This window comes from Pantoea allii (assembly GCF_046529425.1).
In the GTDB taxonomy this organism is placed as follows: Bacteria; Pseudomonadota; Gammaproteobacteria; order Enterobacterales; family Enterobacteriaceae; genus Pantoea; species Pantoea allii.
This window is the reverse complement of the sequence record NZ_CP125958.1, coordinates 2643048-2758390: the sequence shown is the minus strand read 5'-3', so window position 1 is coordinate 2758390 and position 115343 is coordinate 2643048. Positions and strand designations below refer to the sequence as shown.

109 protein-coding genes, 3 tRNA genes, 1 other RNA gene and 1 other annotated feature (1 of these 114 only partly in view) are annotated in these 115343 nt (G+C 54.6%); of the genes, 65 read left to right on the top strand and 48 right to left on the bottom strand.

Going from position 1 to position 115343, the window contains the following annotated elements:
- Positions 1-3: 3 nt before the first annotated feature.
- Positions 4-861, bottom strand: a complete 858-nt coding sequence (gene ispE, locus QNH99_RS13005) for a 4-(cytidine 5'-diphospho)-2-C-methyl-D-erythritol kinase (protein ID WP_063879319.1) — start codon at positions 859-861, stop codon at positions 4-6.
- Positions 858-1481, bottom strand: coding sequence for a lipoprotein insertase outer membrane protein LolB (lolB, locus tag QNH99_RS13000; RefSeq protein ID WP_063879320.1), 624 nt, complete (start codon positions 1479-1481; stop codon positions 858-860). Before lolB ends, ispE begins: the two co-directional genes overlap by 4 nt.
- 216 nt (positions 1482-1697) lie before the next feature.
- Here lolB and hemA point away from each other — a divergent pair, with 216 nt between their 5' ends.
- Genes hemA through kdsA form a run of 6 tightly spaced genes read left to right on the top strand, consistent with a single transcriptional unit; the run spans position 1698 to position 7044 of the window.
- Positions 1698-2954: a glutamyl-tRNA reductase gene (gene hemA / locus QNH99_RS12995; RefSeq protein ID WP_410516775.1), complete on the top strand. Its 1257-nt coding sequence runs from the start codon at positions 1698-1700 to the stop codon at positions 2952-2954.
- Between the two features lie 42 nt (positions 2955-2996).
- Positions 2997-4079: a peptide chain release factor 1 gene (gene prfA / locus QNH99_RS12990; RefSeq protein ID WP_109716206.1), complete on the top strand. Its 1083-nt coding sequence runs from the start codon at positions 2997-2999 to the stop codon at positions 4077-4079.
- Entirely contained in the window at positions 4079-4921 is an 843-nt protein-coding gene (prmC, locus tag QNH99_RS12985; RefSeq protein ID WP_096012477.1) for a peptide chain release factor N(5)-glutamine methyltransferase, read from the top strand. The genes prfA and prmC overlap by 1 nt, the downstream gene beginning before the upstream one ends.
- Before the next feature lie 38 nt (positions 4922-4959).
- The gene (locus QNH99_RS12980; protein ID WP_410516774.1) at positions 4960-5358 is read left to right on the top strand and encodes a SirB2 family protein; all 399 of its coding nucleotides are present in this window, start codon (positions 4960-4962) and stop codon (positions 5356-5358) included.
- Positions 5355-6164, top strand: a complete 810-nt coding sequence (gene sirB1, locus QNH99_RS12975; protein ID WP_063879325.1) for an invasion regulator SirB1 — start codon at positions 5355-5357, stop codon at positions 6162-6164. The genes QNH99_RS12980 and sirB1 overlap by 4 nt, the downstream gene beginning before the upstream one ends.
- Before the next feature lie 25 nt (positions 6165-6189).
- Positions 6190-7044 (top strand): 3-deoxy-8-phosphooctulonate synthase, encoded by an 855-nt coding sequence (kdsA, locus tag QNH99_RS12970; RefSeq protein ID WP_410516773.1) that lies wholly within the window; start codon positions 6190-6192, stop codon positions 7042-7044.
- Positions 7045-7107: 63 nt separating this feature from the next.
- On the opposite strand, the gene chaA is transcribed toward kdsA, so the two are convergent.
- Positions 7108-8199 carry a sodium-potassium/proton antiporter ChaA gene (gene chaA, locus QNH99_RS12965; RefSeq protein WP_063879327.1) on the bottom strand — a complete coding sequence of 364 codons (1092 nt, stop codon included), beginning with the start codon at positions 8197-8199 and terminating at the stop codon, positions 7108-7110.
- A 365-nt stretch (positions 8200-8564) separates the two neighbouring features.
- Between chaA and chaB the strand changes: the two genes are divergently transcribed.
- Together chaB and QNH99_RS12955 are read left to right on the top strand one after the other, a co-directional pair.
- Entirely contained in the window at positions 8565-8795 is a 231-nt protein-coding gene (gene chaB / locus QNH99_RS12960; protein ID WP_063879328.1) for a putative cation transport regulator ChaB, read from the top strand.
- Between the two features lie 482 nt (positions 8796-9277).
- Positions 9278-9952, top strand: coding sequence for a gamma-glutamylcyclotransferase (locus QNH99_RS12955; protein ID WP_164484284.1), 675 nt, complete (start codon positions 9278-9280; stop codon positions 9950-9952).
- 29 nt (positions 9953-9981) lie between these two features.
- Here QNH99_RS12955 and QNH99_RS12950 read toward each other — a convergent pair whose 3' ends face one another.
- The 8 genes from QNH99_RS12950 to QNH99_RS12915 all read right to left on the bottom strand — a co-directional run bounded on the left by QNH99_RS12950 (position 9982) and on the right by QNH99_RS12915 (position 18934).
- Positions 9982-11388: a serine/threonine protein kinase gene (locus QNH99_RS12950; RefSeq protein ID WP_109716210.1), complete on the bottom strand. Its 1407-nt coding sequence runs from the start codon at positions 11386-11388 to the stop codon at positions 9982-9984.
- Between the two features lie 44 nt (positions 11389-11432).
- The gene (locus tag QNH99_RS12945; protein WP_109716211.1) at positions 11433-12386 is read right to left on the bottom strand and encodes a hypothetical protein; all 954 of its coding nucleotides are present in this window, start codon (positions 12384-12386) and stop codon (positions 11433-11435) included.
- Between the two features lie 13 nt (positions 12387-12399).
- Positions 12400-13176, bottom strand: a complete 777-nt coding sequence (locus tag QNH99_RS12940; RefSeq protein ID WP_410516772.1) for a PP2C family protein-serine/threonine phosphatase — start codon at positions 13174-13176, stop codon at positions 12400-12402.
- Positions 13173-14300, bottom strand: coding sequence for a type VI secretion system-associated FHA domain protein TagH (tagH, locus tag QNH99_RS12935; protein WP_218994638.1), 1128 nt, complete (start codon positions 14298-14300; stop codon positions 13173-13175). Before tagH ends, QNH99_RS12940 begins: the two co-directional genes overlap by 4 nt.
- A 34-nt stretch (positions 14301-14334) precedes the next feature.
- Positions 14335-15033 carry a type VI secretion system-associated protein TagF gene (gene tagF, locus QNH99_RS12930; RefSeq protein WP_109716214.1) on the bottom strand — a complete coding sequence of 233 codons (699 nt, stop codon included), beginning with the start codon at positions 15031-15033 and terminating at the stop codon, positions 14335-14337.
- A gap of 13 nt (positions 15034-15046) precedes the next feature.
- Positions 15047-17155, bottom strand: coding sequence for a type VI secretion system membrane subunit TssM (gene tssM / locus QNH99_RS12925; protein ID WP_283355585.1), 2109 nt, complete (start codon positions 17153-17155; stop codon positions 15047-15049).
- Entirely contained in the window at positions 17155-18372 is a 1218-nt protein-coding gene (gene icmH, locus QNH99_RS12920) for a type IVB secretion system protein IcmH/DotU (protein ID WP_063879336.1), read from the bottom strand. Before icmH ends, tssM begins: the two co-directional genes overlap by 1 nt.
- A 70-nt stretch (positions 18373-18442) precedes the next feature.
- On the bottom strand, positions 18443-18934 hold the full coding sequence (locus QNH99_RS12915) for an SH3 domain-containing protein (protein ID WP_410516771.1): 492 nt from the start codon (positions 18932-18934) through the stop codon (positions 18443-18445).
- Positions 18935-19414: 480 nt separating this feature from the next.
- Here QNH99_RS12915 and QNH99_RS12910 point away from each other — a divergent pair, with 480 nt between their 5' ends.
- From QNH99_RS12910 to cobA, 7 genes are all read left to right on the top strand, one after another.
- The gene (locus tag QNH99_RS12910; protein ID WP_096012485.1) at positions 19415-20638 is read left to right on the top strand and encodes a nitrate regulatory protein; all 1224 of its coding nucleotides are present in this window, start codon (positions 19415-19417) and stop codon (positions 20636-20638) included.
- Positions 20639-20898: 260 nt separating this feature from the next.
- Positions 20899-22149, top strand: a complete 1251-nt coding sequence (locus QNH99_RS12905) for a CmpA/NrtA family ABC transporter substrate-binding protein (protein ID WP_410516770.1) — start codon at positions 20899-20901, stop codon at positions 22147-22149.
- Between the two features lie 11 nt (positions 22150-22160).
- Positions 22161-23033, top strand: coding sequence for a nitrate ABC transporter permease (gene ntrB, locus QNH99_RS12900; RefSeq protein ID WP_063879340.1), 873 nt, complete (start codon positions 22161-22163; stop codon positions 23031-23033).
- Between the two features lie 10 nt (positions 23034-23043).
- Entirely contained in the window at positions 23044-23832 is a 789-nt protein-coding gene (locus QNH99_RS12895; RefSeq protein ID WP_063879341.1) for an ABC transporter ATP-binding protein, read from the top strand.
- A gap of 10 nt (positions 23833-23842) precedes the next feature.
- Positions 23843-27916 carry a nitrite reductase large subunit NirB gene (gene nirB / locus QNH99_RS12890; protein WP_410516769.1) on the top strand — a complete coding sequence of 1358 codons (4074 nt, stop codon included), beginning with the start codon at positions 23843-23845 and terminating at the stop codon, positions 27914-27916.
- Entirely contained in the window at positions 27913-30534 is a 2622-nt protein-coding gene (locus QNH99_RS12885) for a molybdopterin-dependent oxidoreductase (RefSeq protein WP_410516768.1), read from the top strand. The genes nirB and QNH99_RS12885 overlap by 4 nt, the downstream gene beginning before the upstream one ends.
- A complete protein-coding gene (gene cobA, locus QNH99_RS12880; RefSeq protein WP_410516767.1) occupies positions 30531-31352 on the top strand; it encodes a uroporphyrinogen-III C-methyltransferase in 822 nt (273 codons plus the stop codon). Before QNH99_RS12885 ends, cobA begins: the two co-directional genes overlap by 4 nt.
- Before the next feature lie 31 nt (positions 31353-31383).
- Here the strand turns inward: cobA and QNH99_RS12875 are convergent, their stop codons facing one another.
- Positions 31384-32196, bottom strand: a complete 813-nt coding sequence (locus QNH99_RS12875) for a DeoR/GlpR family DNA-binding transcription regulator (protein ID WP_063879344.1) — start codon at positions 32194-32196, stop codon at positions 31384-31386.
- Positions 32197-32538: 342 nt separating this feature from the next.
- On the opposite strand from QNH99_RS12875, the gene QNH99_RS12870 reads away from it, so the two are divergent.
- The 8 genes from QNH99_RS12870 to QNH99_RS12835 all read left to right on the top strand — a co-directional run bounded on the left by QNH99_RS12870 (position 32539) and on the right by QNH99_RS12835 (position 40440).
- Positions 32539-33333: a GolD/DthD family dehydrogenase gene (locus tag QNH99_RS12870; protein WP_063879345.1), complete on the top strand. Its 795-nt coding sequence runs from the start codon at positions 32539-32541 to the stop codon at positions 33331-33333.
- A gap of 55 nt (positions 33334-33388) precedes the next feature.
- Positions 33389-34324: a D-ribose ABC transporter substrate-binding protein gene (locus QNH99_RS12865; protein WP_063879346.1), complete on the top strand. Its 936-nt coding sequence runs from the start codon at positions 33389-33391 to the stop codon at positions 34322-34324.
- Between the two features lie 45 nt (positions 34325-34369).
- The gene (locus QNH99_RS12860; protein ID WP_283350604.1) at positions 34370-34981 is read left to right on the top strand and encodes a DUF2291 family protein; all 612 of its coding nucleotides are present in this window, start codon (positions 34370-34372) and stop codon (positions 34979-34981) included.
- 10 nt (positions 34982-34991) lie between these two features.
- Positions 34992-36518 (top strand): sugar ABC transporter ATP-binding protein, encoded by a 1527-nt coding sequence (locus QNH99_RS12855; RefSeq protein WP_410516766.1) that lies wholly within the window; start codon positions 34992-34994, stop codon positions 36516-36518.
- Between the two features lie 17 nt (positions 36519-36535).
- Positions 36536-37603, top strand: coding sequence for an ABC transporter permease (locus QNH99_RS12850; protein WP_410515415.1), 1068 nt, complete (start codon positions 36536-36538; stop codon positions 37601-37603).
- Positions 37604-37615: 12 nt separating this feature from the next.
- Positions 37616-38410, top strand: a complete 795-nt coding sequence (locus QNH99_RS12845) for a glucose 1-dehydrogenase (protein WP_109716224.1) — start codon at positions 37616-37618, stop codon at positions 38408-38410.
- A 138-nt stretch (positions 38411-38548) separates the two neighbouring features.
- Positions 38549-40012: a YchO/YchP family invasin gene (locus QNH99_RS12840; protein ID WP_109716225.1), complete on the top strand. Its 1464-nt coding sequence runs from the start codon at positions 38549-38551 to the stop codon at positions 40010-40012.
- A 284-nt stretch (positions 40013-40296) separates the two neighbouring features.
- Positions 40297-40440, top strand: a complete 144-nt coding sequence (locus QNH99_RS12835; protein WP_410516765.1) for a hypothetical protein — start codon at positions 40297-40299, stop codon at positions 40438-40440.
- Positions 40441-40564: 124 nt separating this feature from the next.
- Here the strand turns inward: QNH99_RS12835 and QNH99_RS12830 are convergent, their stop codons facing one another.
- A complete protein-coding gene (locus QNH99_RS12830) occupies positions 40565-41650 on the bottom strand; it encodes a porin (RefSeq protein WP_283356074.1) in 1086 nt (361 codons plus the stop codon).
- An 887-nt stretch (positions 41651-42537) separates the two neighbouring features.
- On the opposite strand from QNH99_RS12830, the gene QNH99_RS12825 reads away from it, so the two are divergent.
- From QNH99_RS12825 to spy, 6 genes are all read left to right on the top strand, one after another.
- Positions 42538-43758 (top strand): aspartate aminotransferase family protein, encoded by a 1221-nt coding sequence (locus QNH99_RS12825; protein WP_410516764.1) that lies wholly within the window; start codon positions 42538-42540, stop codon positions 43756-43758.
- Positions 43755-44786: an arginine N-succinyltransferase gene (astA, locus tag QNH99_RS12820; protein ID WP_283356075.1), complete on the top strand. Its 1032-nt coding sequence runs from the start codon at positions 43755-43757 to the stop codon at positions 44784-44786. Before QNH99_RS12825 ends, astA begins: the two co-directional genes overlap by 4 nt.
- Positions 44783-46252, top strand: coding sequence for a succinylglutamate-semialdehyde dehydrogenase (gene astD / locus QNH99_RS12815; RefSeq protein ID WP_410516763.1), 1470 nt, complete (start codon positions 44783-44785; stop codon positions 46250-46252). The genes astA and astD overlap by 4 nt, the downstream gene beginning before the upstream one ends.
- Positions 46249-47574 (top strand): N-succinylarginine dihydrolase, encoded by a 1326-nt coding sequence (gene astB / locus QNH99_RS12810; protein WP_410516762.1) that lies wholly within the window; start codon positions 46249-46251, stop codon positions 47572-47574. Before astD ends, astB begins: the two co-directional genes overlap by 4 nt.
- 48 nt (positions 47575-47622) lie before the next feature.
- Complete coding sequence (astE, locus tag QNH99_RS12805) at positions 47623-48618, top strand: succinylglutamate desuccinylase (RefSeq protein WP_410516761.1); 996 nt, start codon at positions 47623-47625, stop codon at positions 48616-48618.
- Positions 48619-48900: 282 nt separating this feature from the next.
- A complete protein-coding gene (spy, locus tag QNH99_RS12800; protein ID WP_256853441.1) occupies positions 48901-49386 on the top strand; it encodes an ATP-independent periplasmic protein-refolding chaperone Spy in 486 nt (161 codons plus the stop codon).
- A gap of 82 nt (positions 49387-49468) precedes the next feature.
- On the opposite strand, the gene cho is transcribed toward spy, so the two are convergent.
- The 4 genes from cho to QNH99_RS12780 form a co-directional block, all read right to left on the bottom strand.
- Positions 49469-50332, bottom strand: a complete 864-nt coding sequence (gene cho, locus QNH99_RS12795) for an excinuclease Cho (protein ID WP_063879359.1) — start codon at positions 50330-50332, stop codon at positions 49469-49471.
- A 69-nt stretch (positions 50333-50401) separates the two neighbouring features.
- Positions 50402-51289, bottom strand: coding sequence for an aromatic amino acid DMT transporter YddG (gene yddG / locus QNH99_RS12790; protein ID WP_256853442.1), 888 nt, complete (start codon positions 51287-51289; stop codon positions 50402-50404).
- A gap of 51 nt (positions 51290-51340) precedes the next feature.
- Complete coding sequence (nadE, locus tag QNH99_RS12785; RefSeq protein WP_109716234.1) at positions 51341-52165, bottom strand: ammonia-dependent NAD(+) synthetase; 825 nt, start codon at positions 52163-52165, stop codon at positions 51341-51343.
- 117 nt (positions 52166-52282) lie between these two features.
- The gene (locus QNH99_RS12780) at positions 52283-53485 is read right to left on the bottom strand and encodes a multidrug effflux MFS transporter (RefSeq protein WP_096012503.1); all 1203 of its coding nucleotides are present in this window, start codon (positions 53483-53485) and stop codon (positions 52283-52285) included.
- A gap of 259 nt (positions 53486-53744) precedes the next feature.
- On the opposite strand from QNH99_RS12780, the gene osmE reads away from it, so the two are divergent.
- Positions 53745-54080: an osmotically-inducible lipoprotein OsmE gene (gene osmE / locus QNH99_RS12775; protein WP_096012504.1), complete on the top strand. Its 336-nt coding sequence runs from the start codon at positions 53745-53747 to the stop codon at positions 54078-54080.
- A gap of 53 nt (positions 54081-54133) precedes the next feature.
- Here the strand turns inward: osmE and QNH99_RS12770 are convergent, their stop codons facing one another.
- The 4 genes from QNH99_RS12770 to hxpB form a co-directional block, all read right to left on the bottom strand.
- Entirely contained in the window at positions 54134-54532 is a 399-nt protein-coding gene (locus tag QNH99_RS12770; protein ID WP_283356078.1) for a DUF6515 family protein, read from the bottom strand.
- 195 nt (positions 54533-54727) lie between these two features.
- A complete protein-coding gene (locus tag QNH99_RS12765; RefSeq protein ID WP_096012506.1) occupies positions 54728-56119 on the bottom strand; it encodes an L-cystine transporter in 1392 nt (463 codons plus the stop codon).
- A gap of 151 nt (positions 56120-56270) precedes the next feature.
- Positions 56271-56861 carry a metal-dependent hydrolase gene (locus QNH99_RS12760; protein WP_063881164.1) on the bottom strand — a complete coding sequence of 197 codons (591 nt, stop codon included), beginning with the start codon at positions 56859-56861 and terminating at the stop codon, positions 56271-56273.
- A 132-nt stretch (positions 56862-56993) separates the two neighbouring features.
- Positions 56994-57662: a hexitol phosphatase HxpB gene (gene hxpB, locus QNH99_RS12755; RefSeq protein ID WP_410516760.1), complete on the bottom strand. Its 669-nt coding sequence runs from the start codon at positions 57660-57662 to the stop codon at positions 56994-56996.
- Between the two features lie 155 nt (positions 57663-57817).
- Between hxpB and QNH99_RS12750 the strand changes: the two genes are divergently transcribed.
- Positions 57818-58354, top strand: coding sequence for a YniB family protein (locus tag QNH99_RS12750; protein WP_096012507.1), 537 nt, complete (start codon positions 57818-57820; stop codon positions 58352-58354).
- Between the two features lie 4 nt (positions 58355-58358).
- Here QNH99_RS12750 and QNH99_RS12745 read toward each other — a convergent pair whose 3' ends face one another.
- The gene (locus QNH99_RS12745) at positions 58359-59252 is read right to left on the bottom strand and encodes a fructosamine kinase family protein (RefSeq protein WP_063879369.1); all 894 of its coding nucleotides are present in this window, start codon (positions 59250-59252) and stop codon (positions 58359-58361) included.
- Between the two features lie 78 nt (positions 59253-59330).
- Positions 59331-59633: a type V toxin-antitoxin system endoribonuclease antitoxin GhoS gene (ghoS, locus tag QNH99_RS12740; protein WP_063879370.1), complete on the bottom strand. Its 303-nt coding sequence runs from the start codon at positions 59631-59633 to the stop codon at positions 59331-59333.
- 351 nt (positions 59634-59984) lie between these two features.
- Between ghoS and QNH99_RS12735 the strand changes: the two genes are divergently transcribed.
- The 15 genes from QNH99_RS12735 (at position 59985) to QNH99_RS12665 (ending at position 73680) form a co-directional block, all read left to right on the top strand.
- Complete coding sequence (locus QNH99_RS12735) at positions 59985-60746, top strand: DUF481 domain-containing protein (protein WP_063879371.1); 762 nt, start codon at positions 59985-59987, stop codon at positions 60744-60746.
- A 247-nt stretch (positions 60747-60993) separates the two neighbouring features.
- Positions 60994-62922: a threonine--tRNA ligase gene (gene thrS, locus QNH99_RS12730; protein WP_063879372.1), complete on the top strand. Its 1929-nt coding sequence runs from the start codon at positions 60994-60996 to the stop codon at positions 62920-62922.
- 3 nt (positions 62923-62925) lie between these two features.
- Positions 62926-63477, top strand: a complete 552-nt coding sequence (gene infC, locus QNH99_RS12725; protein WP_029519030.1) for a translation initiation factor IF-3 — start codon at positions 62926-62928, stop codon at positions 63475-63477.
- Positions 63478-63577: 100 nt separating this feature from the next.
- Positions 63578-63775: a 50S ribosomal protein L35 gene (gene rpmI / locus QNH99_RS12720; RefSeq protein ID WP_004157374.1), complete on the top strand. Its 198-nt coding sequence runs from the start codon at positions 63578-63580 to the stop codon at positions 63773-63775.
- Between the two features lie 43 nt (positions 63776-63818).
- A complete protein-coding gene (gene rplT / locus QNH99_RS12715; RefSeq protein ID WP_006118956.1) occupies positions 63819-64175 on the top strand; it encodes a 50S ribosomal protein L20 in 357 nt (118 codons plus the stop codon).
- Positions 64176-64291: 116 nt separating this feature from the next.
- Positions 64292-64417: a sequence feature (Phe leader region), on the top strand.
- A complete protein-coding gene (gene pheM, locus QNH99_RS12710; protein WP_106120997.1) occupies positions 64297-64341 on the top strand; it encodes a pheST operon leader peptide PheM in 45 nt (14 codons plus the stop codon). It overlaps the preceding feature by 45 nt.
- 72 nt (positions 64418-64489) lie before the next feature.
- The gene (pheS, locus tag QNH99_RS12705; protein ID WP_063879373.1) at positions 64490-65473 is read left to right on the top strand and encodes a phenylalanine--tRNA ligase subunit alpha; all 984 of its coding nucleotides are present in this window, start codon (positions 64490-64492) and stop codon (positions 65471-65473) included.
- A gap of 14 nt (positions 65474-65487) precedes the next feature.
- Positions 65488-67875 carry a phenylalanine--tRNA ligase subunit beta gene (gene pheT / locus QNH99_RS12700; protein ID WP_410516759.1) on the top strand — a complete coding sequence of 796 codons (2388 nt, stop codon included), beginning with the start codon at positions 65488-65490 and terminating at the stop codon, positions 67873-67875.
- A gap of 4 nt (positions 67876-67879) precedes the next feature.
- Complete coding sequence (ihfA, locus tag QNH99_RS12695; RefSeq protein WP_006118960.1) at positions 67880-68182, top strand: integration host factor subunit alpha; 303 nt, start codon at positions 67880-67882, stop codon at positions 68180-68182.
- A gap of 99 nt (positions 68183-68281) precedes the next feature.
- Complete coding sequence (btuC, locus tag QNH99_RS12690) at positions 68282-69271, top strand: vitamin B12 ABC transporter permease BtuC (protein ID WP_063879375.1); 990 nt, start codon at positions 68282-68284, stop codon at positions 69269-69271.
- A gap of 33 nt (positions 69272-69304) precedes the next feature.
- Positions 69305-69850: a glutathione peroxidase gene (locus tag QNH99_RS12685; RefSeq protein WP_109716238.1), complete on the top strand. Its 546-nt coding sequence runs from the start codon at positions 69305-69307 to the stop codon at positions 69848-69850.
- Positions 69851-70600 (top strand): vitamin B12 ABC transporter ATP-binding protein BtuD, encoded by a 750-nt coding sequence (gene btuD, locus QNH99_RS12680; RefSeq protein WP_109716239.1) that lies wholly within the window; start codon positions 69851-69853, stop codon positions 70598-70600.
- A 66-nt stretch (positions 70601-70666) separates the two neighbouring features.
- Positions 70667-71125, top strand: a complete 459-nt coding sequence (locus QNH99_RS12675; protein ID WP_410516758.1) for an NlpC/P60 family protein — start codon at positions 70667-70669, stop codon at positions 71123-71125.
- 292 nt (positions 71126-71417) lie between these two features.
- Positions 71418-72152 carry an EAL domain-containing protein gene (locus tag QNH99_RS12670; protein WP_145393329.1) on the top strand — a complete coding sequence of 245 codons (735 nt, stop codon included), beginning with the start codon at positions 71418-71420 and terminating at the stop codon, positions 72150-72152.
- Positions 72153-72243: 91 nt separating this feature from the next.
- On the top strand, positions 72244-73680 hold the full coding sequence (locus tag QNH99_RS12665; RefSeq protein WP_410516757.1) for a protein adenylyltransferase SelO: 1437 nt from the start codon (positions 72244-72246) through the stop codon (positions 73678-73680).
- A 1-nt stretch (position 73681) separates the two neighbouring features.
- Here the strand turns inward: QNH99_RS12665 and QNH99_RS12660 are convergent, their stop codons facing one another.
- Together QNH99_RS12660 and QNH99_RS12655 are read right to left on the bottom strand one after the other, a co-directional pair.
- A complete protein-coding gene (locus QNH99_RS12660; protein WP_410516756.1) occupies positions 73682-74728 on the bottom strand; it encodes a 3-deoxy-7-phosphoheptulonate synthase in 1047 nt (348 codons plus the stop codon).
- Between the two features lie 152 nt (positions 74729-74880).
- Positions 74881-75708 (bottom strand): posphoenolpyruvate synthetase regulatory kinase/phosphorylase PpsR, encoded by an 828-nt coding sequence (locus QNH99_RS12655; protein WP_063879382.1) that lies wholly within the window; start codon positions 75706-75708, stop codon positions 74881-74883.
- Between the two features lie 434 nt (positions 75709-76142).
- Between QNH99_RS12655 and ppsA the strand changes: the two genes are divergently transcribed.
- Complete coding sequence (gene ppsA / locus QNH99_RS12650) at positions 76143-78527, top strand: phosphoenolpyruvate synthase (RefSeq protein WP_063879383.1); 2385 nt, start codon at positions 76143-76145, stop codon at positions 78525-78527.
- A gap of 67 nt (positions 78528-78594) precedes the next feature.
- Here the strand turns inward: ppsA and rprA are convergent.
- Positions 78595-78703, bottom strand: an RNA gene (gene rprA, locus QNH99_RS12645) — antisense sRNA RprA.
- 254 nt (positions 78704-78957) lie between these two features.
- On the bottom strand, positions 78958-80058 hold the full coding sequence (ydiK, locus tag QNH99_RS12640) for an AI-2E family transporter YdiK (RefSeq protein WP_063879384.1): 1101 nt from the start codon (positions 80056-80058) through the stop codon (positions 78958-78960).
- A 207-nt stretch (positions 80059-80265) separates the two neighbouring features.
- On the opposite strand from ydiK, the gene QNH99_RS12635 reads away from it, so the two are divergent.
- Positions 80266-83319, top strand: coding sequence for an FAD-binding and (Fe-S)-binding domain-containing protein (locus QNH99_RS12635; RefSeq protein ID WP_410516755.1), 3054 nt, complete (start codon positions 80266-80268; stop codon positions 83317-83319).
- A gap of 31 nt (positions 83320-83350) precedes the next feature.
- On the opposite strand, the gene QNH99_RS12630 is transcribed toward QNH99_RS12635, so the two are convergent.
- Entirely contained in the window at positions 83351-83755 is a 405-nt protein-coding gene (locus QNH99_RS12630; RefSeq protein ID WP_063879385.1) for a hypothetical protein, read from the bottom strand.
- A 389-nt stretch (positions 83756-84144) separates the two neighbouring features.
- On the opposite strand from QNH99_RS12630, the gene sufA reads away from it, so the two are divergent.
- The 7 genes from sufA to QNH99_RS12595 are packed head-to-tail and all read left to right on the top strand — an operon-like array spanning position 84145 to position 90744.
- Complete coding sequence (gene sufA / locus QNH99_RS12625) at positions 84145-84519, top strand: Fe-S cluster assembly scaffold SufA (RefSeq protein WP_063879386.1); 375 nt, start codon at positions 84145-84147, stop codon at positions 84517-84519.
- A 7-nt stretch (positions 84520-84526) separates the two neighbouring features.
- Positions 84527-86020, top strand: coding sequence for a Fe-S cluster assembly protein SufB (gene sufB / locus QNH99_RS12620; RefSeq protein WP_096012517.1), 1494 nt, complete (start codon positions 84527-84529; stop codon positions 86018-86020).
- Between the two features lie 46 nt (positions 86021-86066).
- Complete coding sequence (gene sufC, locus QNH99_RS12615; RefSeq protein WP_063879388.1) at positions 86067-86813, top strand: Fe-S cluster assembly ATPase SufC; 747 nt, start codon at positions 86067-86069, stop codon at positions 86811-86813.
- Entirely contained in the window at positions 86788-88065 is a 1278-nt protein-coding gene (gene sufD / locus QNH99_RS12610) for a Fe-S cluster assembly protein SufD (RefSeq protein ID WP_410516754.1), read from the top strand. Before sufC ends, sufD begins: the two co-directional genes overlap by 26 nt.
- The gene (gene sufS, locus QNH99_RS12605) at positions 88065-89288 is read left to right on the top strand and encodes a cysteine desulfurase SufS (protein WP_063881165.1); all 1224 of its coding nucleotides are present in this window, start codon (positions 88065-88067) and stop codon (positions 89286-89288) included. Before sufD ends, sufS begins: the two co-directional genes overlap by 1 nt.
- A 21-nt stretch (positions 89289-89309) precedes the next feature.
- On the top strand, positions 89310-89726 hold the full coding sequence (gene sufE, locus QNH99_RS12600) for a cysteine desulfuration protein SufE (protein ID WP_063879390.1): 417 nt from the start codon (positions 89310-89312) through the stop codon (positions 89724-89726).
- A 55-nt stretch (positions 89727-89781) separates the two neighbouring features.
- Positions 89782-90744: a L,D-transpeptidase family protein gene (locus QNH99_RS12595; RefSeq protein WP_283356085.1), complete on the top strand. Its 963-nt coding sequence runs from the start codon at positions 89782-89784 to the stop codon at positions 90742-90744.
- Positions 90745-90837: 93 nt separating this feature from the next.
- Here QNH99_RS12595 and QNH99_RS12590 read toward each other — a convergent pair whose 3' ends face one another.
- From QNH99_RS12590 to QNH99_RS12565, 6 genes are all read right to left on the bottom strand, one after another.
- Positions 90838-91074, bottom strand: a complete 237-nt coding sequence (locus tag QNH99_RS12590; protein ID WP_006118977.1) for a major outer membrane lipoprotein — start codon at positions 91072-91074, stop codon at positions 90838-90840.
- A 306-nt stretch (positions 91075-91380) separates the two neighbouring features.
- Positions 91381-92793, bottom strand: a complete 1413-nt coding sequence (gene pykF / locus QNH99_RS12585) for a pyruvate kinase PykF (RefSeq protein ID WP_063879392.1) — start codon at positions 92791-92793, stop codon at positions 91381-91383.
- A 344-nt stretch (positions 92794-93137) separates the two neighbouring features.
- A tRNA-Val gene (locus QNH99_RS12580) sits at positions 93138-93214 on the bottom strand.
- Positions 93215-93224: 10 nt separating this feature from the next.
- Positions 93225-93301, bottom strand: a tRNA-Val gene (locus QNH99_RS12575).
- A 3-nt stretch (positions 93302-93304) separates the two neighbouring features.
- Positions 93305-93381: transfer RNA gene (locus QNH99_RS12570), tRNA-Val, on the bottom strand.
- 153 nt (positions 93382-93534) lie between these two features.
- Entirely contained in the window at positions 93535-94908 is a 1374-nt protein-coding gene (locus QNH99_RS12565; RefSeq protein ID WP_063879393.1) for an MATE family efflux transporter, read from the bottom strand.
- Between the two features lie 204 nt (positions 94909-95112).
- On the opposite strand from QNH99_RS12565, the gene QNH99_RS12560 reads away from it, so the two are divergent.
- Entirely contained in the window at positions 95113-95784 is a 672-nt protein-coding gene (locus tag QNH99_RS12560; protein ID WP_145393322.1) for a riboflavin synthase subunit alpha, read from the top strand.
- 271 nt (positions 95785-96055) lie between these two features.
- On the opposite strand, the gene cfa is transcribed toward QNH99_RS12560, so the two are convergent.
- Together cfa and punC are read right to left on the bottom strand one after the other, a co-directional pair.
- Entirely contained in the window at positions 96056-97204 is a 1149-nt protein-coding gene (gene cfa / locus QNH99_RS12555) for a cyclopropane fatty acyl phospholipid synthase (protein ID WP_063879395.1), read from the bottom strand.
- Positions 97205-97488: 284 nt separating this feature from the next.
- Complete coding sequence (punC, locus tag QNH99_RS12550) at positions 97489-98691, bottom strand: purine nucleoside transporter PunC (RefSeq protein WP_410515407.1); 1203 nt, start codon at positions 98689-98691, stop codon at positions 97489-97491.
- A gap of 106 nt (positions 98692-98797) precedes the next feature.
- Here punC and punR point away from each other — a divergent pair, with 106 nt between their 5' ends.
- Positions 98798-99703 (top strand): DNA-binding transcriptional activator PunR, encoded by a 906-nt coding sequence (gene punR / locus QNH99_RS12545; protein ID WP_063879396.1) that lies wholly within the window; start codon positions 98798-98800, stop codon positions 99701-99703.
- Here punR and purR read toward each other — a convergent pair.
- Entirely contained in the window at positions 99700-100725 is a 1026-nt protein-coding gene (gene purR / locus QNH99_RS12540) for an HTH-type transcriptional repressor PurR (protein WP_063881167.1), read from the bottom strand. The genes punR and purR overlap by 4 nt on opposite strands.
- Positions 100726-101005: 280 nt before the next feature.
- On the opposite strand from purR, the gene QNH99_RS12535 reads away from it, so the two are divergent.
- Positions 101006-101095 (top strand): YnhF family membrane protein, encoded by a 90-nt coding sequence (locus QNH99_RS12535; RefSeq protein WP_019105306.1) that lies wholly within the window; start codon positions 101006-101008, stop codon positions 101093-101095.
- A gap of 49 nt (positions 101096-101144) precedes the next feature.
- Here QNH99_RS12535 and QNH99_RS12530 read toward each other — a convergent pair whose 3' ends face one another.
- On the bottom strand, positions 101145-101966 hold the full coding sequence (locus QNH99_RS12530; RefSeq protein WP_410515406.1) for a C40 family peptidase: 822 nt from the start codon (positions 101964-101966) through the stop codon (positions 101145-101147).
- Positions 101967-102331: 365 nt separating this feature from the next.
- On the opposite strand from QNH99_RS12530, the gene QNH99_RS12525 reads away from it, so the two are divergent.
- Positions 102332-102667: a Grx4 family monothiol glutaredoxin gene (locus tag QNH99_RS12525; protein ID WP_172823923.1), complete on the top strand. Its 336-nt coding sequence runs from the start codon at positions 102332-102334 to the stop codon at positions 102665-102667.
- A 42-nt stretch (positions 102668-102709) separates the two neighbouring features.
- Here the strand turns inward: QNH99_RS12525 and rnt are convergent, their stop codons facing one another.
- The 4 genes from rnt to QNH99_RS12505 form a co-directional block, all read right to left on the bottom strand.
- A complete protein-coding gene (rnt, locus tag QNH99_RS12520; protein ID WP_096012656.1) occupies positions 102710-103381 on the bottom strand; it encodes a ribonuclease T in 672 nt (223 codons plus the stop codon).
- 120 nt (positions 103382-103501) lie between these two features.
- Entirely contained in the window at positions 103502-103909 is a 408-nt protein-coding gene (gene gloA, locus QNH99_RS12515) for a lactoylglutathione lyase (RefSeq protein WP_063879400.1), read from the bottom strand.
- Positions 103910-104020: 111 nt separating this feature from the next.
- Positions 104021-105118 carry an alkene reductase gene (locus QNH99_RS12510; RefSeq protein WP_096012655.1) on the bottom strand — a complete coding sequence of 366 codons (1098 nt, stop codon included), beginning with the start codon at positions 105116-105118 and terminating at the stop codon, positions 104021-104023.
- Between the two features lie 45 nt (positions 105119-105163).
- Positions 105164-105766, bottom strand: coding sequence for a TetR/AcrR family transcriptional regulator (locus tag QNH99_RS12505; RefSeq protein ID WP_109716249.1), 603 nt, complete (start codon positions 105764-105766; stop codon positions 105164-105166).
- 175 nt (positions 105767-105941) lie between these two features.
- Between QNH99_RS12505 and QNH99_RS12500 the strand changes: the two genes are divergently transcribed.
- The 4 genes from QNH99_RS12500 (at position 105942) to QNH99_RS12485 (ending at position 108345) form a co-directional block, all read left to right on the top strand.
- Complete coding sequence (locus tag QNH99_RS12500) at positions 105942-106181, top strand: DUF1289 domain-containing protein (RefSeq protein ID WP_096012659.1); 240 nt, start codon at positions 105942-105944, stop codon at positions 106179-106181.
- Between the two features lie 62 nt (positions 106182-106243).
- On the top strand, positions 106244-107140 hold the full coding sequence (locus QNH99_RS12495; protein WP_145393317.1) for an aldo/keto reductase: 897 nt from the start codon (positions 106244-106246) through the stop codon (positions 107138-107140).
- 82 nt (positions 107141-107222) lie between these two features.
- Entirely contained in the window at positions 107223-107741 is a 519-nt protein-coding gene (sodC, locus tag QNH99_RS12490; protein WP_063879404.1) for a superoxide dismutase family protein, read from the top strand.
- Between the two features lie 136 nt (positions 107742-107877).
- Complete coding sequence (locus QNH99_RS12485; protein WP_063879405.1) at positions 107878-108345, top strand: hypothetical protein; 468 nt, start codon at positions 107878-107880, stop codon at positions 108343-108345.
- Here QNH99_RS12485 and QNH99_RS12480 read toward each other — a convergent pair whose 3' ends face one another.
- Genes QNH99_RS12480 through QNH99_RS12470 form a run of 3 tightly spaced genes read right to left on the bottom strand, consistent with a single transcriptional unit; the run spans position 108346 to position 111448 of the window.
- Positions 108346-110346 (bottom strand): FUSC family protein, encoded by a 2001-nt coding sequence (locus QNH99_RS12480; RefSeq protein ID WP_410516753.1) that lies wholly within the window; start codon positions 110344-110346, stop codon positions 108346-108348.
- Positions 110343-111200 carry an efflux RND transporter periplasmic adaptor subunit gene (locus tag QNH99_RS12475; protein ID WP_410517674.1) on the bottom strand — a complete coding sequence of 286 codons (858 nt, stop codon included), beginning with the start codon at positions 111198-111200 and terminating at the stop codon, positions 110343-110345. Before QNH99_RS12475 ends, QNH99_RS12480 begins: the two co-directional genes overlap by 4 nt.
- Positions 111201-111205: 5 nt before the next feature.
- Positions 111206-111448: a DUF1656 domain-containing protein gene (locus QNH99_RS12470; RefSeq protein WP_096012650.1), complete on the bottom strand. Its 243-nt coding sequence runs from the start codon at positions 111446-111448 to the stop codon at positions 111206-111208.
- 142 nt (positions 111449-111590) lie between these two features.
- Here QNH99_RS12470 and slyA point away from each other — a divergent pair, with 142 nt between their 5' ends.
- The gene (slyA, locus tag QNH99_RS12465; protein WP_063879409.1) at positions 111591-112028 is read left to right on the top strand and encodes a transcriptional regulator SlyA; all 438 of its coding nucleotides are present in this window, start codon (positions 111591-111593) and stop codon (positions 112026-112028) included.
- Positions 112029-112073: 45 nt separating this feature from the next.
- Here slyA and QNH99_RS12460 read toward each other — a convergent pair whose 3' ends face one another.
- Positions 112074-112541, bottom strand: a complete 468-nt coding sequence (locus QNH99_RS12460) for a glycine zipper 2TM domain-containing protein (RefSeq protein ID WP_063879410.1) — start codon at positions 112539-112541, stop codon at positions 112074-112076.
- Positions 112542-112826: 285 nt separating this feature from the next.
- On the opposite strand from QNH99_RS12460, the gene anmK reads away from it, so the two are divergent.
- The gene (anmK, locus tag QNH99_RS12455; RefSeq protein WP_063879411.1) at positions 112827-113948 is read left to right on the top strand and encodes an anhydro-N-acetylmuramic acid kinase; all 1122 of its coding nucleotides are present in this window, start codon (positions 112827-112829) and stop codon (positions 113946-113948) included.
- 48 nt (positions 113949-113996) lie between these two features.
- Here the strand turns inward: anmK and QNH99_RS12450 are convergent, their stop codons facing one another.
- Positions 113997-114230, bottom strand: coding sequence for a DUF4060 family protein (locus QNH99_RS12450; RefSeq protein ID WP_063879412.1), 234 nt, complete (start codon positions 114228-114230; stop codon positions 113997-113999).
- Positions 114231-114458: 228 nt separating this feature from the next.
- Positions 114459-115343, bottom strand: partial view of a diguanylate phosphodiesterase gene (locus QNH99_RS12445; RefSeq protein ID WP_145393311.1) — the 3' portion only. The gene runs 327 nt beyond the window's last position; 885 of the gene's 1212 nt are visible here — the last part of the coding sequence; its start codon lies beyond the right edge, outside the window; its stop codon occupies positions 114459-114461.

Below are 115343 nucleotides of genomic sequence, written 5' to 3'. Positions count from 1 at the left end.
TCGCTAATCGCCTTGCAGAGTGCGCTGTAACGGCGAGACGTTAAGGCCTCGGGCTACAAAACCGCGCACCCATGGTGGGGCAAGCTCCAGCACCTGGCGAGCAGCATGCTCTGTGTCGAATTCAGCAAACACACAAGCACCTGTACCCGTCAGGCGCGACGGCGCGTATTCTAGCAGCCATGAAACAAGCTCATCAACCTCACGAAAACGTTTTCTTACTACTGATTCGCAATCATTGATGAACGGAGCCTGTAAAAGTGCCGATAAAGTGCGCACGGGCGTGTCACGGGTGAGCGCCGGGTCATTAAAGACCAGCGGTGTTGCCACGCTAACGCCTGGATGTGCAACAAGATACCATTTTTCCGCAGGCAATGCTGGAGAAAGCACCTCACCGACGCCTTCGGCAAAGGCGGCATAGCCTTTCACAAAAACCGGCACGTCGGCACCCAGTTTCACGCCCATTTGCGCCAGCGCCTCGGGTGAAAAACCCGTTTGCCACAGGTGGTTCAGCGCCACCAGTACGGTAGCGGCGTTGGATGAGCCGCCGCCGAGCCCGCCGCCCATAGGGAGACGCTTTTCAATGGCAATACGCGCACCGGCCCGGGCAGGCAGGCTGCCGTTTTCGCGCGCCGCCGCCTTGAGCATTTCGGCCGCACGCACAATCAAATTCTGTGCATCCGGCACGCCCGGCACCGGCGTCAGCAGCCTGATGTCGTCGCTCTGGTCGGGCGTGATGTCCAGGCTGTCGCCATAATCCAGAAACTGAAACAGGGTTTGCAGATTATGGTAACCATCTGGCCGACGCCCGGTGATGTACAAAAAAAGATTCAGTTTTGCCGGAGCAGGCCAGGTGGTGATCATTTCAGCGTCCAGTTATCCATGCGTAATTTAATACGTTGATCGCCTTCTTTTAATTCCAGGCTGGCGGGCAGCGGTGGGTTGACCTTGTTGTCATAGTCAGCAATGGTCACCTGCCAGTTCTGGCCGTCATGCTTATAGTTCAGACTGCGCAGCTGATACTGCTCGTTGAGCTGGTAATCGGTCGCATCGCCCGGCAGGCCCATCATCCACTGGCGCAGGTTGGTCAGCGGGATATCCATACCGGTCAGCTGCGAGATCATCTTCTGCGCATCGTTGCTGACATAACGTTTGCCTTTGTTGTCCACAATCTGCACCACCGAACCCTGAGCATCCAGCTGAAGCTCGGTGCTGCCTAATGGGTTCGTTAACAGCAGGCGATAGCGATCGGCAGCGGTCTGCTGCCAGTTAAAGCGGGCATAAACTTTCTGTTTATCCGACAGATAGGCGAACGCGCCGCGCGTCTGATACTGCGTGACGTGGCTGACGGCTTGCTGATGCTGTTGCCACTGCGGCGCGGTGACGCTTGGGCCAGGGCCTTGTGGTTTATTGATGCTACAGGCAGCCAGCAGAACGCTGGCAAGGGGTAAAAGGCGCAACAGGTTGCGTGTAGAAGTCAGCATCAAGTGGTCATCTCCTCGGACACATTTTTAATTGATAACAGGTAACGCTAACCATCCGCGTTTTAACCGTCAATGCTGTTATACGGCAAAAACGCTATGATCGGCTTAATCTTATTACAGTCATAGCCTTTGTATGGCTTTTCTTGATCTGCTGCATCTTGTAGAATGCGCTTCACAAAAACCTGACATTTATTGGGACAACCCAACTAAAACGCTATGACGCTGCTCGCACTCGGAATCAATCACAAAACTGCACCCATTGCTCTGCGCGAACGCGTTGCGTTCGGGCCGGAGTCGCTGGAGCAGGCCTTAAACAGCCTGTTATCTCAGCCTATGGTGCAGAGTGGCGTCGTGCTCTCCACCTGTAACCGAACCGAGCTGTACCTGAGTGTAGAGCAACAGGTCGATCTCCAGGAGCGTCTGGTGCGCTGGCTGTGCGAATATCATCAGCTTGATGAAGCGGATGTGCGTAACAGCCTTTACTGGCATCAGGATAATGAGGCGGTGAGCCACCTGATGCGCGTTGCCAGCGGGCTGGACTCCCTGGTGTTAGGTGAACCTCAGATTCTGGGGCAGGTGAAAAAAGCCTTTGCCGACTCTCAGCGCGGCCATGCGCTTAGCAGCGAGCTGGAACGCATGTTCCAGAAAACGTTCTCCGTTGCCAAACGCGTCCGTACCGAAACCGATATTGGCGCGAACGCCGTGTCCGTTGCCTTTGCCGCTTGTACGCTGGCGCGTCAAATCTTTGAATCGCTGTCCACGGTAAACGTATTGCTGGTTGGCGCGGGAGAAACCATTGAGCTGGTGGCCCGTCATCTGAGCCAGCATCAGGTGAAAAAGCTGATCATCGCGAACCGTACCCGTGAACGGGCGGAAGTGCTGGCAAATGAAGTGGGCGCCGAAGTGATCAGTCTGGCCGATATCGATTCCCGTCTGGCCGACGCCGATATTGTGATTACCTCTACCTCCAGCCCGTTACCCATTATTGGTAAAGGGATGATGGAACGTGCGCTGAAAGCGCGCCGTAATCAGCCGATGCTGCTGGTCGATATTGCGGTTCCACGCGATGTGGAGCCGGAAGTGGGCAAGTTAGCCAACGCCTATCTCTACAGCGTCGATGACCTGCAGGCCATCATTGAGCAAAACCTCGCCCAGCGTAAAGCCGCTGCGGTGCAGGCAGAAAGCATTGTCGTGCAGGAATGCAGTGATTTTATGGCATGGCTGCGTTCGCAAGGCGCGGTCAACACCATTCGCGAGTATCGCTCTCAGGCAGAGGATATTCGCGCAGAGCTGGAAGGCCGTGCGTTACAGGCGCTACAGCAGGGTGCCGACCCGCAAAAAGTGATGCAGGAACTGGCCCATAAGCTGACCAATCGTTTAATTCATGCACCAACCAAATCTCTTCAGCAGGCCGCACGCGACGGCGATAGCGAACGCCTGCAGATTTTACGCGACAGCCTGGGTCTCGAATAGGCACACTGCTGTCGTCATCTGTTACGGGAATCCCACAGTTAAATGAAAACCTCTATTGTTGCTAAACTGGAAGCGCTGCAGGAGCGCCACGAAGAAGTGGAAGCGATGCTGGGCGATGCCGGCGTGATTGCCGATCAGGACCGCTTTCGTGCTTTGTCGCGTGAATATGCTCAGTTGACCGATGTCACGCGCTGTTTCCGCGACTGGCAGCAGAACCAGCAAGATATCGAAACCGCTAAAATGTTGCTCGACGATCCAGAGATGCGCGATATGGCGCAGGAAGAGCTGCTGGAAGCGCGCGAAAAAAGCGAATTGCTGGAGCAACAACTGCAGCTGTTACTGCTGCCGAAAGATCCCGACGATGAGCGCGACTGCTTTGTGGAAGTGCGCGCCGGTACCGGCGGCGATGAAGCAGCCATCTTTGCCGGTGATTTATTCCGCATGTACAGCCGTTACGCCGAAGCACGTCGCTGGCGGGTAGAAATCGTCAGTGCCAATGAGGGCGAACACGGCGGCTACAAAGAAGTGATCGCCCGCGTGATGGGCGACGGTGCCTATGGTCGGCTGAAGTTTGAGTCAGGCGGACACCGTGTTCAGCGTGTACCGGAAACCGAATCCCAGGGCCGTATCCACACCTCCGCCTGTACGGTGGCGGTGATGCCAGAACTGCCGGAAGCCGAGCTGCCGGAAATCAATCCGTCGGATTTAAAAATCGACACCTTCCGCTCCTCAGGTGCCGGTGGTCAGCACGTTAACACCACCGACTCCGCGATCCGTATTACCCACCTGCCAACCGGTATCGTGGTGGAGTGCCAGGACGAACGTTCTCAGCATAAAAACAAAGCCAAAGCCTTGTCCGTACTGGGCGCACGTATTCATGCGGCTGAAATGGCAAAACGTCACGAAGTCGAAGCCAGCACGCGCCGTAATCTGCTCGGCAGCGGCGATCGTTCCGACCGTATTCGCACCTACAACTTCCCCCAGGGCCGCGTAACCGACCATCGTATCAACCTGACGATCTACCGTCTGGACGAAATCATGGAAGGCAAGCTGGACAGTCTGATTGAGCCTATCGTGCAGGAATATCAGGCTGACCAACTGGCAGCGTTGGCCGGTCAGGATTAATGGATATCCGTCACTGGCTCAAGCAGGCGGTCGCCACCTTATGCGGGGGCGACAGTCCGAAACGAGACGCCGAGATCCTGCTGGGGTTTGTCACCGGCAAATCCCGCAGCTGGCTGGTGGCCTTTGATGAAACCCTGCTCACGGATGCCCAGTTGCAACAGCTAGAGGTTCTGCTGGCGCGTCGCGCCCGGGGCGAACCCATTGCCCATCTGGTGGGCGAACGGGAGTTCTGGTCGCTGCCGCTAAAGGTGAACGACGCCACGCTGATCCCACGGCCCGACACGGAAATACTGGTGGAACAGGCGCTGGCGCATCTGCCCGCGTCACCTTCGCGGGTGCTGGATCTTGGCACCGGAAGCGGGGCGATTGCACTGGCGATCGCCAGTGAACGTCCGGATTGTGACATTATTGGCATCGATCGCATTCCTGCGGCGGTAGAACTGGCAAAACGCAATGCCGATTATCTGGCCATCCCTAACGCCACTTTTTTACACAGCCACTGGTTTGCGCAGCTCACGCCTGCCCGCTTCGACCTGATCGTCAGTAATCCTCCCTATATCGACGCCAACGATCGTCATCTTAACGAGGGCGATGTGCGCTTCGAACCGCGCAGCGCTTTGGTGGCGGACGAGGCGGGCATGGCGGATTTACGGCTGCTAATTGAACAAGCGGTCAACTGGCTGCAGCCTGGCGGTTGGCTGCTGCTTGAGCACGGCTGGCAACAGGATGAAGCCGTGCGTCAGCTGATGCAACAGCACCATTATCTGTCCGTGGCGACGGCGAAGGATTATGGCGGTCATCCCCGGGTCACGTTTGGGCAGGCAGCCTCCGGTCCGGCTTAAGCGCGCGACTGAATACTGAAGAACAACATGGATGAACGATGTTTGCTTACTATCCGCTAATTAAGAATCTGCACCTGCTGACCGTGGCAGTCACCATTTCACTGTTTTTGCTGCGTTTTTACTGGCAACGCGTGGGCTCTGCCATACTGCAACAGCGCTGGGTGCGCATTCTTCCCCATATTAATGACACGCTGTTGCTCCTGAGCGGCGCATCGCTGGTGATGATCACCCATTTCTATCCGTTTTCGCCTCAGGGAAGCTGGCTGACTGAGAAGCTGTTAGGCGTTATTATCTATATTGCCCTTGGGTCGGTGGCATTAAGTCGCCGCCCTCGTTCTGACCGCACCCGCTGGATCGCCTTTATCGTGGCATTGATTGCGCTGGTGACGATCATTAAGCTGGCACTGAGTAAAATGCCGTTACTGGGGATAGTATGAGCTCCACCGAACAACTTGATTACAGTGAGACGCCGCTGTGTGAGGCAGTGATTGGTGCCACGATGGCCATCCGCACTGACTTTCCGGCGCTGTCGGTTGAAGCACAGTTAGCTGCGTTAGTGGCGGAAGCCCGTGACTACGTCAGTCAGGAACAGGATGCCGATTTAAAGCTCGAAAAGCTGCTGGAGCTGTTTTACAAACAGTGGAAATTTGGCGGTGCCAGCGGGGTTTATAACCTGTCAGATGCACTCTGGCTGGATAAGGTCCTGAAAACCCGTCAGGGCACGGCTGTGTCGCTGGGCGTGATTTTGCTGCATATCGCGGCTGAACTCGAATTGCCCCTGATGCCGGTTATTTTCCCGACCCAGTTGATTCTGCGTGCCGACTGGCTCGACGGGGATAAATGGCTGATTAATCCCTTTAACGGGGACACGCTGGACACGCACACGCTGGAAGTGTGGCTAAAAGGCAATATCAGTCCGCTGGCGCGTCTGTATGATGACGATCTGGACGAAGCCAAAACCGAGAGCGTCATGCGCAAGATGCTGGATACGCTGAAAGCGGCGCTGATGGAAGAGAAGCAGATGGAACTGGCGCTGAACGTCAGCCAGGTGTTACTGCGGATTGATCCAGATGATCCCTATGAGATTCGCGACCGTGGTTTAATTTACGCTCAGCTTGAGTGCGAGCATATCGCGTTAAATGACTTAACCTACTTCGTTGAACAGTGTCCTGAAGACCCGGTCAGCGAGATGATCAAAGTTCAGATTCACGCAATCGAACAAAAACGCGTGACGCTGCATTAAGCGTCACCCCAGATAAGGAAAGGGCATGACACAGAAAGTCGTCAGTATCGGTGATATCAAGGTCGCAAACGATCTGCCATTTGTTCTCTTCGGCGGCATGAACGTGCTGGAATCCTACGATCTCGCCATGCGCATCTGCGAGCACTATGTAAAAGTGACCGACAAACTCGGCATTCCTTACGTGTTCAAAGCGTCTTTTGACAAAGCTAACCGTTCCTCTATTCACTCTTACCGTGGTCCTGGCCTGGAAGAGGGCATGAAGATTTTCCAGGCGCTGAAGCAGGCGTTTGGCGTGAAAATCATCACGGACGTTCATGAAGCAGCGCAGGCGCAGCCCGTTGCTGATGTGGTTGATGTGATTCAGCTGCCAGCCTTCCTCGCGCGTCAGACCGATTTGGTTGAGGCGATGGCGAAAACCGGTGCGGTCATTAACGTGAAGAAGCCACAGTTTGTCAGTCCGAGCCAGATGGGCAACATCGTCGATAAGTTTACCGAAGGCGGAAATGACAAAGTGATTCTGTGCGATCGTGGCAGTAACTTTGGCTATGACAACCTGGTTGTGGATATGCTGGGCTTTAACGTAATGAAGAACGTGACCCACAACTCGCCGGTCATTTTCGACGTAACGCACGCGCTGCAAACCCGCGATCCCTTCGGTGCTGCCTCCGGTGGTCGCCGTGCTCAGGTGGCCGAACTGGCCCGTGCCGGTATGGCGGTGGGGATTGCAGGCTTGTTTATCGAAGCCCACCCGGAACCGAACAGTGCGAAGTGTGATGGCCCGTCGGCGCTGCCACTGGATAAGCTGGAGCCTTTCCTGGTGCAGATGAAAGCCATTGATGATCTGGTCAAGAGCTTCCCGGCGCTGGACACCAGTAACTAAGCTGCCTGCACAAAATAAAAAAGAGCGACAATTCGCTCTTTTTTTTCGTCTCAGGTCAGCAGGTTACAGCATGATTGTCATCAGGTAACCGATAAACAAGGCCAGATGGGCCGCGCCGTTCAGGACATTGGTTCGGCCAGTCGAGAAGCTGAGCTGACACAGAATCAGTGACGCAATCATAATCACCATCTGCGGTGGCTCCAGGCCAAACACCAACTCTTGTCCGGTCAGGGTTGCGATGATCGAGACGGCAGGTACGGTGAGTGAAATGGTCGCCAGCACCGAGCCAAAGAACAGGTTCATGGCGCGCTGGACCTGGTTCATCAACACCGCTCTGATCGCCCCCAGTCCTTCTGGCGACAGAATCAATAACGCCACCAGAAAGCCGGTAAACTGCTTAGGCGCGTTCATCTCACTCAGTAAATGCTCCAGCGGGTTGGCATTCATCTTGGTCACGGCAATGACCGCAATCAGATGGATAATCAACCAGATAGCGTGCCAGACGCTGCTGTGGGCAGAGGGTTTACCGTGATGGGGATCGCCATCATCGCTTTCATCTTCATGCTCATACACAAACAGGCTCTGATGGGTTTTAGTCTGGATTAACAAGAAAACGCCATACATCGCAGCGGAGATCGCGGCAATCAGCAGTGCCTGGGCCGTCGTGAAGTTCCCTCCGGGTAACGCATTCGGGAACACCAGCACCAGGATGGCCAGCGGAAAAATGGCAATCAGGTACTGTTTTACCCCGGCCAGATTCACGTACTGCGTAGCAAACTTATTCCCGCCCAGCAGTAGCGCAAAGCCGACCAGACCACCGGTCACGATCATGATGATGGAATAAAGTGTATCGCGCATCAGGGCGGGCGCGGCATCACCGGTTGCCATCAGCGCCGAGATTAAGCTGACTTCAAGAATGACCACCGACAGGCTGAGAATCAGCGAGCCATAGGGTTCACCGAGACGATGCGCCAGAACATCCGCATGGCGCACCACGCTGAAGGCGCTGCTAAGAATCGCCACCAGCGCGAGTAAGTTAATACCAACCACGATGGGCAGTGAGGTTTGTGCATTAAAAAAATAGAGTATGCCAAGGGCAATAAGGGGAAGTATCAGTGAAAACTCTTTGTGACGTGTTTTTTCATGTGAAGGCATTCACCATCCTCTCTGCTGAATAAAAGGGGTAATTCATTTACCCACCATTACATTGAAACTTATAGGTTACGCAGTTTAACTTTTCAATCGCACCTAATGTAAAAATTTACCGCTTTTTACTTTTAAAGGGATTTTGCCTGAAAGGCGGATAACTTTATCTTATTGGGGATTTTATTTACTAAATCAGTAACAAACATCAAGCGGCTGCGGCATTATCCTGGATTTTATCAAGATAAAAGTTCAGGGAAGGTTGTCGTTAAGCTGCCATTGAAGGCGAAACCCGTAAAGGCGGTAATAAGTGCGGGTTTGCATTTTCACTCATCTACGCCAGGCTTATAAATTCGCTTGTTAACTGAGGAGACATGATGCCTTACGCTAACCGAAACGACCTTCCCGAGAGTGTGAAAAACGTTTTGCCTGCACATGCTCAGGACATCTATCAGCAGGCTTTTAACCACGCCTGGACAGAGTACAAGCATCCCGATGACCGTCGCGGTGATGAATCCCGTGAAGAGGTGGCGCACAAGGTGGCCTGGTCGGCGGTAAAACATCAATACCAGAAAGGCGATGATGATAAATGGCATCCTAAAAAGTAGTGCCCAGCGCCATTATCACGCGAACGTCAGGTCACTCCGCGTCGTCCTGTAGTCTTTCCCATGGACGGGAAGGCATTTTTCTGTCTCGGTGCGTGCAGGTATTTACGGCTTTATTTCACGCCGAAACGGTCATTTAACGCAACAACCTTGCTCGTTAATCTGGCTATATACGGTCATTAGCGGGTAACCCTTTTTACGTTATTTTTCATCCGCTAAGCCATTCAGACGGCGCGCAAGCAACCTGTAATAACGGGCTGTTACATCTCCTGTTTTTTTAAAATATCCTTTTGGTGTGCAATTAACCTTTCTGTTAATACCGCAATATAGGCAAATTTTTACTTTCTACTCCGACTCTTGCTTGCAACTGATTGTGTTAATAATTAATGTCAGTTTAATGAACAGAGCGTAAATTAGTGAATGTTGAACATAACAGAGCAGAGGAGCCACTTACACAGGACGTGGTGAAAGTCGAGGAGGTCGCATTGCTAACCCGGGAATTCTTATTAAAAGCGGATTGTAAAACATCATTTGGTGATATTGAGGAGACACTCCTGTGGAGTTGTGAACAGCGCGCGGCATCGCTGGCGGCAACCCTGGCCTGTCGGCCCGATCACAGCCCGGTATGGATCTTCGGCTACGGTTCTCTGATGTGGAACCCGGTTTTTGAAGCTGATGAAGTTGCGTCGGCGTCGCTGGACGGCTGGCATCGCGCCTTTTGCTTACGCCTGACTGCCGGGCGCGGCACGGCTTCGCATCCGGGACGTATGCTGGCGTTGAAAGAGGGCGGTATTACCCGTGGGCTGGCGTTTCGCCTGCCGGAAGAACGTCTGCACGACGAACTGGAACTGCTGTGGAAACGTGAAATGATCACCGGGTGCTATTTGCCGACCTGGTGTGAGCTGACGCTGGAAGACGGACGTCGCGTTTCTGCCCTGGTGTTTATTATGGACCCCCGCCATCCGCTGTATGAGGATGATACCTGTCCGCAGGCGGTTGCGCCGTTAATTGCTGCGGCGACCGGGCCGCTGGGTTCAAATGCCCAGTATCTCTTCTCGCTGGAAGAAGAGCTGACCAAACGCGGAATGGAAGAGGACGATCTGATCCGCCTGGCGCATCAGGTACGTGCGCTGCAACAAGACTGGCTGAAGCAGGCCTGAACCATGCACCGATCCAGGCTGGCACCGAATTAATTGGTGGGATTAATCAGCCAGGTGCCGGGTTTATCAATCAGAAGTGACTGACTGCGAAGCCGGTTCCCGGCCCGCACGTCAATACGGTACTGACCGGCGGCCAGATTCAACACCGCAAAACCGTTGCTGCTGGCATGTACCGCAACGGGCTGACCGTTCAGCACCACCTGTTCGTCGCTGGTGAGCTTAAGATAGACCATCGCCAGACCGGCGGGTACCGTGCCGGTAGCCGGTAACGCATGGCTCTTATCAACGAGCGAAGCAGCAGGCGTACGCGTATTCTCAATCCAGACTACTACCGCCACCGCAATCATCGCGACGCCAGCCAGCGCGAGTAATCCCGGCGACAGGCGACGTACGTTGCGTCCGGTTAACGGCTCGGCCATCGTCGCACCGTGATTCATCGCTAACACGACCGGTGGCACGGTCTCGGCTGACGCGGCGTCGCTGATAGACTGCTCATCATTACGCTGTTGCAGGCTGTTCACCACCGCCTCAACGTCGCTGACGGGCAAATCAATCAGCGCGGCAAACTCATCAATGTTCTGCGGGCGATCGTGGGGCTTCATCGTCAGCGCGCAGTCAATCGCGTGCAGCAGCGGCAGCGAGTAGCCCTGCGGTTTACGTGCCACCAGCGGTTGGTAATTATCTTCAATGCAGCGCACCACGCTGACCGGCGGCGGAGAGCCTGTAATCAACGTATGCAACACGGCGCCCAGCGCATAAATGTCCGTCCACGGACCCTGTTCACTTTCGCCTTCTTCACTGTACTGCTCAATGGGCGCAAAACCCGGTTTGAGCATGATTTCAGTTTCGTCGGAAAGGTTGCCAATCTCTTTACGGGCGGAGCCAAAGTCGAGCAGCACCGGCAGCTGATTTTCCTGAATCTGGATGTTATCCAGCGAGATATCCCGATGCAGGTAGCCCGCCTGATGAATGGTGTTGATAGCGCCTAACAGCGGCGGCAGCAGACGACGTATCCAGGCTTCTGAAATCGCCTCATGGCTGGTGACCTGCCACTCTTTTAACGTCATGCCGTTGTAGTAGAGCGTGCCCATGTAGGCAGTGCCGTTCTGTTCCCAGAAGCGCAGGACGTGAAGTAAACCAGGATGGTTAAAACGCGCCAACAGTCGGGCTTCCTGAATAAAGCTGTTCAGGCCCGCGTTAAACAGCTTTTGAAACCGTTCACCGCGCAGCGCCAGTGATAAGTCTTCGGTTCTTACCGCCAGCGACACCGGCATGTACTCTTTAATCGCAATCGTGCGTTCGAGTTGGTGATCCCATGCACGGTAGACAATGCCGAAACCGCCGCCGCCAATCACCTCTTTAATTTCGAACTCGTTAAAACGATATCCGTCAGGCAAGGCATTCGGTATTGTTTTCTGACTGTCATTTGCCGACATAATAGACTCTCTGAACGGGGCCTGCTTGTCAGGCTACGCGGTAATTAATGGATGTTACGCCATGCACCTTCAGCAGGATCGACCCGATCCGCGCGTAAGGCGTCAACAAGTAACACATTCACTTTTTGCGACGATGTCATACCGGTCGCCCAGCGGCTGCGCAGAGCAGTAATGCGCGAGGTCAGCGCGCTGGCATTCTGCTGTGCCGCCGTTTTATCGGCTTTGATCAATAAGGTTCCGTCAAAACGCCACAGATGCTGCTGTACATCAAAGGGCAAGACCATCCAGCTGTCTGGCGCATCGGAACGGGCCAGAATCATGCGCTGGTTATTGACGTCCACAATTTGCAGATGCTGGTCGGATAGCGTCAGGTTGGCAATGGGATAGCCCTGATAAAAGCTGATCGCAAGCGTCTGCGGTTGCGCGCCACCGCTCAGGGTTATGTCACTTTTACCTTCCAGCCAGCCCTCGGCGGAGCACTGCTGTTTACCGATGTCAGGCACAAACATAGCCAGTCCACGCGCGTCCCAGGCCGTGCGAAAACGACAGCCGTTTGGTAAGGCGAAATGCTGCAGCGGCGTGCCATCTGCCGGACGCGACAGGCTGGGCGAGACCGCACTCTGTGCCGGGGCAGTGGCTTTGGCATCGGTATTCACAATCAGTCGCCAGTTCTGCAATTTGCTGGCGCTGCCGCTGGCCAGCACGTTGCCCTCGCTATTGGTCATTTGCCAGGGTAGCACGTCCAGATCGTTACACTGATTGGCTAACAGCGTGCCCACGCGCGGCAAAAACGTTTTTAAAACCTCAGCATCCTGACCTTTACCCGACACAATACGCAGCGGCAGCGTTTCCTGGCACCACTCATCCGGCGTTTTGCCCGCAACGTTGTCGATATACACTTCCAGTTCAAGACTGGGTGAATACACCACGCGATAATTTTCCGCCTGCGCAGTAAAGGCCATAAACAACGTGGCTATAGCGGGCAACCACAATTTCATAGAATTCCTTTAATCAATAACCTGATGGCAGAAAACGCGCGGAATCGGCCAGCGTATAAAGCAGGGTGGCATCTTGCGGCTCACCAATCCATACGGCCAGTGCGCTAAGGTTGTCTTTCTTTACGTCGCGGCTCACCGCCTGTTCCATTAACATCAGCCACTCGTCACAGGCATTTACCATGCGCAGCGCCTGCTCCATTTCTTTGGTGGTCAGGTTGAGCCAGAAACCGTCGCTGCAGACTAAAAACGCATCGCCATCTTCCAGCATGATTTCGTCAGAGAAGCTCACCGGATGGGCAGGTTCTATGCCGAGCGCATTATAGAGTAAATTACTGTTAATTCCGGTATTTTCATAGCCCGCATCGCTTAACTTTTGCGCCAGACTGTGGTCACGCGTGACCTCATTCAGCACCCCGTGACGGAAGTGATAAACCCTGCTGTCACCCGCGTGCGCCCACCATGCGCGCTGTCGCGTACGGTCGATAAACAGGCCGGCAAGCGTGGTGCACATGGTGGAAAAATTCGGATTATTACCCTGGGCTATTTCAAGTAATGATCGGCACTTTTCAACCGCCTGACGGGTAAGGGCTGGCGTCACCTGGTCGCAGGTGAGTAATTGTTCAATCAGGACATCGCACACCAGCTGCGCCGCCTGGTCGCCGCCGGGCAAGCCAGCCACGCCGTCGCACACCACAAAGCAGGCTTTGCGTTCATCCACTATGACGCCGGTTCGATCCTGATTATCGGCGCGCAGCCCCTGCTGATACTGACTGGCAAAGGCGATATTCATGCGTCATCCGTGCGCGTCTGTGAGTCTTTGTACTGATTCACTTCCATGTCATAGGCATGAAGAAAGGCTTCCCCAAACAGCGTGTGAAAATCGTCTTCGATTTCCCCGGCGGTACGCTGGTAGCGGCGGGTAAAATAGTCCCACAGGGCAGCTTTTTTAAAGGGGGAAAAGGGGGTTTTCGACACCGCGCCGTCCGCGCGCGCCTGTTCTTCCAGCCCCTGAGGATTAAACGACTGCAGCATCGCGGCGATAATCGCGCGTATCCCGGCAATCATGCCCAACTGATGCGCCTGCAGATCGACCAACGCATCGCGCACGGCCTGTTCGGGCTGCATAAAGCCCGGCATCTGGCTTTGATACATCTGCATCAAGACGGTTTTGCCTGAGGGGAGAATTTTGAAGGGATTGTTGGCCTCGTTCAGGATCATCGTCATTTCGGCTTTGACGCCACGTTTCAGAATGGAACGCGACGACAGCAGGGCAACCGTACCTTGAGAGAACAGGCTTAGCATCCGGCCTGTAGTGCGCATTTGCTCTTCGCTGATCACCGTATTGTGGCCGTTTTTCAGCCCCATTCCGTCCAGCAGCGCCGCCACCAGCTTGTCCTGATCCAGCCCGGCGGCAAAGGGCGCATGAAAAGTTTCGCTAATCTGGGGATCGATCGCCAGCCTGGCGTCGCCGCGACGTTCAGGACGCTTCGGTACAGGCTCTTCTGTGACTTCCTCCACCTCCGCATGTTCGGGAATATCCAGCGGATTGCTACGCGTGGCGGCATGGGAAAAAAACGCCAGAGGATCGCTGTTCACGCCGTGATACGCCGGATCGCGCACGTCAATGGCGTAGTCACCAATGCGCAGTGCGTCACCGTGCTTGAGGTGCACCTGCATGCCGCGCTTAAGTGGCACACCGTTGTGTTCGACAGGCGTAACGCTGCCCTGATTGGTCAAACGGCATTCGCCTTCGCCTGACAGGTGCACCAGCGCCTGCAGACGCGAAATAGAACGGGCTTCATCCGGTAACACCAGGTCGTTATCCTGGCTGCGGCCAATGGTGCCGCCCGGCGGATGAAAGGTGACGGTTTTCACCGGAATATCAGACGTGCATTGTACGATGGTAAATTGCATGAGTTATCCCGTCATGGAGGACAGTAGCAACGCCTCACTCAAACATCGGTGGATAGAGGCCATTGCGTCCCGGCTGTGCACCTGCCGCCGGATTAAACAGTAATGAGAACAGTTCTGCTGTGAGGTTGCCGCTATGCTTGTGTGTGGCATGAACGAAACCGTCACTGCGATTGCTCCACCAGTAACTAATGTGTTGCTGAGGGTCGAAACGTTCGGCGACTTCCTGCCAGCTCAGGGTGCAAGGCAAATCGTGGAAACCGATTACATCCATAATATCGGAGTGCTGCTGTACCGGGATCATCAGCGGCGTCAGCGCCTGAATCTGCTGCTCCAGCTGGGCCGGTGTGAGGCGCTGCGCCACGGCGCTCAGCAGCGTGGCACCCAGTTCCTGAAACCAGTCGCCAGAGATGGTCAGCTGCGCCGGATGCCACTGGGCCAGGGGAAAGCTCAGCAGCGCCAGCAGCGGCCAGGCGCGTCCGACCCGATCGCAGGAGGGCAGCAGACAACCCATCTGCACCTGATTGCGGGTTGGGGTGATCGGTAATACGAAATTCCATACCGGGGCGCGTAAAAAGTCGGCATTGACCGCACCGTCCTGGTGATGCCAGTGCACCAGGCCTTGCTGAAACCAGTGGTTCCAGGGGGCAATAAGCTGCTCGGTTAACCGATGATGCAAAAAGTCCCCCGTCGAGGGCAATTTGCCGTACCAGCCAGGGGCCAGAGATGCAGGCATGTTCACCTCGCCATTATGGGTTATGCGTCGTCAGGCGCTGTGCTTTACGGGGCGCGACGGCCAGCAGGGTATTGCTGTCACCTGCATGGTTTAAATTATCAGCCAGCTTGCCCAACATCAGCGCGTTATCGCGCGCATACGGCGAAGACTGAATTTGCTGATCCAGCAACTGACTCAAATGCCAGTCCAACTGCTGCAAATCACGGGCGCTGACCTTATCCGGTAACGAACGCTGCAGATTCTGCAGCAGCCAGGCGCGGAGAAATTCCCCATCATAATTTCGTGGCTGGTACAGCATCTGATAGGCCCGCAGCGCGTTACGGCTGTATTCGTTATCATCACCTGGGTCGTTACGCAGCAGGTTGGTGATCTGCTGAGCAACGCGCGGCAGTAATAAAGACTTAAGCGCATTTTGATAAAGCGCCCAGGCGGCATCGCTGACCTGATTTCCCCGGTATAACCCCGCTCGCATAGTAAGCGGCGGATTATCGAGAGAAAACTGGTCGGACACAGGCAACTTCACCAGGTTATTCAGAAAGGGTAGCAGATCAAAAATATTATCAGCAGGCTGATGTATCACCTGCTGACTTTGTTGTGAGATAACCGGCATTCGCGCCGAAACCTGCTGCAGATAATGTTGGTTTTGATAGTAGCTCACCAACCATAACCCACTCATGATCACCAGCGCACCGGCCAGCATGCCGTAGCCAATCCAGTGTAAAAGCTGATTACGGTATTCCCAGCGGCGGTTGCTGCCCGCCAGGCCGCTCTCTTTAAACACCAGATTACTCAGCAGATCGCGAATGAAAAAGCTCTGGCCTTTATTACCGGGAATGGGGCTGTTGCGGTTAACGCGATCCCAGGCGGCAATAGAATGGGAACCGGCCTGGCGCAGCTGCAGTTTGCGGCTCAACTCGCCCATGACACGGTCAAAAGGTAATCCTTCCTGAGTGCCGCTGGTAAAAAACAGGCCGCGCGGATTCCAGGCAACGGTGTCAGCACGCTGAGAAAACACGATATCCAGATATTCGCTGAGCAGCGGGCGCAGAGACGAGAACTCCTGCGGAAACAGGAAACACTCTGCCCGCTCATTCAGATCGCGCTCGTGGGTCATCTGATCGGCCAGCTGCAACTGCAGCTTCTGGGCTAACTGCGTAAACTGCAGGTCAAAATGCGGGTGCCAGTCCTGCTTATTCGGCTTGCCGGCGTCCCAGGGGAAGGTGAATCCCCAGATAGCATCGCGTCGGGCTTTATCCAGTGTGCCGTAGTAGCTCATGAAGCCTTTCAGCAGGTCGGTTTTGGTCAGCATGATATACACGGGGAAGTGAATGCCGGTGTGCTGATGCAGTTCGGTCAGGCGTTCGCGCAGGGCGTTGGCCTGCTCAAAACGCGCCTCGGCGGAATCGCTCAGCAAATCTGCCACGCTGATGGTCATGATGACGCCATTAATCGGCTGCCGGGCACGATAGCGCTTCAGCAAATTAATAAAGCTCTGCCACTCGCTGGCGTCGCGGGCGCGCTGGCTTTCCTGAAGCGCATAGCGCCCGGCGGTATCGATCAGTACAGCACTGTCGGTAAACCACCAGTCGCAATGACGTGTGCCGCCGACGCCGCGCACCGCCTCGTGACCAAAGGTATCGGTAAGAGGGAACTTCAGTCCGGCATTCAGCAGCGCGGTGGTTTTACCGGCACCGGGCGCGCCAATCATCAGATACCAAGGCAACTGGTAGAGATAGTTGGCGTTGATGCGTGCCCACAGGCTGCCCTGACGGCGACCAAAATGGGTGCGTTTCAGGCGCATGGCCGCGTCGCTGAAACGCTGGCTCAGCAGCGCTTCAGTCGCCTGACGCTCGGCGGGATCGTCGCTTTCTACGACCTGCAGCCGATCCAGAAGACGGCTGTTATACCAGGCACGGTAAACCGCAGGGATCAGCTGAAGCACGATCCAAAGCAGATAAAGGATGCTCACCGCGATCTCGCGGTGCAGGGCAGGCTCAAGCGGGCGGGTTTCATCCCACGCAATAAGCGGCCCCAGCATCCACAACAGGCAACTCAGTGCCGTGACGCCGATAAAGCTCCACAGCAGCCGATGCGTTAAAAATAAACGAAATGAAGCGCGCATCAGTGTGTTCCTTGGTGAGTGCTCAGTGTTTCAGGTGCGGCAAACAGCGTGATTTCAACCCGTCGGTTACGGGTCCGGTTTTCGCTGCTGTCGTTGGGCAGCAGGGGATCACTGTCACCGCGTCCTTCCGAGCGGATCACATGCGCATCGGCAAGCTGAACCTGAAGCAGCTGGCTGACGGCACGTGCCCGGGCAAAAGAAAATTCATAGCTGGAGGCAAAACGGCTGCCGTCCACGGGTTTATCATCGGTAAACACCGACACCAGAATCGTGCCCTTAACATCTTTCATCGCGCTGGAGACCCGCGCCAGAATGGCCCGGCCCACCGGGTTGATCACCGTGCCTTGCTCGGCAAACAGCTTGTCCGCAGGAATAATGACCTTGCTGCCAAAGGCACCGTCACTGACTTCCAGTTGACCGGCGGCGATCACATCATTGAGCCGCTGGCGCAAATCGAGCAGGGCCTGAGGCGAAGAAGGGCGGCGATTTACCGTGATTTGCGGCAACGGCATGTTATACAGGCTTCGCAGCAGCGGCTCGGCCGCATTGCCCAGCCGCCAGTTTAGCCCGCTGTAAATCAGGCAGCCAATCAGGGCGACGAGCATTGCACAGGCCCAGAGCGGCACCATCGGACGTGCAAGCGTGCTGACCAGCGGATGCACCTGCACCAGCGGAGGGGAATCGGTGCTCTGCTGGGCGCGGGTTTCATCGATCAGGACTTTTAACCGTGCCCGCAGGCTGTCGCACTGTGCCCGGCCTTTTTCACTGCCCCGGTAGCGACCTTCGTAACCTAATAACAGGCAGTAATGAATGATTTCCAGCAGCCAGAGATGCTGCTGCGGGCTTTGCGAGATACGGGACAGCAGCTGAAAGAATTTTTCACCGCCCCAGCTTTCATTGTGAAACGTAACCAGCATGCCGTTTCCGGACCAGACGCCGCGCGTGCCCCAGGGCGTTTGCGCGGCGGCCTCATCCAGAGCGCTGCAGATGCAGTAACGCGCACCAATGATCATTTCAAACGGCAGGCCCGCCTGCTTACAGCGTTGCTCAAATACGCGCACCTCATCCATCAGCGACTGACGTAAACCCGCCGGGTCATCATGAGTCGCGGCCTGACGAATTTGCACCACCGCATTCAGCAGTGGCGCGGCAGCGTTAAGTAAAAGATTTTCGGTACCCGAGGTCGTAACCTCTCGCGGTGATGATTCCACGCTCATTACTGTGTGTTTTTCCCGCGACAGGTAGCGTTTCTGGCAGAGTGCCCAGCACGGCAGGTGTTAAATTTCATTAGTTCAGAATCCAGGTCGCCGTCGCGGTAGTACGGCAGGCTTTGCTGTCGCCCCCGACGTCAACGCACACTTGTTTCGTTTTCCGCGGACGCGGACGGTCATTGCGTAAGGTGTCATCGTAACGATGCGTTTCCACGCCCGCCTTTAACGGCACGTAACCGGTTAACATCCCGTCCGGTTTATCGGCAATGGCCAGCCAGTGGTTCTCGACGCTGCCGAGGACCTCAAAAGGTTTTCCAGCTTCAAGATAACGGACGACCTTGCCGCCGTAGTCAGGTTGGGTCATCACCGACGCGTTATACAGGGCGCGCCAGGTTTGATTAACGGGCGTAAAGGTTGTCGGGGCAGCTACCGCATGGCGGTGTACCAGCTTCACGCCTTGAATATCACTGGTGACCAGCGTGTCATCATTCACCGAGGGCGGTGGCGTTTTGCAGCCGGACAATAACAGTCCAACTGACAGGATAAACGCTAAATTATTTTTCACCATTTTCCTCACGATATTATCAATATACCTGCATGTTGTTCATCAGAACACGACCGTTCACCTTCACGGGGGAAGCGCAGACGGGTAGGCAAGCCGGTAAGATAAACGGGCAAATGACATTCATCCTGTACCGCGCTCAGTCTACCTAAGACTTTTGAGAATTCAAACCATTGCACCCAATGATATAGCATGGTAATACGCGTTCATCATCTTCTTATCCCACCGCTCTGATGCGCCGGTTCCGCCGCCCCTGAATCGCAGAGAAAGCGGACGTTGTCAGGGCCGCCTGACAAGCCGGTTGCATAATGTCACATTCAGATGACAGGCAAAAAAAGAGTAAGCGTTCTTAACGACTTAATGGCACGCAATGCCTGGCCGGTAATGAAAACGGTCATTGTTTACGCGTCACAATCTTTAGGGACGGTGAACCGGAAGCGGCATGGCTTTTGCTTTATTCTTTTTTTGCATTGAGAGAGATGAGCAATGGATGACGCACTGAGCTGGTTGCAGGCCTCACGGCAAAGCGATATCGCCAGTCTGGAGCGACTTCGCCAGACCGGTAAATTAATTACCACGGTGAGTGAATTAGTCCATCAGCTACAGCGCGAACGCGGTGCCAGCAACCTGTGGATTTGCTCACAGGGTCGGCTGTATGGCGAGGAGCGTGAGGCGAGTGAACAGGATGTCAGCCGCAGTCAGCTTGCCTTTTGTCAGGCATTACCCAGGGCGGAGGCACAGCCGGGATACAGCCGGTTCTGCAACCTGATAGCCGCCGCCTTGCAGGCACTGGCAGAATTGCCCGCGCTGCGCCAGCAGATCGCTGGCCTGAAGATTACCCACGCGCAGGCCATGATGGCGTTTAGCCCTGTTATCCGAAGTTTGCTCAATCTGGTCTTTGAAGCCGCCGACACATCCAGCCATCCGGAAATTACCCGGGCACTCATTGCCCTGTTTAGCTTTATGCAGGGCAAGGAGTTGACCGGACAGGAGCGGGCACAGGGTGCCGCCGGATTTGCGGCCGGACAGTTTAGTGCCGAACAGCGCAGTACGATGGTGGCGTTAATCGAAGCGCAGGAACAAAACTTCAAAACCTTTCAGCAGTTTGCGGATGAGGCGGTGCTTCTCAGCTGGCAGCCTCTGGCCCAACCAGGTCGGGAAATCGAACGGCTACGGCGCATCGCCTGCACCGATGGCAGACGCGACGACAGCGGTGCACTGCACTGGTTCTCACTGCTTTCGGAGCGCCTCGATCAGATGAAGTCGCTGGAGGATCAACTCTCTGCCGTGCTGATGTCGCGCTGCCGTGACGCTATCGCCCTGGCACAGCATCAGGCCGGTGAGCCCTTAAGTGTGGCGCAGTCAGGCTGCAATTTTACCCTCTATGTCTCAGGCGCAGACTGGCTGGAGAATCAGCCTGCTGCCCTCAACAGCGAGGGGCTCGCTCCCCAGCTCGGGCGATCGTTACTGTCGTTGATTGGTGAACAGTCCCAACGCCTGCAGCGCCAGGCTAACGAGCTGGCCGCGATGCGCGCCACGCTGGAAGAGCGCAAGTTACTCGACCAGGCAAAAAACTGGTTAATGCAGCAGCATGGCCTGAGCGAAGAAAACGCGTGGCAAATGCTGCGCAAAAGCGCGATGGACCAGAACAAACGCTTACCGGAAATCGCCCAGGCGATCGTAACGGTTGCCGCCACGGTGAAGCGCTAACCCGAAAGTGTTAGCTGCACAACGCTTGTGCGTGATCTGCGTCACTACCGTGCAAAAACGGTTAAAAAACCATCGCGCAGGCCCGCACAAGGCTGTTTTGACCGCACTCATCACTCTGGCACGCGGTTTGCTTTACCTTAATGAGTATGTGTATTTGCTTTGCCAACGGCGGTAGAGCGAGTGCTTTGGATAAAGGCGTCCATCCCCCTGTGAGAGCAGTGGGGAGGACGCCTTTTTTTTATCTCTTCAGGGTGGCAAAGATGAGCAAATCGCCAGTTTCACTTTCTCGTCGTCAACTGCTGTTATCCGGCGCAGCCGTCGGTGGACTCTGGCTATTGCCGGGATTGCGCAACGCAGTGTGGGCGGCGGGTTCCGATGCCCCAGAAAAACCGACCGTGCGCGTCGGCTTTATTCCCCTCACCGACTGTGCGCCGGTGGTGATGGCCTCGGTTAAAGGGTTTGACAAGAAATATGGTCTGACGCTGCAGGCCAGCAAAGAAGCCAGTTGGGCGGCAGTGCGCGACAAACTCACCTCGGGTGAGCTGGATGCCGCACATGTGCTCTACAGTCTGATCTATGGCCTGCAACTGGGCGTCGCCGGTCCCCAGCATGATATGGCGAACCTGATGACGTTGAACAACAACGGTCAGGCCATCTCTCTGTCGAACCAGCTTAAAGCCCAGCAGGTAACCGACGGTGCAAGCCTGAAAAAGGCCATCGACGGCCAGGCGAAAGGCAGCTTCACCTTCGCCCATACCTTTCCCACCAGCACTCACGCCATGTGGCTCTATTACTGGCTGGCCAATGCCGGAATCAACCCCTTTGACGATGTGCGCACCGTCGTGGTGCCGCCGCCGCAAATGGTGATGAATATGAAGATTGGCAACATGAGCGGCTTCTGCGTCGGCGAGCCGTGGAACCAACGCGCCATCAGCGACAATATCGGCTTTACCGCCGCTACCAGCCAGCAGATTTGGCCGGATCACCCTGAAAAAATCCTCGGCACCCGCGCTGAGTGGGTCAACGCCAACCCGAATACGGCCCGTGCACTCACTGCCGCGGTGCTGGAGGCCGCCCGCTGGATCGATGCGTCGGACGATAACCGCCGTGAAACGGCCCAGGTGCTGGCCGGGCGGGCCTGGATCAACACCAAACCCGAAATCCTGGAAGGACGCATGTTGGGTCAGTACGAAAACGGGCTGGGTCAAAAATGGCAGGACCCCCACGCCATGCGCTTTTTCCACGACGGTAGCGTCAGCTTTCCTTATCTCTCTGATGGCATGTGGTTCCTGACTCAGCTGAAGCGCTGGGGGATGGTGAACAGCGATCCGGATTACCTGGCGGTCGCGAAGCAGATCAACCGTATTGATATCTACAAACAGGCTGCCAGCGCGGTCGGCAACGTCACGCTGCCCGGCAGCGACATGCGCAGCAGCACCTTAATCGACGGCAAAGTATGGGATGGCAGCGATCCAGCCGCCTACGCTGCCAGCTTCGCTATTAAACGTTAAGAGAGGCCGTGATGAAAACCCAGACTCGTCCACTGGCGCAGCCGGTAACCGCGCCCAGCCAGGCAACGGTAGTTCCCCTTCAGGTTACGCCTAAAAAAGTACGACCGCCTGCGCGCTTACGTCCGTTGTTACAGCGCGCAATTCCGGTGCTGTGCGGCGTTCTGCTCCTGCTTCTGGTGTGGCAGATCGCCGCGCTGTACAGCCAGGGCTTTCCCGGGCCTTACGCCACCTGGGAGGCGGCTAAAATTCTGTTCGCCGATCCCTTTTATAACAACGGCCCCAACGATCAGGGCATCGGCTGGAACGTCCTGGCCTCGCTGCAACGTGTGGCTGTTGGATTTGGTCTGGCGGCGCTGGTGGGCATTCCCGCTGGCTTTCTGCTGGGTCGCTTCACCTTTGTCGCAAGGATGTTCAATCCCATCATCGCCTTGCTGCGCCCGGTCAGCCCGCTGGCCTGGTTGCCTATCGGCCTGCTGCTGTTCCAGCGCGCGGAACCGGCCTCAAGCTGGACCATTTTTATCTGTTCGATCTGGCCGATGATCATCAACACCGCTGAAGGCGTGCAGCGCATCCCGCAGGATTACCTCAACGTGGCGCGCGTGCTGCAGCTCTCCGAATGGACCGTTATGCGCCGCATCCTGTTTCCTGCCGTGTTGCCTGCCGTGCTTACCGGCGTACGCCTCTCCATTGGCATTGCCTGGCTGGTGATTGTTGCGGCCGAGATGCTGACCGGCGGTCTGGGGATTGGCTTCTGGATCTGGAACGAATGGAACAATCTGAACGTGGAAAACATCCTGATTGCCATTCTGCTGATTGGCGTGGTTGGCCTGCTGCTTGAGCAGGGACTGATGCTGCTGGCGCGTCGTTTTAGCTGGGATAAATAAGGAGAACATCATGCAACCTATCATTCGTGTACAGCAGGTCAGCCAGCGCTTTACCACCTCCGGCGGGGATTTCCTGGCGCTCGATAACGTCAGTTTCGATATCCATCAGGGGGAAACCCTGAGCCTGATCGGTCATTCCGGCTGCGGTAAATCAACCCTGCTGAACCTGATTGCGGGCTTAACCCGACCCACCAGCGGCGTGCTGCTGTGTGATAACCGAGAAGTGACCGGCCCTGGCCCTGAGCGGGCGGTGGTATTTCAGAACCACTCTCTGCTGCCGTGGCTGACGGCGTTTCAGAACGTGGAGCTGGCGGTGCAGCAGGTCTTCAAAGGCAAGATGCATAAGGCGGAGATGCACGACTGGATCGAGCATAACCTGAACCGGGTGCAAATGAGCCATGCCATGCACAAGCGCCCCGGTGAGATCTCCGGCGGGATGAAGCAGCGCGTCGGCATCGCCCGCGCCCTGGCCATGAAGCCGCGTGTTTTATTACTCGACGAGCCTTTCGGTGCACTGGATGCCTTAACGCGCGCGCACCTGCAGGACAGCGTGATGCGTATTCAGCAGGAGTTGAATACCACCATCGTACTGATTACCCACGACGTGGATGAAGCGGTGCTGCTCTCTGATCGGGTCCTGATGATGACCAATGGCCCGGCCGCCCAGGTTGGCGACATCCTTAAGGTCGATCTGGCGCGACCGCGTTCACGGGTGGCGCTGGCAGAGGATGCGCGTTATCACCAGCTACGCCAGAAAGTGCTGCATTTTCTCTACGAAAAACAGACGTCGGCGGCGTAAGGATTACACCATGAGACAACGGCTGCTGGTGGTCGGTAATGGGATGGCGGGCATGCACACGGTGGAAACGCTGTTGCAGCTGGCACCGACGCGTTATGACATTACGGTCATTGGCCGTGAACCGCACGGTAACTATAACCGGGTGCTGTTGTCGCCGCTGCTGGCCGGCGAAAAAACCGTTGAGCAAATCCTGATTCACGGCCCTGACTGGTACGCACGCCATGGCATTCGCTTACTGACCGGAGAAACGGCGGAGCAGGTCGATGTGGCTGGGCGCACCTTGCGGACCCGGCAGCGCCTGCTGCACTGGGATCGTTTGATTCTGGCGACCGGATCGCAGCCGCGCATGCCGCAGGTGGCAGGTATCGATCTGCCTCACGTCACGGCTTTCCGCACGCTGGAGGATGTGGATGCACTGCTGGCCGGCAGCGGTCCGGTCGTGGTAGCCGGTGGCGGATTTCTGGGCATTGAGGCCGCGGCAGCGCTTCGGGCGCAGGGACGCCAGGTGACGCTGGTGCATCGTCAGTCGCGTTTACTGGACAGGCAACTGGACGCCAGGGCGGGAGAATTACTGCTGGCTCAGCTCAGCGCGCGCGGTATCCGCTGTGAGCTGAATAGCAGTATCGCCGCAATTGGCCCGCAGTCCGTGCTGCTTAACGATGGGCGTCAACTGGCAGCGCAACAGGTCGTTATCGCGATTGGCGTGCAGCCAGAAACCGCGTTGGCGCAGGCATCGGGCATTCCCTGCCAGCACGGCATCCTGGTGGACCGGCAGTTACGCAGCGCGCACGCCGGTATTTATGCGGTAGGCGAATGCTGTGAAATCAGCGGAGAAACCTTTGGTCTGGTTGCGCCTTGTCTGGCGCAGGCAGAGGTACTGGCAGCGCAGCTGGCCGGTTGTCCGCAGGCCGATTTCTACAGCGAAGCCACCGGCACGCGTCTCAAGGTCAGCGGCATTTCGCTGTTCAGCGCGGGCGATATTCGTGAAGCCCCGTCAATCACCAGTTTCGATCCGCTTTCCGGACACTATCGACGTCTTTTTCTGCAGCACGGACGGCTGAATGGGGTGCTGTTGTATGGCGACAGCCAGCAGGGTGCCGCGTTGCTTAACACACTGCATAACGCCAGGCAGGTCTCAATGAATACCCTGTTTGGCCTTGATGAACCTGAAACGCAGCCGCAGGCTGCAGGAAACTCCGCGATGAATCACTCTAAACCTGTATTAGCCGTCGTGGGCCACGGCATGGTCAGTCACCATTTTCTGGAACAGCTGGTGGCGCGTGGCCTGCATCAGCATTATCACATCGTGGTGTACGGTGAAGAGCGCCATTCGGCCTACGATCGGGTGCACCTTTCTGAATACTTCACCGGCAAAAATGCCGCGCAGCTCTCGCTGGTCGCTGAGGACTTTTTTGCCCAACACGACATTGAACTGCGCAGCGGTTGCCGGGTCGAGGCGATCGATCGGCAACAGCGCAGCCTGCGCGACAGCGACGGCAAAGCACTGTGCTGGGACAAACTGGTGCTGGCGACCGGTTCACGGGCGTTTGTGCCACCGGTGCCGGGGCATGAGGGCGAGCGCTGCTTTGTTTACCGCACGCTGGACGATCTGGATGCGATCGCGGCCTGTGCCGACAAAAGTCAGCGCGGTGTGGTCATCGGCGGCGGCCTGCTGGGGCTGGAAGCGGCCAACGCGCTGAAACAGCTGGGGCTGGAAACCCATGTGGTTGAGTTTGCGCCACGCCTGATGGCGGTGCAGCTGGACGAGGGCGGCGCGCTGATGCTGCGGCAGAAAATTGATGCGCTGGGCGTGACGGTTCACACCTCGAAGCAGACCGAACAGATTGAGACCCAGCCAGACGGGAGCCTGGTGCTACGCTTTGCCGATGGCGGCGAACTGGCGACCGATCTGGTGCTGTTCTCGGCGGGCATCCGGCCGCGTGACGAGCTGGCCCGTAGTGCCGGGATTGGTGTTGGCCCGCGCGGCGGCATTGAGATCAATGACGTCTGCCAGACCAACGACGATGACATTTATGCCATCGGCGAATGTGCCCTGTGGAACGGACAGATTTTTGGTCTGGTGGCGCCGGGCTATCAGATGGCGCGCGTGCTGGCCGGGCATCTGGCGGACGAGCCGGCCCGGTTCAGCGGTGCCGATATGAGCACCAAACTGAAGCTGCTGGGCGTGGATGTCGCCTCCTTTGGTGATGCGCACGGCAAAACGGCAGGCAGCCTGAGCTACCACTGGGCCGATGGTCCGAAGGGCATTTACAAGAAAATCGTGGTCAGCGCCGACAGCAAACTGCTGCTGGGCGGGGTACTGGTCGGCGACAGCAGCGACTATGCCACACTGCTGCAAATGATGTTAAACGCCATGCCGCTGCCGGATTCCCCGGAAGGGTTGATTCTGCCTGCGCTGAACGGCGCTCCGGTCAAAGGGCTGGGCGTGGCCACGCTGCCCGACAGCGCCCAGGTCTGCTCCTGCCACAATGTAAGCAAAGGCGATATCTGTAGCGCGGTGCAGAGCGGCTGTGGCGATATGGCCAGCATTAAAAGCTGCACGAAAGCCGCAACGGGCTGTGGGGGCTGTTCGGCATTAGTGAAGCAGGTGATGGAGTTCCAGTTGGAAAACCTGGGCGTTGAGGTGAAAAAAGATATCTGCGAACACTTCGCCTATTCACGTCAGGCGCTTTACCACCTGATCCGCATCAATGAAATCAAAACCTTTGATGATCTGCTGGCGAGCCACGGACGTGGCTGTGGTTGCGAGATCTGTAAACCGCTGGTTGGGTCGCTGCTGGCCTCGTGCTGGAATGATTATTTACTGAAACCGGCCCATCTGCCGCTTCAGGATACCAACGATCGTTACTTCGCCAATATCCAGAAAGATGGCACCTATTCGGTCGTGCCGCGCGTACCGGGTGGTGAGATCACCCCACAGGGGCTGATCGCCATTGGCGAAGTAGCGGCGCGTTACGACCTCTACACCAAAATCACCGGCGGTCAGCGTATCGACCTGTTTGGCGCGCGACTGGATCAACTGCCCGACATCTGGGAAACCCTGCTGGCGGCAGGCTTTGAAACCGGCCATGCCTACGGTAAATCGCTGCGTACGGTAAAATCCTGCGTGGGCTCCACCTGGTGTCGCTATGGCGTACAGGATTCGACGGCCTTCGCCATCGCGCTGGAGAACCGTTATAAGGGCCTGCGCGCACCGCATAAAATCAAGATGGCCGTCTCGGGTTGTACCCGCGAATGTGCCGAAGCGCAGAGCAAAGACATTGGGGTGATCGCCACGGAAAAGGGCTGGAATCTGTATGTTTGCGGCAATGGCGGCATGAAGCCGCGCCATGCGGAGCTGTTTGCCAGCGATCTGGATGATGAAACCCTGATCCGGTATGTCGATCGCATTCTGATGTTCTACGTGCGGACGGCAGATCGCTTGCAGCGCACCAGCGTCTGGATGGATAACATGGAAGGCGGACTGGATTACCTGCGCGACGTGGTGATCAACGACAGCCTCGGTATCGCGGCGCAGCTGGAGCAGGAGATGCAGCAGGTCGTGGACACCTACCAGTGTGAATGGCAGACCACGCTGGCTGAACCCTCGCGGCGGGCGCTGTTTACCGCGACGGTGAACAGCGATCACCCGGATGAAACGCTGCACTATGCCCGCGTACGCGGCCAGCGTCAGCCGCACACGGCGACCGGCATTCCGCTGATGCATCTGCCCGCTGACCCCTGGAGCGCGGTGTGTTCCCTGGAGGCGATCCCCGCCGGTGCGGGAATCGGTGCACGGCATGGCAGCGTCCGTATTGCGCTGTTCCGCTTTGGCAACGACTGTTACGCACTGGAAGATCGCGAGCCAGGCAGCGATGCCAGCGTCCTGTCCCGTGGCATCCTTGGCGATGTGGCGGGTGAACCTGTGGTCATTTCACCGATCTACAAACAGCGCGTGCGCCTGCGTGACGGGCAAAGTCTGGATAACCCGCAGCACCAGCTGCGTTGCTGGCCGGTGAAACTGGAAGCCGGTCAGGTCTGGGTCGCCAACCGTCCACTGAACCTCATGGCGCAGGCATCATGAAAACCACCTGTGCCTATTGCGGCGTGGGCTGTGGCGTCGAGGTGACACTGAATCACAGCGAATCTGCACAGGTGAGTGGCGATCTGCTGCATCCGGCCAATCTCGGTCGGCTGTGCGTTAAAGGGGCGGCGCTGGGGGAAACCCTGACCCGGACAGGACGCTTACTGCATCCCCAAATTAACCAACAGACGGTCAGCATGGCGGCAGCGCTGGATGCCGCCGCCGATGGACTCCGGCAGATTATCGCGGAGCATGGCCCAGAGGCGGTGGCTTTTTACGGCTCAGGCCAGCTGCTCACGGAAGATTACTACGTGGCGAACAAGCTGATGAAAGGCTTTCTTGGCGTCGCAAATATCGATACCAACTCGCGCCTGTGTATGGCTTCTGCGGTGGTGGGCTACAAGCGCGCGTTCGGGGCGGATGCGGTGCCGTGCTGTTATGAGGATCTGGATCAGGCCGATGCGATCGTCATGGTCGGCTCTAACGCAGCCTGGGCACATCCGGTGATTTTTCAGCGCCTGAAACAGGCAAAACAGCAACGGCCTGAGATGCAGGTGGTGGTGATCGATCCCCGTCGCACCGCCAGCTGTGACATCGCGGATGTCCACCTGCCGCTGCGCCCGGGCAGCGATCCGGCGCTGTTTTCGGGCTTACTGCACTGGCTGGCGCAGCATCAGGGAATAGATGCGACGATGTTGCCACATCTGGACGGCGTTGAAACTACCCTGCAGGCCGCCAGCCAGTGGGGCATTGCCGAGGTCGCTGAACACTGTGATCTGACCGAGGAGCAGGTGGTGGCCTTTTATCAGCTGTTTGCCCGGCGTGACCGTGTCCTGACGTTGTGGTGCATGGGCATCAACCAGTCACAGAGCGGCAGTGACAATAACAATGCGATAATTAATGCGCATCTTCTCAGCGGAAAAATAGGCCGTCCCGGCTGTGGGCCATTTTCACTCACCGGCCAGCCCAATGCGATGGGCGGACGTGAAGTGGGCGGCTTAGCCAACCAGCTGGCGGCGCACATGAGCTTTAACGAAGCGGACTGCGATCGTTTACAGCGTTTCTGGCACAGCCCGACCATGGCGCGCCAGCCCGGACTGACCGCGGTGGCGCTGTTTGACGCGATTGAGCGAGGTGAGGTGAAAGCCGTCTGGATCATGGGAACCAATCCGGCGGTGTCAATGCCGGAAGGCAACCGCGTGGCGCGGGCGCTGGCCAACTGTCCGCTGGTGATCGTCTCCGACGTGCTGGCGCAAACGGATACCACAGTCTTTGCCCATATTCTGTTACCCGCCCAGGGCTGGGGCGAAAAAAACGGCACCGTGACCAATTCTGAACGACGTATTTCCCGCCAGCGCGCATTTGTTGCACCCGCCGGGGAGGCCAAACCCGACTGGTGGTTGCTGGCGCAGGTGGCGCAGCGGCTCGGCTTCGCCCAGGCATTTAACTGGACCCATCCGGCGGCGATCTTCCGCGAGCACGCGGCGCTGTCCGGCTTTGAGAACCACGGCGAACGCGCCTTCGATATCAGCGGCCTGGCGCAGCTCAGCGATGCCGAGTGGGATGCGCTGACGCCAATACAGTGGCCGATCAATGCTCAACATCCGCAAGGCTGTGCCCGGCTGTTTAGCGACCGGCGTTTTTATCATGCCGATGGCAAGGCACGGCTGCTGCCACCGGCCACGCCGTCGCCGTTGGTGCGCAATGCCCGTTATCCCTTACTGATGAACACGGGGCGCATACGCGATCAGTGGCACACCATGACGCGCACCGGGCTGGTGCCTCGCCTGATGCAGCACTGTGACGAGCCTTTTGCCGCCTTGCATCCCGAAGAGGCGCGCCGTTATGGCTTGTCTGCCGGGGCGCTGGCGCGCGTGCAGTCAGAATGGGGATGGATGGTGGTGCGCGTGACGCTGGACAGCGGCCTACGGCGCGGTGAACTCTTTGTGCCGATGCACTGGAACCGCCAGTTCAGCCTGCAAGGCAATGTCGGTGGCGTCGTCGCATCGACCCGCTGTCCGGTTTCGGCCCAGCCTGCCTTTAAACAAACGGCAGTGCGCATCCAGCCGTTAGTAACCTGCTGGCAGGGCTGGCTCTGGCAGCGCGACAGTACCGCGCCCGCCGCACTGCGCTACTGGGCGCGCACGCCGTACGCCGGTTCGCAACGTTTTGTGGTGGCCGGAGAGGCCACGCCGCAGCGTTGGCTGGCGTCTCAGTTCAACCTCGAAGGCTATCAGCTGCAAACTGCCAGCGGGGGCGATCACAGCTACCGGCTGCTGGCATGGCGCGAGGGCGAGCTGCAACTGGCATTTTATGCCGATCGGCGTTTACCCGAGGTAGATCACGATCTGGTTGCCCTGGCCTTTCGTCAGGCCCCCGCGGACGCGGCTGAACGTCATGCCTTGCTGGCGGGGCAGGCGGCGCAGAGCCCTGCGACTGGCCGCCTTATCTGTAGCTGTTTTGGCGTAGGCGAACAAACGATATTGCATGCCATTAGCCAGGGTTGCCACAGCACCCAGGCACTGGGCAAAACGCTCCAGTGCGGCACCAACTGCGGCTCCTGCTTACCGGAGCTAAAACACCTTCTGCTTTCCGTCTCTGTCCCGGAGGAATTATGACGCTGGCAATACACGCTTTAGATAAACTGCTGGCGCCTGAGAAGTCGTCCAGCGCAGGACGCGTCTGGTTAGTGGGTGCCGGACCGGGGGATGTCGAACTGCTCACGGTGAAGGCGCTACGTTTGCTGCACCGTGCTGAAGTGGTGGTCTATGATCGCCTGGTCAGTGAGGCGGTCATGGCAGAAGTGCCAGACAGCGCGCTTTGCATTGACGTCGGCAAACGGCCCGGTCATCACGGACTGAAACAGGCACAGATCAATCAACTGCTGGTCGATCTGGCCACCAGCGGGCGCAACATCGTTCGACTGAAGGGCGGCGATCCCTTTATTTTTGGTCGCGGTGGTGAAGAGATGGTGAGCCTGCAGCAGGCCAACATTGTCTGCGAAGTGGTGCCTGGTATCACCGCCGCCGTGGGGTGCGCCGCCGCAAGCGGGATTCCGCTTACGCATCGGGATTGTGCCCAGTCACTGCGCTTTATCACCGGACACGGACGCAGCGGAGAGCCTCAACTGGATGCCGCCGCACTCTCAGCCACTAACCAGACGCTGGTGTTTTACATGGGGCTGAGCTGGAGCAGCGTGATTAGCGCCCGGTTGTGTGAGTACGGTCGCAGGGAGGATACGCCGGTAGCGATTATTGAAAACGGCACGCGCCAGGATCAGCGGGTGCTGATCACCACGCTGGCAGGGCTGCCGGAGACCATTGCGCAGCAACAACCGGTTTCCCCTTCATTGCTGATCGTTGGCGATGTCGTCCGCTATTACCGTGCCGATCTGCTTGCCCAACACTGTACAGAGGTGGCTATCCGCCAGGCGTAATAGCCAGGTTGTGACCGGATGCGCGGTGACATCAGGGGGCGCGGCGAGCGGGGAGCGGTGCGACCAGAACCTTCACGCCCAGTGCTTCAAACGCGCTGATGTGGGCCTGACTGATCCCGCTGTCGGTAATCAGGTAGTGAATATGGCTCCAGTCGCAGGGCAGCGCAAACATCGACACTTTATCAATCTTACTGGAGTCGGCCACCACGTAGACGGTGCTGGCGGATTTGATCATCGCCATTTTCACTTTGATATCGGTTTCGCTGGGAAAGCTCAGGCCGAGACGTGGCGAGATACAGGCGGTGGCGAGAAACAGCTTCTCCGACAGCACATTCTCAAAGAAGCTGGCGGCCTTGTCACCGGAGGTCGAAAGCGTCGGAAATTTAAACGTACCGCCCGTCAGCAGCACATTGATCCCTGGCTCGCCGCCCAGCTTCAGGGCGATATTCACGGCGGTCGTCACCACCGATAAACGCCGGATATGGCTGATGGCATCGGCGATAGCCGTGGTGGTGGTACCGGAATCGAAAATCACCGTATCACCGTTTTCGATATGCTGGGCTGCCAGGCGTCCAATCGCGTCTTTTTCTTCCATATGCGTCTGACGTTCCAGCTGCAGCAGGCCGGTATTCTGCTTGCCCGTCATCAGGGTCGCGCCGCCGTGATAACGCTGCACAAAGCCCTGTTTTTGCAGCATCCGCAGGTCGGTGCGCAGCGTGGCTTCGGTCAGTCCGAACGTCTTCGTCAGCGCTTTCACCGTCACCGTTCCGTCTTCCCGAATCATCTCCAGGATCTTTTCACGGCGCTGTTGCATTTCAGCTAACTGCTCAGTTTTGCTTTTCAATCGAAACGCTCCCTCTTTTAATCGCATCGGGCTTATGGCGATAACGCGTTGTCGCAGAGTTTAACCCGCAGGTTTCGCCTTTGCGAGTCGGCAAATAAAGATGTTAATTTTCGTTCGAAAGTGTATGTGCGTCACTTTTCATGACTTTTGCATCCGCTACAGCAGTGTAATCCCTCTCTTCCTACCCGTTAGCAACCGCGATCACGCGCTTTTAACCGAATGACGCCGTCAGACAGGCAGTGTTGCGAAATTTGATCTTAGCCACATTAACCATCAATTCGATAGCTTATATTTTTGTTCGAAAATGAATGCGGCAAATAAAATACCAAAGAGGACAGGCGGATGAGCGGTGAATATGACGTTAACCTGCGCTATGGCGTAGATACCACAATGAACCTGAGCGGCAAAGTGGCCGTGGTAACGGGCGGGCTGGGCGGTATCGCCATGGCCAGTAATCAGATGCTGCTGGAGAAAGGGGCGAGCCTGGCGCTGCTTTATCCGCCCTTTGAAGCGGACAAGGTCGACAGCGCGCGCGCAGCCCTGGCCGGACAGGTGCAGTTTATTTGCTGCGATGTAACCGATCCTGCCGACGTTGAGCAGGCTTTCGATGCCATTGTTGAACACTATGGTCATCTCGACATTCTGGTGAACTGTGCCGGCTACGTGATGCTTCAGCCGGTGCTGGAAACCGATTTTGCCGAATGGCAAAAACAGATCGCCGTGAACCTGACCGGGCCGTTTCTTTGCTCACAGGCCGCGGGCAAACGTATGGTCAACGCCGGAAACGGCGGCAAAATCATTAATATCGCCTCACAGGCGGCGTCCATCGCCATCGACAACCACGTCGCTTACACCTCTGCCAAAGCCGGTTTGCTGGGCATGACCAAAGTGATGGCGAAAGAGTTCGCCCCGCACCGGATTAACGTTAATACCCTGTCGCCCACCGTGGTGCTCACCCCTATGGGTGAAAAAGCCTGGCGCGGCGAGAAGGGCACCGAAATGAAAAAACTGATCCCTTTAGGTCGCTTTGCCTATACCGACGAGATTGCCGCTGCCGTGCTGTTTTTTGCCAGCAACGGCAGCGACATGATCACCGGTGCCGATCTGATGATCGACGGTGGCTTTACCATCTGGTAAGGCCAGCGCCAGGCGCCCGTTTCCCCCTGCCATAACGACAATAGCGAGACACACCATGAAAAAAACGACGTTGCTCTGCACCACGCTTGCCGCCTGTTTGTTTTCTCACACCGCGCTGGCGGTTGAAAAAGGCACCATCATGATTTTGGTTAACTCACTGGATAACCCCTATTACGCCTCCGAGGCGAAGGGCGCGAATATGAAAGCCCAGGAACTGGGCTACAAGACCTCGGTGCTCTCTCACGGGGAAGACGTGAAGAAGCAAAATGAACTGATTGATGCGGCTATTGGCAAAAAAGTGCAGGGCATTATCCTGGACAACGCGGACTCGACGGCCAGCGTGGCAGCCATCCAAAAAGCCAAACAGGCCGGTATTCCAGTGGTGCTGATCAACCGTGAAATTCCGGTGGACGATGTGGCGCTGGAGCAAATTACCCACAATAACTTCCAGGCCGGTTCTGATGTGGCCAACGTGTTTGTCGAGAAGATGGGGGAAAAAGGGAAATACGCCGAGCTGACCTGCAACCTCGCGGACAACAACTGCGTCACCCGTTCAAAATCCTTTCACCAGGTGCTGGAACAGTATCCCGATATGCAGAGCGTTGCGCGCCAGGATGCCAAAGGCACACTCATCGATGGCAAGCGCATTATGGACAGTATTCTTCAGGCTCACCCGGATGTGAAAGGGGTTATCTGCGGTAACGGCCCGGTGGCGCTAGGCGCGATTGCCGCCCTGAAAGCGGCCGGACGCAACGACGTGGTAGTAGTGGGAATTGATGGCAGCAACGATGAACGCGATGCGGTACAGGCCGGAACGTTAAAAGCCACCGTGATGTTACAGGCGCAGGCGATCGCGGCTCAGGGCGTGACAGACCTGGATAACTATATCCAGAAAGGCACGAAACCGGAGAAACAGCGCGTGATGTTTCGCGGCATTCTGATCACACCGGAAAATGCAAAAAACGTACAGGACTTTAACTACAAGTCGTAATCCATCGTTGTCGCGCCCGTACTGACGGGCGCCAGGGAGAATGTCATGTACAACCGACTCTGGCTGATACCGATCGTGATGGCGCTCGGTGGCTGTCGCATTGTGTCGCAGCAGGAACTGGCGGATCTTAAGAACCCACCCAATCCCCATATGGCCCATATCAATCAACTCTGGCAGCAGAAGTTAGTACCACAAATCGTCGCGCAGGCGAAACCGCTGAGTGAGTTCACACAGCGCCTGCAGTCAGAGAAGGATCTGGATAGCGCCTGTCGCGCGCTGGGCTATCGGGCGCAGAGCGAGAATCCCTGCATATTTAGCGTCAGCGTGAGCGGGGAAGTCACCGCGCTGGATACCACCTCGCGCAACGGCAAAATGAAAATTAAAGACGCATCAGGTGACACTGTCACGGTTCAGGTTGGGCCGATCATTCGCGGAACGGCATTGCGGGATGCCTACAAAGGGGCCAGCTATCAGGACTTTAACGATCAGGTGCTGTTCAGTGACTTTGGCAAAGCCATCAACCAGCAGGCGGTCACCATGATGCACAACGCCGGGGTAAAACCCGGCGACCGGGTTAACGTGGTGGGCGTTTTTAGCAGCTGGGATATCCCGCATACGCTGCCCGATATCACGCCAGCCCACATCACGCGCCAGTAAGGAGTTGATCATGCAGGTTACTGAGCAGCAAGACGACGTCATTATTGAGACGCGGGGCCTGTCGAGGGTCTATCCGGGCGTGACCGCCCTTGATCAGGTTAACTATCGGGTTTATCGCAACAAGGTCAATGTGCTCATCGGGGAAAACGGCGCCGGTAAATCCACCATGATGAAGATGCTGGCAGGGGTGGAAAGTCCGTCGTCTGGCGACATTTTGCTGGATGGCAAACCTGTCAGGCTGCATTCCACCCAACAGGCCGAAAAACTGGGCATCAGCATCATCTTTCAGGAACTGAACCTGTTCCCGAATATGAATGTGATGGACAACATCTTTATCGCCAACGAGTTCTTCCAGCGCGGCGTTATCAACGAAAAATATCAGTATCAGCTGGCAAAAGCCTTGCTGGAACGGCTGGAGCTGGACGTCGATCCCTATGCTGCGCTGGATGCGTTGGGCATTGGTCATCAACAGTTGGTCGAGATTGCCCGCGCGCTGTTGAAAGATACACGCGTGCTGATTATGGATGAGCCGACCAGCGCCCTGAGTCAGTCGGAGGTCAAAGTGCTGTTCAACGTCATTGAACAGCTCAAGCGACGCGGCGTCACCATCATCTATATCTCGCATCGGCTGGAGGAGCTGATGGAGATTGGCGACCACATTACGATTTTCCGGGATGGCCGTTTTATCGCCGCGCGTGAAGTGTGCGACGTCAGCGTTCCCTGGATCATTGCGCAAATGGTCGGGGACAAGAAAAAACATTTTGATTATCAACCCGCTCCTCAGGGCGACAGGGTGCTGCAGGTGGATGGCCTGACTGCACTGCATCAAAACGGCGGCTACCGGCTCAACGCGGTGAGCTTTAGCCTGCACAAGGGGGAAGTGATAGGGATTTATGGCCTGCTGGGGGCTGGGCGAACCGAGCTGTTCAAGGGACTTACAGGATTACTGCCTTGTCAGAGCGGGGATATCCAGTTAAGCGGTCAGCGGTTGGACAACTGCAGTTTTCAGCAGCGCCTTAAGCGCGGTATCACCTTGGTGCCCGAGGATCGTAAAGGTGAAGGCGTTATTGAACTGATGTCGATCACCGCTAACATGACGCTCTCCAGTCTCAGCCTGCGCGGCTTTCGACGCGCGCTGGGCATCGTGCATCCTGACAAAGAGCGGCAGCGTGTGAATGAAATGATTCAGCACCTGGCGATTAAAGTCAGCGACAGCGAGTTACCCATCAGTGCGTTAAGCGGCGGAAACCAGCAGAAAGTGGTACTGGGAAAAGCCTTGATGACCGGGCCAAAAGTGGTGCTGCTGGATGAGCCTACCCGCGGCATAGATGTGGGTGCCAAGACCGATGTTTATCACCTGATTGGCAAACTGGCGCAGCAGGGGCTGGCGGTGATGTTTTCTTCGTCGGAACTGGATGAGGTCATGGCGCTTGCTGACCGGATTCTGGTGATGGCCGATGGTCGCATTACTGCCGATCTGCCCCGTGCCGATGCAACGCGCGAAAAACTGATTAGCGCGTCCACCCCGCAAGCCTGAGGTTGCTGGAGAATAAGATGAACCAAAAATATCTGCTGTACATGTACTTACTCAAGGCGCGCACCTTTATTGCGCTGCTGATCGTGGTCGGCTTTTTTAGCGTAATGGTGCCTAATTTTCTTACGCCGTCGAACCTGCTGATTATGACCCAGCATGTGGCGATTACCGGGCTGCTGGCAATTGGTATGACGCTGGTGATCCTGAGCGGTGGCATCGACCTGTCGGTCGGGGCCGTTGCCGGGATCTGTGGCATGGTGGCGGGTGCCTTACTCACTGTGGGCGTGCCGCTGTGGGGCGGGGATCGGCTGTTTCTTAACGTGCCGGAAGTGATTCTCGTCGTGGCGCTGTTCGGGATGCTGGTCGGCATGGTTAACGGCGCGATGATTACCCGGCTTGGCGTAGCACCCTTTATCTGCACTCTGGGCATGATGTATGTCGCCCGCGGCGCGGCGCTGCTGTTTAACGATGGTGCGACCTACGCCAATCTGGTGGGCATTCCGGCGCTGGGCAATACCGGCTTCTCGTTACTGGGTTCTGGCACCGTGCTCGGGGTGTTTATTCCCATCTGGCTGATGATCGGTTTTTTACTTCTTGGCCTGTACATGACGCGTAAAACGCCGCTTGGGCGCTATATCTATGCCACCGGCGGTAATGAGTCGGCAGCGCGGCTGGCGGGCGTGCCCATTATCAAAGTGAAAGTGTTTGTTTATGCTTTTTCCGGGCTGTGCGCGGGATTAGTGGGGTTGGTGGTGGCTTCTCAGTTACAGACCGCGCATCCCATGACGGGCAATATGTTTGAGATGGACGCCATCGGCGCCACGGTGCTCGGCGGAACGGCGCTGGCCGGTGGACGCGGTCGCGTATCAGGTTCCATTATCGGTGCCTTCGTTATCGTTTTTCTGGCCGATGGCATGGTGATGATGGGCGTCAGTGATTTCTGGCAGATGGTGATCAAAGGCGTGGTGATTGTGACCGCCGTGGTGATTGACCAGTTCCAGCAGCGTTTACAAAGCAAAGTGATATTACTGCGCCGTCATGAAAAAAAGCAGCCAGTGACGCCGCAAGCTGACATCCGTCATGGATAACAGGAGAGAACAATGACCCGAGATTTCAATGGAAAAACGGTGGTGATCACCGGTGCCTGCCGCGGTATCGGCGCAGGCATTGCTGCCCGCTTTGCCCGCGAGGGTGCAAACCTGGTGATGTTGTCCAATTCCGAACGCGTATTTGCCACGGCCGACAGTTTGCGGCCCCTTGCCGCCTCGATTCTGGCCCTGCAGGTGGATGTAACCGATGAAGACGAAGTGCAGCAGGTGTATCAGCAGGCATTTGAGCGCTTTGGCCGGATCGACGTCTCCATTCAAAATGCAGGTGTGATTACCATTGATACTTTTGACAACATGCCCAAAAGCGATTTCGAACGCGTGCTGGCTGTGAATACCACGGGTGTCTGGCTGTGCTGTCGTGAAGCTGCCAAATACATGGTGCAGCAAAACGGCGGCAGCCTGATTAATACCTCTTCAGGCCAGGGGCGCAAAGGCTTTATCTATACGCCGCACTACGCTGCCAGCAAGATGGGGGTGATTGGCATTACGCAAAGCCTGGCGCTGGAGCTGGCGCGCTGGAATATTACGGTCAATGCGTTTTGCCCTGGCATCATTGAAAGTGAAATGTGGGATTACAACGATCGCGTCTGGGGCGAAATTCTCAGCACGGAGCATAAGACCTACGCTAAAGGCGAGCTGATGGCGGAGTGGGTGGAGAACATTCCTCTTAAGCGGGCCGGGCAACCTCAGGACGTCGCAGGGCTGGTGGCTTTTCTCGCATCGGATGATGCGCGTTACATTACCGGGCAAACCGTGAATGTGGATGGCGGGCTGATATTTTCCTAAAACCGGGTTGCTACCGGCCCGCTGTGCACAGGGTCGGTGGCTGCCTTCAGCACAAATATCGAGTCAAGTCATGAATCTGGGTCACATTATGCTAAAATAATCAGCGCTGGTTTTGTTTTTCTTTCAGAAAACCACCTGATGATTTTTCTGCCCGGACGTAATGATTTGATGCTTAAACCTGTGACTTTCTTTCTGGCTTCACTGACCACGCTTGTAGCGCTGCCTGCCGGTGCGCTGCAAACGGACAATCAGGTGCCAGAAACCCCCTTTGGCGATCCTGCGCGCTTTCAACATTCACTGGACGACCTTCCTTCTTTGGGCAACGTCGAAGATAACAACGAATGGAGCGAAAGGCTGGCGAAGGCGGCCAAAAGCATCGCGGAAGCCAGCGAAAGCAGCAGTGATTTAACCCTGGGCGAGCAGGCCGGGCAGTGGGCTTTTGAACGACTGCGCGATGAAGTGGCTACGCGGGTTGAGAATGAAGGCCAGTCTCTACTGTCACCTTATGGCAACGCCGAGTTCAACTTAAACGTCGATATGGACGGTAACTTTGAGGGCACCGGCGGCAATCTGTTTAGCCCGCTCGCCGACAGAAATCACTCTCTGACGTTCAGTCAGCTCGGGCTTCATGACTCCGTTGAAGGTGTGGTAGGCAATGCGGGGCTGGGTCAGCGCTGGGACGCGGGCAACTGGTTGGTGGGATATAACGGTTTTATCGATCGCAGTTTTCGCAGTGGACTTCAGCGTGCGTCAGTCGGCACCGAGGCCTGGAGCAGCAATCTGCGGTTGTCTGCTAACTACTATCATCCGCTGTCGGGATGGCGTAATCGCGGTGACAGCCAGCAATATCGCATGGCCGAAGGCTACGACATCACCAGCCAAAGCTATTTGCCTTTTTACCGTCAACTGGGTGTGTCATTCAGTTATCAGCAATACCTTGGCGAAAAGGTTGACCTGTTTAACAGCGGCAATCGCTACCATAATCCGGCCGCGCTTTCGCTTGGGCTGTCTTATACGCCGGTGCCGCTGGTGACCTTCTCGGCCAGCCATAAAACCAGCAGTGCCGGTGAGAGCCAGGACCAGCTTGGCCTGAAGCTTAACTATCGCTTTGGTGTGGCGCTGAGCAAGCAGTTGGATGCCAACAATGTGGCCGAAGTGCGTTCGTTGCGCGGCAGTCGCTACGACACCGTTACGCGTAGCCAAAACCCGGTGATGGCTTACCGGCAGCGTAAGACGTTATCGGTTTTCCTGGCGACGCCACCCTGGCAGCTCAATCCTGGCGAAAGCGTACCGCTTAAGCTTCAGCTGCGCGCCAGTAACGCGATTAAGTCGCTTAGCTGGCAAGGGGACACTCAGGCGCTGAGCCTGACATCGCCGCCAAATAATAATGCGACCGACGGCTGGAGCGTGATTGTTCCGCCCTGGGACAGCACGCCGGGTGCCAGCAATGAGTACCGTTTGTCAGTCACGGTGGAAGACAGTAAACAGCAACGCGTAACGTCAAACTGGATCACCCTGCAAGTTAAACCGCCTTTGTCGATGGATGAACCGCCTGGCGGAACCATGTCGTCCTCCGCCAGCGGGCTGAGCTTCACGGAATAACGGCAGAATAAAGTGTGATTTGCGTCATGCTTTTTTTGCTGGACACTACGCACTAGCCTTCACAGAAGCGGCAAAAACACGACCTGTCTGCATAACAAGATTCGTCATCTACCCGATCTCTGGGTGAGACGCCTGTTGCTCTGGCACCTGACCTGCACCTGATGACGCCACAGGAAGCGAGGTTTATTTCCTGCTTGTTTTGTCGCTGGCTACGCAGGCAGACGACCGGGGATGCCGTTTGGGGATAAAATCACCCTCTGCCGATGGAACAATCTGCATCGATATTGAAATCTACCTGCGTGAAAGGCGTGAAAGGCGTGAAAGGCGTGAAAGGCGTGAAAGGCGTGAAAGGCGTGAAAGGCGTGAAAGGCGTGAAAGGCGTGAAAGGCGTGAAAGGCGTGAAAGGCGTGAAAGGCGTGAAGGCATGAAAGGCGTGGGGGAGCGGGCCGATGCAGCCGAATCGCTTTTATCGATTGCCGCTGATATGCCGTGTTCTAAAGAAAAACGGCCCGTCAGACACAGGCCGGGCCGTTGAACAATGAGGGTGATTTATCAGAACTGGTAGGTCATACCTACGCCCGTCACGTCGTCTGTTGCCAGACCTAACGGGTTGTTTTTCTTCAGCAGGTTGATTTTGTACTCAGCATAGACTGACATGTTTTTGTTAAAGTAGTAGGTCGCACCTAACGCCGTATATTTGTACAGATCAGCCTCGCCAATCCCTTCAAGATCTTTCGCTTTTGACGCGACATAGCCTACAGACGGACGTAAGCCATTCAGGAACTGATACTGCGCGACCACTTCCGTGTTTTGTGTTTTGTTGGCAAAACCGTTGGAAACTGGCATGGGTGTAGCATTGAGGGTTTCACCATACATGGCTGCCAGATAGATCTGGTTAGCATCGTATTTTACCGCTGTTGCCCACAGCTGAGCTTTATTACCCCGGCCAAATGTGGCGGTATTTTGTGCTGCTATGCGGTTCAGGCTGGCATAGGAACCGACAAAGCTCAGACCAAAGTCAAAGTCGTAGGACGTTGACAGGGCAAAACCATCGCCGTTAGAACGACGTACTTCAAGGCCATTATCCTGAGTGCTGGTGCGGTCATTTTTGCCTTCATACTGCGCGGCAACGTTCCAGCCTTTTACCAGACCAAAGAAGTCTTTGTTGCGCCAGGTCAGCAGGCCGCCCGAGCGCAGGCTCAGGAATGCATCTGCGTTAGCAGAATCGCCGCCAAACACGGGCAGCATATCGGTATAGCCCAGCGCGTCATAGACCAGACCGTAGTTACGACCGTAGTCCAGCGATCCCAGCGCGCCATATTTCAGGCCAGCATAGCCCAGACGAGTTTTGTTGCCGCTGTTCGCGTCACTGCCTTCAGAGTTTTTCAGGCTGTACTGATATTGCCAGAAACCGTAACCGGTTAGCTGATCGGCGATGGACGTTTCACCTTTGAAACCTAAGCGTGTATAACTGGCGTCGCTATTATTTGACTTATCGTCAGAAAAATAACGCAGTACGTTAACCTTGCCTTGAATATCCAGCTTATTCCCGTCTTTATTATAAATCTGTGCGGCCTGAGCAGTAGACAGACCGATCAGTAACGGCATTAATGCCGCCACTAATGTGCGCTTCATCATTTATTATTTACCCTGTGGTTATATTATTATTTCCCCTCTTTTGGGGTGAAAAGAAAATGACACAAATTGTTAATTCAGCCTAGCGCAATAAGTGTAACTAAATGTGTACCCAGGGGAACTAAATCTCAATAAAGCCAATTCGGCGGCCATCGTGCGCCTGTCAGTGTTTTTTCTTATGACCCCGTTAGCAATGTAAAGGATAAAAATGCATATAAAACAGGGGATTGTTGATTTCATCGGGGAGGGATAAAGCAATATGGCAAAAAAATGATAACACCAGCTATCTTGCTTGAATAATAAACACATTTTGTACTATAAATAAACAATAAAGACTTTTCATCTAATCATTAGCGCGCTTATTAATAATTTATCCCGTCCTAAATAATTTATTAACGTTCTGATGATAACCCGGGAAACAATATTAACGGCTTCGCATAAGTATATTTAAACAAATAAAGAGAGCATATTTTAATCACCCGCCAGTAATAACCTGGGTTATTACTCGGCTTATTGCGTTTACTTTTCTACGGATATTGATCACAGCCTGCACCACGCCCAGGCAACTGCCCCATTTTGAGGCGGTTTCTGCACGTTTTTGAGCAGATAATTTATCAGCGATCACAAAAGCGATATTTCATCCCGCCATTGCATAATTCTGCTTTAAAAAGCTCTGCTATCGGCCCCCGCTAAGATGATTATTCACTATTTATGCAAATAAAGTGAATGATGGCCTTTTGTAACCTATTGATATTTCGTCAGGCAATCCGTTTTATGCATTTTAGTCCTTGGCTGGCACGCTATCTGCAAACTAGAGTAGGGCCAGATTCATTACATTTTTAACAATTAACAAACAATTACGTTACCCGCTGGGGAACAGGAGAAGGGTTATGTCACTGCAGGTTTCGCGTCATGATTTTGATCAATGGATGATGCCCGTTTATGCACCCGCGAGTTTCGTACCGGTACGTGCTGAGGGATCTACCGTCTGGGATCAGCAGGGGAAAGACTATATCGACTTCGCAGGCGGCATTGCGGTCAACGCTCTCGGGCATGCGCATCCGGCGCTCCAGCAGGTGCTTCAGGATCAGGCCTCACGGCTGTGGCACACCGGCAACGGTTATACGAATGAACCCGTTTTACGCCTGGCCAAACAGCTGATTGACGCCACCTTTGCCGACCGGGTTTTCTTTTGTAACTCCGGTGCCGAGGCCAACGAAGCGGCGCTTAAGCTGGCCCGCAAGGTGGCACACGACAGGGTTGGAATGCATAAAAGCGGCATCGTGGCGTTTAAGAATGCCTTTCATGGGCGCACCCTGTTTACGGTTTCTGCAGGCGGTCAGCCAGCCTATTCCAAAGATTTTGCGCCGCTGCCTGCTGACATTCAACATGCCACATTTAATGACCTTGACTCTGCGGCTGCCCTGATTAACGACAGCACCTGCGCCGTGATTGTTGAACCGATCCAGGGGGAAGGGGGCGTTGTGCCTGCTGAACCCGCGTTCCTGCGTGGGTTGCGTGAGTTGTGTGACAAACATCAGGCGTTGCTCATTTTTGACGAAGTGCAGAGCGGCGTGGGACGCACCGGCGCGCTGTACGCCTATATGCACTATGGCGTAACGCCAGACGTGCTGACCAGCGCCAAGGCACTGGGCGGTGGCTTCCCTATTGGTGCCATGCTGACGCGAGAAGATCTGGCTCAGGTTATGGGCGTAGGCACTCATGGCACCACCTATGGCGGCAATCCGCTGGCGGGTGCGGTGGCCGGAAAAGTCATGGAACTGATTAACCGGCCTGAAGTGATGGACGGCGTCGCGCAGCGTCATGCCTGGATTGTGGCGGCACTGGACGACCTCAATCAACGCCTGCACCTGTTTAAAGAGGTTCGCGGGTTGGGCTTACTGATTGGTGCCGTGCTCAGCGACGACTTTGCCGGTAAAGCGAAACAGATCAATCTCGCGGCTGCCGAGCAGGGCGTTATGGTGCTGATTGCTGGTGCTAACGTGGTGCGCTTCGCGCCTGCACTGAACATCAGCGAACAGGAAGTGAAGACCGGTATGGCACGCTTTGCCCAGGCCTGTGAACACCTGCTACAGGGAAACGCATCATGATGGTGATCCGTCCGGTTGAGCGGGACGATCTCAGCCAACTGATGGAACTGGCGGCGAAAACGGGCGGAGGATTGACCTCGTTGCCGGTTGACAGCGCCACCTTACAGGCACGAATTGAACGCTCGCTACAAACCTGGCAGGGCACGTTGCCGCGTGCCGAGCAGGGCTATGTGTTTGTGCTGGCCGACAGTCACGATAACCGCGCGGTGGGGATCTGCGCCATTGAGGTGGCGGTTGGGCTTCAGGAACCCTGGTATAACTTTCGCGTGGGGACGCAGGTGCACGCCTCGAAAGAGCTGAATGTTTACGCCGCCTTACCGACCTTATCCTTAAGTAACGATCATACAGGCAGCAGCGAACTCTGCACGTTGTTCCTGGATGCCGACTACCGCGATGGCAAAAACGGTTACCTGTTGTCGAAGTCACGCTTTCTGTTTATGGCGAATTTCCGCGAACACTTTATGGCGCGGGTGGTCGCCGAAATGCGCGGCGTTAGTGATGAGCAGGGACACTCACCGTTTTGGGACAGCGTAGGTATCCACTTCTTCTCTATGGAATTCCGCAAAGCCGATTTTCTCAGTGGCACCGGGCAAAAAGCCTTTATTGCCGAACTGATGCCAAAACATCCGCTTTATCTGCACTACCTCACGCCGGAAGCGCAGGCCGTGATCGGTCAGGTACATCCTAAAACTGCACCCGCGCGTACGGTGCTGGAAGCCGAAGGCTTTCGCTATCGCCAGTATATCGACATCTTCGATGGCGGCCCGACGCTGGAGTGCGATATCGATGACATTCGTGCAGTACGCGAGAGCCGGTTGTTTACCGTACAAAAAGGCGATGTACAGCAGGATGCGCCGCTCTGTTTAGTGGCGAATACCGATTATCACCAGTTTCGTGTGGCACTTTTACCGGTCGATCCGACCGCGCAACGTATTCAGCTCAATGATGAACAACTGCAGGCATTACAGTGCCAGCCGGGCGACCGCCTGCGCGTGGTCACGCTGTGCAGTGAGGAGAAAAAAGCATGACGCACCTTATCAACGGACTCTGGATCAACGGCGAGTCAGGGCGCTTTACAAAACAGGACCCGGTGAGTGGCGACCTGCTGTGGCAAGGGTTAGCCGCCTCGTCAGAGCAGGTAAGCGCGGCCTGTCAGGCGGCGCGGGCGGCGTTTCCGGCATGGGCACGACAGCCTTTTACCGCGCGTCAGGCCATTGTGGAACGCTTTGCGGCACAGCTTGAGGCGCACAAAACGGCGCTGGCCGAGATCATCGCCCAGGAAACGGGAAAACCACGCTGGGAAGCCCTGACGGAAGTCACGGCGATGATCAATAAAATCGCCATTTCAGTGAAAGCTTACCATCAGCGCACCGGTGAACAGCAGCAGGGTGAGAGCGCCCTGCGCCACCGTCCTCATGGCGTGCTGGCGGTCTTTGGCCCCTATAACTTTCCGGGGCATTTGCCTAACGGGCATATCGTACCTGCCTTACTGGCCGGGAATTGCGTGGTGTTTAAACCGAGTGAACTGACGCCAGCTACCGCAGAGAAAACCCTGCAGCTGTGGCTGGCGGCGGGCGTGCCTGCCGGTGTCATTGGGCTGCTTCAGGGCGGTCGTGAAACGGGTCAGGCACTGGCGGCGGAACCGGACATTGACGGACTGCTGTTTACCGGCAGCGCGCACACCGGTTATCAGTTACATCGTCAGTTTGCCGGGCAACCGGAAAAAATGCTGGCGCTGGAGATGGGCGGCAACAATGCCTTGATCGTTGAGGACCCTGCGGACACGGATGGTGCAGTACATATTGCCATTCAGTCGGCATTTATTACGGCAGGTCAGCGCTGTACCTGCGCCCGCCGTCTGCTGGTGCGGCGCGGTGCGGCGGGCGATGCTTTTCTGCAACGTCTGGTCGAGGTGACCGCCCGGCTGCAGCCCGGCGCCTGGAATGCCGATCCGCAACCCTTTATGGGCAGTGTGATTTCCTGCGCCGCTGCCGAAAAGATTTATGCCGAATGGCAGCAGCGCGTGGCGATGGGCGGCAAGGTGCTGCTGGAGATGCGCTGGCCCGATCGTCAACAGGCGTTGTTAACGCCGGGGATTATCGACCTGACCGAGGTAGACAATGTGCCCGATGAAGAGGTGTTCGGGCCGTTGCTGGGCGTGATTCGTTATGACGATTATCCGCAGGCCATTCGTCTGGCCAACCAGACACGCTATGGGCTGTCATGCGGGTTGATTTCGCCGTCTCGCGCGCAGTTTGAACAGCTGCTGCTGGAAGCGCGTGCCGGGATCGTGAACTGGAATAAGCCCCTGACGGGCGCTGCCAGCACGGCACCCTTCGGCGGTATCGGTGCATCGGGTAACCATCGTGCCAGTGCCTGGTATGCGGCCGATTACTGCGCCTGGCCGATGGCTTCGCTGGAATCGTCTCAGCTTACGTTGCCTGATGTTTTGTCGCCGGGCCTGGACTTTTCGCCGCGAGGAGCGCGTTCATGAAAGCCATTGAAGCGAATTTCGACGGGCTGGTCGGGCTGACGCACCATTATGCGGGGCTGTCGTTTGGTAATGAAGCCTCGACGCGCAACCAGCGGCAACCCTCAAATCCACGCCTGGCGGCAAAGCAGGGCTTGCTGAAAATGAAAGCCCTGGCGGATATGGGTTTTGTTCAGGGCGTGATCCCGCCTCATGAGCGGCCCAATATCGCGGTACTGCGCCAGTTGGGGTTTAGCGGCAGTGATGCGCAGGTACTGGAAAAAGCCGCGAGAACCGCACCCGCACTGTTGTCAGCGGCCAGCTCGGCCTCGGCGATGTGGGTGGCTAACGCCGCCACGGTTTCGCCTTCTGCCGACAGCGCCGACCACCGCGTTCATCTCACCGTGGCGAATCTCAATAATAAATTTCACCGTGCAATTGAAGCGCCTGAAACGGCGGCATTGTTGCGTGCGATATTTCGCGATCCCCATCACTTCACCGTCCATGAGGCGCTGCCCCAGGTGGCCATGTTCGGCGACGAGGGTGCCGCTAATCATAACCGCCTTGGCGGGGACTATGGCGATGCCGGAATACAGTTGTTTATCTACGGTCGTGATAACTCGTCTGGCGCGGCCCCGCAGCGCTATCCTGCGCGGCAAACCCGTGAGGCCAGCGAAGCCGTCGCACGTTTACACCAGCTTGCGCCTGACCAGGTGATTTTCGCTCAGCAACATCCCCTGGTCATCGATCAGGGTGTTTTTCACAATGATGTGATTGCGGTCAGCAATCAGCAGATGCTGTTCTGCCATCAGCAGGCCTTTGTCGATCAGCCTGGGTTGCTGAACCGTCTTCGTGAACGTGTTCCGGGCTTTGTCGCCCTTGAAGTGCCCAGCGCACGTGTTTCCGTTCAGGATGCGGTCAATACTTACCTGTTTAACAGCCAGCTTCTTACCCGTGCCGACGGCAGTATGATGCTGGTGCTGCCTGAAGAGTCACGCCAGCATCAGGGCGTTTGGGATTATCTGCGTGAGCAGGTGGAAAGCGAGGGACCCTTACAGTCATTACAGGTGTTTGATCTGCGTGAAAGTATGCATAATGGCGGTGGCCCTGCCTGCCTGCGTCTGCGCGTGGTATTAACGCCAGATGAGCAACGGGCCGTTAACCCTGCGGTACTGATGAACGATCGCCTGTTTACTTCGCTAAATCAGTGGGTCGATCGCCACTACCGTGACAGATTAACGCAAGACGATTTAGGCGATCCGCAATTGCTGCAAGAAGGGCGGGTTGCCCTTGATGAATTGACCAGGCTGCTAGACTTAGGAAATGTGTATGCATTTCAGCAGTGAAGCAGGCGTTGCCATGAGGGCTGCCTGCTTCCGGTCTTAGGAGGAACGATGCAGGACTTTTTACAGCAGACGCTGTCTGGTGACGCACCGCGTATGCCTAGAGGTGAGACAGCGCATCTTCGCTGGCAGTGGTTGTATCACGGTATTCTGCTCATGGAGCCAAAGACGCCTGTGAAACAGGCGTTGGTACTTTCGGCAGGGATTCACGGTAATGAAACCGCCCCGGTAGAAATCCTTAACCAGCTTATTACGCCTTTACTTCAGGGCGAAAAGCCACTTCAGCAGCGAATGCTGGTGGTATTAGGTAATCCTTCAGCGCTGCGTGCGGGAAAACGCTATGTGGGATATGACATCAACCGGCTGTTTGGCGGTCGCTGGCAGCAGATTGACGACGGTGATGAAGCGCGCCGGGTTCTCCGTCTGGAACAGATGCTGGAGAACTTCTGGCAACTGGGTGAGTGCGATGAAACCCGTTGGCACCTGGATATGCACACGGCGCTGCGCGGTTCTTACCACACGCGTTTTGGCGTAATGCCGCTGAATGATCGGCCATGGCCAGAGCCCTTTTTGCACTGGCTGGCGGTTGCCGGGCTTGAGGCGCTGGTCTTTCACCGTTCGCCCGCGGGCACCTTTACCCATTTTAGCTGTGAACACTTTGGTGCAGCCAGCTGTACCCTGGAGCTGGGTCAGGCGCGACCTTTTGGCGAAAACGATTTGGCGCAGTTCAGCGCTGTCTCTCAGGCACTGGCAGCATTGCTGTATGGCGAGTCCTTGCCGGAAGCGCAATCTGTTCCGCGTCGCTATCGGGTAAGCCAGCAGATCACCCGCCACAGTGAAAAGTTTCAGCTTCATATGAGCGACGACACCAAGAACTTTACCGCCTTTCCGCAGGGCGCTTTGCTAGCGGAAGACGGGGAAAGGCGCTATTTCGTGCAGCAGGCGCGGGAATATGTGTTGTTCCCCAATCCCCGTGTGGCTCTGGGGTTGCGGGCTGGACTCATGCTGATCGAAGAGAGTGAGCAAACCCAGGCTTTGCCCCTTTGACGTTATCGATACAAAATAGCGGAAGACACCTTCCGCTTTACTGCTAAAGGCATTACAATTCTCCACGATTTATCCGAAATCTCCTGATTATTCATACTCTTTTTCAATTTCTGACGCCTTTCTTCTTAATCCCTCCATGATTGCCTGAATTGTGGCTTTTGCGCTTTCACGCTTTTACTCTCGCTCGCAGTAATTGACGTTCAACGTCGTATGCTTGTTTCCGAAGACGCGACAGAGTGCTGTCGTTACGAAACTGAACAAGTGAATAAAAAGGACACTGTTATGCGTAAATTAACTTCTCTGTTACTGGCTTCAACTCTGGCATTCGGCGCGGCAACGGTTGTTCATGCTGAAGCCGACAATCTGACGCCACCACCGGCAGGCACGGAAAAGCCGATGCATAAACCGATGCGTCACGGTATGGATATGATGTTTGGCGGGCTGAATCTGACACCAGACCAGAAAACCAAAATGCACGAAATTATGAAAGAGCGCCGCGATGAAATGCAGCGCCCGTCACAGGATGAACGTCGTGCAACGCACGCCATCATCGCTTCTGACAGCTTCGACAAAGCCCAGGCTGAAGCGCAGGCAGATAAAATGACCGCGAATGCCAAAGCCAACGCGGTGACCATGATGGAAACCCAAAATAAACTGTATAACGTGCTGACGCCGGAGCAGAAAAAACAGTACAACGCGAATTTTGAAAAGCACCTGACTGAAAAACGTCCGATGCACGGCAAGATGGCACCTGCACCCGCTCAATAAGCCGCACGTTAATCAGTAAAGACGGTTGAAGACCGCCGACCTTGCCCACCTGGCGTGGGCAGTGTCGGCGGTTTTTTTTATTCTAAAGGGGAATAATGGGGTAATGACCAGACAATACCGGACTGCAGAGAATTTTGTAGCCGTCGTGATCGAACCCGCCTTTGCCGCGTTTAAGGGACTTTGCCTCGTCCATCGTTTGCACGGAACCCAGATAGAACCAGTGATCGATAACGTGGATTTGCGTCAGGTGTTTACCTTCTTCCACCAGTGCCACCGCACCTTGCCATGGCCAGCAGAATACCCGGACGTTTTCCAGCGCGGCGAGCAGTCGGTCCTGATGATCGCTGACCGGTTCCTTGCCACAGCAGGCACCGGCACAGCGGCGCAGGGCAGAACGAAAGCAGCCCCGGTTGGCACTCAACGCTTCCAGCCCTAACAAGCCGTGGCACAGCTGATATTCATCGGCAAGCTGCTTAAGACGTTCCAGCGCGGCAAAACGGCTGCGGTAAAGACCAAACAGGTTCGGCGACTGGCTAAAATCGACGTCACGGGCATACACCACTTCCGGTTTACCCTCTGCGGTAATTTGCAGAGAACAAAGCTGACGATTTTTGCGCAGGCGTTTATTAAACAGGGGCTGCTGCGTTTTGATCATTTGCGCTTCCAGCAGCAGCGCACCGAGATCGCCTGCTGTGGGGATCCAGCTAACGCGCCGCGACTGGCGTAACATTTTTGCTTCATCGGGTGTACGAAAGTGGGACATCACGCGCGAACGCAGATTAACGCTTTTGCCGATGTAAAGCGGCAAGGTATCGCTGTCGCCATGAAAAGTATAAACGCCGGGCTGATTTGGCAGGCCTTCGAGCCATTCACGCAAATGTTCCGGATATTCATAAATGGTTGCCGCGTCAAATTCGAGGCGATGAGTGGCTGCACGTCTGACCAAAACGGACTCCTGTACTGGTTGTCCATACAGTGTAACAGGCAGGTTAAAGGTTCGCCAGTCAGAGATTCATCAACGCCTTGTCGCCAGCCAGCAAATCAGAGAGCCAGCGGTGATCATAGCAACGCCTTGCCAGAAGCTTATCGGTGGCGTCAGCCCCAGCCATAGCGAGGCCAGCAACGCCGAGAGTACCGGCGTGAAATAAGATGCCGTCGCCAACAGCGTCAGGTTGCCATGCTGGATGCCGTAATTCCAGGCAGAGTAGGCAACCGCCGTTGACGCGCCCATAAACAGCACTTCTGCTGCAGCGGTCACGCTAAATTGCAGCGTTTCATACTCCGTGAACAACGCGAATTTGAGCCATAGCGCCAGGGCCGTCACCATAAAAAACAGGGTGACGCCGTTGCTGCCGCGAGCATAGCGGCGCGTGATGTTGTTGTAGAGCGCCCACGCAATCGCTGCGATAAACGCCAGCAGGTAGGCTGTTGGATTGCTGGCAATATTCTGCGCCATCTTACCTGTCACATTCCCGTTAGCGCCTTTCATCACCCAGATAATACCGCAGAGGGAAAGCAGCAGTCCGGGCCACAGCCACAGGCGAAAACGCTGCTGGTTAAACGGAATCGCCAGCACGATTGTCAGGCAGGGCCAAAGATAGTTGATCATCCCCATCTCCAGCGACTGGTGACGATCGCGGGCAAGGCCGACCGCCAGTGCCAGGCAAATTTCATAACCGACAAACAGCACGCCGCCTGTAAGCAGATAGCGGCCCGGCATGTTACGTGGGTTGGGAACGCCGCGTGTGAGGCACAGCAAAACAGCGGTAGTGGAGTAAATAAGCGCGGCACCACCAGTCGGGCCAAACGCCTCGCTGACGCTGCGCAGCAGGCCGATAGTGGTGCTCCAGAGCAAAATCGCGCTCAAACCGATTAATGTCGCGCGTGGTAAGGTTGCAGGCATGGGGGTTCAGTCGGCAAAGACGCCCTTGTCAGAAGACAAGGGCGGCAAAAGTTATTTCCAGAAATCGTCAAAAACAGTGATAGGCGGACGACGCTTATGCTCGGTTTTCAGATACCAGCCTTCAATAATCTTCGCGCTGTCCGGCGCGATGGTTTTGCCTTCCAGATAGTCATCGATCATATCGTAGGTGACACCCAGCGCGACTTCATCCTGCAGGCCAGGGCGATCATCTTCCAGGTCGGCCGTGGGTTTCTTCAGATAAAGATGTTCAGGGCAGCCCAGCGTTTTCAGTAACTGTTTTCCCTGACGTTTATTCAGGCGGAAGATAGGGTTAATGTCACTGCCGCCATCACCATATTTGGTGAAGAAGCCGGTTACCGCTTCTGCGCCGTGGTCGGTACCGACCACCACACCTTTGGACATACCTGCAATGCTGTACTGGGCTTTCATCCGTTCGCGGGCTTTTTCATTACCGCGCACGAAATCGGACAGCACGATCCCCGCTTCTTTCAGCGCCCGCTCGCTGGCCAGCACCGCTTCTTTGATATTGACCACCAGCGAACGATCCGGCTGGATAAAGGCCAGAGCGTCCTGACAATCCTGCTCATCTGCCTGTACGCCGTAAGGTAAACGCACCGCGATAAAGGTGTAGTCGTTATCGCCTGTTTCCTGCCGAAGCTCCGTTATCGCCATCTGAGCCAGCTTGCCGGTCAGGGTGGAATCTTGTCCGCCGCTGATACCGAGTACCAACGCCTTAAGGCCGCTGTGGCGCGTTAAGTAGGCTTTAAGGAAATCAACGCTGGTACGGATCTCCTGGTGTGGATCGATAGTTGGCTTAACGCCAAGTGCGGTAATGATTTCCTGCTGCAGTGACATCAACATCTCCTTAAGTCTGTAGCCCGTTGGCACAATACAAAGCATGTTTTAAAGCTAACGCGCATCCCGGGAAACAACAAGCCAAAGCGACCGCTGTTTTTATTGAGACGGGCAGAATCAGACGCTTTTTACTTCGGCTGCGGGTTTTTTCGCCAGAACGGTAAACGTCAGTATAGCCAGCATGTAGCAGCCAAAAATCGTCAGCGTCATACTGATTACTGATGTCCCGCCAATGCCCGTTACCGGCACGGCAATAGCGCCCAGGGTAAAGCCGGTGACGCCAATCACCGCCGAGGCGCTGCCAGCGCGCTGTCCCTGACTTTGCATCGCCAGCGACGACGCCGTCGTGGCAATCACCCCGTTACTGGCAATGGTAAAGAACAGGGCGAGTAGCACCAACGGCAGAGGCGCATGGCTGAGCCCGGCAATCAGCAACGCACTCGATGCGACACAGGCCAGCGTCAGACCGCCTTTCAATACGCGATACTCTCCCCACAGTGGGCAGAGCCGGGCGCTGGTCTGTGAGGCGATGATTAATCCAATACCGTTTGCGGCAAAGCAGAAGCTGAACGCCTGCGGAGACAAGCCGTAAAGTTGTTGCAACACAAAGGGTGAGGCACCGATGTAGGCAAACATGCCAGACATCATCAGCCCCTGTGTGAGGCAAAATCCCATAAAAGGGCGATGGGTAATAACCTGACCCAGCGCAGCATAGGCTGAAAATACAGAGCCCTGACTACGACGTTCGGCAGGAAGGCTTTCATGCAGCTTCCAGCGCGCCAGCAGGATAAGTAAAACGGCGATACAGCTCAATACCACAAAAATACCGCGCCAGTTCAGCACGGCCATAAGTGCGCCACCTAATACCGGTGCGCCGATAGGGGCCAGGCCGTTGACCAGCATCAGCAGGGCAAAAAAACGGGTAAGTTCATGGCCGCTGTACATGTCACGCGCCACGGCCCGCGACAGGACGGCGCCACCTGCGCCCGCTAAGCCCTGAAACAGGCGGGCCAGTAACAGTTGGTGAATGTCCTGTGCCAGGGCGCAGCCTATCGAGGCGATAAACAGCAGCACCAGGGATAAGGTTAGCGGGCGCAGTCGGCCGAATTTGTCGCTCATTGGCCCGAAAAACAGCTGTCCGGCACCCAATCCGAGTAGTCCGGCAGTCAGGCTGAGCTGAGCCGTTGAGGTCGAGGTCTGGAGATCCTGCGCCAGTTGCGGCAGGGCGGGCAGGTACAGGTCAATACAGAGCGGCCCCAACGCAGCCAGTAATCCCAGGGTGATGGCGTAAACCCGTCGGTTTGGTGATGAAAGCGTCATTAATCCTCTGGAACCAGAATGCTTATTGGTGACAACGTCACTTGTGTTGTTCGCCCGCCTTGAAACGCGGGCCATTAGCCATTAAGGCAGGCCGGTCAGCGCCACTATTCGCCTGAATAACCGCTGCGTTAAGACCATTGCGGCGCATTTTATCAAATCTTTCAGGGCAGATTGAGTTTAAGTACGTCATTAACTTGAAAAAAACCGTTTTATGTTCCAGGCTTCTCAGCACATGGACAAAAAAACGAGGAACAACAAGATGAATAAAGTGATGGGATGTATCGCTGCAGCGCTGACGCTGGCTGCGCTCTCTGGTTGTACGACTTACGATCGTGCGGAAAGCTTCGTGACTAAGCCTGTGGTTAAGGATGTCAAAAAAGGCATGACTCGCGAACAGGTTCGTCAGATTGCTGGCCCTGCAGCCACTGAAATCACGATGGTGCATGCACGTGGTACCTGCCAGAGCTACGTCATTGGCGAGCGTGAAGGCAAGCCACAGACTTACTTCGTTAGCTATAACGATACCGGTCGCGTGATGAACTATGGCTTCCAGAGTTGTGCTGAGTACGATACTGACCCGCAGGTTAAGCAGTAACTACCCGCTTTAACAAGAAACGGCTCGCCATCAGGCGAGCCGTTTTTTTATGCCTATAATCCCGCCGGACGAGGGACTTCAATATAGCTGCCGTTAATTTCCCGCTGATAATAATGACCGTCCTGCACGTAGAAACGCCTGCCGTTAAAATCCAGAACCCGCATGCCGCTTTCATAGGTTTGCACGGGCGGTTCCACCACCACGTATTCTTCCCCGTGACGCTGATAATAACTGCCGTTAAGCAGGTAGTAAGTTAATCCACCGATCAACACCGCCGTCGCGGCCAGTGGCAAAACGTGGAAGTGGTCGGGACCGTGCCAGCGCGGTGCCGGGCCATGCCAGCCTAGGCCGGGTCGCCAGTGCGGGCCAGGTCCCCAGTCACCGGGACGACCAAAAGCGTGAGCTGGCGCAACTATCGCTAACGCCAGTAATGAGGCGATAACCGTTTTCATGAGTGTTCTCCTGCAGTTATTACCTGCAGAATTCTCTTTTTGCCGCATAAAGACAAGCAGAAATACCCTGTATTATTGCCCGTTTACCACGCTTAACGTTTTCTTAACGGCACCACGATAATCAAGAAGAAATATGGAGAAGATAAGACAGAAAAAGGGGGAAAGACCTGGCGGCTGGCGCCAGGTCTGCAGTGATTAACTGTGTTCTAATTCACCGTGTTCGCTGCGTTCTAAAACGCGTTTATTGGTCAGGCCCAACCAGCGGCTGGTCAGGGAACCTGCGGTCATGGAACCATTGACGTTCAGCGCTGTTCTGCCCATATCAATCAGGGGCTCAATGGAGATCAACAGTGCCACCAGAGTAACCGGCAGCCCCATTGCGGGCAGCACAATCAGGGCGGCAAAGGTCGCACCGCCGCCGACACCGGCCACGCCTGCGGAACTCAACGTCACAATGCCGACCAGTGTGGCAATCCACAGCGGATCAAAAGGGTTAATGCCGACCGTTGGGGCCACCATCACTGCCAGCATGGTCGGATAAAGACCGGCACAGCCGTTCTGTCCAATAGTGGCACCAAACGAGGCCGAGAAGCTGGCAATCGATTCGGGCACGCCAAGACGGCGAGTCTGGGCTTCAACATTCAGCGGAATGCTGGCGGCGCTGGAGCGACTGGTAAAGGCGAAGGTCAGTACCGGCCAGACCTTGCGGAAAAACCGCATAGGATTGATGCCGTTGACCGATAAGAGCAGGGCATGAACCACAAACATGATGGTCAGTCCTAAGTAGGACGCCACCACAAAGCTGCCCAGCTTAATGATGTCCTGTAGGTTAGAACCGGCCACCACTTTAGTCATCAGCGCCAGCACACCATAAGGTGTCAGTTTCATAATCAGGCGCACCAGCTTCATCACCCACGACTGCAGGGTATCGATAGCGGTCAGGACGCGCTGGCCTTTAACCTCATCGTCTTTATGGAGCTGCAGGGCAGCGACGCCAAGGAAGGCGGCGAAAATGACCACGCTGATGATCGAGGTCGGGCTGGCCCCGGTTAAATCAGCAAACGGATTCTTAGGAATAAACGACAGGATTAATTGCGGTACGGTCAGATCGGCGACTTTACCGACGTAGTTACTCTGAATCGCGCTCAGGCGAGCGGTTTCCTGTGCGCCCTGTACCAGGCCGGTGGCGTTAAGATGAAACAAACCGGTTACGAAAACGCCGACCAGGGCGGAAATGGCCGTCGTAAACAGCAGTACGCCAATAGTCAGAAAACTGATTTTCCCCAGCGAAGAGGCATTGTGCAGACGGGCCACGGCGCTGAGTATGGATACAAACACCAGCGGCATCACAATCATCTGCAGCAGTTGTACATAGCCGTTACCCACGATGTTGAACCAGCTAATTGAGGTTTTAACGATATCGCTGTTGCCGCCGTAAATCAGCTGTAGTGCCAGACCAAAAAGCACACCCAGCACTAAACCGGTCAGCACTTTTTTTGACAGGCTCCAGTTTGCGCGGCTCATGCGTGACAATAAAAGCAGCAGCACGACAAATGCTACGACGTTAAGCGTAAGAGGAATATCCATAGCAACTCCGAAGTTATGCAGCATTCCCTGGTAGGAGAGCGGCAAAGATAGTGATCGTAAAGATACGTATTCGGAAATGGTAACAGTTAGAAATGGCGCAATCTTATATCCAAATGGAATAGCTTATAACCGGGACTGTTTTGCTCCCGGCTTAGCGTTCTGATTGCGCAGAGATGAGACGACTGACGCCGTTTTGCAGCGTATCAAATACCTGGGCCGGCCAGCCATTTTCGCCAAACGACGGCATCCCCAGCGGGAACCATAAGGCATAACCAATCAGGCAAAGACAAAGCGTACGCTCCAGCTGATTGCCTTTCTGACTGTTAAGCACTGGCAGGCGAAAACGCCAGCGGCAGGGCCAGAGCAGGGGAACGCCGGCGGGGGTGAGCATATCAGCCACAATATGGCTCAGATAACCGAGCGTCATGCCCTGCAACACATCCGCCGGGACAGGCCAGCTTTTCGGCACGTTGATCTGGAACAACCACAGGCTGGCTGCCACGGCAAGCAGGCTGTGGGTAAATCCGCGATGGCCAAACACCCGCGCAATAGGGTGCGACAGCCAGCGTAGCCGCTGTCCTAACAGGGATTTAGGATGGTCGATATCGGGAAGCAGGCAGGTCAGTAGCGTGGCCGGAATCAAATGCCACCAGTCGGCATGCGCCATCACTGGGGTAAGTTCGGCCCGTTTAGCGAAAATAGCGCTGGCAACAGCAAAAAAGATATGGCCCTCGGCCGTCATGATAAAACCTGGCTGCAAGAAAAACTGTCGATGCATCCAGTATAGGGATTTATCCAGTAAATGAGAACCCGTGACGCTGTAACGAAGCGTTAATTTTTTAAGGTTGTGCAACAGGTTACAGCGTAGCCACAATTAACCCAGCAAATGCGCGCGCGTCAACTGTGTCAGGCTGCTCAGCTTAACATCGGCCAGCGACCAGCGGGCATCGTCCTGATGCGCGGCAGCCGGGACGACAACCGCGCGCATGCGCGCCGCTTTGCTCGCGACCATTCCGTTGACAGAGTCTTCCAGGGCAACGCAGTGAAGCGGATCGATACGCAACGCGTCGGCAGCTTGTAAATACACCTGCGGATGCGGCTTACTGTAGGGCAGATTCTCCGCCGATGACAGCACGTCAAAATAGTGGCGCAGGTTGAACATTTCCAGCACGCCTTCCAGCATAAACAGTGGCGAAGCCGAGACAAGGCCGATTTTCAGGCCATGCTGTTTGCACAGTGTCAGTGCCGATTCAACGCCGGGTAGCAGCGGGCGCTGCGTGGCGATCAGTTCCATCGCGCGGGCGATGATGCGCTGAGTCACTTCTTGCTGGCTCGGTCCTGACCAGGGCAGGGTTTCGTACCACATGCGCACGGTCTGGTCGATGCGCAGCCCCAGCGTATCGGGGAGCTCATGGCGGCGCGTCAGATCGAGATTCAGAGTTGAAAAGATATCCATTTCGGCTCTGTCCCAAAGCGGTTCCGAATCGATCAGCAATCCATCCATATCAAATAAAGCAGCATAAACAGGGCGGTGGTAAGGCATGAGGCTCTCCCGTAAACATGACGGCCTACTTTATCACGAACGGGGGAGGCTCGCTCAGGAGAGGCATTACGGGCGCAGCCCGCGCTTTTTTTTGGGAAAACGCCCTAAGGGCAGGTAGACTAGAGGCTAACAGGATTTTGGGTTCAGGAGATATCATGACCTATCAACAGGCTGGCCGCATTGCCATCCTTAAGCGTGTCGTCGGCTGGATAGTTTTTTTACTGGCGTTAGTATCCACAATAATCTCACTGCTGAGTTTTTTATTTAAGCACAGTGAAAAGAAGCCTGGCATTGATGCCGTTATGCTTGATTTTATTCATGTTATGGTCGACATGATTCGTTTTAATACGCCGTTCCTGAACGTTTTCTGGCATAACTCACCTGTGCCGGACTTTAACGGACAGATGAATCTGGGATTCTGGCTTGTCTATATTTTGATCTTCGTCGGTCTGGCGCTGGAAGCTTCAGGTTCCCGCATGGGACGTCAGGCGCGCCACGTGCGGGAAGGCATTGAAGACCAGATGATTCTTGAACAGGCTAAGGGCAGTGAAGGGCGCACACGTCAGCAGTTAGAAGAGAAGGTGCGCGTACCTCGCCACACCATTTTCCTGCAGATTTTCCCGCTCTATATTCTGCCGGTGGTGATTGCCATCGCGGGATATTTCCTGCTTTCTCTGCTGGGTTTTCTGTAACCGGTCAGGCCGGTTTAGCCTGACCGGCCGCCAGTGCATCATCATCCAGTAGCTGACCTACGGCAAGCTGCGCGGCTCCCAGCCAGTTGCCGCCAAAGACGTTCGCCCGATTTAGCAGATAATAAAGCTGATAGACCGGCTGGCGCTGTGAGAAGCCATCCGGTAACGGCCAGGTCTGGTTATAACCGTCAAAGATTTCTCTGGGCAGATCGTTAAACCAGCTCAGCATGGCCAGGTCACATTCCCGATCTCCCCAGTAACAGGCCGGATCAAAAATCCATGGCCCACTCTGGCTGGCTGCGCAATTGGTGGGCCACAGATCGCCATGGAGCAGAGAAGGTTGGGGATGATGTGATGCCAGCGTTCGCTGCACGCAGTCGACAATCAGATCGGCATCGCCATACAGGATGCCTTTCTCTGCGGCGATTTGCAGCTGCCAGCCGATGCGCTGTTCTGCAAAAAAAGCAGACCAGCGCCGTAGCCAGCTGTTAGGTTGTGGCGTGGTCGTCAGGTTATTGTCAAAATCAAGACCGAACTGGGGCTGCTCGCTCCACTGATGCAGGCGCGCCAGCTGCTGTCCTAACTGATGCGCGCTGTGCGCGTCGAGAGGCTCAGGCTTGATGTACTCCAGCAGAATGAAACTGTAATCCCGATCGCTGCCGACGCCGTATACTTCCGGCACGCGGACGGTCTGCGTTCGGCGCAGCAGGGCGAGTTGATCGGCTTCCCAACTGAAAAGCGTCACCTTGTCGCGGCTGTTACATTTTACAAATACATCCTGGTCGCCATAGCGAATCAGCCAGGCAGGATGTACGTCCCCACCGGGAAGTTCAAGACGTTGGGTAATATCGGCGTGACCAAATGGCTCGTTTAACAGACGACTAATGGCTGACCACATCGGGTTATCCTCTTTATTCGCTGCCTGAGTTCGATTGTAACCTGTAACCTCTCTCGAAAATCTGCGCTTGCGCACAGACTATTCTGGCGAACGGGCAGCGTCGCGCAGAAAATCTTCAAGCGTGGTCAACGTAACGTCGGGTTTCTGGCCCAGCGCGCTTTCGCCAGCGGCAATGGCTTGCTGTTTTAAATCTTCGTGTGTAAGCGTGGTGACAATGCCAAAACTGTTGGTGCCAAGCTCGTGGGGGTTCCCCTTATCATCCATCAACGTGGTAGAGAAGCCGCCTGATGTCAGCGCGCCGGTCAGTGTCAGAACGTCAGCGAGTCCGCTTTCCTGATAATGAAACGTGACGACATAGCGGTGTAAATCCCCGTTACTCATTTTGCACCTCGACATGGTTAAATAACACACAGCGTAGTACATGGCGAAAAAACAGGCGAATAATGAAGGAGATGAGCTTAAAAATCAGATCAATCTGTGCGCAAGTCACGGCGGGAGTGCGAAAGAAACCCAATGTAAATCTTGTAAATGAACAGATGCCATTTGGTAAAAATGGCTCTATAATGCGCGCCGAAATCAGGTTAACGCCCAGTGAATGCACGGCGTTACGCTAATGTATGCCGTTCTGAGCGAATTCATGTTTTTTTACAAAAGTTACCGTAAATTGCATTGATCGCATTGGGAAACCCTTCAGAATCTTCGTTTTTAAAACTGCCGCACGGATCACATTTAATGAAAGCCTTTAACAAGCTGTCTGCTGTTCTTTTGCTCTCTGCCGGAGCGTTTTGTCACCAGGCGCTGGCCGATAATGCTGTCTTTACCGCAATGGATGACCCATCCACGGCTAAAAAGCCTTTTGAAGGTTCTGCCTCTGCGGGTTACCTGGCACAAAGTGGTAACACCACCAGTTCATCATTGACCGCACAAAGCAATATGACCTGGTACACAGAATCAATGGCCTACAGCTTGTGGGGCAATGCCGCAAACACCTCTGCTAACGATGAGCGCTCTTCTGAAACCTATAACGTTGGCGCACGTTCCCGTTATAACATGAGCGCCTATGACTATCTGTTCGGTCAGGCGAGTTGGTTAAGCGACCGTTACAACGGCTATGATTCCCGTGATGTGCTGACCGCCGGTTACGGTCGTCAGATTCTGAATGGTCCAGTGCATTCGCTGCGTGCTGAATTCGGTCCGGGTGTACGTTACGATGATTACCGCGGCGGCGATCACAAAACCCAAGGCCTGGCCTACGGTGCGGTGAGCTACCAGTGGCAACTGACCGATACGACCAAGTTTATTCAGGGCGTATCTGTGCTGAGTTCACTGGGCGAAGATACCACGGTCAACTCAGAAACCGGTTTGCAGGTTGCCATCAACGATCACTTTGCCCTGAAACTGGCTTATAACGTGACCTGGAACAACAACCCACCGGCTTCTGCGCCAGACCATACCGATACCCGAACCTCAGTCATGCTGTCCTACGCAATGTAATGCGCGTTCACAATGGCTGATCAATCGCGGTCTGGCACAGTGCCTGGCCGCTTTTTTTTGATCTCTCTGAGGGTTAGCGTAAAACGCATGGGTTTTGCTCGCGCCTGAAAACTGCTATTATCCGTACCGCATTACACTCCTGGCGACATTCCGACAATGTGGGTCTGATATACCGCCAGGTCAATAAAACTACTCAATTTTGTATGTAAGCTTTCGTGTGGCTTACCACTGCAACTAAGGACATTCTATGCCTGTAATTACGCTTCCTGATGGCAGTCAGCGTTCGTACGATCGCCCTGTCAGCGTTATGGACATCGCGCTTGATATTGGTCCCGGTCTGGCAAAAGCCTGTATCGCTGGACGGGTTAACGGTGAACTGGTTGATGCGGTTGATCCCATCACCGAAGACGCGTCTGTAGCCATTATCACAGCAAAAGACGAAGCGGGTCTTGAGATTATTCGCCACTCTTGCGCGCATCTGTTAGGCCATGCCATTAAGCAACTGTGGCCCGATACGAAAATGGCGATTGGTCCAGTTATCGACAACGGCTTCTATTATGACGTCGATATCGATCGTACCCTGACGCAGGAAGATATCGAGCTGCTGGAAAAACGCATGCATCAGTTGGCCGAGACCAACTACGATGTGGTGAAGAAAAAAGTCAGCTGGCAGGAAGCGCGTGATGTCTTTGCTGCGCGCGGTGAAGTCTATAAGACCACCATCCTGGATGAGAACATCAGTCATGATGATCGCCCAGGACTCTATCATCATGAAGAATACGTCGATATGTGCCGTGGCCCGCACGTGCCGAATATGCGTTTCTGCCATCATTTCAAACTGCAGAAAATTTCGGGTGCTTACTGGCGCGGTGACAGCGATAACAAAATGCTGCAGCGTATTTACGGTACAGCATGGGCAGACAAGAAACAGTTGGCAGCTTACCTGCAGCGTCTGGAAGAGGCGGCGAAGCGCGACCATCGTAAGATTGGTAAGCAACTCGACCTTTACCATATGCAGGAAGAAGCGCCGGGCATGGTTTTCTGGCATAATGACGGCTGGACTATTTTCCGCGAGCTGGAAGTGTTCGTCCGTAGTAAGCTAAAAGAGTACCAGTATCAGGAAGTTAAAGGTCCGTTTATGATGGATCGCGTCCTGTGGGAAAAAACGGGTCACTGGGAAAACTACAAAGATGCGATGTTCACGACCTCATCTGAGAACCGTGAGTACTGCATCAAACCAATGAACTGCCCGGGGCACGTGCAAATTTTTAACCAGGGGTTAAAATCCTATCGCGATTTGCCGCTGCGTATGGCTGAGTTCGGTAGCTGCCACCGTAATGAACCCTCAGGTGCTTTGCACGGTCTGATGCGTGTTCGTGGCTTTACCCAGGATGATGCCCATATTTTCTGTACTGAAGACCAGCTGCGTACTGAAGTTAACAGCTGTATCCGCATGGTTTACGACATGTACAGCACCTTTGGCTTTGAAAAGATCGTGGTGAAACTGTCCACGCGTCCTGAAAAGCGCATCGGTTCTGATGAAACCTGGGATCGTGCAGAAGAAGACCTGGCTGCGGCGCTCAATGAAAACAACATTGAGTTTGAATATCAGCCGGGTGAGGGTGCGTTTTATGGCCCTAAAATTGAATTTACACTATACGATTGCCTTGACCGCGCCTGGCAGTGTGGAACAGTTCAGCTAGACTTTTCCCTGCCTAAACGCCTGGATGCTACCTACGTGGGAGAAAACAACGATCGTCAGACCCCGGTGATGATTCACCGTGCGATTCTGGGATCGATGGAGCGCTTCATCGGTATTTTGACCGAAGAGTTCGCGGGTTTCTTCCCAAGCTGGCTGGCACCGATGCAGGCTGTGGTAATGAATATTACCGACGGTCAGGCAGAATATGTTGAGACTTTGACACGTAAATTGCAGAATGCTGGCATTCGTGTGAAAGCAGACTTGAGAAATGAGAAGATAGGCTTTAAAATCCGCGAGCACACATTACGTCGCGTCCCTTATATGTTGGTCTGCGGTGATAAAGAGGTGGAAGCTGGCAAAGTTGCCGTTCGCACCCGCCGTGGTAAAGACCTTGGGTCGATGGATGTCGATGTGTTTGTTGAGAAGTTGCAACAAGAGGTTCGCAGCCGAAATCTTCAACAATTGGAGGAATAAAGTATTAAAGGCGGAAAACGAGTACTACCTACGCGTCCGAACAAAATTAACAGTGAAATCCGCGCGACCGAAGTGCGCTTAACAGGCATGGATGGTGAGCCGATTGGCATTGTCACATTACGCGAAGCTTTGGAAAAAGCCGAGGAAGCGGGTGGCGACTTAGTCGAAATTAGCCCGAACGCCGAACCGCCGGTCTGCCGAATTATGGATTACGGCAAGTTCCTCTATGAAAAAAGCAAATCTTCTAAGGAACAGAAGAAGAAGCAAAAAGTTATTCAGGTTAAGGAAATCAAATTCCGTCCTGGAACCGATGATGGCGACTATCAGGTCAAACTACGCAACCTGATTCGCTTTCTGGAAGAAGGCGATAAAGCCAAAATCACGCTCCGTTTCCGCGGTCGTGAGATGGCGCACCAGCAGATCGGTATGGAAGTGCTTAACCGCGTCCGTAAAGACCTGTGTGAAGATCTGGATTTGGCCATTGTCGAATCCTTCCCTTCGAAGATCGAAGGCCGCCAGATGATCATGGTGCTCGCTCCTAAGAAGAAACAGTAGGCATTCAAGTAGCAATGGCCGCGCAGCGCTTGCGTTGCGCGGTTTGTTGTTCGCCTGTCTGGGTCATGTTATCAACAATGCGAAGTGGATATTTTTTAAAATGCCAAAGATTAAAACTGTACGTGGCGCGGCTAAGCGCTTCAAGAAGACCGCTTCTGGCGGCTTCAAGCGTAAACACGCAAACCTGCGTCATATTCTGACTAAAAAATCTACTAAGCGTAAACGTCACCTGCGTCCGAAAGGCATGGTGTCTAAAGGCGATCTGGGTCTGGTTATCGCCTGCCTGCCGTACGCATAAGTAAATTTTTTAATTAATTCAGAATATTAAACAGGAGAGCTAAATGGCTCGTGTAAAACGTGGTGTAGTTGCTCGCGCACGTCACAAAAAAATCTTAAAACAAGCTAAAGGTTACTACGGTGCACGTTCACGTGTTTACCGCGTTGCCTTCCAGGCTGTTATCAAAGCTGGTCAGTATGCTTACCGCGACCGTCGTCAACGTAAGCGTCAGTTCCGTCAGCTGTGGATCGCGCGTATCAACGCAGCGGCGCGTCAGAACGGTATGTCTTACAGCCGTTTCATCAATGGTCTGAAAAAAGCAGCCATTGAAATTGACCGTAAAATCCTGGCCGACATCGCCGTATTCGACAAAGTGGCATTTACTGCACTGGTAGAAAAAGCGAAATCAGCGCTGGCGTAAGTCAGTTGAAAAAGGGAGCTTGCTCCCTTTTTTATTATCTGTAACCTGAGCAAAAGATTGACTTTTTCACCGCTGCGCATTTCAATAGTGCCGTTGAGAATCACGACAAGGTAACGCAAGCATGAATGCTGCTATTTTCCGTTTCTTTTTTTACTTTAGCGCCTGACAATCAGGGGCTTTTGCGCATAAGAAAAGAAACGAAAAATCGCGCTGAAAGCCTCCCACGTGGAGGCTTTTTTTGTTTTTGGCGCTGGCATATTGGACCGCCAGGTCCCAACACGTACTAACCAGCCTGACTGGAAAAAGAGGAAAACATGTCCCAACTAGCAGAACTGGTGGCGAACGCCACGGCGGCCATCGATGGGGCGACCGATATCGCCGCCCTTGACGCGGTGCGCGTCGAATATCTGGGGAAGAAAGGGCATCTGACACTGCAGATGACCACACTGCGCGAGCTGCCAGCGGAAGAGCGTCCTGCTGCAGGTGCCGTGATTAACGAAGCCAAACAGCAGGTAACGGAACGCCTGAACGCGCGTAAAGAAGAGATGGAGTCAGCGGTGCTCAACGCGCGTCTGGCGGCAGAAACCATCGATGTCTCCCTGCCGGGACGTCGTATCGAGAACGGCGGCCTGCATCCGGTTACCCGTACCATCGATCGTATTGAAACCTTTTTTGGCGAACTGGGCTTTGCGGTCGTTACGGGGCCGGAAATTGAAGACGATTATCATAACTTCGATGCACTCAATATCCCAGGCCATCATCCGGCGCGCGCCGATCATGACACCTTCTGGTTCGATGCCACGCGTCTGCTGCGTACCCAAACCTCTGGCGTGCAAATCCGTACCATGAAGAACCAGCAGCCACCGCTGCGCATTATTGCGCCGGGCCGAGTTTATCGTAACGACTATGATCAGACGCACACGCCGATGTTCCATCAAATGGAAGGCCTGATCGTTGATAAAAATATCAACTTCACCAACCTGAAGGGCACGCTGCACGATTTCCTGAACAACTTCTTTGAGGAAGACTTGCAGATTCGTTTCCGTCCTTCCTATTTCCCGTTTACCGAACCGTCCGCGGAAGTGGATGTCATGGGTAAAAATGGCAAGTGGCTCGAAGTGCTGGGTTGCGGCATGGTGCATCCGAATGTCCTGCGTAATGTCGGTATCGATCCGGAAATCTATTCAGGCTTTGCCTTTGGCATGGGCATGGAGCGCCTGACCATGCTGCGCTACGGCGTGACCGATTTGCGCGCATTCTTCGAAAATGATTTACGTTTCCTCAAACAATTTAAGTAAGGGCAGGTTATCCAATGAAATTCAGTGAACTCTGGTTACGCGAATGGGTAAATCCCGCCCTTGACAGTGCAGCCTTATCTGAACAGATCACCATGGCCGGCCTGGAAGTGGACGGCGTTGAGCCGGTCGCGGGCGCGTTTCACGGTGTTGTGGTTGGCGAAGTCGTGGAGTGCGGTCAGCATCCTAATGCTGACAAACTGCGCGTGACCAAAATTAATACCGGCGGCGATCGTCTGCTGGATATCGTCTGTGGCGCACCAAACTGCCGTCAGGGTCTGAAAGTTGCGGTCGCTACCGTGGGTGCTGTGCTGCCGGGCGATTTTAAAATTAAAGCGGCCAAGCTGCGTGGCGAACCGTCGGAAGGCATGCTGTGTTCGTTCTCGGAGCTGGGTATTTCCGACGATCACAGTGGCATTATCGAATTGCCCGCCGATGCACCGGTCGGCACAGATATTCGTGACTACCTGCAGCTGGACGACAACACCATTGAAATCAGCGTCACGCCTAACCGCGCCGACTGCCTGGGAATTATTGGTATTGCCCGTGATGTGGCGGTACTGAACAGCCTGCCGCTTAACGCACCTGCCATTGAGCCGGTTGCGGCGACGATTTCTGATACTGTCCCGATCAATATAGAGGCGACCGCAGCCTGTCCACGTTATTTAGGCCGGGTCGTTAAAGGCATTAACGTTGCCGCTGCCACACCGCTGTGGATGAAAGAGAAACTGCGTCGTTGTGGTATTCGCTCTATCGATCCGGTGGTCGACATCACTAACTATGTATTGCTTGAGCTGGGCCAGCCCATGCACGCTTTCGATCTCGACCGCATTGACGGCGGAATCGTGGTACGCATGGCGAAAGACGGTGAAGCGCTGACGTTACTGGATGGCACCGCGGTTAAACTCAGCAGCGATACGCTGGTTATTGCCGATCACCAGAAAGCCCTGGCGATGGGCGGCATTTTCGGCGGTGAACATTCTGGTGTAAACGCGGAAACGCAAAATGTTTTACTGGAGAGCGCCTGGTTTGAACCCCTGGCGATTGCGGGCCGTGCTCGTCGCCATGGCTTACATACCGATGCCTCCCATCGCTACGAGCGCGGTGTAGACGCCGCGCTGCAGCATAAGGCGATGGAGCGCGCCACCCAGCTGCTGCTGACCATTTGCGGCGGTGAAGCGGGGCCGGTTATCGATCAGACGTCAGCGGACGTGTTACCACAGCCCGCGACTATCACGCTGCGTCGTGAAAAGCTGGATCGGTTAATTGGTCATGTGGTCAGCGATGAGCAGGTGACCGACATTTTAACGCGCCTGGGCTGTCAGGTCAGCGTGGGTAACGGTGAATGGCGTGCAGTGGCACCGACCTGGCGCTTCGATATGGCTATCGAAGAAGACCTGGTGGAAGAGATTGCCCGTATTTATGGTTACAACAATATCCCGGATGTGCCTGTCCATGCTGGCCTGGTGATGACGAAGCACCGTGAAGCGAACCTGTCGCTGAAGCGGGCGAAGATGCTGCTGGTAGACAAAGGTTATCAGGAAGCGATCACTTACAGCTTCGTGGACCCGAAGGTGCAGCAGTTGCTGCATCCGGGTGAAGAGGCACTGCTGCTGCCAAGCCCGATCTCCAGCGATATGTCCACGATGCGTCTGTCCCTGTGGACCGGCTTACTCAGCGCGGTGGTGTATAACCAGAACCGTCAGCAGAGCCGCGTGCGCCTGTTTGAGAGCGGCCTGCGCTTTGTGCCTGATACGCAGGCGGATCTCGGTATTCGCCAGGATTTGATGCTGGCAGGCGTGCTGAGTGGCAACCGCTATGAAGAACATTGGGACCTGGCGCGCCAGACCGTTGACTTCTATGATTTGAAAGGCGATTTAGAGTCGCTGCTGGATTTAACCGGCAAGATGAATGCGATTAGCTTCCGCGCTGAAGCGAATCCGGCGTTGCATCCTGGACAAAGTGCGGCAATTTATTTACACGATGAACGAATCGGATTTATCGGAGTGGTTCATCCCGAACTTGAACGTAAGCTGGATCTCAACGGTCGTACCTTAGTCTTTGAACTGCTTTGGAATAAGGTCGCAGACCGCGTCCTGCCTGATGCGCAAGAGATTTCACGCTTCCCGGCAAACCGTCGTGATATCGCTGTTGTTGTGGCCGAAAACGTGCCTGCAGCAGATATCATCGCGGAGTGTAAGAAAGTTGGCGTAAATCAGGTAGTTGGCGTAAACTTGTTTGACGTGTACCGAGGTAAGGGTGTTTCCGAGGGCTATAAGAGCCTCGCAATCAGCCTGATTTTGCAGGATACCAGCCGGACACTCGAAGAAGAGGAGATTGCCGCGACGGTTGCCAAATGCGTTGCGGCATTAAAAGAGCGATTCCAGGCAACCTTGAGGGATTGAACCTATGGCGCTTACAAAAGCTGAGATGTCAGAATACCTGTTTGAAAAACTCGGGCTGAGCAAACGTGATGCAAAAGAGTTAGTGGAGTTGTTTTTCGAAGAGGTTCGCCGCGCTTTGGAAAATGGAGAACAGGTTAAACTGTCGGGGTTTGGTAATTTTGACCTGCGTGACAAAAACCAACGTCCAGGCAGAAACCCAAAAACGGGAGAGGATATTCCAATTACTGCGCGTCGCGTAGTGACATTCCGTCCAGGGCAGAAGCTTAAAAGTCGCGTTGAGAACGCCACACCAAAAGACAGTGACTGATCCCAGTGTTTTAAAAAGGCCGCGCAAGCGGCCTTTTTCATTTCTTTTTTTTGCAATCCTTTTACAATCAACCCTCTGTTATCCTGGCTAATCCGGCTTATGTCCCAGCTTGAACAACTTGCGCTTCAACGCGATCGTCGCAGCAGGACCTGGCTTTTGGGTCTGAGTGGCACGTTGCTTGTCTTATTTATGATCAGCCTGTGTGCGGGTGAAAGCTGGATAAGCCCATCCCAGTGGTTTAGCGACAGCGGCAGACTGTTCGTCGGTCAGCTTCGCCTGCCGCGCAGCCTTGCGGTCATACTGGTTGGCGCGGCGCTGGCGCTGAGCGGCGTTGTCATGCAGGCGCTGTTTACTAATCCCCTGGCCGAACCGGGGCTGCTTGGCGTCTCCAACGGCGCGGGCATTGGTCTGGTGGCGGCGGTGCTGTTTGGCGGCGGTTCACTCTGGAGCCTCAGCGTTTCGGCGATGGCCGGCGCGCTGGTGATCACGCTTATCCTGCTGCACTTTGCCCATCGTCACTTATCCGTCACGCGTTTGCTGCTCACTGGTGTGGCGCTGGGCATTATCTGCAGCGCCATCATGACCTGGGCGGTGTATTTCAGCAGCAGCCTCGACCTGCGACAGTTAATGTACTGGATGATGGGCGGCTTCAGCGGTATCGACTGGCGCTATGGCTGGATGATGCTGGCGCTGCTGCCGGTTATCCTGGCGTTAACCTCGGCGGCCAGGGTACTCAACCTGTTAGCGCTGGGGGAAACCTCAGCACGCCAGTTGGGGCTGTCCCTGTTTTACTGGCGTAATTTACTGGTATTAGCGATGGGCTGGCTGGTCGGGGTCAGCGTTGCCCTTGCCGGGGCAATCGGCTTTGTCGGTCTGGTGATTCCCCATCTGCTGCGGCTGGCAGGCCTGAACGATCACCGTGCCCTGTTGCCAGCCTCCGCGCTGGCGGGAGCCAGCGTGTTGCTTGGCGCCGATATTATTGCCCGCCTGGCGCTGGCTTCTGCCGAGTTACCTATCGGTGTCGTCACGGCAACCCTGGGCGCACCGCTGTTTATCGTACTGTTAGTCAAATCGTCGCGTCAGCTTTAGCTGGCATACTTGCATTAACCACAGGAACTCCGTATGAGCATTTATCAAACTGAACTGGTTACACTGGATGGTGAGAAAACCTCGCTGTCATCCTGGCAGGGACAGGTGCTGCTGGTCGTTAACGTGGCCTCTAAGTGCGGCTTAACGCCACAATATGAAGCGCTGGAAAACATTCATAAAGCCTGGCATGAGCAAGGCTTCAGCGTGCTGGGTTTCCCCTGCAACCAGTTTCTGGAGCAGGAGCCGGGCAGTAGGGAAGAGATCAAAACCTTTTGCAGCACCACGTATGGTGTGACCTTTCCGATGTTCGAAAAGTGTGACGTCAATGGTGAGCATCGTCACCCGCTTTATGCGCAGCTGGTGGCGGCAAAACCTGAGGCGGTTCGCCCGGAAGAGAGTGGTTTTTATGAGCGCATGGAAAGTAAAGGACGTGCGCCCAAAGTCCCAGGCGATATCCTGTGGAACTTCGAAAAATTCCTGATTGGCCGGGATGGCAGTGTCATTCAGCGTTTCTCTCCGGACATGTCACCAGAAGATCCGATTATTCTCGAAACCATCAAGCAGGCACTGGCAAAATAAATGTTGCTGAGCCTGGAAAATGCAGCCGTTCCCGGACGGCTGCAACCGGTAACTGGCACCCTGCAAGCCGGGCAGTGGGTGCATCTGGTGGGGCCGAATGGCGCAGGGAAGAGTACTTTGCTCTCCGCGCTGGCCGGACTGGAACCCGTTACCGGCAAGGCGACGCTTCTGAATAACCCGCTGTCCAGTTGGAAAGGCCCGGCGCTGGCCAGGGTGCGCAGCTGGCTGCCCCAGCAACAGCTTCCTCCTGGAGAGATGCCGGTTTATCACTATCTTCGCCTGCATCTCCCGTCTCCCGCTTTACCTCACGACGCTCGGTTAGCCTCAATACTGTCGCGGCTGCAGCTGGATGACAAATTAGCCTGGCCATTGACCCGGCTCTCCGGTGGAGAGTGGCAGCGGGTGCGGATTGCTGCGGTCATGGTGCAAATCGATCCGCAGATCAACGCCCATGGTCAGTTGCTGATCCTGGATGAACCCATGACGGCGCTGGATATTGCGCAGCAGAAAGCGGTCGATGATCTGATTCGTGAACTCTGCCAGGCTGGCGTTTGCGTGGTCGCCAGCAGCCACGACCTTAACCACAGTTTATGGCACGCAACGCAGGTTTGGCTGTTACATCAGGGCCAGGTGGTATTACAGGGTGAGCCAGCAGACGTCCTTCGTCCGGAACAGCTTTCGCCCCTGTATGGCATTCCGTTCCGCCAGTTAATGTTAGACGGTCGGCCTCTGCTAACTGTTTTGCCCTGATACTTGCCACCTGGCGCGCTTTGCCGCTACAGTAATTTGGTTATTATTTAGTAAGGATGAGCTGTGATGCACACGGGGTTGCTGTTATTCGTTTTGCTGTTGGTGGGCTGTAGCCATCATGCGCCGCCCATTAATGGTCGCCTCTCTGACTCCATCACTGTAATAGCGCAACTTAACGATCAACTGGGTAACTGGCGAGGAACCCCTTACCGTTATGGCGGGATGAGCCGCGGTGGCGTGGACTGCTCTGGCTTTGTTTACCTGACATTCCGCGATAAGTTTGATCTGCAACTTCCACGCACCACCGCGGCACAAAGCGACATTGGGACGCGCATCAGCAAAGATGACCTCTTGCCCGGTGACCTGGTATTCTTCAAAACCGGCAGCGGCGAGAATGGCTTGCACGTAGGCATTTATGATACGGATAACGCTTTCATTCATGCCTCCACCAGCCAGGGGGTGATTCGCTCTTCGCTGGATAATGTCTACTGGCGAAAAGTATTTTGGCAGGCGCGCCGCATCTAATTTTCTGCCTGCAAGCCCAGCAGATTTGTAGGGGTTAAATCAGAAAAATAGCGGACCTGAAAAATTATTACTCATTCGGATTTAACTTACTCTTTTTATTTATACCGCCGGACCTAAGAATGTTTTTCATCGTTAACAGAATTATTTGGGAATTTATTTGGCTTAAGGTTTATTTTTTTAGCCTAACGATAATGAAGCGATAAAAATATCCATCTCATCAGTCCTTTGCTACTATTGCCAGCCTGTTTTTAATCATATACGATGCACTATCGCCACATATTCTGGCTGTAAAATGAAAATTCACCTATCTGCCGACTATCAGTCGGAAATTTGGTTTTATGCCGCCTGCTCTCAGGAAGGGCACTTAACCGCTATTGAGCTGGCTACACAGTTCGTGCATGAGAGTGCGCCGATCACGTTGCCGCAGGATGTCCTGTTGCCTCAGCTCGATGAAACACAGCGCCTGCGCCTGCTGCAGCGTCAGATTTCCCTGCTGGAAAAGCACCAGACGTTTTTCGAAAGCCATCACCTACTGGCTTTTATGCCTGTGGATGAAGGCATGGCGAACACCCTTCTTGAAAGTGAGTTTCTGACCCGTAAAATAAAACAGCTTCCTTTTTTAAGGCTCGATATCAGCGAAACGTTTCTCTCGCTAAATTTGGGAAAAAATAATCCATTAATCGCGGCATTAAATCGTGAGTTTAAATTGTCCTTGTCCCACTTTGGCGCAGGGAAATCATCGACAACAGCAGTTTACGATAATCTGTTTAGCTGCATCAGGTTGGATAAACACTTTATTCACGCCCTTTCTAAACGTGCTTCTTTTTTACCATTTATGCAAAGCATCATCGATAATTTCCGGCCCCATTGTGATCGGATGATTATTTGCGGTGTGGATGATGAAATGTTACTGGATAAGGTGAGTCAACTCAGCAATGTCCATCTCCAGGGCACGCTGTTTCCGGTCGTAAAATCAGACGCCTTCGAGACCTTAATCTACTCCGAACAATTCCTGCACACGCCCTGATACCCGCACGACTGTCGCCTGTCCAATCCTGGCCATCAACGCTACACTGTGGGTTTTATCACACGATACCCGGTGTCGTTGGGGAGAAATAATGGTCTTTGACAATAGCTGGTTCCGTGAGCTTCCGGGCAGCTACACCGCGTTACATCCTACGCCGCTTGCAGGCGGTCGACTGTTGTACCACAACGCAGCCCTGGCGAATGAGATGGCGCTGGACAGCGATCTTTTTGCCGGGCAGGGGCATGGCGTTTGGTATGGCGCCGCGCTGTTGCCCGGCATGCAACCGCTGGCTCAGGTTTACAGCGGGCATCAGTTTGGCGTCTGGGCAGGTCAACTGGGTGATGGCCGCGGTATGTTACTGGGTGAACAATACCTGGACGACGGCCGCCGGCTCGACTGGCATCTGAAAGGCGCAGGGCTGACGCCGTATTCACGAATGGGCGATGGCCGGGCTGTTGTACGGTCAACGGTGCGCGAGTTTCTGGCTTCTGAGGCGCTGCATCATCTGGGCATTCCTACCACGCGCGCGCTGAGCGTTGCCATCAGCGATGAACCCGTTTACCGCGAAAACGCCGAACGCGGCGCGATGTTGATGCGCATTGCACCAGGCCATCTACGCTTTGGTCATTTTGAGCACTTCTTCTATAGCCAGCAACCTGAACAGGTCAGGCAGCTGGCGGACTATGCCATTCGTCATCACTGGCCGCACCTGGTCGACGAAGCCGATCGTTATCAACTGTGGTTTTCCGATATTGTGCTGCGCACTGCACGGCTGATTGCTCAGTGGCAAAGCGTGGGCTTCGCTCATGGTGTAATGAATACCGATAATATGTCGATCCTCGGTCTGACCATCGACTACGGTCCTTACGGATTCCTGGATGACTACCAGCCAGACTACATCTGCAATCACAGCGATTATCAAGGGCGCTACAGCTTCGAAAATCAGCCCATGATTGGCTTGTGGAATCTTAATCGTCTGGCCCATGCGCTGTCAGGGTTGCTGACGACTGAACAGCTCCGGCAGGCGCTGAGCGGTTATGAAAATGAGCTGATGCGCGAATGGGGAGAGCGGATGCGGGCAAAACTGGGCTTGCTGACAGCAGATGCCGGCGATAATGACATTCTGACCGGTTTGCTCGGCCTGATGAGTCAGGAACGCAGCGATTATACGCTGACGTTTCGTTTGTTGAGTGAGACCCAGCAGGCTGAGAGCCGTTCGCCGCTGCGAGATGAATTCATCGATCGTCCCGCCTTTGACCGTTGGTATCAGCATTACCGTAACCGCTTATTGCAGGAGCAGATCGGCGATGCTGAACGGCAGCAGGCGATGAAAGCGGCCAATCCCGCCGTGGTGCTGCGTAACTATCTTGCTCAACAGGCCATAGACGAGGCGGAACAGGGCGAAAGCGGGGCGCTGGCGCGTTTACATCAGGCGCTTCAACAGCCTTTTAGTGACGCGACGGCCGCTGAATATCGTCAACGGCCGCCGGACTGGGGCAAAACGCTGGAGGTAAGCTGCTCCAGCTGATTTACAGACGGTGAGAAACGGCGTCCGCTAACAGCGCGAGCACGTCTTCGCTGTCTTGCCAGTTCAGGCAGGGATCGGTGATCGACTGGCCGTAGGTCAGGGGTTCACCGCTCACCACTTTCTGATTGCCTTCCTCGATAAAACTCTCAATCATCACGCCGGCGACCGCGCGCGAACCGCTTTTAATCTGTTCGGCGACGTCGATGGCGACGTCACGCTGGCGGCGATGTTGCTTCAGGCAGTTGCCGTGGCTGAAATCGATGATCAACTGTGGCGACAGACCAAATTCATCTAAACAGGCAGCGGCGTCGGCTACGTCGCTGGCATGATAGTTGGGCTGCTTACCGCCTCGTAAGATGACATGGCCATGCGGGTTACCGCTGGTCTGGTAAATGGTCATCTGACCTTGCTTATCCGGCGACAGAAACATATGGCTGGCACGGGATGCACGAATGGCATCCACGGCAATACGCACGTTTCCATCCGTACCGTTTTTAAAACCGACCGGGCAGGAGAGCGCCGACGCCATTTCACGGTGGATCTGGCTTTCTGTGGTGCGTGCACCAATGGCGCCCCAGCTAATCAGGTCGGCAATAAACTGGCCGATTACCATATCCAGGAATTCGGTGGCGGTCGGCAAGCCCAGCGCGTTGATATCAATCAGAAGCTTGCGGGCAATACTGATGCCGCGATTCACATCAAAGCTGCCGTCCAGGTCGGGATCGGATATCAGGCCTTTCCAGCCGACCACCGTACGCGGTTTTTCGAAATAGGTGCGCATCACGATTTCCAGCCGATCCTGATAACGTTCACGTAGGGCAACTAAACGCTGAGCGTAGTCCAGCGCGGCGACCGGATCATGCAGGGAGCAGGGGCCGATGACAACCAGTAAACGGGGATCGTCGCCTGTGAGGATGCGGGCAATACGTTTGCGTGCGGCGGTGATGTTGTCGGCCATGGCAGGTGAAAGCGGATGTTGTGCTGCCAGACTGGCAGGGGAAATCAGGCTGCCAATGCGCGCCGTGCGCAGTTCGTCAGTTTTATTCATGTTGTTCTCTAAGCTTTGTCTTCGCAGCGGTGAAATACCGGGAAGTGATGATGGTCACAATAAACCATTAGCCTGTGAATTCAAGCCACAACGTGACAATGCACGGTAAAATTGCGGCAGCGGCGCGTTACAGCTCCGCCGCCTGGGGATCATTAATACATGCGGCGCGTCAGGCCCATAATGTCGAGGATTTTGGTGGCAATCTCTTCCACGGAATAATTGGTACTGTTGAGATAGCGAATCTGGTGAGTGCGAAACAGCGCTTCGACTTCGCCCACTTCGAGCCGACACTGGCGCAGAGAAGCATAACGGGTATTTTCCGCACGTTCCTGTCGGATAGCCGCCAGGCGTTCCGGGTCGATTGTCAGGCCAAACAGTTTGTGTTGATGCTGACGCAGGGCCGGGGGCAATTTCAGATTATCCATGTCGTCGGCGATAAACGGATAGTTAGCAGCACGGATACCAAACTGCATCGCCAGATACAGGCTGGTTGGCGTTTTGCCACAGCGGGAAACGCCAATCAGGATCACCTGCGCATCTTCCAGGCCGCGCAGAGAGATGCCGTCATCGTGCGCCAGGGTGTAATCGATCGCCGCGATACGGGCGTCATATTTACCCAGATTGCTGGCATCAAGCCCGTGCGTTCGGTGCGCGACCGGTGCCGGTGACAGGCCCAGCTCCTGCTGAAGTGGAGCGACCAGCGCCTGGACAATGTCCTGACAAAAGCCTTCACTCTGAACAATGATGTCGCGTACTTCAGGCGTCACAATGGAAAAAAATACCAACGGGCGCACGCCACTTTGCTGGTAAAGCGCATTGATTTGCGCCTTAACCGCCTGCGCACGCTGCACGTTTTCAACAAACGGCAGGGTAACGCTGGTGGTATTTACCGGAAACTGAGATAACACGGCGTGGCCCAGCACTTCGGCTGTAATTGCTGTGCCGTCGGAAATATAGAAAACGCTTCTGTCAGTGGTCATGAGTCGTGCCTCGGGCAGAGAAATCGTGATAAAAATTGGATGGTTCAGTCAATATAACCATGCCTTCAGGCGCAAGTGTAGCGCTCTCATTCTGTGCCAGCCGGTTTTCCCTTTTCACCATAAGGCTATCTCTGTTCCTGCCTGCATATTTCCTCACCTGGTGGCCTTTGGCGATAAACACGGGCGGCGCGTGTTGCGCAACAACAAAAGTGGCATAGGCGACGGTAAAAATAATAAGTGATTTATTATCAAAGTGTTATTGAGAAATGATTGCTTTGCGCAACGTTGCAAAAAACCAGGCGCAATTCTGAAACTGCCTCAGAGAATCTGCTTTAACGATTCAACAGATCGTGTTTCGTCAGACGTTATGCCAGGCTGAATGTGTTAATAGCAGGATTTTCCATGTGCCCATTCATTAATAAAGGATCAGTTCAATGTCCAATAAAGGCGAACAGCCCTTAGTACTTTGGTACAACCAGCTTGGCATGCATGATGTTGATCGGGTGGGGGGCAAAAATGCCTCTCTGGGTGAGATGATTACCAATTTGTCATCTTTAGGTGTGTCAGTACCGAATGGTTTTGCCACTACTTCCTGGGCCTTTAATCAGTTTCTTGAGCAGAGCGGTCTGAACCAGCGTATCTATGCTTTGCTGGATGACACCAATATTGATGATGTTGATCAACTGGCGAAAGCAGGGAAACAAATACGCCAGTGGGTAGTCGAAACCCCATTCCAGCCTGAACTCGAAGCCGCCATTCTTGCAGCGTATGACCAACTCTCTGCGGATGATGCAGACGCGTCCTTCGCCGTGCGTTCATCCGCCACCGCTGAAGATATGCCTGATGCGTCCTTCGCCGGACAGCAGGAAACCTTCCTGAACGTGCAGGGCATTGAGTCAGTCATGGTAGCGGTCAAACACGTTTATGCCTCGCTGTTTAATGACCGTGCCATCTCTTACCGCGTCCATCAGGGCTACGATCATCGCGGCGTGGCGCTGTCGGCGGGGATTCAGCGCATGGTGCGGTCTGACCTGGCCTCATCCGGTGTGATGTTCACCATTGATACGGAATCAGGCTTTGATCAGGTGGTGTTTATTACCGCCGCGCTGGGCCTGGGCGAAATGGTGGTGCAGGGAGCGGTGAATCCTGACGAGTTTTATGTGCACAAGCCGACGCTGGCCGCGAAACGTCCTGCCATCGTGCGTCGCAACATGGGCTCGAAAAAAGTGCGGATGGTTTACGCCGACTCGCGGGAGCATGGCGAGCAGGTGCGTATTGAAGACGTTGCGGAAGCCGAGCGCGACCGTTTCTGTCTGAGCGATGCCGAAGTTGAGGCGCTGGCCCATCAGGCGGTGCTGATTGAGCAACACTACAAACGTCCGATGGATATCGAGTGGGCTAAAGACGGCCATACCGGCAAGCTGTTTATCGTCCAGGCGCGCCCTGAAACTGTGCGTTCCAATGGTCAGGTGATGGAGCGTTACAGCCTGCAAGGGCAGGGTAATGTGGTGATTGAAGGCCGCGCTATCGGCCACCGTATTGGTGCTGGTCCGGTTAAGGTCATTCATGATATCAGCGAGATGAACCGCATTGAAAAAGGCGACGTGCTGGTGACGGATATGACCGATCCCGACTGGGAACCGATCATGAAAAAGGCCTCAGCCATTGTGACCAATCGCGGCGGCCGTACCTGTCATGCTGCGATTATCGCGCGTGAGCTGGGTATTCCAGCGGTGGTGGGATGCGGCGATGCCACTGAGCGCCTCAAAGAAGGCCACAACGTCACCGTTTCCTGTGCAGAAGGCGATACTGGCTATGTCTATGACGAACTGCTCGACTTCGATGTCACCAGTTCGCAGGTCGATACCATGCCGGATTTGCCGCTTAAGATCATGATGAACGTGGGTAACCCGGATCGCGCCTTTGATTTCGCCTGCCTGCCTAACGAAGGTGTCGGGCTGGCGCGTCTGGAATTTATCATCAACCGCATGATTGGCGTGCACCCCAAAGCGTTACTGGAGTTTGATCAGCAAACCCCTGAGTTGCAGAAGCAAATTCGTCAGTTGATGAAAGGCTTCGACGATCCGGTTGAGTTCTACATTGCTCGCCTGACCGAAGGGATCGCGACGCTGGGCGCGGCTTTCGCACCAAAACGGGTGATTGTGCGCCTGTCGGATTTTAAAACTAATGAATACGCCAATCTGGTGGGTGGGGAACGTTACGAACCGGAAGAAGAGAACCCGATGCTGGGATTCCGTGGCGCGGGCCGTTACGTGTCCGAAAGCTTCCGTGACTGTTTTGCGCTGGAGTGCGAAGCGGTGAAGCGGGTACGAAACGAGATGGGACTGACCAACGTCGAGATCATGGTGCCGTTTGTGCGTACGGTCGATCAGGCTCAGGCGGTGGTGGAGGAGTTAGGTCGCCAGGGGCTGAAGCGCGGAGAGAACGGGCTTAAGGTCATTATGATGTGTGAAATACCGTCGAATGCGCTGTTGGCCGAGCAGTTCTTACAACACTTTGACGGTTTCTCCATTGGATCTAATGACATGACTCAGCTGGCGCTGGGGCTGGATCGCGATTCCGGGGTCGTCTCAGCTTTGTTTGATGAACGGAATGAGGCGGTAAAAGCGTTGCTGTCCATGGCGATTCAGGCGGCGAAAAAACAGGGGAAATACGTTGGGATATGTGGTCAGGGACCTTCCGACCATCAGGATTTTGCTGCCTGGTTAATGGAGCAGGGCATTGACAGCCTGTCACTGAATCCGGATACCGTTGTTGAAACCTGGTTAAGCCTGGCGGCCCTGAACAAAACCGCCTGACGTTATTAGTAAGATTACTGCCTGAAGGCCAGCGAATGCTGGCCTTTTTGGTTTCACTTTTCGACAGGCAAAAAAAAGCCCATCACAGGGGATGGGCAAAGACTACACACAGCAATTCTTTACGCTACTCAGGGGAAATTAGGGTGTTTAGAAACCAGTAAGTTGATTTCCAACATAGGAAATATGTTATTCACACGGCTCGCTGGCGTCTTTAAGAATCCTCTTATTAGTTTAAAAGAAATAATATTTTGACGACTGGCCAGAGCGTTTCGGACCGTTATTATGTTTAGAAAGTAATCATTTTAGCGTGAGGAATGGGCCAGAGACGTGAAATATGCGTTTTATCTTAAAATCTGCTAATGAAAAAATGGCTGGCGATATCTTAATCAGCCAGCCAACTTAACGACTACTAATCATATAAAATCAGGAATCAGGGCTGTTCTTCCGGTGATTCCTTTGCGACCCGCAGGGGATCGGCGCTCGGGGCAGGTACTTCATGCATCCAGACGGAGACCAGTCGATAAGAAACGGCCAGCACAACCGGTCCAATAAACAGACCAATCATACCGAAGGCGATTAATCCCCCGATGACGCCGGACAGAATCAAAATCAGGGGGAGATCCGCGCCCATACGAATCAGCACCGGACGCAGAATGTTATCCAGCGTACCGACCACGCAACTCCAGATCAGCAGTACCGTGCCCCAGGTGGTATCTCCACTCCAGTAGAGATAAATAATGGCGGGAACCAGCACCAGCAGAGGACCGATTTGCACCAGGCAACAGAGAATCATCAACACGGTCAGCAGGGTGGCATAGGGGATGCCAGAGACTGCCAGCCCGATGCCGCCCAGTACGCCCTGTACCAGCGCGGTAACGACCACGCCCAGCGCGACGGCGCGTACGGCCTGTCCGGCCAGCAAAACCGCGGCATCACCCCGTCTGCCCGCCATGCGCCAGGCAAAATGACGGATACCCAGCGCGGCTTGCTCACCGCGCCAGTACAGCAGCACGCTGAACAGCAGCATCACGGCCAGATGAATCATAAAGCGGCCAAAGTGTCCGGCCTGCGCAACAAAGAAGCCGGTGGTGCGGCCCACATAGGGCTGCAGTTTTGCCATGATGGCCGCGCCGCCGCCCGCCACCAGTTTTTGGTAACTGGCATACAGCTTCTCGCCCACCATGGGAATATCGTTAAGCCAGCTCAGGGTTGGCAACATATGTCCCTGGGTTGCCCAGGCGATAACCGGTGCGCTGTTATCGATCAGGCTGTTAACCAGCAGGGCAACCGGAATAATAAACAACAGCAGCAGCAGAATGGTCATAACAATCACCGCCAGAAAGCGCTGTCCCCAGAGCAGCCGCTGAATTTTCAGCATCAGTGGCCAGGTGGCGATGACCACCATGCTTGCCCAGGCAAAGCCCAATATGAACGGCTGAACCACCCATAAACAGGCGGCGATTAAGAGTAAAATGAACATCAATGTGAATAACATTTGGGGAAGATCTATCTGCCGTTCCAGGCTTTTCATCTTAGGCATTACCTCATTGGAATCCGTCAACTCAGGGGATAACGGAGCCCCATAATCATGAGCCATTTCATGGCGTTTATACAGGCTTGTAAAGAAATGGTTTCAGCTTCCCCTGAAAAAACGACAGCGCCGTTGGAAATGTGATAAAACTGAGGCGTAAAGCAAGATACAGACGCAAACCTACCCAACATCTTTGGTCACATAATAATGATCCCACAGATTTCTCAGGCACCGGGTCTTATCCAGCGGGTGCTGACATTTCTTGAAACCCTCAAAGCGCAGGGTTTCACTGGCGATACCGCCACCAGTTACGCCGACAGACTTTCGCTTTCCACCGACAACAGCATCTATCAGCTTCTGCCCGATGCGGTGCTTTTCCCGCGTTCCACGGCAGACGTTGCCCTGATAGCCCGGCTTGCGGGTGAAGCGCCCTTTTCAGGCCTGGTCTTTACCCCGCGCGGCGGTGGCACCGGCACCAACGGCCAGTCGCTGAATCAGGGCATTATTGTCGACATGTCGCGCCACATGAACCGCATCCTGGAGATCAATACCGAACAGGGATGGGTACGCGTTGAAGCCGGCGTGGTAAAAGACCAGCTTAATGCTTACCTGAAACCTTTTGGCTTCTTCTTTTCGCCAGAGTTATCGACCAGTAACCGAGCCACGCTCGGCGGGATGATTAACACCGATGCATCCGGGCAGGGTTCGCTGGTCTACGGCAAAACCTCTGACCATGTTTTGGGCCTGCGGGCCGTGCTGCTCGGCGGGGATATTCTGGATACCCGGCCGGTACCCACCGCGCTGGCCGAGCATCTGGCGCAAACGCCAACCCCCGAAGGCCGGATTTATCAGCAGGTACTGAGTCGTTGCCGTGAGCATCGCGAACTGATTCTGGAAAAGTTTCCCAAACTTAACCGTTTCCTGACCGGTTACGATCTGCGCCATGTGTTTAGCGATGATATGCAGACCTTTGACCTGACGCGGCTGTTATGTGGCGCGGAAGGGACGCTGGCGTTTATCACTGAAGCCCGTCTGGATATTACGCCTCTGCCCAAGGTGCGGCGCATCGTCAATATTAAGTATGACGCTTTCGATTCCGCGCTACGTAACGCGCCGCTGATGGTAGAAGCCCAGGCGCTGTCGGTAGAAACGGTTGACTCCAAAGTCCTGAATCTGGCGCGGGAAGACATTGTCTGGCATTCCGTTCGCGAGCTGATTACGGATATTCCGGATAAAGAGATGCTGGGGCTGAATATTGTGGAGTTTGCCGGAGATGATGCCCAGCAGATCGATCGGCAAATGACGCAGCTCTGTGCCCGTCTGGATACCTTAATGGCAGCGCAGCAGGGCGGCGTTATCGGCTACCAGCTTTGTGACGATCTTGATGGGATCGAGCGCATCTACAACATGCGTAAAAAAGCCGTGGGCTTACTTGGCAATGCCAAAGGGCGTGCCAAGCCGATACCGTTTGTTGAAGACACGGCCGTTCCACCTGAACATCTTGCCGATTATATCGTCGAGTTCCGTGCGCTTCTGGACAGCCATGGCCTGAGTTATGGCATGTTTGGTCATGTGGATGCCGGCGTGCTTCACGTCCGCCCGGCGCTGGATATGTGCGATCCTCATCAGGAAATGATGATGAAGCAAATTTCCGATGAGGTGGTTGCCTTAACCGCACGCTATGGTGGCCTGCTTTGGGGCGAACATGGCAAGGGCTTCCGCGCACAGTACAGCCCGGCGTTTTTTGGTGAAACGCTGTTTAATGAGCTGCGCCGCATCAAAGCCGCCTTCGATCCCGATAACCGACTTAATCCCGGCAAGATTTGTACACCGTTCGACAGCGATGCGGCAATGATGCAGGTCGATGCGACCAAGCGTGGCAGCTACGATCGCCAGATTCCCCTTCAGGTGCGTGAAACCTGGCGTGGCGCGCTGGAGTGTAATGGCAACGGACTATGCTTTAATTTTGATGCCCGCAGCCCGATGTGCCCCTCCATGAAAATCACCCGTAACCGCATTCACTCGCCCAAAGGGCGCGCGACCTTAACGCGGGAATGGCTGCGTTTACTGGCGGAACAGGGGGTTGATCCGCTGATGCTGGAGAAAAAACTGCCGGAAAATACCCTGTCGCTCCGCGCGCTGATAAGCAGAATGCGCAACACCTGGTATGCGAACAAAGGGGAATATGACTTTTCACATGAGGTGAAGGAGGCGATGTCAGGTTGCCTGGCCTGTAAAGCCTGTTCCACCCAGTGCCCGATTAAGATTGACGTCCCGGATTTTCGTTCCCGCTTTTTACAGCTCTACCATACGCGCTATCTGCGCCCGCTCAGCGACCACCTGGTCGCAGCGGTCGAAAGCTATGCGCCACTCATGGCAAAAGCGCCGGGCGTGTTTAACTTTTTTCTGAAGCAGCCCTGGGCCTCTTCCTTCAGTAAAACGCACATCGGCATGGTCGACTTGCCGTTACTGTCATCGCCGACGCTCAAGCAGCAGTTGAGCGGGCACCCGGCCATGAATATGACGCTGGAGCAGCTTGAAGCGCTCAGTGACACGCAGCGAGCCAAAAAAGTGCTGGTGGTGCAGGACCCCTTCACCAGCTTCTATGAAGCCAGGCTGGTGCACGATTTTATTACGCTGATTGAAAAACTGGGTTATCAGCCGGTTCTGCTGCCGTTCACGCCTAACGGCAAAGCGCAGCACGTGAAAGGCTTTTTACAACGCTTTGCCCGCACGGCCAGTAAAACTGCCGATTTCCTGAATCGCGTGGCAAAGCTGGGGATGCCGATGGTGGGGATCGATCCGGCAACGGTGCTGTGTTACCGCGATGAGTATCGTCAGACGCTGGGCGAGGCCCGCGGTGACTTTACTGTGTTGCTGGTGCATGAGTGGCTGCAGAATGCGCTGCAGGAACATGAGGTACAGGTCACCGGCGGGGAATCATGGTATCTGTTTGCCCACTGCACGGAGGTCACGGCCCTTCCGGCAACGCCCGGTCAGTGGCAGGCGATTTTCTCGCGCTTCGGCGCAAAGCTCGAAAATATTAACGTGGGCTGCTGCGGAATGGCAGGCACCTATGGTCACGAAAGCCAGAATCTGGAGAATTCGCTGGGGATTTATGCGCTGTCATGGCATCCACAGTTGCAAAAACTGCCGCGTCAACGCTGTCTGGCAACCGGTTTTTCCTGCCGCAGTCAGGTCAAACGGGTAGAGGGCAACGGGATGCGTCATCCGCTTCAGGCACTGCTTGAATTAGTGTAAAACGGGTAGGCGACGCCGATCGCAGGTTGGATTAGAATATCCAGCCTGCGTGACGGACAAATTCACGCTGCAACAGGGTGGCCTGTTCCCATTCACCGCAGCGGGCAAGCTGGTGGCACAGCTGCGTCAGAGACAGCCTTGCCAGTTGGTAAGCCTGAAGACGAAACAGGCGATCGCGGTCGGGGTTTTGCATTTCGTCCACCAGTCGGTGGTGAAGTTTGCCCATCGCATGCAGATAACTCTGGTCATCGCCATTTAGCTGGCAGATCTCTGCCATATCCAGGCAGGTATCATTAAACTGACGCAGTTGCTGAAGGGTACATTCAGCCCGGTTAAGTTTGGCCTGAGCCAGGTAGAAATCGACGGTGAGATCGCGTACCGAAAATCGGTATTCATCAAGTTTATGCTGAAGCCAGGCGGAAACGGATAACGACATAACGCGCCTCAATATTGAATGATAATGATTATCATATTCATCCGGAGCGGGATTGCAATCACCCGGGAAGAAATTTTTTTCGATTTATCTCACCTGTCGGTATAATCGGAAATAACAATCTGTTTACAAGCCAGAAAGGCGTAACCTATCAATAAGGGCGTTATCCTAAAGTGGTTATTTAAAAATTCACGAATTATTAACAGGTTACAGCACCGTATTTCGTCCAGCGCTTGCCTCTGCAAGCCTGCCTGAAACGGCTATGCTTAATAAATGCGCTGTCAAAAACAGCACCTTATGATTATCCCTGCAAAACAAGAGGTTGAAGTGATTTGTCAGATCACTACCATAGGGGGATAGCCTGAAAAGGTCCGGACTCAAGAGGTATCAACATGTCATCCGTGAATGCAGACTCTTTCTCACCCGACGATTATGTGTGGAAAGGGTTAACGCTGACTGAAACCGCAGCGAAACAAATTCTAAATCTGGCCGCAGAAAACCCAGAAGTCAAGGGCCTGCGTTTAGCAATTAAACAATCCGGCTGTGCCGGTTTTGGTTATGTGATGGATCTGGTGAAGCAGCCAGAAGATGATGATCTGCAGTTTTCCTACTACGGCGCAACGCTGTTTGTGCCGCTTCAGGCAATGCCATTTATCGATGGCACCGAAGTGGACTATGTCCGCGAAGGCCTGAATCAGATTTTTAAATTCAATAACCCTAAAGCTCAGCACGCCTGCGGGTGCGGTGAAAGCTTTGGCGTCGAGTAAGTGAAATATGTCACGACACAGCGAAACATCTGACGATGTACAAATGTGGGAAGGTAAGCTCAATTACAAAGAGGGCTTCTTTACCCAATTGCAAACCGAAGAATTTGCCAACGGCATCAATGAAGATGTGGTGCGGGCAATTTCGGCTAAGCGTAACGAGCCAGAGTGGATGCTGGAGTTTCGTCTTAAAGCCTTTCGTGCCTGGCTGGAAATGGAAGAGCCACACTGGCTGAAAGCCCATTACGAAAAGCTTGATTATCAGGATTACAGCTACTATTCCGCGCCATCGTGCGGAAACTGCGATGACACCTGCGCCTCCGAACCCGGCGCGACTCAGGCATCCGGTAGCGCACCTGCCAGTGATTATCTGACGCAGGAAGTTGAGAACGCGTTTAATCAGTTAGGCGTTCCGGTACGTGAAGGCAAAGAAGTGGCGGTTGACGCCATTTTTGACTCCGTCTCCGTGTCGACCACCTATCGTGGCAAGCTGGCAGAGCAGGGGATTATCTTCTGTTCGTTTGGCGAAGCCATCCACGATCATCCCGAACTGGTGAAAAAGTATCTGGGTACCGTGGTGCCACCCAACGACAACTTCTTTGCTGCACTGAACTCTGCCGTGGCGTCTGACGGTACCTTCGTCTACATCCCGAAAGGGGTGCGTTGCCCGATGGAGCTGTCGACCTATTTCCGTATCAACGCCGCGAAAACCGGTCAGTTTGAACGTACGATTCTGATTGCAGATGAAGACAGCTACGTCAGCTATATCGAAGGCTGCTCTGCGCCCGTGCGTGATACTTACCAGCTTCATGCGGCGGTGGTCGAGGTCATTATTCATAAGAACGCGGAAGTAAAATATTCCACCGTTCAGAACTGGTTCCCGGGTGGCGAAGGCGAGGGCGGTATTCTCAACTTCGTGACCAAGCGCGCGCTTTGCGAAGGTGACTACAGCAAAATGTCATGGACCCAGTCGGAAACCGGCTCGGCCATTACCTGGAAATACCCAAGCTGTATTCTGCGTGGCGATAACTCGGTGGGCGAATTTTACTCGGTGGCACTGACCAGCGGCCGCCAGCAGGCGGACACCGGTACCAAGATGATCCACATCGGCAAAAACACCAGGTCGACCATCATCTCTAAAGGTATCTCAGCCGGGAAAAGCCAGAACACCTACCGTGGCCTGGTGAAAATCATGCCCACGGCAACCAACGCACGTAACTTTACCCAGTGTGATTCCATGCTGATTGGCCCGGATTGCGGTGCGCATACGTTCCCGTATGTTGAAACCCGTAACAATACCGCCCAGCTGGAGCACGAAGCGACCACCTCACGTATCGGCGAAGATCAGATGTTCTACTGTCTGCAACGTGGCATCAGTGAAGAAGATGCTATCTCAATGATCGTGAACGGTTTCTGTAAAGACGTATTCTCTGAGCTGCCGCTGGAATTTGCAGTGGAAGCACAAAAACTGTTAGCCATCAGCCTTGAGCACAGTGTGGGCTGATTGACGCCGTCACACGCGTTGCCGGAAGCAATGTGAAGGAATAAGCATGTTAAGTATCAAAGATTTACAGGTTAGCGTTGAAGACAAAGCGATTTTACGTGGTCTGAACCTTGAGATTAAACCCGGTGAAGTTCACGCCATCATGGGACCAAACGGTTCGGGTAAAAGTACGCTGTCTGCGACCTTAGCCGGCCGTGAAGACTATGAAGTGACCGGCGGTTCAGTCACCTTTAAGGGCAAAGACCTGCTGGAGCTGGAACCTGAGGAACGTGCAGGCGAAGGCATCTTTATGGCTTTCCAGTACCCGGTTGAAATTCCCGGCGTCAGCAACCAGTTTTTCCTGCAGACCTCCGTGAATGCGGTGCGCAAATATCGTCAGCAGGACGAGCTGGATCGCTTTGATTTCCAGGACTTCATTGAAGAAAAAATTGATCTACTGCAGATGCCAGAAGATTTGCTGACGCGTTCCGTTAACGTTGGCTTCTCCGGTGGTGAGAAGAAGCGTAACGATATTCTGCAGATGGCCGCACTGGAACCCGATCTGTGCATTCTCGATGAAACCGACTCTGGTCTGGACATTGATGCCCTGAAAATCGTGGCCAACGGCGTAAACAGCCTGCGCAACGAAAAGCGTGCATTCATTATCGTGACGCACTACCAGCGTATTCTGGATTACATCAAGCCTGACTTCGTGCACGTGCTGTATCAGGGCAAAATCATAAAATCTGGCGACTTCTCGCTGGTGAAACAGTTGGAGGAGCAGGGCTATGGCTGGCTTACCGACGAAGAGTGATTCTGCGCTGCAACAGTGGCACCACCTGTTTGAATCACGCGGTGAAATGCGTTCAATGCAGGCTCAGCAACACTGGCAGCAGCTAATGCGTTTGGGTTTGCCCACCCGCAAACATGAAAACTGGAAATACACCCCGCTGGATGGCCTGCTGGCGCAGCACTTTGTGTTGCCCGACGCGCATGAACTCAGCGCCTCGCAGGTTGACGAACTGGCCCTGGCGCTGGATGCGATCCGTCTGGTGTTTGTTGACGGTAAATTCCAGCCTGCGCTGAGTACGCGTGATACTGAACTGTTTGAGATTCAGCACAGCGTAGCGGCCGAACGTCGTGATTTGCCTGCGGCTGTTCAGCCAGAAATTTTCCTGCATCTGACCGAAAGCCTGGCTGAAGAAGTGACCTGTATTCGCCTGGCGCGCGGAAAGGCAGCAGCACGTCCGCTATATCTGCTGCACATCACCAGCGGCAAAAACGACGGCATGAATACCGTGCATCATCGTCACCATCTGCAACTGGAAGAGAGCGCTGAAGCTGAAGTGATCGAGCACTTTGTGACGCTGAACGACAGCGCGCATTTTACCGGTGCCCGTTTTACGTTTGCCGTCGCGGACAATGCCAGGCTCAAGCACACCAAGCTGGCCTTTGAGAGCACCAAAAGCTATCACTTTGCCCATAACGACATCGTCATTAATCGTGATGCGCAAGTCACCAGTACCAGCTTCTTACTGGGTGCCGGCTTAAGCCGTCACAATACCAGTACGCAGCTCAATGGTGAAAATACTCAGCTGTCCCTGAACAGCCTGGTGCTGCCGGTGAATCAGGAAGTGGCGGATACCCGCACCTATCTTGAACACAACAAAGGCCACTGCCTGAGTCGTCAGATGCACAAAACCATCGTGCGTGATAAAGGGCGTGCCGTATTTAACGGCCATATCAAAGTGGCTCAACATGCACTGAAAACAGACGGACAGATGACCAATAACAACCTGTTATTAGGCCGTCTGGCAGAAGTCGACACCAAACCGCAGCTGGAAATTTATGCGGATGATGTGAAGTGCAGCCACGGCGCGACCGTGGGCCGTATTGATGACGAACAGATGTTCTATCTGCGCTCGCGCGGTATTGATCAGGACGCGGCGCAAACCATGATCATTCATGCCTTTGCTGCCGAGTTGACCGAAACGCTGGAAAACCCGGTGCTGCGACAGGCTGTGCTGCAGCGCATTGCGCAGCGCTTTCCAGGAGACGACTCATGATGCACTTCGATCTCGAGCGTATCAGGGCGGATTTCCCCGTTCTGAAGCGTGAGGTCAACGGTCATCCGCTGGCCTACCTTGACAGCGCGGCCAGCGCACAGCGCCCTTTGTCGGTCATCAATGCCGAAAGTCATTTTTACCAGCACGGCTATGCAGCCGTGCACCGTGGTATCCATACGCTCAGCCAGCAGGCGACCAGCGACATGGAAAACGTTCGCGAACAGGCGGCACGTTTTCTCAATGCATCGTCGTCGGAAGAGATCGTCTTTGTAAAGGGTACGACGGAAGGCATTAACCTGGTCGCGAACAGCTGGGGCGGCAGTCAGCTCCAGCCTGGTGATAATCTGATCATCACCCAGATGGAACACCACGCGAATATCGTGCCCTGGCAGATGGTGGCAGAGCGCTGTGGAGCAGAGATCCGGGTACTGCCGCTCACTGACAACGGTGAGCTGGCCCTGGCGCAATTGGCTGGATTAATTGACAGCCGCACCCGGCTGCTGGCGGTTACGCACGTTTCAAACGTGCTGGGCACCGTAAACCCGGTTAAAGCTATCGTTGCGCAGGCGAAGGCCGCTGGTCTGGTTACGCTCATTGATGGCGCTCAGGCCGTGATGCATGACAAGGTCGACGTGCAGGATATCGACTGCGACTTCTATGTCTTCTCCGCCCATAAGCTCTATGGCCCAAATGGTATTGGCGTGCTTTATGGTCGTAAGGCCCTTCTGGATGCGATGCCACCCTGGGAAGGCGGGGGATCGATGATTGGTGAAGTGCTGCTGCCCACAGGCACCACCTGGAATACCGCGCCCTGGCGTTTTGAAGCCGGTACGCCAAACACCGGCGGAATCATCGGGCTGGGTGCGGCGCTGGACTACGTGCAGGCGCTGGGTCTGGATACCATCCATCAGCGCGAAACGGCCCTGATGAACTATGCCCTTGATAAACTCTCATCCGTGCCTGATATTCAGATATACGGTCCGCAGCAGCGCGCAGGCGTGATTGCCTTTAACCTTGGCAAACACCACGCGTTTGACGTCGGCAGCTTCCTTGATCAGTACGGTATTGCGATTCGTACCGGACATCATTGTGCTATGCCGCTACTGCGCCACTATCAGGTCCCGGCGATGTGCCGCGCGTCGTTCACCTTTTATAACAGTGAAGAAGAGGTCGATCGCCTGGCGGCTGGGTTGACGCGTATTCATCGTCTGCTGGGCGGTTGAGCAGAGTAAACGGAGTGATTAATGGCGACGTTGCCAGAAAAAGAGAAACTGGTGCGCAACTTCAATCGTTGCGCCAACTGGGAAGAGAAGTATCTGTACATCATTGAGTTGGGTGCCAAACTCCCGGAATCATCTGAAACACTGCACCAGCCTGAACATGCCATTACCGGCTGTCAGAGCCAGGTGTGGATCAAAATGACGCCGCAGGCAGATGGCACCATTGGCTTTGAAGGTGACAGTGATGCAGCTATTGTTAAGGGATTGATAGCTATCGTATTTAGTCTCTATCAAAATCTGCAACCCGCTGAGATCGTGGCACTGGATGTTCGCCACTGGTTCGGCGAACTGGCCCTTGTTCAGCACCTCACGCCAACGCGTTCGCAGGGGCTGGAAGCGATGATTAAGGCAATTCGCCATACCGCTCAGAACCTCAGCTAAGATACACTCCAAAGACGCCATCCGGCGTCTTTTTACTATCTGACGAGAAAACCGCATGAAACCTGCTTTGTGTTTAGCTGGTGCATTGCTGCTGACCTGTTTTGGGCTCTCTGCACCCGTTTTTGCCACGGAATACCCGTTACCGCCACCTGACAGTCGCCTGATAGGTGAAAATGTCCTGACGCAGGTGCCGGATAACAAACGCCCGCTGGAAGACATTGCTGCGCGCTACCAGGTGGGCTTGCTGGGGATGTTAGAAGCGAATCCCGGCACCGATCCCTGGTTACCGAAGCCGGGCACCCAACTCACCGTTCCGCTACAAATGATTTTGCCGGATACGCCGCGCGAAGGCATCGTGGTTAACATGGCCGAATTGCGTTTGTACTACTATCCGAAAGGCGAAAACAAAGTCATCGTGTATCCCATTGGCATTGGCCAGTTAGGGATAATGACGCCCATCATGGTGACCAGTATCAGTCAGAAAATCCCCAATCCCACCTGGACGCCAACGGCGAATATCCGCAAGCGTTACGCCAAAGAGGGCATCACGCTGCCCGCCGTGTTCCCGGCTGGCCCGGATAACCCTATGGGGCTGCATGCGCTGCGTATGGCCCGTGGTACGGGGCAGTACCTTATCCACGGCACCAACGCGAACTTTGGTATCGGTATGCGCGTGAGTTCAGGATGCATTCGCTTACGTACTGAGGATATCGAGGCGCTCTATAATGCAGTGCCGGTTGGCACGCGGGTACAAATTATCAATCAGCCGGTGAAATACAGCGTTGAACCTGATGGTAAACGCTATGTCGAAGTGCATCAGCCGCTGTCGCACAGTGAGAAGGATGATCCGCAAACCGCGCCAATCGCGCTCAATGGTGGCTTCAGGACGTTTATGAAAAGCGAGCAGAGTGACGGGGCATTGATCAAAGCCACCCTGACGCGTCGCTCAGGGATGCCTGTACTGGTCAGTGCGGGAGAGCCGGTGCAGAATGAGGCTGCGGTCTTATCGTCGCCCTGAGACGGCGGGAGAGGGGAGCGCGCGAGCCTTGACCGCTGAATAGCAGGCAAAAAAAATGGTGCCACAAGGGCACCATTTTTAAAACCAGAACTCTTACTTACGGTAAGAGTGAGCCTGGTTGTCCAGACGCTGGTTAGCGCGAGCTGCGTCGTCTTTAGCAGCCTGAACGTCAGAACGCACTGCGTTCACGTCGTTGCTCAGCTGGTCAACTTTAGCGTTCAGAGTCTGAACGTCTGAAGACAGCTGGTCGATTTTAGCGTTGCTTGAGCAACCAGCCAGCAGAGTTGAACCCAGAATTACCGCGCCCAGTACCAGTTTAGTACGATTCATTATTTATACCCTCTAGATTGAGTTAATCTCCATGTAGCGTTACAAGTATTACACAAAGCTTTTTAACTTGAGAATAATTTTTTGATAAGAACATGCTTAAACATGATCGTTCGCTCAAAGAAACAGCGAATTGAAGAGGAACGTAAAAAAATTTAGCTAAAACAGAGAGATTTAATCGGATTAACCTTAATTTTAAGGGCATTTTTATTGTGACTTTAGGCTGAGGTTTTCCAGAATCGTAATTGTTTAGCCAATAAAAAAGCGCCTTTTAAGGCGCTTTTTAAAAAAGAGGCGTTAAATGCGCTATTACAGAACGTGCACCGACGCCGTATTGGTGGTTCCGCTTGGGACCAGCGCACCGGAAACCAGCACCACAACATCACCTTTCTGAGCGAAACCGCTTTCCAGCGCCGCTTGTTTACCCAGATGATAGAAATCATCGGTAGAGGCGATTTCGCTGACCATACGTGTCTCAATACCTTTGCTCAGAATCAACTGGCGGGCGGTGGTGGCATTAGTCGTCAATGCCAGGATGGTTGCGTTCGGGAAGTACTTACGCACGGCCTTGGCTGATTTACCGCCTTCCGTTGCGACGACAATCAGGGGCGCTTCCAGTTTTTCCGCTGTCTCAACGGCACCACGGCAGACAGCTTCAGTAATGCGCAGCTTACGGCTGTCATTCTGACCGTCGATACGCGGCTTCATCACACGATCGGTGCGTTCACAGATAGTGGCCATAATCGTTACCGATTCCAGCGGATAGCGACCTTTAGCACTCTCTCCGGAAAGCATAACGGCATCAGTACCATCAAGGATGGCGTTAGCCACGTCGCCGGCTTCAGCGCGGGTTGGACGTGGGTTCTTAATCATCGAATCCAACATCTGTGTCGCGGTGATCACGACTTTACGGGCCTTATTACATTTTTTGATCATCATCTTCTGCGCGAAGATCACTTCTTCAACCGGGATTTCCACGCCCAGATCGCCACGCGCAACCATGATGCCGTCAGAGGCTTCGAGGATTTCATCGAAGTTATTCAGGCCTTCCTGGTTTTCAATCTTAGAGATGATTTGAATGTGTTCGCCGCCGTGCTGCTTCAGGTGCTCACGGATTTCCAGCACGTCTGAACGTTTACGGATGAACGACGCCGCGACAAAATCAACACCTTGCTCGCAACCAAAAATCAGGTCGCGTTTGTCTTTTTCCGCCAGCGCAGGCAACTGAATAGAAACGCCAGGCAGGTTAACGCCTTTGTTTTCGCCCAGATCGCCGTTGTTGAGGACTTCACAGACGACGCTGTTCTCAGTGACTTCGGTGACCTGCATGCCAATCAGACCATCATCGACCAGCACGGTGTTACCGATTTTGAGATCGTTGGCAAAACCTGAGTAGGTAACGGCAACGCGCTCGCTGTTACCAATCACGCTCTGGTCGGTAGTAAAGGTAAAGGTTTGACCGGCTTTCAGGGACACATCGTTGCCACCTTCCAGCTTCATGGTACGGATTTCCGGGCCTTTCGTATCCAACAGAATAGCCGCAGGAATACCGGTTTTTTTCGTCACGGCACGCATGTTAGTAATACGCTGGCCGTGTTCTGCATAGTCACCGTGAGAGAAGTTAAGACGCATAACGTTCATGCCTGCTTCAAGCAGCTGGGTCAGCATCTCTTCGGATTCGGTTTTTGGGCCGATAGTACAAACGATCTTAGTCTTTTTCATGACGGGTTATCTGTAAGTTGTGATGGATGAGAAACAGGATTTCGATGACAGCGCACCGAAATGAGAACTCTGGTTGAAAGCGATAAGGGCGGTACAAGATAAGAATAGGTGACGAAGGCCAGGCGTGCAGGGAAGTTGCGTGGTTAGCCGGGTTAACCACCGTGACGTTGTTGCGCAAACAATCTTAGTTATCGTCATAAGCACGTAGTCGCTGAAACCTTTCAAGTAAACAACGCCGCCAGTATAATCACTAAGTATGCGAAAACCAATCGAAAAACAGTCACTAAAGGTAATGTAAATCAAGAAAGGGGTTGTTGTGCAAAAGAAGAAAGGACGTAAAAGAGTGGTGCGCTCTAATGGACTCGAACCATCGACCCCCACCATGTCAAGGTGGTGCTCTAACCAACTGAGCTAAGAGCGCATATCAAATTTGGTGCGTCCGAGTGGACTCGAACCACCGACCCCCACCATGTCAAGGTGGTGCTCTAACCAACTGAGCTACGGACGCACTTGGTGCGCTCTAATGGACTCGAACCATCGACCCCCACCATGTCAAGGTGGTGCTCTAACCAACTGAGCTAAGAGCGCAACATGCTGTCAGGGCGACAGCGGGGACGAATATTAACGGCAGCGTAAGAGGCTGGCAAGGAGAAAAATACAAATTTGCCAATGAATGAACATCATCTGCACGATGCGCCGTTTTTTTGAACGTAACGGGCCTTTTCCGGCCCGTTCAGTCAGTTAGCGAGACGCGCGTGTCAGGATCAACGCCGCAGGTAATTGCTGTAAACGTCGTACCCGCCACAGCATCATCACGGCGGCCGAGGTCAGGCCAACGATAAACCCGCACCAGAACCCCGCCGGCCCCATGCGCGGGACAACCCAGTCGGTCAACGCCAGGATGTAACCCGACGGCAGACCCAGCAGCCAGTAGGCAATAAAGGTGATAAAGAAAATCGAACGGGTATCTTTATAACCACGTAAAATCCCGCTGCCAATGACCTGAATAGAATCTGAAATCTGATAAATGGCCGCCAGCAGCATGAGTTGCGCAGCCAGCGTCACCACGGCGGGATTGTCGTTGTAAAGCAGGGCGATTTGATGGCGAAACGTTACGGTAAAGATCGCCGTGATTACCGCCATGCCGACACCGACGCCTTGCGCGGTCCAGGCCGCCACGCGCGCCTGCTCTGTCGAACCCTGCCCAAGACGATAACCCACGCGAATGGTGGCCGCCACGCCCAACGACAGCGGCAGCACGAACATCAGCGAGCTAAAGTTCAGGGCAATCTGGTGCCCGGCAACATTAACAATGCCCAGCGGCGACACTAACAGCGCCACCACAGCAAACAGGGTCACTTCAAAAAACAGTGCCAGGGCGACCGGCAAACCTAACCCTGTAAGACGTTGCAGGATAGCGCGTGAGGGTGCGGACCAGCGGCTCTCCACGCGGATGTCCCGCATGCTGCGCATCCGTCGTACCCAGAAGCGCATACAGAAAAACATCGCCCAGTAGACCGAAGCGGTTGCTACGCCACAGCCCACGCCGCCCAGTGCCGGCATGCCGAAGTGACCGTAGATAAAGATATAGTTCAGCGGGATATTCAGCATCAGCCCAAGAAAACCCAGCACCATAGCGGGTTTGGTTTTGGATAGCCCTTCGCACTGGTTACGCATGACCTGGAAAAACAGGTAACCCGGCGCACCAAACAGCAGGGCATGCAGATAGCCTTCGGCTTTCTCCGCCAGTAGCGGATCGATGTCATGCATGGAGCGGATAAAATACCCGGCGTTCCACAGCACCAGCATGATGAGCAGCGAGAGGAAAAACGCCAGCCAAAAGCCCTGACGAAGCTGTTCAGCGATTCGCTCGCGGCGACCTGAACCATTGAGTTGCGCAATGGTGGGCGTCAATGCCAGTAAAACACCATGACCAAACAGGATGGCGGGAAGCCAAATGGACGTGCCAACAGCGACGGCGGCCATATCCGTGGCGCTGACTGCGCCGGCCATAATGGTATCTACAAATCCCATCGCGGTTTGCGCCACCTGAGCCAGGATAACGGGGATCGCGAGGGCCAGCAATTGACGCGCTTCTGTTAAATACTTCTGCACGTAAACACCTGACTTGTCTGATTAATAAAGAAATGAGGAATGCTTCAGCGGAAGCAAGCCCTAGTGTAACTGGCGCGACTGATTTCTCCAATCTTTGTCACGCAATGCGGTTTCATCCTTTGCGGCCTGTCACTCAGGCTGTTGAAACCTAACACTTAAGCAGGGCTGTGGTAAACTGACACAAACTTCGCAGAGGCAAAGACTATGTTTACCGGTATTGTGCAGGGCACCGCAGAAATCGTGTCCATTGAAGATAAAGGTCTGTTCCGTACTCACGTTGTGAGACTTCCCGCCGAACTGCTGCCGGGCTTAGCGTTGGGCGCATCCGTCGCCCATAACGGCTGCTGTCTGACCGTAACCGACATTAATGGCGATCGGGTTAGTTTTGATCTGATTAAAGAAACATTGCGCGTGACCAATCTTGGCGACCTGGGTCAGGGCGATGTGGTGAATATCGAGCGTGCGGCTAAATTTAGCGATGAAATCGGGGGACACCTGATGTCCGGTCATATCATGACCACGGCCGAAATCTGCAAAATTATCCGTTCTGAAAACAACCGTGAAATCTGGTTTAAAATCCAGGATGCCGCGCAGATGAAGTACATCCTGCACAAGGGATTTGTGGGCATTGATGGCATCAGCCTGACCGTGGGTGATGTGACGAAAACCAAATTCTGCGTTCATTTGATTCCCGAGACACTGGAGCGAACAACGCTGGGTGCCAAAACTTTCGGCGACCGGGTCAATATCGAAATCGATCCTCATACCCAGGCGATAGTCGATACGGTTGAACGTGTTCTGGCGCAGCGTGAAAACGCCGCAGTGAAGGCGCTGGCCGATCAGGCCGATCAGCCCGACGAGGAACGGGATGAATAGCAGCCGCTAAGCCGTTTGCGACATACGGCCAGTGACCCGATGATGAACTGTCAAAAGCCGTCTTTCGGGACGGCTCACTTATGGACATGCCAACCATAAGGCGGTGCCGGGAGACGGAAACTTTACCGTCGCCCGGCAGCAGTTTGTTGTCGCCGTCGTCCTTAACGCAATGGATGAGGCACCCGGTAAACCGATCAACAGGTATGACCGGGCCGCTCGCGGCACTTGCCCACAACCTCACCGCATTCGCCGCAGTCCGCCTTTATCGGTCCTAGCGGGCAACACGCAATCCGCCCTCGACGCCACGACTAAACACGATCTGCCAGAGCTGAATCTCACGCGCGCGAAACGCCCCCGCGCAGGCGTTCAGGTAATACGAGAACATCCGCCGGAAACGTTCTTCATAGCGTTCAGCCAGCGCTGGCCAGGCGCGCTGGAAACGTTCATGCCAGGCCATCAGGGTTGTGTCGTAGTCGACGCCAAAGTTATGCCAGTCTTCCATGATAAAATGCGGTTCGCTGACGTCGGCGATATGGCGCAAAGAAGGCAGGCAGCCGTTAGGGAAAATATACTTCCCGATCCACGGGTCAACATGCATATCGGTTTTGATCGCGCCAATCGTGTGCAGCAGGAAGATGCCGTCAGGTTTAAGGTTGCGATCGACCGTTGCAAAATAGGTGGGATAATTTTTCGGGCCGACATGTTCGAACATGCCCACCGACACGATGCGGTCAAACTGTTGATTTAAATCCCGATAATCCTGCAGCAGGATGGTAACATCCAACCCTTCACAGCGCTGTTGCGCCAGCTTTTGCTGCTCTGCAGAAATGGTCACGCCCTGTACGCTGACGCCATAATTTTTCGCCGCAAAGGCCGCCAGACCGCCCCAGCCACAGCCAATATCCAGCAGCGTCATACCGGGTTTCAACGCCAGCTTGCGGCAAATCATATCCAGTTTTGCTTCCTGCGCCGCTTCAAGCGTGGTGGCGTCTTTCCAGTAGCCGCAGGAATATTGCATGTAGGGATCGAGCATCAGGGTAAAAAGATCGTTACCAAGGTCATAATGGGCTTTGCCCACCTGCCAGGCACGTTTTTTTGACTGCAGGTTAATCAGACGCGCCAGCGCAATGCGGGCGATATCCTGGATGTGATGGGGGAGCTGTTCATCCAGTTTATGTTTCAGCGCCCGATGAAAAAACATATCCAGCCGTTCGCACTCCCACCAGCCATCCATATAACTCTCGCCCAGCCCGAGAGAGCCTTTTTGCAGGACGCGTTTGAAAAAATCGGGATGTTTAACCTGAATATCCCACGGACGAGAACCGTTAATGTCGATATCTGCTTTTTGCAGTAACTCATGAACGATGCGGTACCAATGGTTTCGTTCAATATCCACTTCTGCTACACATGATGAACTCATAGCCACTCCATCACCAGAACTGTCAGAACCTGAGGAAAAGCAGGAGCCGTTTCTCAGGGTTATGAGAAAAGTCACAGATGACGCCTTGCGCCAGACAACAAAAGAGTACAGAGAAATGACATCAAGCCGATGTCCGCACAGGGCATTGCCCACACCGACACCGTCACAGCAACGACGCTGCGATTCACTATTTATTATGATGATACTGCGAGTCAGGGCCCGGCACAGGAGGCGCTGGCGGGCCCATCACGTGTTGATCACTGCGACGACAGAAAGTCGTTGCCTCAGTGATTATCCTGGCAGGGATGCGCCGCGGAGGCAATATCAGTTTGTGCGCAGACGCGACGCTGGAACTGATAGCCCATCAGCGCCAGTATAATCGTTATCGCCATAATGAGCGTGGTGGTCAACAGCGCGTGGCTCAGTCCCGCCGATACGGCCAGGCTGGCGACAAAACACAGGCCAAGCTGCAATGTGTTTTGCAGGGCGGCGGCTTTGCCAGTGGCATGCGGGAACGGGAGAAGGGCACTGGACACCACGATGGGATAAATCGCGCCATTAGCCAGTGCCATGCCGCAAAACGGCACCAGCAAAGCGGCCAGCGAAACGCTGCCTGATAGTGCGACGGCGAACAGCGCCAGCACGCTCAGGCTGTAGACGAGCAGCAGCCACGGCAGTAGCCGAGCGCCGTTAAAACGGTTAAGCAGCGCGCGGCAGCCAAAACCACCGATTAAAAAGGCAATCGTCTGTGGGATGTAACTTAAGCCAATATCGGCGGGCGACAGGCCAATATCCGCCAGGATAAACGGCGATCCGGTCAGCCAGGCAAAAAAACTGGCGGAACAGGCTGAATAGATCAGCACGTTGCCGCTATAGGCGCGTGAACGCAGCAGCGTGATAAACCCGGGCTGTGAGGGTGTTGAACGGCTTGTTTTTTGCACCGAAGGCAGGCGCAGCGTAATTATAATCAGGGCTGCCGCGATAAAGGTCAGCACAACGAAAATCGAACGCCAGTGAAAATGACCAATCAGCCAGGCACCCAGCAAAGGGGCCAACGCAGGAGACAGCGCGACCAGCGGCATAATGGTGGCAAAGACTTTATTGGCACGGGACGGAGGATAGCGATCGACCACCAGTGCCTGCCAACTGACGGCGGCCGCGCAGACGCCGATGGCCTGGATAAAGCGCAGCACCAGCATCAGCACCACATCCTCCACCCACAGCATCCCTGCGCAACCCAGGGCAAACAAGCTCAGACCGGCAAGCAATACCGGCTTACGCCCAATACGGTCAGACAGCGGGCCCCATACCAGTTGACCGCAGGCAAAACCCGCCAGAAACAGGCTCATGCTGGCGCTGATCATACCCGCTGAGGTGTTGAAACTTTGCTGCATAGCCCCGAAGGCAGGCAGATACATGTCGGTCGCCAGAAAGCCCAGCATACTGAGCACGGCAAGATAGGGAATGAATCCTTTTGAAGCTGACATCTGATTCTCTTTTTTGCAGGATAAACGCGGGGAGTGTAAAAGCTGTACTTCATGCTGTGAAACGGTAAAATTTGCCTGTTGCTGTTAAAAAATTTGAAGGCAGAATATGTGGTCTGAATATGCGCTTGAAGTGGTCGATGCTGTCGCGCGCGGTGGCAGTTTCAGTGCCGCCGCACAGGAGTTGCACCGTGTGCCTTCTGCTATCAGCTATACCGTCCGTCAGCTTGAAACCTGGCTGGCCGTGCCGCTGTTTGAACGTCAGCACCGTGAGGTGGTTTTAACCCCTGCGGGAGAACATTTTGTGCGCGAAGGGCGCAGCGTCATCAAAAAAATGGATGCCACCCGGCGACAGTGTCAGCAGTTAGCCAATGGCTGGCGTGGTCAGATAGGCATAGCCGTGGACTGTATTGTCAAACCGCAGCGGACCCGGCAATTTGTCAGGGATTTCTATCGCCACTTTCCCGATATGGAGCTGCACATCAGTTATGAAGTGTTTAACGGTGTCTGGGATGCGTTGGCAGACGGACGGGTTGATGTGGCGATAGGGGCAACGCAGGCTATTCCGGTGGGCGGTCGGTTTGCGTTTCGCGATATGGGCACCCTGAACTGGCGCTGTATTGTCGCGCGACAGCATCCGTTAACCCAGGTGAGCAGACTGGATGATGATGCGTTGCGCAACTGGCCGTCGCTGGTGCTGGAAGACACCTCGCGTGCTTTACCGCGCCGCATGACCTGGGCGCTGGATAATCAACGTCGGCTGGTGGTGCCTGAATGGCAGACCGGGCTGGACTGCGTCCGTGCCGGACTCTGCGTGGCGATGGTGCCCGGGCATTTAGCCCGTCCGCTGCTGGATAGCGGCGAGGTGAGCGAACTTGCCTTGCCTCAGGCTTTTCCTGAAAGCCCTTGCTGCGTCAGCTGGGCGGAAGATCGCGCATCACCGGCATTGGGCTGGCTTCTCAATTACCTGGGTGATGCGCAAACGCTAAATCAGGAGTGGTTAAGCGAGGATTAACGACGGTAATCGCGGTAAGGGCCATAGCCCACAGAGCGTCGCTCAATCAGCGTCGGGTGGACTTCGATAGTTTGTGACTCTTCGCGCTTGCTGGTGATGCGGTCCAGCAGCATCTCCAGCGCTTTCTCGCCTAACTGCGCTTTGGGCTGATGTACGGTTGTCAGTGCGGGCGTGAAGTAGCGCGCATTGCGCACGTTGTCGTAACCAATCACCGAAATATCCTGGGGAACGCGCAGGCCCATTTCATCTGCCGCACAGATAGCGCCCATGGCCATAATATCGCCTCCGCAGAAGACGGCACTGGGCCGTTGTTTTTGCGACAGGATTTGCTGCATAGCCTGATAACCGGATTCTGGTTCAAAGTCACCCTGCACAATCCATTCTGAGCGGGGCTGAATACCAGCTTCTTCCAGCGCCTTAAGGAAACCCGCATGACGACCGCCGCCGGTATTACGCTCCATCTGCCCCGGAATCGCGCCAATGTCACGATGCCCGCGCTCAATCAAATAGCGACCGGCCAGGTAGCCGCCCTGAAAAGCGTTATCCAGTACGGTATCGGTAAAGTCGGCACGTGATTCGCCCCAGTCCATGACCACCATAGGAATATTGCGGTTGGCTTCCAGCATTTGCAGCAAATCATCCGGATACTCCGAACACATCACCAGCAGCCCATCAACGCGTTTTTGCGCCATCATCGACAGATAGGCGCGCTGTTTTTGCAGGTCGTTATGCGCGTTACCCAGAATCAGGGTATAGCCTTTTTCAAAGCAGTGATTCTCAACGGCTTCGATAATTTCGGCGAAGTAGGGCGCTTCGCTGGACGTCGCTAACAAGCCCAGCGTTTTGGTGTGATTCACCTTCAGGCTGCGTGCCACGGCGCTTGGCGAATAATGTAATTCCCGAATCGCTTCCCATACTGCTTCGCGAGTATTTTCCGCAACAAAGCGGGTTTTATTAATCACGTGAGAAACGGTTGTGGTGGATACACCTGCGCGTTTCGCCACATCTTTAATTGTTGCCATGAAAATCAAACTCCCGGGCTTACCTAACATGTTGATAAGCATGTTGTTAAACGTTTGCGTCAGCGGACGGTTATTTCTGCAAAAAAAGCGTTTTTCTGGCCGGTAATGGGATATCGGGGCAGGAAATAACGTCTGAAAAAAGTGCTGGTGCAACCGATGTTGCGCGCTGTTGCGCAACAAAGGGGGGATTCTAACAAGGCTGCACGGATAAAACGAGATTTTTACCCGCGCGTATGGGAAAATCCCTTAACCCTACAAAAAGCATGGCTAAGGAGTTGTGATGAGTACCGATTTGAAACTGTCATTAATGACAACGGCAGCAGCACTGTTGATGATTATCGCGTTTAGCTTTACCGCTATTCTGAACTAATAAAAAAGCCGGGAAGGTTTCCCTTTCCCGGCTTTTTAAATAATGACGTTTAGCGAACGGTTTTTGGCGTCATAACCCGACGCGCACCAATGTAGTGGCGCTGCCAATAATCTTCGCTTAACGCACTGATTTGAATATCTTTACCGGTACGCGGTGACTGAATAAATTTACCGTTGCCCAGGTAAACCCCAACGTGATCGGCGGTGCCTCGTCCATTAATGCGGAAGAACACCAGATCGCCTTTCTCCAGCGCTTCACGATTCACCGGCGCAGCATCACGCAGATGGTACATTTCGTTAGCGGTACGTGGGATTTTAAACTTCACGACATCTTTGTACGCGTACCAGACCAGGCCGCTGCAATCAAAACCGGTATGGGGTGATTTACCGCCCCACTGATAGCGCTTACCCAGTTGGCCCATCAGCTTCGCCATCGCGGTTTCACGCGCTTTTTGATAACGCTGGCGGTGTGCACTGCTCATTTTGATGGTGCCGGTTTCTTTGCTGTCGGCACTGGCCACTTTCACCGCACGTTGATGACCGTAACGTTTTTTACTGGTGGCGTTGGCCGCGACTTTCTTCGTTAGCGCCTTACGTGAACTCGCTGTTTTGGTGAGGGTTTTATGAGAGTGAACCGTGTGAGTGGCATTTTTACTGGTTTTAAGTGTTTTACTGGCTTTTTGCACTGTAGAGGGACGGCTCTTTTTCGCCGAGGCTTTAACCGTGCGTCGTTTGCGCCGCTCATCTTCGCGCGCACTTTTTTTCTCTACCTTATGCAAGCTGGCCTTAACCGGCGCCTGCGGTGATGCCGCGGCGACATTAAAGAACAGTTGCGCAAAAGCCAGAATAAGAAGCGTAATAATTGAACGCATAGTCCGTTTACTGGTTAAGCTGTCAGATCCAACAGGTGTCTGACAAGGGTAAGAAAAATCTGATCAAGGATCAGTGCCGAAGACATTCTAGTCCAGTTTTTTTTAAAACAGTAAGTCCTTTTTTTATTAATTAATGACTTGGGTAAAAATCAGGCATAAATAAGCAATTTCAGTAGCTTAAGTCAGCAAAATTATTGCAAATTATTAATGAGTTCATTCCGGCTATCATTCTTGTCCCGGGAGTAAACCCCCAGCAGACTTAACAAACATGGCGATTTACCCCTGGCCGGCACAAAATCTCGTTTTCAGTCCTGGAGGGAAGTCGCTACAATAAAGAAACACGAAGTGACGAATTAAGGAAGGCAATAATGAGTACTGTAGAAAAAATTCAGCGCCAGATCGCAGAAAACCCGATCCTGCTGTACATGAAAGGTTCGCCGAAACTGCCAAGCTGCGGTTTCTCTGCTCAGGCGGTTCAGGCGCTGTCTGCCTGTGGTGAGCGCTTCGCTTACGTGGATATTCTGCAGAACCCGGATATTCGCGCAGAGCTGCCAAAATTTGCCAACTGGCCAACCTTTCCGCAGTTGTGGGTGGATGGTGAACTGGTCGGCGGCTGCGACATTATTGTTGAGATGTTCCAGCGCGGCGAACTGCAGCCGCTGGTGAAAGAAACCGCTGAGAAGTTTAAAGAAGCGGAATAACAAAAAAGGCCGACATCGTCGGCCTTTTCTTTTGACTGGATTTTACTCCGCCGTCTCTTTCCCTTCCGTTGCCTCTTCAGCGATGGCCAATGGCCAGCCACCCAAGCGCTTCCAGCGGTTTACCAGTTCGCAAAACAGCGTAGCCGTTTGCTGCGTATCATAAAGGGCAGAGTGCGCCTGACTGCTGTCAAATTCCATTCCCGCTGCTTTACAGGCTTTCGCCAGTACCGTCTGACCTAACACCAGTCCGCTTAACGCTGCAGTATCAAAGGTGGCAAAAGGGTGAAACGGGTTACGTTTCAGGCTGGCACGCTCGGCCGCGGCATTAATAAAATTAAGATCAAAAGTCGCATTGTGCGCCACCATAATCGCGCGGTTGCAATCGTTGTCTTTAATGCCTTTGCGCACCATCTTAAAAATGGCGTGCAGCGCATCGTATTCACTTACTGCACCCCGCAATGGATTGCTGGGATCAATGCCCGTAAAGGCGAGCGCTTCCGGATGCAGCAGGGAGCCAACAAAAGGTTCAACGTGAAAATGCAGTGTCTGGTCGTGATGAAGCCAACCCTCGTCATCCATTTTCAGCGTAATGGCGGCGACTTCCAGCAGCGCATCAGTTTGCGCATTAAAGCCCGCCGTTTCCACATCGATAACCACGGGATAGAAACCACGAAAGCGTTGATTAAGTGCGTTGGGGGAAGACGATTCAGACATCAGGATCTCATTGCAGAAAAAGGGCAACGCGTAGTATGCCAAAAAAGCGCACCGTCTGCAGCAGGTAGAGAGAAGGGAAACGAGAATCAGCCCGCGTGGCGCGGGCTGATATTGTACGGCTTAACTTCTGAGGCCGTGTCCAGCATGTTTATTTTCGATTAGTTCGATTTTATAACCATCGGGATCTTCAACGAAGGCAATCACTGTGGTGCCGCCTTTAACCGGGCCGGCTTCACGCGTGACGTTACCGCCGTCTTTACGGATGCGCTCGCAGGTGGCGGCAACATCGTCAACGCCCAGTGCAATATGGCCATAGGCATTGCCAAGGTCATAGCTGTCAACGCCCCAGTTATAGGTCAGCTCAATGACGGCACCTTCGCTCTCTTCGGTGTAGCCAACAAACGCCAGGGTATATTTATATTCAGCGTTTTCGCTTTGACGCAGCAGGCGCATGCCCAGCACACGAGTGTAGAAATCAATGGAGCGTTGCAAATCGCCAACGCGCAGCATGGTGTGAAGTAAACGCATAGCTTCCTCTTTTAAAAACGTCATTCCCGGATGACACAACTACTAAGTATAGCGACGATAACCGCGAAAGAATAACCGCAGCCGTGAGAACGTCTCACGGCTGCCTGCATGTTACAGGGCAGGATAATCAGTATAGCCTTCTGCGCCGCCGCCGTAGAATGACTCTGGGCGTTGTGGATTGAGCGGGGCATCTTTTTGTAACCGCTGCGCCAGATCCGGGTTCGCAATATAGTCACGACCAAAGGCAACGGCATCGATCAAGCCACGGCTGATGAGGTCATCGGCTTTTTCGACGGTATAAGCGCCAGCGCCAATGATCACGCCAGGGAAGGTGTCACGCACTTTCTGACGGAACGCATCGCTGTAAGGTGTACCTCCTGCCCAGTCAGGTTCTGACATGTGCAGATAAGCGATGTTGCGTTTCGCCAGTTCAGCGATATACCACAGCGCATCTTCTTCTTCGTTCGGGCCGTTATCCAGATTCTGGAAGCTGCCGACAGGGGAGACGCGGATACCTACGCGGTCTGCTGACCAGTTGGCAATCGCGGCATCAACCACTTCCAGCGCAAAACGTCCGCGTTTTTCAACGCTGCCGCCGTATTCATCGGTGCGCAGATTAGATGACGGAGACAGGAACTGGTGCATCAGATAGCCATGGGCTGAGTGCAGCTCCAGCATGTCAAAGTCCGCTTCGCGGGCATTAGCGGCAGCCTGACCGAAATCGGCCACGATCTGCTGAATTTCGCTGATGCTCAGTTCGCGCGGGGTTGACGTATCTTCACGATAAACGCTGCCATCTTCAGCACGCAGTGAGGTACGGGTGCCTGCCGGAATCGCCGAAGGGGCAACCGGTGCTTTGCCTTCTGGCTGCACGCTGTTATGCGAAATACGGCCGGTGTGCCACAGCTGCACGGCACTGTGTCCGCCTGCCTGATGGATACCTTCATTGATGGCTTTCCACGCGGCGATTTGCGGCTGCGTGTGCAAGCCTGGTGCGCCCGCATAGCCTTTGGCCTGGAAAGAGATCTGTGTTGCTTCGGTAATAATTAAGCCAGCACCTGCGCGTTGACGGTAGTATTCAGCCATCAGCGGAGTAGGGATATCTCCTGGCTCAATGCTGCGTAAGCGCGTCAGTGGTGCCATAAATACACGGTTAGGAACGGTAATTGCGCCCACTTTTAACGGACGAAACAACTGCGTACTCGCCATAACAACTCCTTTCAAGTAGACCGGTCGTCTACAAACTGTGGTTTTTTATACCAGCGGATTTTTCAGCCACTGTTCGAGGGTAATAAATGCAAGCCTCATGGGCTGTGCTTTACGGGAAAGCTTGCTCTGCAAACTGGCGCCGAGCCACAACACATAGAGCAGTTCGGCCAGTTGCTCGGGTGGATGAGGCAATTGCAATCTTTCATCCTGCTGTGCCAGTTTGAGCGCACGCGCATACGCGGCAATAACATGACTGGCACCTTGCTGCAGGGCAATGCGCATGGGCTCAGACAGGTCACACACTTCGGCTGACAGTTTCACACTCAGACAACCGACGATATGCCCCTGTTGTTCAAAGACTTCAAGCGCATGCCTGAAATGGCCCAGCAATCGTTCACTGACCTTACCCACGGGATGAGACAGTTGCTGCTCAACCTCATGCAGGTAGCGGATAAAGTAGCGCTCCAGCAGGGCGACGCCAAAGGCTTCTTTAGACTGAAAATAGTAATAAAACGATCCCTTCGGGATGGCCGCCTGAGTCAGCAACTGGTTCAGGCCCATGGCGGTAAACCCGCGCTGCAGGCAAAGCGATTCGCCTGTAGCCAGCAAGTGTTCCCGTGTCTCATTACGTTGTGGCATCTTATTCATGGGCTTTATCCTGGTAGACCAATCGGTCTAATGCAAATCTTAATCGCGTCGCAGGCACAGAGTGCTAAATCATCACGGACGGGAAGTGAATAAATGGCGCGTGCGGTGATTATTTCTTGCACAAATGCATCAGTCTGTCTTCAATAGAAGGATTAACGTTTGAGTGGGAGCAGTCGTGGCAGAGCAGCTAGAGTTTTTTCCGGTGCCCAGTCCATGCCGGAGTATTTGTCAGACAGATACACGCGGCTACTGTGTGGGGTGCCTGCGCAGCCGTGATGAGCGTTTTAACTGGATGCGCTACACCGACAGCCAAAAGCGCGAGGTGCTACGTCTCTGTCACCAGCGCCGCCTGCGCCTGCTGCGTCAACAGCATAAAGACGAGCCTCAGGAACCGCAGCAACCTACCTTGTTCTGACCCCTGCGCGATTTCCGTTATACTCCCTAACCAGCCGCTTTTTGTGCCACAGGGAGAACACCATGTTACAACCGCAAGCCATTGCTCCGCAGGGACCCGACTTTTCACCGCTCATTATGGGCTATTGGCGTCTGATGGAGTGGGGCATGACGCCTCAGCAGCTGGTGGGATTTATTGAACACCATCTTTCACTGGGAATTTCCACGGTCGATCATGCCGATATTTATGGTGACTACCGCTGTGAGGCGGCGTTTGGCGAAGCGTTAAAATGCGCGCCGGCTTTGCGCCATCAGCTGCAAATCGTCACCAAATGCGGCATTGCAACCCGGGCTAAACCAGAACATCAGATTGGTCATTACGTGACGGACACCGCGCACATTCTTGCCAGCGCCGAACGTTCACTTCGCTATTTCAACACCGACCATATCGATCTGTTACTGATTCATCGCCCCGATCCGCTCATGGACGCCGACGAGGTCGCTGAGGCATTTCAGCAACTGCGCCAGGCCGGTAAGGTGCTACACTTCGGTGTATCCAATTTTACGCCTGCACAGTTTGCGCTGTTACAGTCGCGGCTGCCCTTTAGCCTGGTGACTAACCAACTTGAAATTTCCCCCGTTCAGCAAAACGTCCTGCTGGATGGATCGCTGGACCACTGCCAGCAGCATCGCCTGCGCCCGATGGCCTGGTCATGTCTGGGCGGCGGCCGTCTGTTTAGCGATCCCCATTTCCAGCCTTTGCGCGACGAACTGGCGCAAATCCGCGAGGAGACAGGCGCATCCAGCCTGGAACAGGTGGTGTATGCGTGGGTTATGCGCTTACCGAGCAAACCTTTACCTATTATTGGATCGGGCAAAGCACATCGCGTCACCGAAGCGGCAGGTGCCGCCGATCTCTCGCTCAGTCGCCAGCAGTGGTTCCGCATCCGTAAAGCTGCCCTGGGCTATGACGTACCCTGAGCGTAAACATTCGTCAATTTGCGGCAATCTTTGCAGGACGGGGCCAGGCTTAAGCTGAAACCCAAAGCAGAAAGGAGCCACAATGAAAGGTAAAGCCATCGCGTTATTAACGCTGTTAACCTGCGGCGTCGCCCAGGCCGCGAGTGAAGAGGTGACGATTCATGACGTGTCGCCGCAGGGGATCGGCAAATCCGTGGGGACGGTGAAGATCGAAGAAACGAAGTATGGTTTAACGTTTACGCCCATGCTGACAGGGCTCAAACCGGGCATTCACGGCTTCCATGTTCATGCCAAAGGCAGCTGTGAACCCGGCGAGTCAGAGGGGAAAACGGTAGCCGCAGGGGCTGCGGGGGGCCATCTGGACCCGGAAAATACCGGTAAACACCTCGGGCCTTACGGTGAAGGGCATTTGGGCGATCTGCCTGCTCTCTATGTCGATGAGCAGGGCAAGGCAAGCTACCCCGTGCTGGCGCCACGCATCAAAACCCTCAGTGAGGTGAAAGGCAAAGCGCTGATGATCCATGTCGGTGGCGATAATCATGCAGATCATCCGAAACCGCTTGGCGGCGGCGGTGCCCGGTTTGCCTGCGGCGTTATCTGACGGGCCAGTCTGGCGGCGCAGGTGGCCGCCAGTAAGGCTTTTCGCTTGTTGAGCATTTGTTGTAGCATCATCGCCTTATTCCCCCCTATGATACTGATTCCCGTCATAAAGCCTGACAACCTGAGGAGCAGGACAGATGAAATGGAAGGGCGCATGGTTACTGTGCTTGCTGCTGGCAGGATGCGATAAACCGAATGATACGCAGTTGGTCACCGAAACCGGACGTGAACTTCAGCGCACCATTGATACCAATCCTGCGCGCATTCGGTGTGAACACATCGCGAGAGGGCGTGAGCGGTTGAGTCGGGATGTGATGCAAAAACTTCAAGACGCGCACTGCCAGAATGTTCTGCGTAGCGCCACTGAGACCAATTTCACGGACACCACTATCTATCATCATAATGCGGTGATGATTTGTGGGGGGATCACCGGGAAAAGCTTTACCGGCACCTTTATTTCGCGGCGCTTTATTTTCTCTCCTGACGAAAAAGCACTGGTTATTGAGCCCGTATCAGAGGCGGATAAAACCCGGTTTGAAGGACAAAAAACCGTGCAGCAGCTGCAGGATGATTTTAACCGGCAGCATCAGCAGTATTGCCAGTAATCAGTCGGGAATCGCCTGCTTCAGCTGATCCAGCGAACAGCGTAATCGCCACAGCAATCCCGCAAGCGTGCCGGCTTCGCGGGTATTTTCCCGCAGAGTTTCCTCGATCATCGTCTGTAGCGCGTCCAGCGCCGCATCCAGTTGCCGGTGCTGCACACCGCGAAGGCTCATCACGTGCTGCAGATCCTGCATCGCGCGCACGCGGCAGGCATTCAGTCTCGATGACCCGGTTTGCCAGTCGCGCAGTTGCCAGACGAGATGTGAACAGTTGAGCAGGACCACGCCCCAGCGCAGTAACCAGACGCGCGCCGTTTCATCCCGACTGCTGCTGAGTTGACCGATCTTATGATAGATCAGTGACTCGAAGCGGTTTTCGCTCAGGTGAGGTCGGGGACGAAGCTGATCCAGAAACGCCATACGTAAAGACTGAATATGGCGTCGGCTACGGCGGCTGTCTGAACTGGGCCGAAGTATCTGAAACGCCAGCCAGGCCAGCAGCACGCCACACACTTTGGCGATATTACCGTCAAAAAACGTTTGGTAATCCCAGTCGGGTGGGTTGGTGACGGCCAGAAACGATCCCAGGAAAACAATAAACTGGCCCCACATGGCGGCCCGCTGTTTCTGTTGCACCCGAAACAGTTGCAGAGTCAACAGCAGCGGAAATAAGATCGCCAGCAGTTGCCACAGCTGATCAAACTGCACCATAAGATCGAATTTAAAAACAAAGCTAAACGCAAACAGCCACAGCAGCGTTTTCAGTAATAATGTGATGCTGCCCGTGGGCGAGGGTGCCGAGGCGTAAAGCACACAGGCAATTGCCGTAAAGGTCAATGCCGACGCGCCAGAGGACCATTGCGTCGTCATCCAGAATGCGCAGCCCGCAACCACCACAGTAAAGGTGCGCAATGCACTCCAGCCCGCTTCCGCACTGTCGCTTTCACTGGCGAGCGCCGACACGGCGGGTGGCTGAAAGCGCCTCTCCCCATCGGCGTGCTCCAGCAACCGTATCCAGCGTAATACGTTGAGATACATCCAGCAGAAATAGCGCAGCCGCTGACAAAAAGCGCGCTGCCGATAGTCGCCGTCACCGGCTGGCGTAATGGTGCGGAGCAGTGCTGCCAGGCGGTACTTATTACAGTCTGGTTTCGCCAGCTCACGTGTGAGGCTCTCTAACGCCACAAACAGGGTCTCAGGCGCGTCGGGCCAGTTCAGCAGCATACGACGCAGGCTGGACAGTACGCTGGTCAACCGTAGCTGTTGATGGAGGATGTAATTCAGCACGTTATTTTGGCGGCGAAAGCGGTAATGACTCCAGAAGGCCTGAATGCGTAATAAATTCATGGTGAGGATCTGCCCAATCACCGCTTCATGTGCCGTGCGTATCCCGTCATTGCGGGTGTCCTGCAGCAGCAATGTGGCGTGCTCCAACAGGCGAGTATGCATCTGTTTTAGCGCGTTGATTAACGCATCGCCGTCAGAAGTGCTGGGCAAGAGCATCATCATAAAGCCCGCGCACAGCAGCCCGGAAATCACTTCGCACACCCGAGCCTGCGCGATGCCCCACAGGCTGGCGATATCGGTGAGATTGACGCAGCTGAAGGCAATAATCGCCGCGGTATAACCTGCCAGCGAAAAACCGTACGCCACGTTGTTCTGGTAGTGGTTTGCCACCCAGGTGCACAGCGCCAGCCAGCCGGCAATATAAAAGGCGAACAGCCAGGGCTCATTCAACGTATGGCCCGCAATCAACAGGGCAGCCGTCGCACCCAACACACTGCCCACTATGCGACCCAGACTTTTACTGATCACACCGCCGATGGTCGGAAAGCTGACAACGGCTGCCGAGGTCATGGCCCAGTAAGGCTCATCCAGATTCAGGCCATAGGCAATGCTCAGGGCAAGACACATCGCGCTGGCATTACGAAGGGCATAGCGCCATTGATTGCGATCCGCCTTCACCCAGGGCAGGTTTCCCCAGGCCAGTCCATTGAGATTCATGGCTGTATCGTAATCGTGCAGGTCGTGCCAGCGATTAAACGCGCGTGATCGGGAAGTGCGGTGAGGCGAATGCGAACAGGGACACGCTGCGCCAGGCGAACCCAGGGCACGTTAGGTTTGATATCCGGCAGTAAACCGTTATCCGCCTCCAGGCTTTGATCGTAAATAGCCCGTCCCACGCTTTCGACCTGGCCGGGCAACTGCATACCACTGCTGTACAGGACCACCTGGGCAGCGGCGCCGGGATGAATATGGCGCAACTTGGTCTCTTCAAAGTAGCCCACGACATAATAAGAATGGCTGTCGACAAGGGCAAAGAGCGGCGTGCCCGCGCTGGCGTAGTTACCGGGTCGCAGGGTCAGATTACTTATCCAACCGTCAGTGGGGGCAGTAACGATGGTTTGCTGCACATTCCACTGCGCCTGATCCCGCTGTGCCTGCGCGGCTTTCACGCTGGCCAGCGCCGCATCCGCATTCAGGCGAGCCACATCCAGATCTTCGCCAGAAATCGTATTGCGCGGCAGTTTACTTCGTCTGCTGAATTCATGTTGGGCTTTGGCGAGGTCGGCTTTTGCCTGGCTGAGTTGCGCATCGGCTTTGTTCAGTTCGATCTGCCACGGCACCGGGTCCAGTGTGAATAAGGTGTCTCCCTGATGGACAAACTGGTTATCCGCCACCTTTAGCGCAACGATGCGCCCTGATATCTGTGGTGTGATATCCACCAATTCGGCACGGACTTTTCCATCCCGTGTCCAGGGTGACTGCATGTAGTAATTCCAGGCCCACCAGGCGCTGAGTAACGCAATGGTGAAAACAATCAGCGTGGAGAAGTATTTTAATCCGGAAAATGTCATCTTTTTCATCCGTGATCCATCAGCCAGAGTGAGCCAGTTACGCACAGCACGAACAGGGAGAGATCAAACAGTGTGGGATGCCAGACTTCGCCGGAGGCGAGCCAGCCGCGCAGCAGTGGGTGAATCAGCAACCAGAGAAAAAAACCGGCCAGCACCGCTTTAAACAGGGGAGGGAAGTAAAGTGACGCCCCGAAAATCAGTTCCGTGAGCGGGTGAACAGTAAGAAATCCGTGGTTGATGATATCCATTATGGTGGTGCATCCTGGAACCGGATGGTGAAATATTTTCAGCCGAAACTGTTCACTTAGTTATTTGTAATTTAACCTTCAAGCTTGCAAAATACTATACAATGCCGCTTGATAGCTAGCATACTAATTATAAGGAGATAACATGGATACCCCTCTCGGAACGGACCTGTCCAGACTGGTACGCATCTGGCGCGCACTGATAGATCAGCGCCTGAAACCGCTCGACTTGACCCAAACACACTGGGTCACACTGCACAATATCCATCAGCTTCCCCCTGAGCAGTCACAAATTCAGTTAGCCAAAGCCATTGGCATCGAGCAACCTTCGCTGGTCAGAACCTTAGATCAACTGGAAGAAAAGGGGTTAATTACCCGCACCACCTGTGCGCACGATCGCCGTGCCAAACGCATCAAACTGACGCAGCAGGCAGAGCCGGTTATTCAGCAGGTTGAACACGTGATTGATATTACCCGGGATGACATCCTCTCCGGTATCAGCCGCGATGAAATCAATCAGATGGTGTCGCTGATTGCACGCCTTGAGAAGAATATCCTCGAGCTACAGAACAAAGAGAAATAACACCGACGCGCAGTGCGGCAGCACTGGCGTCGGTAGGTTACTGCGTTAGCGTGGAGAAACGGTAACCTGGCTGCCGTCAGTCGCCATTGCCACACGTTGTCCGACGGAGTAACGACTGGCCGCCTGTTTCTGCACCACCATGATGGTATTGCCGTCATCCTTGCGGATTTCCAGCTCGACACCATCAGATTTATTCATCGCACCTTGTACGCCCTGACCTGCAACGCCACCCAGCACCGCACCGCCGGCCGTTGCCAGACTGCGTCCTGCGCCACCGCCGATGGTGTTGCCTAAGAAGCCACCCAGTACCGCGCCGCCGATTGCGCCGATGATGTTACTGTCATCGCCGCCCTGAATTTTAACCGGGCGCACGGACACCAACGTACCGTATGAAACACTCTGAACCTGTTTGGCTTCACTGGCGCTGTAGGTATCGCCCGACAACGTATCGGTATTGCTACAACCTGCAAGCATTACACCAGTCAAAGCGACCACAATTACACGCTTAATCATTTGAAAACTCCTTTATTCAAGAATGCGCCATATCTCTCGCGAAATCCTGTAAACAGTATAAGACATAAAGCTGGATAGTTGACCTTTGTCGGAACAAAACATGGCTGACGCCAGCATAGACCGTTAAAATTTAACAATGATTCAATCGATAACAGAAAAAGTTCAAAGGCGTTAACTGACAGGCAATTAATTGATTAAAAACAAATTAATCATGGATTTAGCGGGGAGAGTTTGTCACGCTTATACCCGCATAATAACATTTTCACCACAACGAAAGGAAAGGCTATGAAATCAGGACGCTACATCGGCGTGATGTCGGGTACCAGCCTTGATGGTGTGGATGTGGTGCTGGCAGCTATCGACGAAAATATGGTGGCGCAGCAGGCAAGCTACTGCCATCCCATGCCGCCTGATTTGCGTCAGGCGATTCTGGCGATATGTCAGGGGCAAACCCTGACGTTGTCACAATTAGGGCAACTTGATACGCGACTGGGACAGTTGTTTGCTGAAGCGGTACTGACCCTGATGCAGCGAGAATCCCTTGAGGTGGGCGATATCGTGGCCATCGGCTGCCACGGTCAGACGGTATGGCATGAGCCGCAGAGCGCGGCACCGAATACGCTCCAGATCGGTGACCACAATCAGATTGTTGCCGCGACCGGTATCACGGTGGTGGGGGACTTCAGGCGGCGAGACATGGCGCTGGGTGGACAGGGTGCCCCGCTGGTGCCGGCTTTCCATCAGGCCTTGCTGATGGATGCCACTGAACGTCGCATGGTGCTGAATATAGGCGGGATCGCCAATCTCTCTTTGCTGATCCCGGGACAGCCTGTTCGGGGGTTTGATACCGGGCCGGGCAATATGCTGCTTGATGCCTGGATCTGGCGCAATCAGGGTAAAGCCTATGATAAAGATGCCCAGTGGGCACGCAGTGGCCACGTCAGTCATGCTCTGTTGGAGGCTTTACTGCGTGAGCCCTGGTTAGCCTTGCCGCCGCCAAAAAGTACCGGGCGGGAGCTGTTTAATCTGAGTTGGCTGGAACAACACCTGCGCCATTTCCCCGGCATCGCCGCACAGGACGTCCAGGCCACGCTAAACGAGTTTACTGCCATCAGCATTGCGCAACAGGTGCAGCTCAATGACGGGTGCGATCGTTTACTGGTCTGTGGGGGCGGCAGCCGCAATCCATTACTGATGTCACGTCTGGCAGCGCATCTTGCCGGTACCGAGGTGACCACGACCGATTCGGCTGGCATTAACGGTGATGATATGGAAGCCCTGGCTTTTGCCTGGCTGGCATTTCGCACCCTGTCGGGCCTGCCTGGGAATTTGCCGGCGGTCACCGGGGCGCGTGCCAAAAGCGTTATCGGTGCAATCTATCCCGCCAATCCGTTATATACGCGCTAAAAGAAAGGGGACAGAAGCTGTCCCCTTGAAAGACGTGGACGTAGCGGCTCAGGCCACCCCGGGAAGATGTGTCAGATTACGCACGCCCGTGATGACGGTTGCCACGATGGTTTCCCGACGTGTAATGACTTCGACCTGGTAGTATTTGCTGCGATAGGCAATTGAATAGATAACCGGATGGTATTTATTGCCCTCACCATAGCGAGACATATGGGCTTCAAGCGCGCGCGAGGCGGCTACGATATGGACGGGTTCTTTATCACCGCGGATGATTTGCTTCATTCAGTCCCTCAAATGCTTTACCTGTGGGGCGCGCCTGAACACTGCGCGTTGCATCGGTCTTTAACACTGAACATCTGACTGCTTAACATCATCGTTAATTTAAAAAACAGCGTGCACGTTAAATATTGCAGAGCAATGACACAATCTGAAACGTGCTACTCATATTTAGCAGCACGTTTTATTTCCGGCAAGGGAAACGCAAAATTTATTACGTTTTCGTGCTAAGCCTTATTTAAGCTCGGGCCAGGCGACGGCAGAGACACCGTTTAACTTAGGCCAGGAAAAAAGAAACCCCTGGAACTGTGAAATGCCGGCGGCTTCCAGCCACATCCACTCTTCAGGTTGTTCAATCCCTTCTGCAATGACGCTAATTTCCAGAGACGAACAACAGGCTAAAATAGCGTGCACAATCGCCTGCTTCGGCCCGCTCTTGTGCACGTTACTGATAATGCTGCGGTCGATTTTTATTTTATCGGGTTGAATCTGCGTCAGTAATGACAACCCGGCATAGCCCGCGCCAAAATCATCCAGCGCAACGCTAATACCGGCGGCTTTAAGCTGTTTTAGCGCGGCGGCAAATTCATCAAGGCGTGAGATGATTTCATTTTCGGTGAACTCAACCACAATTTGTTCGGGCACCAGATCCTGGGCATGAATTTCCGCCAGTAAAAAAGCGACTGCATCGGGCACCACGACCAACGACATTGGCAGCAGGTTAACTGACAGCATGATACCGTCGACGCCCAGTGCTTTTGCCTGGGCAAAGGCGGTGCGCTTAGAGTGCAAATCGTTGCGGTAGATATCCTCGGGTGCAAGGCGCGAAAAATAATGCTGTTGTGTTTCCCCCTGACGGCCGCGCAGCAGGGCTTCGAGGGAAACGATTTTACGGGCAAAGGGATCAATGATCGCCTGAAAGGCAAAATTTACGCCCTCCTGATCGATCATTGCCGCATCACCTTCGCGTGTTTCCGCATCATCCTGAATAAAATCCCAGCTGTCCGCAGAGGGAATTTCAAAATAATTTTCTTTCTCTCGCGCTTCAACAAACGTGCGTAAGAACTTAAGCGCCCGATCTTCGTACGTCAGTTGATATTTAGTCGTGCCTTTTTCCAG

Excerpts from the sequence above, each read along its gene's own strand:
- QNH99_RS12485 (WP_063879405.1), top strand. The coding sequence starts at position 107,878 with ATGAAATGGAAGGGCGCATGGTTACTGTGCTTGCTGCTGGCAGGATGC.
- QNH99_RS12895 (WP_063879341.1), top strand. The coding sequence starts at position 23,044 with ATGCAACCTATCATTCGTGTACAGCAGGTCAGCCAGCGCTTTACCACC.
- astE (WP_410516761.1), top strand. The coding sequence starts at position 47,623 with ATGCAGGACTTTTTACAGCAGACGCTGTCTGGTGACGCACCGCGTATG.
- lolB (WP_063879320.1), bottom strand. The coding sequence starts at position 1,481 with ATGCTGACTTCTACACGCAACCTGTTGCGCCTTTTACCCCTTGCCAGC.
- ntrB (WP_063879340.1), top strand. The coding sequence starts at position 22,161 with ATGAAAACCCAGACTCGTCCACTGGCGCAGCCGGTAACCGCGCCCAGC.
- QNH99_RS12735 (WP_063879371.1), top strand. The coding sequence starts at position 59,985 with ATGAAAGCCTTTAACAAGCTGTCTGCTGTTCTTTTGCTCTCTGCCGGA.
- QNH99_RS12845 (WP_109716224.1), top strand. The coding sequence starts at position 37,616 with ATGACCCGAGATTTCAATGGAAAAACGGTGGTGATCACCGGTGCCTGC.
- sodC (WP_063879404.1), top strand. The coding sequence starts at position 107,223 with ATGAAAGGTAAAGCCATCGCGTTATTAACGCTGTTAACCTGCGGCGTC.
- QNH99_RS12635 (WP_410516755.1), top strand. The coding sequence starts at position 80,266 with ATGATCCCACAGATTTCTCAGGCACCGGGTCTTATCCAGCGGGTGCTG.
- QNH99_RS12940 (WP_410516772.1), bottom strand. The coding sequence starts at position 13,176 with ATGAATATCGCCTTTGCCAGTCAGTATCAGCAGGGGCTGCGCGCCGAT.
- cfa (WP_063879395.1), bottom strand. The coding sequence starts at position 97,204 with ATGAGTTCATCATGTGTAGCAGAAGTGGATATTGAACGAAACCATTGG.
- QNH99_RS12840 (WP_109716225.1), top strand. The coding sequence starts at position 38,549 with ATGATTTTTCTGCCCGGACGTAATGATTTGATGCTTAAACCTGTGACT.
- QNH99_RS12670 (WP_145393329.1), top strand. The coding sequence starts at position 71,418 with ATGAAAATTCACCTATCTGCCGACTATCAGTCGGAAATTTGGTTTTAT.
- nadE (WP_109716234.1), bottom strand. The coding sequence starts at position 52,165 with ATGTCACTGCAGCAGGAAATCATTACCGCACTTGGCGTTAAGCCAACT.
- sufD (WP_410516754.1), top strand. The coding sequence starts at position 86,788 with ATGGCTGGCTTACCGACGAAGAGTGATTCTGCGCTGCAACAGTGGCAC.
- QNH99_RS12685 (WP_109716238.1), top strand. The coding sequence starts at position 69,305 with ATGAGCATTTATCAAACTGAACTGGTTACACTGGATGGTGAGAAAACC.
- slyA (WP_063879409.1), top strand. The coding sequence starts at position 111,591 with ATGGATACCCCTCTCGGAACGGACCTGTCCAGACTGGTACGCATCTGG.
- btuC (WP_063879375.1), top strand. The coding sequence starts at position 68,282 with ATGTCCCAGCTTGAACAACTTGCGCTTCAACGCGATCGTCGCAGCAGG.
- prfA (WP_109716206.1), top strand. The coding sequence starts at position 2,997 with ATGAAAACCTCTATTGTTGCTAAACTGGAAGCGCTGCAGGAGCGCCAC.
- prmC (WP_096012477.1), top strand. The coding sequence starts at position 4,079 with ATGGATATCCGTCACTGGCTCAAGCAGGCGGTCGCCACCTTATGCGGG.
- QNH99_RS12745 (WP_063879369.1), bottom strand. The coding sequence starts at position 59,252 with ATGTGGTCAGCCATTAGTCGTCTGTTAAACGAGCCATTTGGTCACGCC.
- btuD (WP_109716239.1), top strand. The coding sequence starts at position 69,851 with ATGTTGCTGAGCCTGGAAAATGCAGCCGTTCCCGGACGGCTGCAACCG.
- rpmI (WP_004157374.1), top strand. The coding sequence starts at position 63,578 with ATGCCAAAGATTAAAACTGTACGTGGCGCGGCTAAGCGCTTCAAGAAG.
- QNH99_RS12510 (WP_096012655.1), bottom strand. The coding sequence starts at position 105,118 with ATGGCGAGTACGCAGTTGTTTCGTCCGTTAAAAGTGGGCGCAATTACC.
- QNH99_RS12910 (WP_096012485.1), top strand. The coding sequence starts at position 19,415 with ATGGATGACGCACTGAGCTGGTTGCAGGCCTCACGGCAAAGCGATATC.
- QNH99_RS12480 (WP_410516753.1), bottom strand. The coding sequence starts at position 110,346 with ATGAATCTCAATGGACTGGCCTGGGGAAACCTGCCCTGGGTGAAGGCG.
- sufA (WP_063879386.1), top strand. The coding sequence starts at position 84,145 with ATGTCATCCGTGAATGCAGACTCTTTCTCACCCGACGATTATGTGTGG.
- QNH99_RS12675 (WP_410516758.1), top strand. The coding sequence starts at position 70,667 with ATGCACACGGGGTTGCTGTTATTCGTTTTGCTGTTGGTGGGCTGTAGC.
- punC (WP_410515407.1), bottom strand. The coding sequence starts at position 98,691 with ATGTCAGCTTCAAAAGGATTCATTCCCTATCTTGCCGTGCTCAGTATG.
- QNH99_RS12505 (WP_109716249.1), bottom strand. The coding sequence starts at position 105,766 with ATGAATAAGATGCCACAACGTAATGAGACACGGGAACACTTGCTGGCT.
- QNH99_RS12830 (WP_283356074.1), bottom strand. The coding sequence starts at position 41,650 with ATGATGAAGCGCACATTAGTGGCGGCATTAATGCCGTTACTGATCGGT.
- QNH99_RS12905 (WP_410516770.1), top strand. The coding sequence starts at position 20,899 with ATGAGCAAATCGCCAGTTTCACTTTCTCGTCGTCAACTGCTGTTATCC.
- QNH99_RS12470 (WP_096012650.1), bottom strand. The coding sequence starts at position 111,448 with ATGGATATCATCAACCACGGATTTCTTACTGTTCACCCGCTCACGGAA.
- QNH99_RS12825 (WP_410516764.1), top strand. The coding sequence starts at position 42,538 with ATGTCACTGCAGGTTTCGCGTCATGATTTTGATCAATGGATGATGCCC.
- ppsA (WP_063879383.1), top strand. The coding sequence starts at position 76,143 with ATGTCCAATAAAGGCGAACAGCCCTTAGTACTTTGGTACAACCAGCTT.
- gloA (WP_063879400.1), bottom strand. The coding sequence starts at position 103,909 with ATGCGTTTACTTCACACCATGCTGCGCGTTGGCGATTTGCAACGCTCC.
- astD (WP_410516763.1), top strand. The coding sequence starts at position 44,783 with ATGACGCACCTTATCAACGGACTCTGGATCAACGGCGAGTCAGGGCGC.
- QNH99_RS12770 (WP_283356078.1), bottom strand. The coding sequence starts at position 54,532 with ATGAAAACGGTTATCGCCTCATTACTGGCGTTAGCGATAGTTGCGCCA.
- hemA (WP_410516775.1), top strand. The coding sequence starts at position 1,698 with ATGACGCTGCTCGCACTCGGAATCAATCACAAAACTGCACCCATTGCT.
- QNH99_RS12495 (WP_145393317.1), top strand. The coding sequence starts at position 106,244 with ATGTTACAACCGCAAGCCATTGCTCCGCAGGGACCCGACTTTTCACCG.
- yddG (WP_256853442.1), bottom strand. The coding sequence starts at position 51,289 with ATGCCTGCAACCTTACCACGCGCGACATTAATCGGTTTGAGCGCGATT.
- tssM (WP_283355585.1), bottom strand. The coding sequence starts at position 17,155 with ATGCGCGCTTCATTTCGTTTATTTTTAACGCATCGGCTGCTGTGGAGC.
- QNH99_RS12750 (WP_096012507.1), top strand. The coding sequence starts at position 57,818 with ATGACCTATCAACAGGCTGGCCGCATTGCCATCCTTAAGCGTGTCGTC.
- QNH99_RS12860 (WP_283350604.1), top strand. The coding sequence starts at position 34,370 with ATGTACAACCGACTCTGGCTGATACCGATCGTGATGGCGCTCGGTGGC.
- ispE (WP_063879319.1), bottom strand. The coding sequence starts at position 861 with ATGATCACCACCTGGCCTGCTCCGGCAAAACTGAATCTTTTTTTGTAC.
- QNH99_RS12655 (WP_063879382.1), bottom strand. The coding sequence starts at position 75,708 with ATGACCACTGACAGAAGCGTTTTCTATATTTCCGACGGCACAGCAATT.
- QNH99_RS12885 (WP_410516768.1), top strand. The coding sequence starts at position 27,913 with ATGAAAACCACCTGTGCCTATTGCGGCGTGGGCTGTGGCGTCGAGGTG.
- thrS (WP_063879372.1), top strand. The coding sequence starts at position 60,994 with ATGCCTGTAATTACGCTTCCTGATGGCAGTCAGCGTTCGTACGATCGC.
- pykF (WP_063879392.1), bottom strand. The coding sequence starts at position 92,793 with ATGAAAAAGACTAAGATCGTTTGTACTATCGGCCCAAAAACCGAATCC.
- nirB (WP_410516769.1), top strand. The coding sequence starts at position 23,843 with ATGAGACAACGGCTGCTGGTGGTCGGTAATGGGATGGCGGGCATGCAC.
- sirB1 (WP_063879325.1), top strand. The coding sequence starts at position 5,355 with ATGAGCTCCACCGAACAACTTGATTACAGTGAGACGCCGCTGTGTGAG.
- QNH99_RS12870 (WP_063879345.1), top strand. The coding sequence starts at position 32,539 with ATGAGCGGTGAATATGACGTTAACCTGCGCTATGGCGTAGATACCACA.
- QNH99_RS12945 (WP_109716211.1), bottom strand. The coding sequence starts at position 12,386 with ATGAAATTGTGGTTGCCCGCTATAGCCACGTTGTTTATGGCCTTTACT.
- QNH99_RS12760 (WP_063881164.1), bottom strand. The coding sequence starts at position 56,861 with ATGACGGCCGAGGGCCATATCTTTTTTGCTGTTGCCAGCGCTATTTTC.
- spy (WP_256853441.1), top strand. The coding sequence starts at position 48,901 with ATGCGTAAATTAACTTCTCTGTTACTGGCTTCAACTCTGGCATTCGGC.
- QNH99_RS12590 (WP_006118977.1), bottom strand. The coding sequence starts at position 91,074 with ATGAATCGTACTAAACTGGTACTGGGCGCGGTAATTCTGGGTTCAACT.
- cobA (WP_410516767.1), top strand. The coding sequence starts at position 30,531 with ATGACGCTGGCAATACACGCTTTAGATAAACTGCTGGCGCCTGAGAAG.
- QNH99_RS12865 (WP_063879346.1), top strand. The coding sequence starts at position 33,389 with ATGAAAAAAACGACGTTGCTCTGCACCACGCTTGCCGCCTGTTTGTTT.
- osmE (WP_096012504.1), top strand. The coding sequence starts at position 53,745 with ATGAATAAAGTGATGGGATGTATCGCTGCAGCGCTGACGCTGGCTGCG.
- QNH99_RS12460 (WP_063879410.1), bottom strand. The coding sequence starts at position 112,541 with ATGATTAAGCGTGTAATTGTGGTCGCTTTGACTGGTGTAATGCTTGCA.
- QNH99_RS12535 (WP_019105306.1), top strand. The coding sequence starts at position 101,006 with ATGAGTACCGATTTGAAACTGTCATTAATGACAACGGCAGCAGCACTG.
- tagF (WP_109716214.1), bottom strand. The coding sequence starts at position 15,033 with ATGCCTGCATCTCTGGCCCCTGGCTGGTACGGCAAATTGCCCTCGACG.
- sufS (WP_063881165.1), top strand. The coding sequence starts at position 88,065 with ATGCACTTCGATCTCGAGCGTATCAGGGCGGATTTCCCCGTTCTGAAG.
- rplT (WP_006118956.1), top strand. The coding sequence starts at position 63,819 with ATGGCTCGTGTAAAACGTGGTGTAGTTGCTCGCGCACGTCACAAAAAA.
- QNH99_RS12980 (WP_410516774.1), top strand. The coding sequence starts at position 4,960 with ATGTTTGCTTACTATCCGCTAATTAAGAATCTGCACCTGCTGACCGTG.
- ihfA (WP_006118960.1), top strand. The coding sequence starts at position 67,880 with ATGGCGCTTACAAAAGCTGAGATGTCAGAATACCTGTTTGAAAAACTC.
- QNH99_RS12665 (WP_410516757.1), top strand. The coding sequence starts at position 72,244 with ATGGTCTTTGACAATAGCTGGTTCCGTGAGCTTCCGGGCAGCTACACC.
- pheS (WP_063879373.1), top strand. The coding sequence starts at position 64,490 with ATGTCCCAACTAGCAGAACTGGTGGCGAACGCCACGGCGGCCATCGAT.
- kdsA (WP_410516773.1), top strand. The coding sequence starts at position 6,190 with ATGACACAGAAAGTCGTCAGTATCGGTGATATCAAGGTCGCAAACGAT.
- tagH (WP_218994638.1), bottom strand. The coding sequence starts at position 14,300 with ATGCAATTTACCATCGTACAATGCACGTCTGATATTCCGGTGAAAACC.
- sufB (WP_096012517.1), top strand. The coding sequence starts at position 84,527 with ATGTCACGACACAGCGAAACATCTGACGATGTACAAATGTGGGAAGGT.
- QNH99_RS12855 (WP_410516766.1), top strand. The coding sequence starts at position 34,992 with ATGCAGGTTACTGAGCAGCAAGACGACGTCATTATTGAGACGCGGGGC.
- QNH99_RS12780 (WP_096012503.1), bottom strand. The coding sequence starts at position 53,485 with ATGACGCTTTCATCACCAAACCGACGGGTTTACGCCATCACCCTGGGA.
- QNH99_RS12765 (WP_096012506.1), bottom strand. The coding sequence starts at position 56,119 with ATGGATATTCCTCTTACGCTTAACGTCGTAGCATTTGTCGTGCTGCTG.
- icmH (WP_063879336.1), bottom strand. The coding sequence starts at position 18,372 with ATGAGCGTGGAATCATCACCGCGAGAGGTTACGACCTCGGGTACCGAA.
- ydiK (WP_063879384.1), bottom strand. The coding sequence starts at position 80,058 with ATGAAAAGCCTGGAACGGCAGATAGATCTTCCCCAAATGTTATTCACA.
- purR (WP_063881167.1), bottom strand. The coding sequence starts at position 100,725 with ATGGCAACAATTAAAGATGTGGCGAAACGCGCAGGTGTATCCACCACA.
- sufC (WP_063879388.1), top strand. The coding sequence starts at position 86,067 with ATGTTAAGTATCAAAGATTTACAGGTTAGCGTTGAAGACAAAGCGATT.
- chaA (WP_063879327.1), bottom strand. The coding sequence starts at position 8,199 with ATGCCTTCACATGAAAAAACACGTCACAAAGAGTTTTCACTGATACTT.
- QNH99_RS12530 (WP_410515406.1), bottom strand. The coding sequence starts at position 101,966 with ATGCGTTCAATTATTACGCTTCTTATTCTGGCTTTTGCGCAACTGTTC.
- anmK (WP_063879411.1), top strand. The coding sequence starts at position 112,827 with ATGAAATCAGGACGCTACATCGGCGTGATGTCGGGTACCAGCCTTGAT.
- ghoS (WP_063879370.1), bottom strand. The coding sequence starts at position 59,633 with ATGAGTAACGGGGATTTACACCGCTATGTCGTCACGTTTCATTATCAG.
- QNH99_RS12475 (WP_410517674.1), bottom strand. The coding sequence starts at position 111,200 with ATGACATTTTCCGGATTAAAATACTTCTCCACGCTGATTGTTTTCACC.
- rnt (WP_096012656.1), bottom strand. The coding sequence starts at position 103,381 with ATGTCTGAATCGTCTTCCCCCAACGCACTTAATCAACGCTTTCGTGGT.
- QNH99_RS12850 (WP_410515415.1), top strand. The coding sequence starts at position 36,536 with ATGAACCAAAAATATCTGCTGTACATGTACTTACTCAAGGCGCGCACC.
- QNH99_RS12950 (WP_109716210.1), bottom strand. The coding sequence starts at position 11,388 with ATGTCGGCAAATGACAGTCAGAAAACAATACCGAATGCCTTGCCTGAC.
- QNH99_RS12450 (WP_063879412.1), bottom strand. The coding sequence starts at position 114,230 with ATGAAGCAAATCATCCGCGGTGATAAAGAACCCGTCCATATCGTAGCC.
- punR (WP_063879396.1), top strand. The coding sequence starts at position 98,798 with ATGTGGTCTGAATATGCGCTTGAAGTGGTCGATGCTGTCGCGCGCGGT.
- QNH99_RS12915 (WP_410516771.1), bottom strand. The coding sequence starts at position 18,934 with ATGGTGAAAAATAATTTAGCGTTTATCCTGTCAGTTGGACTGTTATTG.
- QNH99_RS12560 (WP_145393322.1), top strand. The coding sequence starts at position 95,113 with ATGTTTACCGGTATTGTGCAGGGCACCGCAGAAATCGTGTCCATTGAA.
- chaB (WP_063879328.1), top strand. The coding sequence starts at position 8,565 with ATGCCTTACGCTAACCGAAACGACCTTCCCGAGAGTGTGAAAAACGTT.
- astB (WP_410516762.1), top strand. The coding sequence starts at position 46,249 with ATGAAAGCCATTGAAGCGAATTTCGACGGGCTGGTCGGGCTGACGCAC.
- pheT (WP_410516759.1), top strand. The coding sequence starts at position 65,488 with ATGAAATTCAGTGAACTCTGGTTACGCGAATGGGTAAATCCCGCCCTT.
- sufE (WP_063879390.1), top strand. The coding sequence starts at position 89,310 with ATGGCGACGTTGCCAGAAAAAGAGAAACTGGTGCGCAACTTCAATCGT.
- astA (WP_283356075.1), top strand. The coding sequence starts at position 43,755 with ATGATGGTGATCCGTCCGGTTGAGCGGGACGATCTCAGCCAACTGATG.
- QNH99_RS12660 (WP_410516756.1), bottom strand. The coding sequence starts at position 74,728 with ATGAATAAAACTGACGAACTGCGCACGGCGCGCATTGGCAGCCTGATT.
- QNH99_RS12630 (WP_063879385.1), bottom strand. The coding sequence starts at position 83,755 with ATGTCGTTATCCGTTTCCGCCTGGCTTCAGCATAAACTTGATGAATAC.
- hxpB (WP_410516760.1), bottom strand. The coding sequence starts at position 57,662 with ATGCCTTACCACCGCCCTGTTTATGCTGCTTTATTTGATATGGATGGA.
- QNH99_RS12595 (WP_283356085.1), top strand. The coding sequence starts at position 89,782 with ATGAAACCTGCTTTGTGTTTAGCTGGTGCATTGCTGCTGACCTGTTTT.